Origin of the sequence: Embleya sp. NPDC008237 (assembly GCF_042956465.1) — a bacterium.
In the GTDB taxonomy this organism is placed as follows: domain Bacteria; phylum Actinomycetota; class Actinomycetes; order Streptomycetales; family Streptomycetaceae; genus Embleya.
The window spans coordinates 224451-337308 of record NZ_JBIBGL010000010.1 but is presented as its reverse complement, the minus strand read 5'-3'; the positions used below and the strand labels follow the sequence as shown (position 1 = coordinate 337308).

Genomic DNA, 112858 nt, shown 5'->3' with positions numbered 1-112858 from the left:
TTCGGTGGGCGCCTACCTGCTCCGCGAACACGCCTGGGACCGCGAGTGGATCGGGCAACTGGGTTGCCCGCTCGACCTGTTGCCCGATCTGTTCGCCGACGACGACCTCGGCTACGGCCGAATCGACCCCGAACTCCTGGGCGTGGACCTACCGTTGGCCGCGGTCATGGGCGACCAGCACGCGGCGCTGATCGCGCTCGGCGGGCTGGCCGCCGGGCAGGGGATGTGCGTGTACGGCACCGGAACGTTCGTGGACGCGGCCACCGGGGACACCCCCGCGCTGCCGATCCCGGGCGTGACCGGAGTCCTGGCCCAGCCAGGTTGGCGACAGGGCTCGACCACCCACTTCAGCCTGGAGGCGTATTGCTCCACCACCGGATCGGCGCTGCGCTGGTTGTGTGACGACCTGGGCTTCTTCGCCTCACCGGCGGAGATCGGCGAACTGGCCGCCCAAGCCCCGGGGCACGCCGGGTCGGGTCGGCGCGAGTGGTTCGTGCCCGCGCTGGCCGGGATCCGTACCCCCGTCTGGCGGCCCGAGGCGCAGGCCGCGCTCAGCGGCCTGACCCTGGCCACCACCCGGGCGGACGTGGCCCGCGCCGTGTTGGACGGGATCGCGCACTCGGTATGCGACCTGATCGACGGCGTCGCCGAGACGATGCGCGCACCGTTCGCGCGATTGCGGGTGGGCGGCGGCGTGGCCGGCAGCGACACGCTGATGCAGATCCAGGCGGACATCGTCGGCCTGCCGCTGGAGCGCGCCGCGGACTCGGCGACCGCGAGTCTGCGCGGCACCGCCTACCTGGCCGGTGTCCGCGAGGGCCTGTGGTCCTCGCTCGAAGAGGTGGTCGAGGCGCAACCGCGCGGCCGGGTCTTCGCGCCGACCACCACCCCCGAACAACGCGAGGAACAACGGACCGCGTGGCGGACCGTGCTCGCGCCGCACCTCGACTGAGGCACGCGGACCGCGCCGGCCGGCCGCGCCACCACCCACGGCGCGGTCCGACCGCGACCACCCGCCCGAGGCCGCCCGAAACCCGGGCGGCCCGACCCCGGGCCACCGACCCCCCGGCCGTTCACCCCAGGCCGCCCCCGGCCGGCCGCGAGGCCACCCGCACCACGTACCACCCGGCGGTCCGGTCATCGAACCGCCGGACAGATCCCAGGAGTTGATGTTGTGATCACCTTGCCCGCCCGCAAGCCTCGGCGTGCGTCAGCGGCGGCCACGAGAGGGGAGCCACTGCTTCTCGACCGGAGCCGGGCCAAGCGCCGGCTCGCGGACCACGTGTTCGACGTGCTCGTGATCGGCGGCGGCGTCACCGGCGCGTACGCCGCACTCGACGCGGCCTCGCGTGGTCTGGACGTGGCCCTGGTGGAGAAGGACGACTTCGCCTCGGGTACCTCCTCCAAGTCGTCCAAGATGGTGCACGGCGGCCTGCGCTACATCGAGCAGGGCAACGTCAACCTGGTCCGGCACTCGCTGCTGGAGCGGCACCGCTTCCGCAAGAACGCACCGCACCTGGTGCACCGGCTGCCGTTCCTGTTCCCGATCCTGGAGAAGGAGGGCATCTTCGACGCCCGGCTGGCCAAGGGCTTCGAGGGCCTGCTGTGGACCTACGATTTGGTCGGCGGCTGGCGGATCGGCAAGCTGCACCAGCGGTTGACCGTCGACGAGGTGCTCGCGCACGCCCCCACGCTGCGTGCGGACCACCTCAAGGGCGGGCTGATGTACTTCGACGGCCGCGCCGACGACGCGCGGCTCGTGCTGACCATCGTGCGCACCGCCGCGGCGCTGGGCGCCACCGTGCTCAACGGCGCCAAGGTGGACCGGGTCCTGGACGAGCGCGGCCGTGCTGCGGGTGCCCGGGTCGAGGTGGACGGCGAGCGGTTCGACGTGCGCGCGTCGGCGGTGGTCAACGCGACCGGCGTGTGGAGCGACGCGGTCGACGCGATGGCCGACGCCGGGCACGCGCCGCAGGTACGGCCCGCCAAGGGCGTACACATCGTGGTCCCGTGGAGCAAGGTCCGGATCGACTGCACGGTCACCGTGCCCATCCCCGGCCGGGCCCGGCGGGCGACCTGCACACGCTGGGGCGACGCGGTCGTGCTGGGCACCACCGACGAGGACTACCAGGGGTCCGTCGACGACGTGCACTGCACACGCCCGGAGATGGAGTTCCTGCTCGAAGGCGCCAACACCGCGTTCGAGGGCAAGCTCACCCCGGACGACGTGGTCGGCAGCATCGGCGGGCTGCGTCCGCTGGTCGGCAAGAAGGAGGGCGCCACCCTCGACATGAGCCGCGACCACCACATCGCCGTCGGTCGCGGCGGCATGGTCACCGTCACCGGCGGCAAGCTCACCACCAGCCGGCACATGGGCGAACTGGTGATCGACAAGGTGATGGAGGTGCTCGGCCGCAAGGGCCGCAGCCGCACCGCCAACCTTCCGCTGATCGGCGGCGCCGGCTACGACGCCGAGGCGATCGCCGCCTCCGGCGGTCTGGCCGCACACCTGGGCGAGCGCTACGGCACCGAGGCCCGATTCGTCTCCGACCTGCTCGCCGAGGACGCCACGCTGGCCGAGCCGGTGGTCGCGGGCATGCCGTACATCCGGGCCGAGGTGGTCTACGCGGCCCGCTCGGAGCTGGCCCGCTCGGTGGACGACGTGCTCTCCCGGCGTACCCGCTCGCGCCTGTTCGCCCGCGACGCCTCCGCCGCCGCCGCACCCGAGGTCGGCCGCCTGCTCGGCGCCGAACTGGGCCTGTCCGAAGCGGAGATCGAGCGACAGGTCGCGGACTACCTCGCGGCCGTGCGGCACGAGAAGGCGGTCCTGCTCGGCGACTCCGAGACATCCGCGGCAGCCGCGCCGTCTCGGGCACCCAAGGCGTCCGCAGGCGCCGCCGCGCCCGCGAAACGCCCATGACCGGCGGCACGCACAGCACCCGCAGTACTCGCAGTACCCGCACCACCCGACGACTCGCCGGACCCGAAGGAGCACAGCAGTGATCAGCAGGCAGACCATTACCAACCCGTTCAACCGAGGCGACTACATCGTGGGCGCGCCCACCCCGCCCAAATGGGCCCGCAACACCCCGGTCGGCGACGGCGACGCCTCGCTCCAGGGCGCCGTGGTCGAGGTCCCCGAGTCGGTGATCGCGGACCTGCGCGGCGCGGCCAAGGCCGTGCACACCGACCGCGCCGACGTGGTCACCCGCACCCGCGACTGGTGGGCCGGCACCATGATCGGCGAGACCGACGGCCGCCCGGCCACCCCCGACGCGGTGATCGTCGAGGTGATCGACGCCGACCAGGTCGCCGACGTGCTGCGGATCTGCAACGCGGCCGGCATCCCGGTCACCGCCTCGGCCGGCCGCAGCAACGTCACCGGCGCGGCGCTGCCCGTGCACGGCGGCGTCGTGCTCGACCTGTGCGGACTGAACCGGATCCTCTCCTTCGACGCCGAATCGCTCGTCGTCGACGTGGAAGCCGGCATGTTCGGCGACCTGTTCGAAAAGGAACTCCAGGAGACCTACGGCGCCACCACCGGCCACTGGCCGTCAGCGTTCGCCGTCTCCACGGTCGGCGGCTGGATCGCCTGCCGCGGCGCCGGCCAACTCTCCACGCGCTACGGCAAGATCGAGGACATGGTCGTCGGCATCGACGTCGTGCACGCCGACGGCACGCGCGCCACCTACGGCGACTACCCGCGCGCTGCCACCGGCCCCGACCTGCGGCAGATCTTCATCGGTTCGGAGGGCACGCTCGGCGTGATCACCTCCGCCCGGATCCGGGTGCACCCGCTGCCCACGTACGCCAAGGCGCTCGCCTTCGGCTTCGAGACCTTCGCCGAGGGCCTGGACGCGTGCCGCAAGATCATGCAGCGCGGCGCGACCCCGGCCGTGCTGCGCCTGTACGACAAGCTGGAGAGCGGGGTGCACTTCGACCACCCCGAGACCAACCTGCTGCTGATCGCGGACGAGGGCGACTCGATCCTGGTCGACGCCATGCTGAAGGTCAGCGAGGAGGTCTGCCTCGCGTACGGTCCCGAGCTCGACAGCGACGCGGTGTTCGAGCGCTGGCTCAAGGACCGGATGCTGGTCGGCAAGTCCTCCGACGGCTTCACCCCCGGCCCCGGCTTCGTCGCCGACACACTGGAGATCGCCGGGTCGTGGACGGCCCTGGCCGAGGTGTACGACGAGGTGGTCGCGGCGATCCAGTCGGTGCCGGGCACGCTGGCCGCGTCCGCGCACCAGTCGCACGCGTACACCGACGGGGCGTGCGTGTACTTCTCGCTGCGCGGCGACGTGGACCGGCCCAAGCGGCGCGAGTGGTACCGCGCGGTGTGGGACGCGGCCAACGAGGTGCTGATCCGCCAGGGTGCGGCGCTGAGCCACCACCACGGCTGCGGCCTGCTCCGCGGCCCGTACCTGCCGGCCGCGCTCGGCGCCGGCTTCGACACGTTCGTCAAGGTCAAGGAGACCCTGGACCCGGCCGGAATACTCAATCCTGGCAAACTGGGCCTCCCCAACCGCTTCGATGCGTGAGGCGGCCGAGACCCAGCGCAGGTAGGTCATGAACGCCAGTCACCGCCCCGCGAGCGCGCCCCGGATGTCCTCCGTGCTGTCGTCCGCCTTCGTCGACGTACCGGTCATCGCGTCGATCATCGGACCCCAGCGATTGCAGAATTTCCTCGGCGCACCGGCGAAGGTGTGCATCCTCGCGTCCATCCCGGTCGGGCAGCTGCCGAACATCGTGCAGCTGCTCGGCAAAGCGGGCAAGACGGTGTTCGTCAACGTGGACAGCTGCCCGGGCCTGGCCCAGGACAAGGGCGCGCTGGAATTCCTCAAGGCCATGGGCGCGCACGGCATGGTCAGCACCCGACTCTCCCTGATGGAGAAGGGCCGCCCGCTCGGGCTGCTGACCATGCAGAAGGTGTTCGTCACCGACCGCTCGAACATGCGCCGCAGCACCGACGCGATCGCCCGCGGCGGACCGGATCTGGTCGAGATCATGCCGTCGCCGATCGTGGCCCGGATGACCCCCGAGGCCAAGCGCGCGATGTCGCCGTTCGTCGCGGCCGGCTTCGTGGAGACCGCCGAGGACGCGGCTGCCGCGCTCGCGCTCGGCGCGGTCGCGGTGGCCACGTCCGACCCCCGGCTGTGGGACCTGCGCCGCGACCGGCTCGCGGCGCTCGGCTCCTCGCCGTCTTCTTCGTCCGCCTCATCCGCTTCATCCGCAAGCAGGAGAAACACATCGTGAGTTTTGTTGTCGTCGCCCGCTACCGCACCAACCCCGACACGCAGGACCGGGTCCTCGCGCTGCTCGACGAGATGACCCGACGTTCGCTGGCCGAACCCGGCTGTCGCGGCTACCGCGTGCACCAGGGCGTCGAGGACGCGCGCACGATCGTGCTGTACGAGGAGTACGACGCCGAGGCCGACTTCGCCGCGCACTGCGCCTCCGAACACTTCCGCGACATCGTGCTCGGCCGGGTGGTACCGCTGCTGGAGAGTCGGGACGTCGTGCGACTGACCCCCCGGGCCGCGGTCGAGGCCGCCCAGTGAGGATCAACGCGGCCGTATTGCGCGGGATATCGCACGAGCGTCCGTACGGGACGAGCCGGCCGGTCGCGATCGAGGAACTCGAACTCGGCGACCCGCGCGAGGGCGAGGTGCTGGTCCGGATCGCCGCCGCGAGCCTGTGCCACTCCGACCTGTCCGTGGTCAACGGCGACCGGGTCCGGCCGCTGCCGATGGCGCTCGGGCACGAGGCGGTCGGCGTGGTCGAGGCGGTCGGGCCCGGCGTGGACCGGGTCACGCCCGGCGAGCATGTCGCGCTCGTGTTCGTGCCCAGCTGCGGCCACTGCACGCGCTGCGACGAGGGCCGGCCGGCGCTTTGCTCGGCCGCCGCGGCGGCCAACGGCTCGGGCGGGCTCCTGCACGGGCCCGCGCTGCTGCGGGATGCCGCGGGCGAGGTGGTGCACCACCAGCTCGGGGTCTCCGCGTTCGCCGAATTCGCGGTGGTGGCCCAGGAATCGGTGGTGCCGATCCCGCGCGACGTGCCGTTCGCGGTGGCCTCGATGTTCGGCTGCGCGGTGCTCACCGGCGCGGGCGCAGTGATCAACACGACGGCCGTCCGCCCCGGACAGTCGGTCGCGGTGTTCGGCCTCGGCGGGGTCGGACTCTCCGCGGTGCTCGGCGCGCGGGCGGCCGGCGCGTACCCGATCGTCGCGGTCGACCCGGTGCCGGCCAAGCGCGAACTCGCGCTGCGCCTGGGCGCCTCGCACGCCTACGACCCGGCCGACGCGGTCACCGCGATCCGCGACCTCACCGACGGCGGCTCGGACATCGCGATCGAGGCGGTCGGCAGCGCGGCCGTGGTCGCGGACTGCCTGGCTGCGGTGGACCGGGGCGGCCGCGTGGTCTCGGTCGGCCTGCCCGCACCCGGCCGCACGCTGGACGCGGTGCCGGCGTTGGCCTTCGCGGGCGAGGGCAAGTCGCTGATCGGCTCGTACATGGGCGACGCGGTGCCGCGCCGGGACATCCCCCGCTACCTGGCGCTGTGGCGCGCGGGCCTGATGCCGGTCGAGCACCTGCACACCGCGACGGTGCCGCTGACCGGCCTCAACGAGGCGATGGAGGCCCTGGCAAGCGGCGAGGCGATCCGGCAGGTGATCCGGACGGGGGCGGACGCGGTGGGGTGAGCGGGTGCCGGGGGCCTGGTCGGTCGGGGCGCCCAGCCCGGTTGGGGCCGGGGCCTGCGGACGGGGCTCACCCGGGTGGGGGCGGGCCCAGCCGGCTTGGGGCCGGGGCCCTGCCGACGGGGCTCGCCCTGATTGATTCCGCCGGGTCGCCGCAACGGGGCCCGCGGGGTCGTCCTCCCGACCCGCGCCGCCGCGGTATCCGTCGGCTCCGGCCGGGCCCGGCACGACCGGCGCCGCCCGCGGTCAGTCCCCGGCGGCGTCGTCCAGGCTGCGGCGGATCAGCAGGTCGGCGGTGCGGTCGCGCCATGCGTCCACCCGGGTGCGGTCGTAGCCGCGGCGGGTGATGTCGAAGCGGTCGGCGAGGACCTCCTCGGGAGACAGCCGCACCCGGCTCCGGAGGGCCTCGGCGACCCGGTTCACCAGGGCGTCGACCGCGTCCCGGTCGTAGCCGCGCCGGACCGGATCGAAGCGCTCGCCGGCCGGCCGCAGGGTCACCGCCTTCACGTCCGCCTCGGCCCGGGCGTCGGCGAACCGGTCGGCCGCCACACGGGCTTCGTCCGCGTCGACGCCCCGGTCCGCCGTCGGGTCCGCGGCCCACGGCCGGTCCGTACCACGCTTTTCTCGTGCGTCCGCGCCCCGTGAGCCGTTCGAGCCCCACGCCCCGGCACGGGCCGCCAGCCGGGCCTCGATCTCGTCGAGTGCGGCGTCCACCTCGTCCTCGTCGTAGCCCTCGCGCAGACGCACCGTCGCGAACTGTTGTTCGCGCACCTGGGCAGGCGTCAGCGGGACCGCGGCGGTGCCGTCCAGGCTGCTGCGCACCAACGCCAGGAACGCGTCCACGTCGGCGATCGCGTACCCCTCACGCAGCCGCGTCCGCGTGAAGTTCCACTGCATTCCCGCCCCCAAGCACTCGCCGGCCGGCCGGTCGACCTCGCTCGACCCCGCTCGCGAAGGCTACAACCGCCCCGGCGCCGCCGCCGGGGCAGCGAACGGCAGGAGCTGCTCGGCCGCATCGGGCCGGTCGGAGCAGGTTTGCCCGCGGTGCGATCCGTCGATGGTGCGGTGGTGCGGTGGGTGGTGAGTGACAGCGGTGCCGGGTCCGGTCGGCTGCCGTCGCGGTGGTTCACCGGGGCGGCGGCCGGGCGGCCCCGGCATGCGTTGCGTCGGCGTTCGCATCGGGACACGGGATCCGGCTGACCACCGTCGGACCGGGCTCGGTCCGGCACGCGACCCGGGCGGCGCCGGATTCCGACATCGGATACGGCGGGACGTGGGCGAGCCTGCTTCCACCGGGCCGTCGCGGACGTCACCATCGTCGACAACGGTATTTTCCATACCTCCGACACCGCCGGCACCTCCGGCACCTCCGCCCACATCCGCGGCGACACCGGGGTCGGCCCGATCGCCGGGGCCGCGCGCCGTCCGGCCCCGGTCGCCCGCGCCGTCATCCGTCACCAGCGTCGTCATCGGCGAGGAGCCACGCACCATGACCCAGCCGCGGGAGACCGCTCTGCCCCAGCCGCAATCGATCCTGGGCCCGCCCGCCAAGTCGGCGATGTTCCTGGTCCTGACCATCGACCCCGGCGTCGAGGCCGAGGACACCGTGCGGGACTTCCTGGCCGACCTGTCCGGACTGCGCCGTTCGGTCGGCTTCCGGATTCCGGACGGCGAACTGCGGTGCGTGGTCGGCATCGGCTCGCTCGCATGGGACCGGTTGTTCGCCGGGCCGCGTCCGGCGGAGCTGCACCCGTTCGAGGAGTTGGTGGGCGCCAGGCACCGCGCGGTGTCCACACCGGGCGACCTGCTCCTGCACCTGCGGGCACGGACGATGGACCTCTGCTTCGAGTTGGCCACGGTGATCACGGGCCGACTGGCCGGCGCGGCGACGGTGGTCGACGAGGTGCACGGGTTCAAGTACTTCGACCAGCGGGACCTGATGGGCTTCGTCGACGGCACGGAGAACCCGGAGGGCCAGGACGCGGTCGAGGCGATCACGGTCACCGCCGAGGACGACCCGGACTTCGCCGGCGCGAGCTACGTGATCGTGCAGAAGTACCTGCACGACATGCGCGCGTGGAACGCGCTCCCGGTGGAGGCGCAGGAGAAGGTGATCGGCCGGACCAAGCTCTCCGATCTCGAACTGCCCGACGAGATCAAGCCGATCGACTCGCACGTCGCGCTGAACACGATCACCGATCCGGACGGCACCGAACGCGACATCCTGCGCGACAACATGCCGTTCGGCACGGTCGGCAGCGGCGAGTTCGGCACGTATTTCATCGGGTACTCCGGCACGCCGAGCGTCACGGAGCAGATGTTGCGGAACATGTTCATCGGCAATCCGGTGGGCACCTACGACCGGATTCTGGACTTCTCGACCGCGATCACCGGTGGGCTGTTCTTCGTACCGACCGCGGACTTCCTGGAGGATCCGCCGGGAGCACCGACCGAGGCCCGCGGGGCGGCCGGGTCGATCGGGGCATTCGGGTCGGGCGGGTCGGACGCGGCGGAGGAGCCCTCGGGGCCGGGGTCGGTGCTGCTGCCCGCGCCGACGTCGGGCGCGTCCGGGGCCGCGGCCGTTCCCGGCGGGGGTCGGTCCGCCGACGGATCGCTGGGCATCGGGGGCCTCGGCGCGGGTGCCGGTGCGGGGGCGGGCGGGGGCGCGGGGGCCGGGCCCGGCCCCGGTTCCGTTTAGGCCGGAAAGGCGGCCCAGCCCCGAAAGCCGGTCCCGCCGCGCCTCGCCGTGCCAAGAGACCTCGCCATCCACCGCATCTCGCCGTCCCACCACCGCCACGCCGTCCCCACGCCGCCGTATCCATCCCGACAAAGGAGCGCCACCTCATGAACAACCTGCACCGGGAACTCGCCCCCGTCTCCGACGCCGCCTGGGCGGATCTGGAGGACGAGGCCAGACGTACGTTCAAGCGGCACGTCGCCGGCCGCCGGGTCGTGGACGTGCAGGGCCCGGACGGCAGCGAGACGGCCGGCGTGGGCACCGGTCACCTGACCGACCTCGCGCCGCCGGCCGACGGCGTACGGGCGCGCAGCCGGGACTTCCGTCCGCTGATCGAACTGCGCGTGCCGTTCACCGTGGCCCGCAGCGCGGTCGACGCGGTCGAGCGCGGAGCCAAGGACGCGGACTGGCAACCGGTCAAGGACGCCGCGCGCAAGATGGCGTTCACCGAGGATCGGCTGATCTTCGAGGGCTACGCGGCCGCGTCGATCGAGGGCATCCGGGCGGCGTCCGGCAACGCGCCGGTGACGCTGCCGGCGGCGGTGCGGGACTACCCCGACGCGGTCAGCCGCGCGCTCACCGAACTGCGCCTGGCGGGCGTCAACGGCCCATACCAGTTGGTGCTGGGCCCGGAGGCGTACACCGCAGTCAACGAGGCGGCCGATCACGGCTACCCGATCCGGCAACACCTGACCCGGATCCTGGGCGGCGAGCCGATCTGGGCACCCGCGATCGACGGCGCGTTCGCGCTGTCCACCCGAGGCGGCGACTACGAGTTGCGGTTGGGGCAGGACCTGTCGATCGGCTACCTGTCGCACGACGAGGACAACGTGCGGCTGTACTTCCAGGAGACGCTGACCTTCCTGATGTACACGGGCGAGGCCGCGATCGCGTTCGCTCGGCCGTAGCCGGGACGCGTAGCCGGGACACGAAGCCGGAAAGCCGGGGCCCGGCGGTCGGGGCCCGGCAGTCTCATTCGGGTGCCGAGAACAGCGCCTCGGTATCCCGCCGCAACAACGCGATCAACCGCTCCACCCGCTCCGGCGCGACCTCGAGCCGCCAACACAGCTCCCGGTCCGCCGGCGCGGCCGGTGCCACCACGACCCGCACCTCGTGTGCCGGTTCAGCCGCCCCGGGCGCCGCGTTGTGCCATCCGAGCAACGCCTGCGCCAACCGACGCGCGGGCCCTTCGACTTCCGGCAACTCGCCCACCACGGAAGCCCGTTCCAAGGGGTCGTCCCCGGGCCGCCTGGGAAACCAATTCTCCATACCCGCCATGCTCACAGCCCACTCTCCCGACCAACCCGCACCACACGCGGTCCGATCGGGTTCTCCTGCGGTCGAGGGGGCGTGGACGGAGGATGCACAGGTCGAAGGTGCGCAGGTCGAGGGGGCGTGGACGGAGGATGCACAGGTCGAAGGTGCGCAGGTCGAGGCTGCGCAGGTCGAGGAGTTGCGTCAGACCGGGTCGGTCTGGAGTTGGATTTGGGTTTCGGTGTCGGTGAAGCCGAGGGCTCGGTAGAGGTCGATGGCCAGGTAGGTGGGGTCGGCGACGATGACCAGGGTTTCGGTGGACCAGTGGGCCTGAGCGTGTCGGGCTGCGGCGTGGACCAGGGTGGAGGCCAGGCCCTGGTTGCGGTGGGCCGGGTGGGTGGTGACGGTTTGGTAGCGGGCCAGGCCCTGGGCGTCGGTGAACAGGCCCAGGCCGGCGCGGAGTCGGCCGTCCTCGAAGGCGCCGAACCAGGCTCCGTGGCCGCGGGCCTGGAGGTCGCGGAAGCCGGCGACGCGGTGGGTGACGAATTCGCGGTAGGCGGCGGGGTCGAAACCGGGGTTGGTGGCTTCGCTGAGGGCCACCGCCTGGGCCCAGTCGCCGTCGGTTTCGGCGATCCGGACGGTTGCGGCGGTGTTGGGGCGCGCGGGTGCGTGGAGCGTCGTCGCGGTCAGGACGGTGCTGCGTTCGACCGACAGGCCGGCGGCGGCCAGGTCGGTCGGGTCGCCGGCCGCCCCGGTCGTGCCGTCGACGCCGAGTGCGACGTGGGCCGCGTCGGGGAATTCGCGGCGGAAGGTGTCGATCCACGCGGCGGCCGTGCCCGGGGACGGCGGCGCGGCCAGGAGGAGGAAGTTGCCCCAGTGGAAGGTGGGGTTGGCCGGCGTCCGGACGACCAGGTGATCGTCGCGCTCCTCGACGTGGCTGCCCTGGAGGGTGAGCAGCATCAGGTCGGTGCGGTAGGCCAGGGAGGTCACGGTCGCGTTCATCGAGCCACCCCATCACATGGGGCAGCCGCCCGGGCAGCCATTTTCGGCCCGTGCGATCGGGGGCACGGGGCCGCAGTGTGACGAGGCGTCGGGGCTGCGGGGAGAGCGGGGGCAGCGGGGGCGGCGGCGACGGGAGGAACGGCGCTTCCGCTCAGTGGAAGGAATGCGCTCGCCGTAAGGGGATCCGTAGCAACATCCGGGACGTATTCGGCAGTTCGAAGCTCCGAACCACACCTGCCGCGCCCCGCAGCCCACAAGGCCCCGCCGTGCGGCCGATCGCCTGGAGGACGCACATGTTCCTTGCCGCCGATGCCTGGACCGCACACATCTTCGACGGGCGCTGGGTTTCCGGCGCGGGCGGGACGTACGAGGCCGTCGAACCCGCGACCGGGAACGTACTGGGCGTGGTCGGCGCCGCCGATCCCGCCGACGTCTCCCGGGCAGCGACCGCCGCGGCCGGCGCGCAGGTCGACTGGGCGGCGCGTCCGCACGACGAGCGCGCCGCGGTACTGCGTCGTGCCGGGCTGCTGTTCGAGCGGCATGCCGAGGAGATCGAGGGCTGGTTGGTGCGCGAGGCCGGTTCGGTACCGGCCAAGGCGGCCCTCGAGGTGCGCTTCGCCGCTGCCGAGTGCTTCGAGGCCGCGGCGCTCGCCTCGCACCCGCAGGGACTGGTGCTGCCCTCGGCCCAACCGCGATGGAGCTTCGCGCGGCGCCGTCCCGCCGGGGTGGTCGCGGTGATCGCGCCGTTCAACTTTCCGCTGATCCTGTCCATCCGCTCGGTCGCCCCCGCCCTCGCGCTGGGCAACGCGGTACTGCTCAAGCCCGATCCGCGTACGGCGGTCGGCGGCGGCGTGGTCCTGGCCCGAGTCTTCGAGGAGGCCGGGCTGCCCGCCGGCGTCCTGCACCTGCTGCCGGGCGGAGCCGAGACGGGTGCGGCCCTGGTCGAAGCGCCGGAGGTACGCATCGTCTCGTTCACCGGATCCACCGCGGCCGGACGCCGGATCGGCGAGACCTGCGGACGCCTGCTCAAGCGCGCCCACCTCGAACTCGGCGGCAACAACGCGCTGATCGTGCTGCCCGGCGCCGACCCGGACAAGGCCGCAGCGGCCGGCGCGTGGGGCTCGTTCCTGCACCAGGGCCAGATCTGCATGACCACCGGCCGGCATCTCGTCCACGAGAGCCTGCACGCGGACTACGTGGCGGCGCTCGCCGAGCGGGCCGATCGGCTTCCGGTCGGCGATCCCGCGAGCAAGGACGTCGCGCTCGGCCCGATCATTGACGAGCGGCAACTGCTCCGTATCGACGCGCTCGTGCGGGACACGGTGGCGGCGGGCGCGCGGCTGGCCGCCGGGGGTAGTTACGAGGGGCTGTTCTATCGGCCGACGGTGCTGGCCGACGTACGGCCGACGATGCCGGCGTACGCGGACGAGGTCTTCGGACCGGTTGCGCCGGTCGTACCGTTCGGCACGGTCGAAGAAGCGATCGCGCTTGCGCGGGACAGCGAGTACGGGCTGTCGCTCGGCATCCTGGGCGACGTCGGTCTGGCGATGCGGGTCGCGGACGCGGTACCCACCGGTCTGGTGCACATCAACGACCAGACGGTCAACGACGAGGCGAACGCACCGTTCGGTGGCCAGGCTGCGTCCGGCACGGGCGCACGCTTCGGCGGCCCGCACGCCAACCTCGACGCCTTCACCGAAACCCAGTGGCTGACGGTGCGGGGTGACATCGCACCGCATCCGTTCTGAGGGGCATTCGTTCCAGTCGCAGTCGCAGTCGCAGTCGCAGTCGCAGTCGCAGCCGAAGGCTGAGGCGGACGGGGCGCGGATGCGGACGCGGCCCGGGGCGCGGTACGGCCTGGCCGTGGCCACCACCCGCGACCCGGTCCGCGTCCGCGCTTCGTCCTTCGCGCCTGGCGCCTCGCGCCCATGCGTGTTCGCCGACCCGTGGCGGGCGTGGGGATCGGGGTCGGATGTGGCAGGCTCGTGGGTCTACGCTCCGCGATCCGAAAGCAGGACCATGTCCGGCACTAACCACCTCGCCCAGGCCGACCAAGCAATGCGCGAGGGACGCATGGATGCCGCCGTCAAGCTCTACCTCGAAGCCGCCGACGCCGGCGTGCCGGAGGCTCGTCGCAAGGCCGGCGAGCTGATGTTCGCGGGAGGCGACGAGACCGCCGAGGCGATCCTGCGGGAGGCGTTGGCGGAGGGGGACGTCGAGGCGGTGGACGCGCTCAGCGAACTGCTGGAGGTCACCGGCCGGGCGGACGCCGCCGTCGACCTGCTGATCGAGCGGCATCGGCTCGGCGAGACGCAGTGGGCGCTGCCGATCGCGAACCTGCTGGCCGACGCGCTGGACGAGCCCGAGGCGGCCGAGCGGTGGTACGTCTCCGCGCTCGAAGCCGGCGATCCCGACGCGCCGAACGACTTCGCCGCCTTCCTTCAGGACTTCGACCGCGCCGCCGAGGCCGAGGCGTTGCTGCGCCCGGCGGCCGAGGCCGGCGACGAGTTCGCCATGGCCAACCTCGGCCGGCTGCTGCTCAACGGCGACGCGGTCGACGACGGCATCGCGTGGCTGACCCGGGCGGTCGCGGCGGGCCAGGAGGACGCGCTGGTCGACCTCGGCGACGCCGAACTCGACGCGGGTCGGATCGGCGACGCACGCGAGCACATCCGGCGGGCGCTCGACTCGGGCATCGACGGCTCGCGCCTGCTGTACGCGCACCTGCTCGACCGTGAGGGCGCGGACCGGAGCGAGGTCGAGGCCGCCTACCGCGCCGCGGTCGAGGCGGGCGACGTGGAGGTCGAGGGATGAGGCGCGCGGCGCTGGGGGTGACCCTGGCCGCGCTGATAGCCGTCGGCGCGTGCGGCCCCGCCGACGACAAGGACGCCGAGGCCGCCAAGGCCGGGTCGTCCGCGACGCCGTCGCCCACGCACTCGGCCAGGCCCGGCGAGATCCGCGACCCCAAGGCGCACATCTCGTACGTGCTGCCCCAGGGCTGGTACGCCAAGCCGCCGGACACCGCGGTCGGCCTGTACTCCTCGGTCGCCTCCACCGTCGACCCCAAGACCGCCGACCCCACGGCCAAGCCCACCGCCGACCCGAAGAACCCGCTCGGGACGTTCATGGTCGGCGTGGTGGACACGAAGGCGTACGTGTCCAAACCGCGCACGATGCCGGAGGTGGCCGAGACCGTGGGCCGGGCCCAGCTCGAACTGATCTACCCGGCCAAGGCCCAGGACGCGGTCCGCTCCAACGAGGCGGCCCGAATCGACGGCCGCAACGCGTGGCTGATGGACATCGAGTGCACCCCCGAGGACAAGAACGTGGCCCCGTTCCGGCTCCGGGTCACCGTGATCGACACCGGGGTGGTACCGATCTACCTGTTGTCCTCGGCGCCGAGCAGCGCCACCGAACGGTTCGGCGAGATCGAGTCGCTCGAACGCTCGGTGCGGTTCTGACGGAGGGCAGGGCGGGTGCGGTGGGCCGTGCGGCGCGGCGCGGCGCAGGGTGGTGCGATGCGGTGCCGTGCCGTGCCTTGAGCACCGGCCTCGACACGCCGGCCCACCCGTCACCTGCCACCGGCCACCCCCGTCACCTCCCATCCGCCTGCGGTGCCGGTGCGGCCGCCCGAAGCCGGCGTCCACGCGCAGCGAAAGCACGCCCCCACGCGCCGTTCGGCCCGTCCGCCGTGCGCCCTTCCGCGCCTGTGCACGCCTGCTCGGCGCGCCCGGGCCCGGCCGCTTTTTCGTCGGCGTCCCGACGTCGCGCGCTCCCGTCGTGTCGCCGGTAAGGTGGCTGTGACCTGCGGATTCGGTGAACTTCCGGGCTCGGATGGCGGGTTGGCGTCATACGCGCGGCTTGTCCGACGCGATTCGCGGTTTTCTTTGCCAAGCGATCCGCCCGGAAGGCGCTCGGATTCGGTAACTTCCAAGTGGTTCACCGATCTTGCCGCGGTTCTTACCAGATCGCGGACGTTCGGCGACCGATAATCGCAGTTCGGGCCCGTTTCCAGGGTGTATTCGATCACGGTGCTCTCAGCAGCCCGACCGACTGGAGGGGGAGACGTGGCCACCACCGTGTCCAGAACGCGCTCGACTGTACGGCTCGTGTCGAAACCGCAAACGGTCTCCGCCGCTCGCGCGCACGTGCGCCGCTTTTGCGAACGGGTCGGCTTCGAGTCCGACGACCCGGTCCGGGTCACCTCCGAGCTGGCCTCGAACGCGGTCGAACACGCCGGGGACTACGGCGACTACGAGGTCTCCGCCTCGCTGCACGGCCGGGTCCTGTGGGTGGAGGTACTCGACTGCCTGCCGTGCTCGCTGCCGTCTCCCGTGGAGGTACTGGAGGACGCGGAGGCCGGCCGCGGCCTGCTCGTGGTCGCCGCGCTCACCCAGCGGTTCAAGGTGGAACTGCGCAGCAGCGGACGCAAGGCGGTGTGTGCCGGGTTCGAGGAGGACTGAGCCCTCCCGGTACGGTCGGACCCGTACCGGCGCGCAGGCGTACGGGCGGTGCGGCGATCACGCGCGGACGGTCGCGTCGGCGCGGACGACCGCCGCCCGCCCGCCCGCCTCCACGCCGATCGACGTGTCGTGACGGAGGAGGACGGGGCCCGGATGGTGTTCGGCAGGCGCAGAGCGCGACCCCAGGCGGAACCGCCCGCTATACCGGGGCCGGGGTCGGCGCCGAACTCGAACTCGAACTCGGATTCGATGCCGGGGTTGGGGACGGGGCCGATGGCCGATCCGAGCGGGTCGTCTACGCCCGAGCCTCGGCCGAACTCCTCCGATGCCCGGCCTACCGCGCGCACCGCGGACCTGGCAGACGGCGTAGACGTGGCAGGCCCGGCAGGCCCGGCACGTCCCACTGGCACCCCGGGCTCCGCGACTGCCGAGTCGCACGGGCCGACGTCTGCCGACGCGACCGACGCGACCGACGCGACGGATTCGGCCGACTGGCAGAGCGTGAGCGCGTTCACGTACGGCTCGCTCGCCTCCTCGTCCCCAGCCGCCGCCAAGTCCCCGACGGGTTCCCGGGTCGGGATCCGCATCCTCCGCGGTGGCGGATCGGGCGGGTTCTTCACCCCGTGCGCGTTCGCCGGCGCCGACCGCCGCTCGCTGTACCTGCCCGACGGCAGCCTGCTCTGCACGGTGGACGCCGCCGAGACGGTCGACGGTGTACGGCACGACCGGGTCCGGGCCGCCGACGGCGAACCCGTCGGTACCATCCGCCGGATCCCGCCCGCCCGTCGACTGCTCAAGCACACGTGGCGGATCGACCAACCCGGCCGGCCCGAGATAGTCGGCCGCAACCTCTTCGCCACGACCGATCCGCGCAGGTTGGCGGCGCACACGGCGGACACCGCGCTCAGCCTCACCTTCGACACCCTGCTCTCCGGCGACGACGGTTCGCTCGGCCCGGTCCGCCCGCGCGTGCTCGCCTGGAAGGCCGCCGGCGAACTGGTGATGACCACGGACGGACGCCATCAACCGGTCCGCGTCCTGGCCCCATGGGTGGACCGCCGATTGGCCTTCGTCTTCGCCATGCTCGGCGACGAGTGACTGACGAGCGGATACCGAGAGAGCGATCAGCGCCCGCTGCGTTCGCCGGGACTCGGCAAGTACCCGCCGCGCCTGCCGGGACTCCGCAAGGGCCTGCCGCGTTTGCCGGGACTGGACTCGGCAAGTGTCTGCCGCGCCTGCCGGGATTCGGCATCCACGGGCACGCGAGGGCACCCACCCGGGATGTCGCTTCGCGACCGTGCGCCAACGTGCGACGCCCGCGCCCGCCGGGTGGGGTACGCGGCGGACCCGGGCGTCGTGATGTCGGGAGGATCGGGCCCCGGGGGCGCCGAAGGTGGGTGGGAACCTACTCGGTCGCTCCCGCCGTCGGCTCCAGCGCGCCGAAGACCACCAGGCCCAGGACGACCAGGCCCAGGACCACGCGGTAGGCGACGAACACCGTGAAGCTGTGCGTGCTGATGTACTTCAGGAACCACGCGATCGCCGCGTAGCCGACCACGAACGCGACCACGGTGGCCAGGATCGTCGGCCCCCACGCCGGTGCCGGACCCTCGCCGATCTTGAACAGTTCGAGGCCGCCGGAGGCCAGTACGGCCGGGATGGCCAGCAGGAACGAGTACCGCGCCGCGACCTCGCGCCGATATCCCATCAGCAGGCCCGCCGTGACCGTGCCGCCCGAGCGCGAGACGCCGGGAATCAGCGCGAGCGACTGGGCGAAGCCGTAGATCAACGACTCCTTGCCGTTGAGCTTGTCCATCCCCCGGTTGTTCAGCGCCATCCGGTCCGCGAACAGCAGGATCAGGCCGAACACGACCAGCGTCGTACCGATCAGCCGCAGATCGCGGAACGTGGTCTCGATGGTGTCCTGGAACACCAGGCCCAGGATCCCGATCGGCAACGTGCCGACGATGATGTACCAGCCCATGCGCGCGTCGAGTTCGCCGCGCAGGGACGGGGTGTACAGCGACTTCACCCAGGTCGAGACGATCTTGCCGATGTCCTTGCGGAAGTAGATCAGGACGGCGGTCTCCGTCCCGATCTGGGTCACGGCGGTGAACGCCGAGCCCGGGTCCTCCCAGCCGGCGAACGCCGACACGATGCGCAGGTGTGCGCTGGAGGAGATCGGCAGGAACTCGGTGAGCCCCTGGACCAAGCCGAGTACAACGGCCTCGAACCAACCGATCACCGGACGACTCCGAGGGACGAAAGAGGGATGCGGATCATGCCGGCAACGGTAGCGGCGGCCTACGGTGCGTCAGGTGGACATCACATGGCCGAAGTTGGACGGAACGGTAACGGCCGAGCCGCCGGTCCGAATCCGTTCCTGGTGGCGCGGCCGCGCGAGGGGCGGGCGTCGGAGGGAGGCCTGCCCGGCGCGGGGATGGCCGCCGGCGCGGACGGGCTGTCGGAGGAAGGCGCATGAGCCGGGATGTGGGCCGATATACGTTTGCCCGGAGCCGGGCGTGATCGGAATCCTGGGGGCATGAGCGATCAGGGCGCCGCCGCCGAGGCCCCACCCACCCCGCGGGCCGCCCGGCCACGCCCGGAGGTTCCAGCGCCGCCCGCTGCCGCCGGTGCCCGGATGCCGTGGGAGGCCGCGCCGGCCGGACTGCGCGCCGCCGTCGAGGCGCGGCTCGGCGCATCGGTCGTCCGCGCCGTCACCCAGGTCGGCGGGTTCTCGCCCGGCGTCGCCGCCCGTGTCGAACTCGCGGACGGCCGGCGTGCCTTCGTCAAGGCGGTCGGCGTCGAAGCCAACCCCGACTCGCCCGACCTGCACCGCGCGGAGGCCCGGATCTCCGCCGCGCTGCCGGCCGAAGCCCCCGTACCGCGCCTGCTCGCCCTGGTCGACCTGGACGGCTGGGTCGCGTTGGCGTTCGAGGACGTCGACGGACACACGCCCGCGCAGCCGTGGCGCCCCGAGGACCTCGAACGGGTCCTGACCGCCCAGTCCGAACTCGCCGCCGCACTGGATCCGTCGCCCGTTCGGGTACCCGCGGTGGCCGAATCGTTCGCCGAAACGTTCGGCGCCTGGGCGCGTGGTTTCGATCCCGAGCCGTTCGGGCCCTGGACGCGCGCCCACGTCGATCGGCTCGCCGCGCACGAGGCGTACTGGTCGACCGCCGCCGAGGGCACCGCGCTTGTACACCGCGACCTGCGCGCGGACAACATCCTGCTCACCGCGGACCGGGTCGTGTTCGTCGACTGGCCGTGGGCCGTACTCGGCGCGGCGTGGTTGGACGTGGTTCTGATGGCACCGAGCGTGATCATGCACAACGGCGAGCCGGCCGTCGACCTGATCGAGGCCCACCTCGCGGCGCGGCGGGTGGACCCGGACCGGATCACCGCCGTCCTCGCCGCCGCGGCCGGATTCTTCGCCGAGAGATGTCTGCGGCCCGCCCCGCCCGGACTGCCGACGGTGCGAGCGTTCCAGCGGGCACAGGCGCACGGCGCACTCCTGTGGTTGCGACGACGCCTGGGGTGATCGGTGTCGGACGGCTGGTGTCGGGTAGCTTGCTCAGAACGATCGGTGGTGGGGAGGGACGAGCATGAGTGTCGACTACACGGACAGCGTGCTCCGGGTGGAGCGGACCTCGCCGCCACTGGGTGTGCGCCTGTTCGGCGAGGTCGACCTCGACAACTGCGCGCACGTGCGCTCGGCCCTGGTCGCGCAGAGCGCAAGTGGTACGGGTGACCTCTACGTCGACGTGTCGTCGCTGAACTTCATCGACGTCGCCGGCATCCGTACGTTGGTCGAGGCTGCGGTGCGGATTCAGCCCGGGAGACGCCTGGTTCTGCGTTGCGTTTCCGAGGATCTGTGCGTGCTCGTTCGGCTTGCCGGATGGGACCGGGTCCCGGGCTTGGTATTGGAGAAGGTGAAGACCGGATGACGACGGCCACGATGTTCCGGCACGACGCCTTGCTCTACGCGGGCATCGACGAGTTCGTCGAGCGTACCGCCGGCTTCGTCCGAGCCGGTCTGGCCGACGGCGAGGCGGTCGGTGTCGCGGTGATCGAGCCGCGGGCCGGCGCGCTGCGCAAGGAACTGGGCGCCGACGCCGATCGGGTGGCCTGGATCGACATGGAGCGGGTGGGCCGCAATCCGGCCCGGATCATCCCGGTCTGGCAGGACTGGGCGGAGAGCAACGGCGCCCGCGTGTTCCGCGGCATCGGCGAGCCGATCTGGGCCGGTCGCAGCCCCCAGGAGATCGTCGAGTGCCGACACCACGAGGCGCTGCTCAACCTGGCGTTCGACGACGTGGCGTGGCAACTCCTGTGTCCGTACGACGTATCCGCGCTCGACGCGGAAGTGATCGACGGCGTGCGGCACTCGCATCCGCGGGTGCTGGCCGGCGCGGCCGAACGTGGCGGGATACGCCTCGCCGCAGGTGACTTCGCCGCGACCCTGACCGGGCCGGCGCTGCCCGCGGTGCCCGGGCACGCCGACCGTCTGGCGTTTCGCTCCGGCGAACTGGCCGGTGTGCGCTCCCTGGTCCGCCGCGCCATGGGCAACGCGGCGCGCGCGCAGGTGAACCACGCGATCCTGGCCGTCAGCGAGATCGCGGGCAACAGCATCGTGCACGGCGGCGGCCACGGCACGGCCACGGTCTGGATCGAGGACGCCTCGTTCGTCTGCGAAATCCACGACGCGGGCCACATCGTCGACCCACTCGCCGGCCGCCACCGCCCCACCCCCGATCAGGACGGCGGCCGGGGCCTGTGGATGGCCAACCAAATCTGCGACCTGGTGCAAATCCGCTCAACGGCGGCAATGGGAACAACCGTGCGGCTGCGCCTGTCACGGTAGGGCGCCCCTCCGGGGGCCGCCCGCCCCGGCAAGAGCCGTTGCCACAGCTGCGGGACGTCCCCGATCAGTGGCCACTCGCGGGGGCGGCCGAACCCTCGGCGGACTCGGACCCGGACGCGGACTCGGACGCGGACTCGGATGTGGTCGCGGACTCGGTCGCGGACCCGGATGCGGTCGCGGACCCGGACGCGGACTCCGACCCGGACCCGGACGTGGCGAGAGGCGCGGGTCGGGGCGGGCGAGGGCGCCGGCGAAGGACAAGCCCGCAGGCGGCGGACGGTACCCGGGCCAGCCCCACAGCCCCGCCGGGTGGTGACCACCACGCCCCCTCGACACGCCATCACATTTCGACGGCGGGCGGGCCCCAGCCGCGCGCCCGGCGCTTGCCTCGCTCCCGCAGCGTCGCGTACCCGATGCTTCCGCTGCACCGCGCGTTCCGCGGGGCGGGTCGCGGGGGGTGCAGGGTGGTGCGGGGGTGCTGGGTGCGTCGACGCCTCGGCGCGCAGTCCTTCGACCGACTGCGGACTCGACCCGGTTGGGCCCACGGTTTCTGGAGACGAACCTCGCGCCTCGACGGGGCGCGGGGTCAGGTCGTGTGATGCTCGTGTCGGTCCGTGATGCTGCGCGCCCGGCGCTTCCACTCTGTGCAGAGGCGGGGTGGGCGGGGGTGTTTCGGCGACACGGCGTGGTTCTCACCGACGTTGCCGGTCAACCGATCGCGGAGTCGGCCCGGCCGGGCCCACCGCTTCCCCGCAGGCGGGCGGACATGGCATCTCGACGGGGGCGGGGGTCAGGTCGCTCGGTGCCTGCGTCGTTCTGTGGCGGTGCGCACCCGACGCTTCCGCTGCGTGTGCCTGCGAGGTGGGGGCGCTTCGGTGGCACGGCGGGATTCTCTCGCCGACCCTGCGGGTCAAACCGACCGCGAAGTCCGCGGCCCGGCAGGCTGCTTTGGGGTCTGGATCTACTTGCGGACGCGGCCTTCGGCCATCCCGCGGCCATGTGTGTCGGTTCCACGGCTCCCTATGGGCGACATCGCGTCATACGACGGCGGCGGGGTCGAGCCGGCCGGCGGGCTTGATCCACTTTGGCGGTGACGGACACCCTGGATAGAGGGCACGCCCTTCCCGGGAGCATGTCCATCGTGGACTGCACTGCATGGAGAAGAAGCCTCGGCTTCGCCGCTCGTTCGCCCCGGAGTTAGGGGTCGAAATCACGGCCTCGTACAGCTGGGCCACCGGCCGGTCAGGTCAGCTCAGGTCAGTTCAGGTCAGCTCAGCTCAGGTCGCGAAGGACTTCGACCCACCCGAGACGCGGACGCCCTCGACACCGATCGGCCCTGACCCAGCCGGGCCGTCGCCTGCGCCAAGGTCGTCGGGGTACATCGAGCGTTGGACCAACCTACGCAGGCGGCACAACAGCTCGACCACCGCACGCCCATCGAATACGAGGACACTCGCCGCAACCTGAGCACCACACGACGGCGCCCGTCAAAGTTGACCAAGCTCACTTGTGCTCGCTACGGGTCTGGGGTGGTGCGTGCGCACCCGGCGCTTCCGCTGTGCGTGCCTGCGGGGGCGGGGGTGCTTCGGTGACCGGGTTGAGCCGTCGGCTTCCGCGAGTCGGACGTCGCATCTCGACGGGTCGCGGCTTGCTGCTCGCTTCGGGTCTGGGGTGGTGCGTGCGCACCCGGCTCTTCCGCTGTGCGTGCCTGCGAGGGGGTGCTTCGGTGCCGCAGTTGAGCCGTCGGCTTCCGCGAGTCGGACGTCGCATCTCGACGGGTCGCGGGCCCAGGTCGCTTGGTGCTTACGTCGGGCCGGGCCGGGTCGGGGCGTGACGGTGCGCGCCGGCTGGCGCCTGCGCTCTGCGTGGCCGCGAGGGGGCGAGGGGGGCGAGGGGGCGAGCGAGTTTGGGTGGCATGGTGCGGTTGTCACCGACTGTGCGGGTCAACCGAGCGCGGAGTCGGCCGCCTGGCCAGGGCGGCTTTGGGCCTGGGGCTGCTCGTGGACACGGCCTTCAGCGGCCAAGAGCGGTGATGCGTCGGGTTGTTGCGGGGTGGAGGAGGCGGCAGGCGGGTTATCTGCGGAGCGGTGCCCGCGCTGGGAAGTGACTGCCGCGGCTGGGCGACATGCTGCCGACCGGTAGTTACCGAAGCCGACAACCGCTCCGCCTCACCTTGCCTCGCCGGCCGCATGCTGTTCCGTCGTCGGAGGGGAATCGCCTCGGGCAATTTTCAGACCTTGGCCTTGGCCTCGGCCTCGGTGTCGCGCTGTGTGCGCCTTGCTGCGCTGGGCGGCGAGCCCGGTGAGGCGGGTGACGGCGACGCCGATCGCGCCGGGAAGGAGGCCGGCAGCGATGAACGCCGCGATGCCCGTACCCCACCAGGCCACCTCGAAGAGGATCCGGGGGAGGCCCGTGAGCGCATCGGAGTTGTTGGCCGCCGCATACCGACCCCAAAGAAACATCATCAGTGCGGGCGCAGCCAGCCCGACCAGGATCCGGAGCGGCCAGCCCGCGTCGAGAGTGAACCCCCAGAAGGCGGTGGCTCCGACAACGGCCAACTCGGCCAGGAACAGAGCCACCATGGCGGTCCAGTAGAGCGCGATCATGCGAGCCTCCCCGTTTCAACCGCGAGAGCACCGCTCTCGTCTGAGAGCATCATTCTGCGTCCACTGCTCCAAGTCAAGAGCACTGCTCTCGTTCGAGATCAGTGCTCTCATCTTTCTGGTTCTCCGCGGCGCCGGTCCCTGCGCTCAACGTGATGTGGCGAAGTCGAGCGGTATGAGGTCAGGTGCCAGGGGTCGGCGGCTTCCCGACTTGCGTTTCGCTATCTATCAACCGGCCGGTTTTCGATTCGATCTTGGGGCCGGGCGGGTGGCGGGCGATACCCGAAGGCTGGGCTCTTTGCATCGCAGAAGGAGCAGGTCGATGGCGAAGGCATCCGACTTGAGTCCGACTTTCGCTCAGCGCTCTGATACGAGAGCAGTGCTCTCGCTTGCGGTTGGTGCTCTCGTTTCCGGCTAGTGCTCTCGTTTGTGGTTGGCGCTCGCGGTTGAGTGTGGTGCTCGCTGCGGGGAGCAGTGCTCTCGCGTTCCATCGGATGGAGACGGTGCTTGCCGCCTCCGCGGGGTGGCTTTGAGTGCTGGACGCGCTGTTACGAGCCGAGACGGCGATCTCTAACGAGAGCGGTGCTCTTGATTGTGATTGGCGCTCTCGGAAGGGGTTGGTGCTTCTGGTTGTGGGCGGTGATCGCGGACGCGGCTTCTGGTCACAGACAGGAATGTGAGCGCGGCTGGGATGCGACGAGATGCCGGGTGCAGACGCGGAGGTGGACCGCGACGCGCGGTTGGTCGGACACCGTTGGTGGGCTACCGGCTACCGGCTACCGGCTGGGGGCGATGGGTTGTGGGGTGCTCGTTGCTTGCGGCTGGCAGCGGGTCGCTCGTGTGCGGTGCCGGGTGGGCTTGTCCTGGGAGGTGACGGTGAGGCGTCGGGGGGGAGGGGGAGAGCGGTGCTCTTGTTTGTGGGCGGTGCTCGGGGTGCGGAGCGGTGATCTCTGGTGAGGGGAAGCGTGAGCGCGGAAGGCTGTGCGCCGCGGAGGTATGGCTGGGCACCGTCGACACGGATCGGCCGGACGTGCCACGACGTTGTGCGGGGTTGGTGGTCTGCCGGTCGGCTTGTGCCGACGGCGGAATCCGCCGGTGGCGGAATCGTGCGCTGCGGGCCGCTCCCTGTGTTGATCATGAGGGAAGCCGCACAAGCGGTGAAGGGAGCCGACGGGGAGGTTCTGCAATGAGAGTCGTCTACGTACACGGGGCCTGCGTGACGGACGGCGCATGGTGGTGGCACCGCATGGTGGAGCCGCTCGCTGCGCATTGGCTCGATACGCGGGCGGTCGAACTGACCAGCGCGGGAACGGATGTGGCCGAGCTGGGTGACTTGTATGACGACATCGCGGCGACACGCGCGGTGCTTGAGGACACCGATGAGCCGACCATCGTGGTCGCCCATTCCTACGGAGGCATGGTCGTGACGGAAGCCGCCGCCGGACTGGCCTCGGTGCGCCGTCTGGTCTACGTCACGTCCGTGATGCCCGAACCCGGCGAGACCCTGGCGGACTTCGCCGGGGCGGAGCCTGCGCCGTGGATGGAGGTCGGGAACGACGGTACGATTTCTGCTCGACCCGAGACCGCCGCCGAGGTCTTTCTTCAGGGCTGCGACGATCCGGCGATCGTGGCGGAGGCGGTGCGCCGGCTCGTACCGCAGTCCATGGCCGCGTTCGGCCAGAGCCCGGCTGCGGCTGCGTGGAGGAACGTGCCTTCCACGTACGTCGTCTGCACCGAGGACCGCGGCTCCTCGGTTGCCTGGCAACGGGAGCGAGCCACCCGGGCCGACCACGTGATCGAGATCCCGACGGACCACCACCCGTTCCTGAGCCGACCCCAGCTGTTCGCGGATCTGCTGGCGCGGATAGCCCTCGCCGCTCGCTAGTGCCGCGTCCGGCAACGTTTGCCCCGTCGCGGTGTTCGGTGCGGTGCATCGGTGTCGCGCCGGAACGTTCTCGTACCGGAGTACTCGGACGTTACGGCGGGGCGGCGAGGTGCCGTGCCGGGCGCCGCGACGGGGCAAACGTTGCCGGACGCGGCACCAGCGCCACGACGCCCCGCGGCGCCGAACCGGATCGAAGGTGGGGATTTTCGGCACGGTGGGCGACGAGTCGCCGAGGGCTCCGGTGCACTGCCTTGAGGCGCGGGGCTTCGCCAAACCGGGGACCGCCACACCGTTCCCGGTTCCCGGTCGGCACCGCCGACGCAGCCCCGCTTACCGGAGTCGGGCTGGAACCTCGTCATCCGGTGGGCTGGTTGCCCTTGGCGTCGGGGCGGTTTGATTCGGGATCGGCGGCGACCCGGTCTGTCGTCACGTTCTCGGCGAGAGCCGCGGCTGCGGTGCCGATGGCGGATGCGGGCGCTCGGGTTGGGGCCTGTCCGGGTGTTGGTACGGAGCGGGGCGCCAGTTCCGGATGGTCGGTGGCCGCCCTGAGTCTTGGGGGACTTGGGCTCGGGCGGGGTCTCGGGTGGTGTTGCGACGAGCGGGGCGGCAGTGCCCGGTGGCCGGTTGGTGCCGCCCCGAGCCTTGGCGGATGGGGCGCGTGACTGGTGTGTTTTCGGCTGTCTGTGGCGTCGAGGGATTGCGATGGTTCGTCGGGTCTGTGGGTCGTGGGGAACTGGGGCGGGAGCGGGGCGGGGTTACTTGGTGGGGGTGGCGTCGGGGCCCTGGGTGCGGATGCGTTCGACGGTTTCGAGGGACTCGCGGAGGTCGGTGAGCCAGGTGTCGGTGTTGCGTTGGACGAGGCGTACGCACCAGGCCAGGGCGTCGCTGCGGCTGCGGGCGACGCCGCCGGCGACCAGGGTGTCGAGGACCTGACGTTCGGGCTGGCGGAGGCGGGTCATGACGGGTACGGAGACCGTGGTGTAGAGGGCGCGGGTGCTGCCGCATTCGACGCCCCAGGAGACCTTGCGGCCGAAGCGGCGCTCGGCTTCGCGGGCCACGGCCATGCGGTCCTCGCGGGTACGTTCGCGGAATTCGGCGATTCGGCCGTCGCGGGCCGCGTCGCGCTCGTCGGTGGAGACGTCGTCGGCGAGTTCCGGTTCGGGGATGCGGCCGATGACGGTGATTTCCTCCCGGTCGACGGTCACGTCGACGAGGGCGGTGAACAGTCCCTCGGGGAGGCGTCCGGTGAACCAGCCTCGTACGGCTTCCTGCGTTGTTGTAATCATGTAATTCAACTTACGCCGATGTTGTCCGAAGGCAAGGGGGTCCGCCCACAGCGGAATCGCTCCGAGGGACGCGCCGGGGATGTCGCCGACGATCGGCAACCGTCGGGGGATGGTTGCCGTGCCACGATGACCGGCAGGCGGCAGGCGGCAGGCGGCGCGCGGCGGCCGGCAGGTGATCCGTGTGGGGCGACAGGCAGAGGGTGATGGCGATGGAGTCGGAAGGTCGGATGCCTCGGCGGGTGTTGCTCGGGACCTGGCCCACGCCGCTTGAACCTGCGCCGCGGTTGGCGGTCGCACTCGGTCTCGGTCCGGATGATCTGTGGGTCAAGCGGGACGATCTCACCGGTCTGGGCGGCGGGGGCAACAAGGTACGGAAGCTCGAATGGACCTGTGGCGCGGCGCTTGCCGCCGGTGCCACCACGCTGGTGACCACGGGTGCGCCGCAGAGCAATCACGCACGGCTGACCGCGGCGGCGGGTGCGCGGTTGGGCCTGGACGTTGTACTGGTCCTGGCGGGCGCGGGTGGGGCGTCGACGTCCGGAAACATCGCGCTCGACGGGCTGTTCGGGGCCACGGTGGTGTGGGCCGGCGACGTGGGGCGGGCGGCGCTCGAAGCCGTGGCCGAGGAGGTGGCCGCGCGGCTGCGGGAACGTGGTGGCGTTCCGGTGGTGCTGCCCTTCGGTGGCTCGAGTGTGCTCGGGGCGCGTGGCTACGCGGAGTGTGCGCGGGAACTCATCGGTCAGGAGCCCGAGTTGGATGTTGTCGTGGTGGCGCTGGGTTCCGGTGGCACGATGGCGGGGCTGGTCGACGAACTCGGCCCCGAACGGGTGCTCGGCGTGCACTGTGGCGCCGTCGACGATCCGGCCGGGACCGTACACGGGTTGCTCGCCGGTCGGGACGACGCGCGTTGTGCGCGGGCGGAGTTGCGGGTGCGGTCGGATCAAGTCGGCGATGGATACGGAACGTTGACCGAGTCGGCGATGGCCGCGTTGACGTTGGCTGCGCGCACGGAGGGCATCGTGCTCGACCCGATCTACACCGCGCGGGCGATGGCCGGGTTGATTGCGGCGGTCAAGGATGGCGAGGTCCGGCCCGGCCACCGCACGATTTTCCTGCACACGGGCGGATTGCCCGGCCTCTTCGGCCACCCGACCACCGTCGGCAGGGCCATGTCCATGTCCGGCTTGCAGGCGGCGGACGGCCGGTAGCCGATTGGTGGGCATTCGGGCGGCCGGGCACCCCGGCGCCCGCGCAGCCGCTCACCCGCGCACTCGCACTCGCACCCGGCCCCGGGCTTCGGGGTAGCCGCGCGCCCAGGCGCCGGGGGGCGCCGCCGAGAACTCGCTACACCCGCGCACCCGGGCAGCCGCACATTGGCCCACCCGCGCCCTGGGCTGCCGCGCACCCGCGTGCCCGCCGTGCCCGGTGCCGGACGGGCCGCTCGGTGCGTGCGCGGCACCAGGACCGACTCGCCTGCGGCAGCGAGTTCGGTGCCGGCCGGTTCCTCCGGCACCGGTTACCCGCGCACCCGTGCCGGGGCTGCCGCGCACCCGCGTACCCGCCGCACCCGGTGCCGGACGGGCCGCTCGGTGCGTGCGCGGCACCAGGACCGACTCGCCCGCGGCAGCGAGTTCGGTGCCGGCCGGTTCCTCCGGCACCGGTTACCCGCGCACCCGCGCACCCGCGCTTCCGGGTACCCGGGCAGCCGCGCACTCGTTCTCCCGGGCCCCGGGGCTTCCGGCACCCGCGTACCCGGGTACCCGCGCCCCGGGCATCCACCCAGCCGGGGAGACGCCCAGCCGGGTACTCGGGCAGGCGGGGACCCGTGTGCCCGGGTGGCGAATAGCCGGCAGGCCCGATCCTGGCGACGGGGCCGGTGGGAAGGCATTGCCTCGCGACCCGGCTGTGAGGCGTGGGCGGCTGCATGATGTTGCGCGGGAGCCGTCCCCGGCGCGTGGTGCGCTCGGGACGACGTGTCACCCGACCCTGCGCCGTTGCCGTTGCCGTTGCCGTTGTCGCGCCGCCGTCGTCGCGGTTGCGGTTGCTCGTGGCTGCCGTCGGCCGGTACGAGCGGCGTCGGGGCGGGTCGGGTGGTGGTTGGTTCGGTTGCGGTTTGTCGTCGACCCGTGGCCGGGGTGTGTGGGTGCGTGGAGGTAGCTTGGGGCGCATGACCATCGAGGGCGTTGCCGTGCGGGTGTCGGTCGGGAGTTTGACCGCGCTTGCCGGGCTGCATGTTGCGTGGGGGCTGGGGTCGTCGTGGCCGTTGCCCGATCGGGAGTCGCTGTCGGATGCGGTGGTCGGGCAGTCGAGCGTGCCCGGGCCGGCGGCGTGCTTCGCTGTCGCGGGTGCACTGGGTGCGGCGGCGCTGTTGGTTGCGGGGCGGCCGAGGCGTCGGCCCGCGCTGGCCCGGACCGGGGCCTTCGGGGTGGCCGGCGTTCTGGGGCTGCGTGGTGTGCTCGGCCTTGTCGGACGCACGGATGTCGCGTCGCCGGGGTCGTCCTCCGAGCGCTTTCGCCGGTTGGATCGGGTGGCCTACTCGCCGCTGTGCCTCGCGCTCGCCGCCGGCTCGGCGGTCGCGGCCGGCGGGAGTGGGCGATGAACCGGCTCGGGCTCGTGGCGGTGGTTGTTCGGGACTACGACGAGGCCATCGCGTTCTATACCCGCGCCCTCGGGTTCGACCTGCGCGAGGACACCCCGATGGAGGACGGCAAGCGGTGGGTCGTGGTCGCCCCGCCCGGGACGGGGCCGAACGAGGCGGCGGTCCTGCTGGCCCGGGCCGTGGACGACGAGCAGAGGTCCCGGGTGGGGGACCAGACCGGTGGCCGGGTCGGACTCTTCCTGTACACCGATGATTTCGCCCGAGAACACGCCCGGATGCTCGCCGCCGGCGTGATCTTCGAGGAGCCGCCTCGGCGGGAGAAGTACGGCGTCGTCGCGGTCTTTCGCGACCTGTACGGCAACCGTTGGGACCTGATCGAGCGCACCGGCCCGATGCTGCGCTGAGCGAGGCTTGCGCGGCTGCATGCACCGACCGCGAGGGGCCTCGTCTCGGTATGGCCAACCGACCCGAGGTCGCCGAGCCGACTACGCCCGCGACCCGATCGCGACCACGATCATGGCCGGCCGAGGGGTACTCACTCCACAACCCGCCCTGCCGCCGCCGGCCCCGCTGCGACCACCCGTACGGTCGACCGGCCGGCGAACAAGCCGAGAAAGCCGTCACGGTGCCGACGCCACGACGCCACGACGCCACGAGGCGACGACCGAGCCGCCGGCCGCGATGCCACACAAACATCCTCGTCGAGACTCGGGCGCCCCCAACCCCCAATCCGCGCCGCCTACTGCGCCAGCCAGATCACCAGCCAAAGGAAGCCCACGCCCGTGATCGTGCACAGCAGGGTCGAGCCCGAAGGGTGTGGGCTGTGGGCCTCGGGCAGGATGTCGGCGGTGGCCAGGTAGAGCAGGAAGCCGGCGAAGAAGCCCAGGTAGAGGCCGAGGGCGTGTTCCGGGATGGTGAACGCGAGCGTGATGGCCGCGCCCGTCACCGGTGCGAGGGCGTCCGCGCCCAGCAGGGTCAGGGCCCGGCGGCGGTCGTTGCCGTACATCCGGGTGACCGTGTAGGTGTTGAAGCCGTCCGCGAAGTCGTGTGCCACCACAGCGATTGCCACCGTGGTGCCCACCGTCGTACCGGCCTGGAAGGCCGCGCCGATCGCGAAGCCGTCCATCACGCTGTGCCCCACCAGCGCGGCGGCGGCGGTCAGGCCGATGCCCTTGGCCCGCCCGTCCGCGCCCATGGTCGGGCCGTGGTGGTGGGCATGTGGTGCGTACTCGCCTTCGTGGCTCCGGTGGATCGCCACCGAGCGCTCGACCACATGCAGGACCAGGAAGCCCAGCACGAACATCAGCAGCGCCTGCGGTACGCCGCCCAGCCGATCGCCCGCCGCGGAAAGCGCCTCGGGCAGCAGGTCGAACGCGACCACGCCGAGCATCAGCCCGGCGGCGAGGCCCAGTACGAGGTGTCGACGATCGCCGATGCGCTGCGCCACCCAACCGCCGAGCAGGGTCATCAGGAAGGCGCCGGCGGCGACCAGTACGGCGGTCATGCCCGCGTCTGCCCGGGATCCGGAGGCTGCATTCGCGACGGCGTCATCGATCAATCGTCGGCCGGCGGATGAGCGAACGCGCCGGTTGTTGCGCCGTACGAGTGACCACACACACGTCGCGCCCGCACCCCCGAAGCCGCTGCGCGCCTGCGTGGTGACGGAGTTCGCCGTTATGTCGGTTGGTATCGCGCCGAGTTGGTCACATGTCGTCCGCGAAACCAACAATCGGGCACGCACCGTACGCCGGCCGGCCACACCCGGCGACAATCGGGACTTCGGCATCGAAATGGAGGCGTCCCGGCGCCGAAATACAGGCGCCAACGCGCGGACGTCCGCCCTATTCTGGTGACGGCCGCCCCTACGACCCCGCCCGGCTTGCATGCCGATGGCCCGGTTCCGGGCGTGCCGTACTCCGTGCCACGCCGTCGCGCGACTTGGGCGACCCCGGAAGAGCCGCGAGGCGTGTGGGCGACCCATGCCATGTACGCAACGGGGAGAAACGGAACGATGAATGTGAAGGTAGGCGACAGGGTCAAGGCGACACAGCCGATCGGCGGCTTCACCAGGCAGACCGTCCCGGTAGGCGCACCGGGAGTGGTCGTGCGCACCACGATGGGCCGTGCCGACGTGTGCTTCACGCTGCCCGGCGTTGCCGGCGGCTTCCGTACGGTCGAGGTATCGGTCGACCCGGGCAAGCTCGCCAAGGTCTGACGACCGGCACCGGAACCGGAACCGGAACCCAACCAAAGCCCGAACCAAGCCAACCCAAAACGACATCCGGAACCGGAACCGGAACCGGAACCAGAACCAGAACCAGAACAGCTACAGCCAGAAGCAGAACAACAGCAGCCAGAACGAGAACAACAGCGGCAGCCAGAACAAGAACAACGGCTACAGCTACGGCTACAACCGGAACCACCACCAGGCCAATCCCGACCCGACCCGATCCGACGCCCACCCCCCCACACACACCACCCCCCACCGCGTTCCCCGCCACAGAACCAAGGCTCCCCGTGGCGGGGAATGCGCGTGCCCGCCGCAAGCGGCCCCGCGCGCCTGGTACCCACTCGCCCCCTCCGTTCCCCGTTCCCCTTGCGACGCAAGCGCTGCAAGATGTCGGTGGATATTCCTGCACAGCCCTCGCTCGTCGTAGGAGTTGGAGGAATAGTGAGCCGAACCGCGCACCGTCCTCGACGCCGACGGCCAGCCGCGATCGTCGTCGCGGTGGCCGCCCTGTTGCTGTCGTTCCTGGTTCCACCCGCCGCCGAGGCGCATCCGAACCATCCGGGTGGCGAACCCGGTTGTGATCCGATCGATCCGGCCGCGTGTCTGCTGCCGTTTCCGAACAACTGGTACACGCAGGCCGATCGGCGCACCGATACCGGGCGTCGGGTCGCGTTCACGGCGGCGATGATGCCGCATGGCGCCACGCCGGACGACTGGAATCGCAACGACGGCTTCTCGCCCGGCTCGACGCTGATCACCCGGATCCCCGGCGTCGACCTCGGCCGCAGCGGTGCGGCGCCGGTCACCGACGTCGGCGCGTCGCTCGCCCGGAACGCGCCGATCGTCATCCTCGACACCGAGACCGGCGAACGCCGGCCCTACTGGGCCGAACTCGACGCCAACGCCAAGGATTCGACCCGGCAGGCGTTGCTGGTGCACCCGGCCGAGAACTTCGTCCCCGGCCACCACTACGTCGTCGGCCTGCGCAACCTGCGCGGCGCGGATGGCCAAGTGATCGCCGCGCCGGAGACGTTCGCCAGGATCGCAGGTCGCACCCTGCCGCGCCGCGACCCGTTGGCCGCTCGCCAGGCGCAGCTTCGACCGGCGCTGGATCGACTGGACCGGGCCGGTGTCGACCGTCGCGGCCTCTACCTGGCCTGGGACTTCACCGTCGCAAGCGAGCGCAACCTCACCGGCGGCATGCTTCGGATGCGGGACGACGCGTTCGGTCGACTCGGGGACCGGGCGCCGCAGTTCACGGTGACCGGAGTGAAGAACTCGACGCCGGAGCAGGATTCGCGGATCGCTCGCGAGGTGACCGGCACGGTCACCGTACCCAGTTATCTGAACCGGCCCGGCGGTCCCACCGGTTCCACGCTCAACCTCGGTCGGGACGGGCTGCCGCGGCAATTGCCGGGGAACACCCAATCCGCGCAGTTCCGTTGCGAGATCCCGCGCGCAGCGTTCGACCGGCCCTCGCAGGCCTCGTTGTACGGACACGGCCTGCTCGGCAGCAACAACGAGGTGGGCGGCGGGAACGTCAAAGCGATGGCCGCCGAGCACGACATCACGTTCTGCGCCACCAAGTGGATCGGCATGGCCGACGAGGACCTGCCCACCGTCGCCCGCGCGCTCGCCGACCCGGGCAGCTTCGGCGCGGTGCCGGATCGCACCCGACAGGGCTTCCTGAACGCGCTGTTCCTCGGTCGCGACATGATCCACGAACAGGGCTTCGCCGCCGACCCGGCGTTTCGTACCGACAGCGGGCGGCCGTTGATCGACATATCGAAGGGTCTGGTCTACGACGGCAACAGCCAGGGCGGCATTCTCGGCGGGTCGCTGGTCGCGGTGTCCCAGGACACCAGGCGTGGGGTGCTCGGGGTGACCGGGATGAACTACAGCGTCCTGCTCAACCGCAGCTCCGACTTCGGGCCGTACGGGCAGATCCTGGACGCCGGCTTCCCGGACAAGCTCGATCAGCAGGTGGTGCTGTCGCTGTTCCAGATGTTGTGGGACCGCGGCGAGACGAACGGCTATGCGAGCGGCCTGGACCACACCCCGCTGCCGCGTACGCCGCGCCACCAGGTGCTGATGCAGATCGCGTTCGGTGACCACCAGGTTTCCACGGTGACCGCCGAGACCGAGGCACGCACGATCGGCGCGCGGATCCACGAGCCCGCGATCGCGCCGGGACGCAACCCCGACCGGGATCCCTACTGGGGCATTCGGCCGCTGCCGCGCGAGCCGTACCGGGGGTCCGCGCTGGTGGTCTGGGACAGCGGTTCGCCCGCGCCACCGGTGACCAATACACCACCGATCGGACCCGAGTACGGGCGCGACCCGCACTCGGATCCGCGCAACTCGCCGGTCGCCCGACGGCAGAAGGCGGAGTTCCTGGCCACCGGTCGGGTCGTCGACGTGTGCGGCGGCGCGCCGTGCACGGCACCCGCGGGATAACGCCTGCCCGTGTGAGGCTGTGGGTTCCGGCCGCGTCCGGCGCCCGGAACCCACGCCAGTCGAGGGAGCACACATGTCCTCCGCACCCGACGCCGACGCCGTGCCCGGCCCCTGCCCTGCACCCGCCTCCGAGCCCCCCGCGCCTCCTACATCCACGCCCACGCCCACGCCCGCACCCGCACCCGCACCCCATCCCGACCCTCCCCGCCTCGATCCGCCGGACCTGGCCCGGGTCATGGGGCTCATGCCGCATCCCGAGGGCGGTTGGTACCGGGAGACCTGGCGCAGCGGCGTGAGCGTGACCCCGCCCGGATACCCGGGGCCGCGCGACACCGCGAGCGGCATGTACTTCCTGCTCTGTCCGGGCGAGCAGTCCGCGTGGCACGTCGTGAAATCGGCCGAGTTGTGGCTCTGGCATCGCGGCGGACCGCTCGAACTGCGGCTGGGCGGGGACGGTACGACTCCCGATGCCGAGCCGCACCGGATCCTGCTCGGCCCGGACGTGGAGGCGGGTGAGCAACCGCAATTGCTGATTCCGCCGGGGGTGTGGCAGACGGCTCGGCCGGCGGCCGGGCGCGAGGCGCTGGTGTCGTGCGTGGTCTCGCCCGCTTTCTCGTACGAGGACTTCCGGATGCTGTGAGCCGGCGGCGGGGCGCCGATACTACGGTGGCGGCCGGGACCAAGCGGGCGCGGGCTGCCAGGGAGTACGACGTGAGTGATGCACGGGCCGACTACGCCGATTCCGTGGTGGCGGCATGGTCGGCGGTACTGCCGGACGTGGAGGCGTCCTCGGTCGGGTTCGTGGTGCGGCTGCATCAGGCGATGATCGCGATGGAGGACTTCGACCGGCGCAGCATCGGCGCGTTGGGGCTGACCGCGCCGGAGTACATGGTGCTTGTCGTGCTCGCGACCCGACCGGATCGGCCGGGGCTGACGCTGCGTGAGTTGCAACCGTTGGTGATGTACTCGTCGGGCGGGATGACGCACTGCGTGGACCGACTGGCCCGCAAGGACCTGATCGAGCGTCGGCCCAACCCCGCGGACGGTCGTTCGGTGCTGGTCTGCCTCACCGAGTCGGGGCGCGAGTGCGCCCGGGCGGCGATGCGCGCGCGGATCGACGCGCTCGACGGGCTGCTGAGGCCGATCGCGGAGGAGGACCGGAACGTGGTCGACAAGGCGCTGCGCATCCTGGCCTCGACATTGGGCGCGCCCGGGTAGCCGGCCGTAGGCGACCGACCGCCCGAATCGACCCGGCCCGCCGGGCGGTTCGGCCGTGGTGCGCGGGTATCCGGCCGCGTCAGGCGTCGGCCGCGAGGCCGTCCCGATGGCGGGCGCGGAAGCTCGCCGCCTTGGCGCGGTTTCCGCAGCGGCGCATGTCGCACCAGCGCCGGCTGCCGTGGCGGGACGAGTCGACGTAGAGGCGGGTGCACGTCGGCGCCTCGCATTCCCGGACGCGGGCCGCATCCGCGCCGCCGAACAGGGCGACCGCCGAGCGCGCGACCGTGGCCAGGACGGCGGAGATGTCGCCGGTACGCCGTACCCGACCGTCCGCCGCCAGCGCGACCGTGACCGGAGCGCCGGCCGCGAAGCCGTTCAACGTCGCGCGATCACGTGCGCCGTACCCCTCCGGCGTGTCCCGGGAGGACGCCAGCCGGTACAGCGCTTCGCGCAATTCGATCGTGCCCGCGAGCGCGTCGTCGTCGACCGCCGGCGCGGTGTCCACGAGGCCGGCGGCGACCGCCCAGGACCCGAGTGCGGCCGGCGTGTCGAGCAGGTCGCGGGGTTCGGTGCGGCGCTGCTGCACGGTTCCGACCAGGTCGAGCGCGATGTCGCCGCCGATGAAGGTGAAGGTCACTCACCCAGCATAACCGGATTGACAGGTTAGTTCGGAGCGCGCCATGGTGAGTAACCGGATTGAGTAGTTACTCGTCCGACGCTTCGACACGGGAGTGGACCTCGATGAGCGCCGCACGTACCGCACGCATCGCAGGATCGGCAGACGCCATGGACGCCATGGACGCCCCGGACGCCCCGGACGCCCCGGACGCCCCGGACGCCCCGGACGCCCTGGACGGCGCAGACGCCACGGACGCCACAGGCATCGCCGCCGCCGTGGGCACCGCCACCGGCCGTGCCCGCCCGGGTCGACCCGGTCCCACCGCCGGCGCACATCCGCCCGATCCCGGCGACCACGGCACGCGAGCCGCCGGCGGCCCGCGAGCCGCCCTGGTCGGCAAGGCGATACCGCCCGTGTTCGTGCTGCTGTGGAGCAGCGCGTTCATCATCGGCGCGATCGGGGTGGACGCCGCGCCGCCGCTCCTGCTCACCTTCTTCCGGTTCGCGCTCGCCGGGCTGCTGCTCGGGGCGTTCGCGCTTGCGGTTCGGGCGCCGTGGCCGCGTGGGCGTCGACTCGCTCATGTCGTGGTCGCCGGACTGCTGTTCCAGGCGCTTCAGTTCGGCGCCTTGTACACGGCACTCTCGATGGGGCTACCCGCCGCCGTGGTGGCTCTCGTGCAGGGGCTCAATCCGGTGCTGATCGCGCTCCTGGCCGGGCGGTTCCTCGGCGAGCGGGTGAGCACGCGGCAGTGGCTGGGCTTCGGCCTGGGCACGATCGGCGTGGTGCTCGCCGTCGCGGATCCCACCCACCTGTCGATTCCGGCGCTGGTCCTGGCCGTGGTGGGGCTGCTCGGTCTGAGCGTGGGCACCGTGTACCAGAAGCGCTACGTGCACGACGTCGATCTGCGCACCGGTACGGCCGTGCAGTTCCTGGTCAGCGCGCCGTTCATGGGGCTGGGCTCGCTGCTGTTCGAGACGCCGCACGTGCATGCGTGGGGGCCGTTCGTCGGGACGCTCGCGTGGATGGTGCTGGTCAATTCGATCGGCGTGTTCATGCTGCTCAACCTGATGTTGCGGCAATCCTCGGCGAGTCGGGTCGGCACGCTGTTCTTCCTGACCCCGGCCGCCACGGCGGTACTCGCGTGGCTCCTGCTCGACCAGGCCCTGCGACCGGCCGCGGTCGCCGGGATCGCGATCGGCGGGATCGGCGTACTGCTGGCCAACCAGCGGTAGCGGGCGGCCCGGGAACCCGGCGGCAGTCGCATCGCGCCGGGCGGCCCGGCACCACGAACGGCCGGCGCCGTCCGTTGCCGACAGCCCGGCGGCCGACCACCACCGGCCCCGAACCGTCCGCCGACCGACGCCTGTTGCCCGCCGCCCGCCGCCCGCCGCCCGCCACCCGCGGCCCACCGGCGCACGCCCTTCGGGCCGACCACCTCCGACTGCCTCCGACCGCCCACCACCCGCCCGGCTCGACCGGGTCAGCCCGCCAGTTCCGCGACCGCCCGGAGCACCTCCGGCCAGACCGCCGAGAGCGGGTCGACCGGCTCGAAGTGGCCGACGCCGGCCAACTCCCGCAACGTCGCGCCCGACGCCGCGGCGAAGGTCCGACCCAGGGCGATCGGTACCTGTTCGTCGGCGTCGCCGTGCAGCAGGATCAGCCCACGGCCGCCCACGCCACCCGCCGCCAACCGTGTCGGGTCCGCCTGTGCGAGCACCGCCTCCGAGCGGTCCTCGCCCAGGAACTCCGCAGCCGCACCGTCGTCCAGGTCGAGGGCGAGGGCCGCGTCCAGGTCGAGGACGCCCGCCAACGACACCGCGCCCGCGATCGGCGGCGCGGCCGGCAATCGGCCCACGCCGCCCACCGGCAGCCGATCGCGCAGCGCCGCCCAGACCGCCAGGTGCCCGCCCGCCGAGTGCCCCAGCAGGACCACGGGTGAATCGGCCTGTGCGCACAACAGATCGAGCGCGGCGGCGACATCCTCGAACGTGCCGGGCATCCCACCGCCGGGCTGCCCGGCCCGGCGGTACTCGATGCTCGCGACGGCGTAGCCGTCGGCGGCCAGCGCGACGCACATCGGATACGTGTACTTGCGGTCGTACTCGGCCCGCCAATACCCCCCGTGCACGACCACGACGAGCGCGTGCGGGTCGGCCGCGGGCTGCCAGAGGTCGACGACCTGATCCGCCGCTGGCCCGTACCGCAGCGTGCGGTCGGGGCCGGCGGCCGGGCGCGTGAGGATGTCACGGGAAGCACTCATCCGACCATTCTCCCGGGACCCCGGACCCGGCCCCGACGCGACCCACCATCACATTGCGCGAAGCGCTCCGCCCCGGCTCGGGACCCCGACGCGACCCACCATCACACTGCGCGAAGCGCTCCGCCCCGGCTCCGGGCTCGGACGCGGCGCACGCGCCTGACCGCGCGAAGCGCTCCGCCCCGGCTCCGGGCTCGGACGCGGCGCACGCGCCTGACCGCGCGCAGCGTTCCGCCTCGGCTCCGGACGCGGCCCGCCGCACTTCGCCACGCGAAGCGCCCCGGCCCCGACGCGGCCCGCGCACCCGACCGTGCGGAGCGCCCCACCCCGTCCAGGCCCCTCGACACGGCGCGTACCTCACCGCGCGAAGCGGTCCGTGGCCTCGATCAGGTGGTGGGTGATGCCCGGTTCGGAGAAGGCGTGACCCGCATCCGGCACGATCACGAATTCGGCCTCCGGCCAGGCCCGGTGCAGGTCGTAGGCCGTCGCCGGGGGAGTGCACAGGTCGTAGCGACCCTGCACGATCACGCCCGGGATGTGGCGCAGCCGGTCGGCGTCGCGGATCAGTTGGCCCTCCTCCAGGAAACCGCCGTTGCGCACGTAGTGGTGCTCGATCCGGGAGAAGGCCAGGGCGAATTCCGGTTGCCGGTGCATCTCGACCAGGTCGGGCCGGGGAAGCAGGGCGACCAACGTGCCCTCCCACGCACTCCAGGCGACCGCCGCCTGCTCGCGCACCTTCGGATCCGGATCGTTGAGCCGGCGCCCGAACGCGCCGATGAGGTCGTCGCGTTCGGCCTCCGGGATCGGCGCGAGGAATTCCTGCCAGGCCTCCGGGAACAACATCGACGCGCCGCCCTGGTAGAACCACGCCAGTTCCCGGCGCCGCAGCGTGAAGATGCCACGCAGGACCAACTCGGTGACCCGCTCGGGGTGGGTTTGCGCATACGCCAGCGCGAGTGTGCTGCCCCATGAACCGCCGAAGACCAACCACTGCTCCACGCCCAGCAGTTCGCGCAACTTCTCGATGTCGGCAACCAGATGCCAGGTGGTGTTCGTGCTCAGGTCCACCTCGAACCGGCTCACGTGCGGCGTGCTTTCGCCGCAGCCGCGTTGATCGAAGAGCAGGACGTCGTACCGTTCCGGATCGAACGCCCGCGCATGGTCGGGCAGACAACCTCCGCCGGGACCGCCGTGCAGGAAGACGGCCGGTTTGCCACCCGGGACTCCGTAGCGCCGCCAGGCGATCGACTGACCGTCGCCGACATCCAACTTGCCCCGGTCGTAGGGCTCGATGGGTGGATACATCGTGCGCATGAGGCTCTCCCGCTCGGTCGTGCGGACCGTTGTGCGATCCGCCGGATCGTTCGCCGTGCCGTTGCTCGTGCCGTTCGCCGTGCCGTCCGTCGTGCCGTCCGTCGTGCGGTCTCGGATGAACCGCACGAACGGAATCCACAGAGCCCAGCACATCACGAGGAACGAGAATCGCCCACCCTTCCCGAGTCGCCCGCCGACCGCCCGGATCCGGGCCCGCCCGATCCCGGCCCGCACCGATTCCGTCCCTGCCCGCCTCGACCCCGCCCGGCCCGGCTGGGCGCAGTGCGTCCCGAAACGACGCGCCCGACGTCCGCTCGAAGACGAAATCGGTGGTTGCCCGGGTCGGTCGACCCGATGAGGGCTAGAGTCCGGGCGGCACATATCGAGGGGGGAACTCGCACATGCGCATATCGGCTACCCGTTTGCCGAAAACCCGGTTGTCCCTGCTTCCCGGGATAGTCACGGCGGCCTTGACGTTGACGCTGACCCTGACCGGTTGCGACGGGGACGGGGACAAGAAGTCCGACCGGCCCAAGCCGTCGCAGAGCAGCAGCACGCCGGCCGGCAGCGCGTCGCCCGGCACGGCCCCGCCGAGTTCGGCACCGCCCACCACCCGGGCACCGTCCACGGCGCCGCCGACGACCACGCAGCCGAGCAGCGCGGTACCGACGCCCCGCAGCGGGTCGGGCGGGAACGTCTCGGGCGGCGGCGCGAGCGGAACCGGCGGCAACGGTGGTTCCGCGACCGGCGGTTCGTCCGGCAGCGGAACGTCCGGCAGCGGAACGTCCGGGGGCGGGACGTCCGGCAGTGACCCCGGCGCCGGCACGATCGGCGACGGCAGCAGCACCGGCGGCAGCGGCCCCGCCTACTACAAGAACTGCTCCGCCGCCCGAGCCGCGGGTGCCGCACCGATCCGCCGGGGCGACCCCGGCTACGGCCGGCACCTCGACCGCGACGGAGACGGAGTCGGCTGCGAGTGACACGTTCCGGTCGCCGCCGGGAGCGGGCAGGTACGGTTCCCGGCGGCGGTCGGAGGCGCGTTCACGTGCGGACACCGACCGCTTTCGCGCTGGTCGGTCCGACACGGCAGGATGTGTTCGAGCGCGGGGGGCGGACGGGTGCAGGGCGGAAGGGCGATAGCGTGGCGAGTCGGCGGAGCACCGGCGTGCTGGGGGCATGGGCCGAGCTGCAGCGGCAACAACAACGGCAACGCGAGGCCGAGTTGCGGGCGCAGCAGCAACAACTGCGAGCCGACGAACGCAACCGACGCGAGGCGCAGAAGGCCGCCGCGCGGGCCGACCGCGAGGCGCAGCGCGCCTATCAGCAGTCCCGCGAGGCCGAAGTGGCCCGCCGGACAGCGGAGATCGAGGACCGGGTCGCCGAGCTGCAAGGCGTGCTTCGGGCCCGGCTGAGCGCGCCGGGATTCCGGATCGAGCGGTTGCGCAGCGCCGTGGAGATCCCGCCGTTCCAACCGGGCGAACTCGCCCGACCCATCCCGATGCCCGACCCGGCGCGCTATCAGGTGGCCCCTCCCTCCGGCCTGGGCAGCTTCGCGCCCGGCGCACAGTCGCGCTACGAGCAGGACCGGGCGCAGGCGCAGGCGCGCTACGACCACGACCTGCGGGCGGCGCAGGCCGCCGAGTACCAGCGGCAGCAGCAATACGACGACTACCGCCGCCGGTTCGAGGACTGGGCGAACGGCCAACGTGCCCTGGCCGCGCAGCGCAACCAGCAGGTGGACGATCTCGTGCGGCGGCTCGCGGCGCGCGATCCCGAGGCGATCGAGGACTACTTCGAGGGTGTCCTGCTGGCATCGCCGGATTGGCCCGAGGGCTTCTCCGACCACTCGACGGTGGCCTTCGACGCGGCCGCACGGCAGTTGGTGGTGGACCACGAGCTGCCGACGACGGACGTGGTGCCGGCCGTGGCCCGGGTGCGCTACGTGAAGACCGACGACCAGGAGAAGGAGGTCGCGCGTACCGCGACCGATCGGCGGACGATCCACCGCGACGTGTTGGCGCAGAGCGCGATCCGGATACTGGCCGAGGTCTTCTTCGCCGACCACGAGGGCATCCTCGATTCGGTGGTGCTCAACGGCTTCGTCCAGGCGGTGAACCCGGCCACCGGTCGACACGGACGCACGTACCTGCTCACGGTGACCGCGCGGGCCGAGCAGTTCCGGCAGATCAGCCTCGATCGGGTGGACGCGGTGGCGTGCCTGGAGGCGATGGGCGGGACCCTGTCCGCCCGCCCGGACCGGCCCACCCCCGTACAACCGAGCCGGCTCGCGGACAGCGTCGCATCGGCGCCGACCCCGGCGCCGCCTCCCACCATCGCCCCGGCGCCCGCCCGGCCCGGCGACGACGACCCGGACCTGTTCGTGATGGACCCGATCGAGTTCGAGAACCTGATCGCCGAGCTCTTCTCCCGCATGGGCATGCAGGTCGAGACCACCGCGCGCAGCGGCGACCAGGGCGTGGACGTGGTCGCGGTGGACCCGGACCCGATCCGCGGCGGAAAGATCGTCGTGCAGGTCAAGCGCTACCGCAACACGGTCCCGCCCACGGCCGTGCGGGATCTGGCCGGCACCGTGCAACACCACGGCGCGAACAAGGGCTTGCTGGTCACCACGTCCGGCTTCGGGCCCGGCAGCCACGAGTTCATCCGCAACAAGCCGCTGGGCCTGGTCACCGGACCCGAACTGGTCGGCCTGCTCGCCCAACACGGCCTGCGCGGTCGCCTGGGTCCGGGCACCGGTGGGGCGCCGACCGCCGCGCCCGGCAGCCGGATCCTGGTGCAACTCGCCTGGGAACCGGGCAACGCGCCGCCCCTGGACCCGTGCGCGTTCGTGTGCCGCCGCGGACGGGTGCTCGGTGACGAGCACTTCGTGTTCTTCAACAATCCGGCCAGCCCCGAAGGTGCGGTCCGGATCGGCGACGGCGTGGCGTTCCTGGTGGACCTGGCCCTGCTGCCCCGGGCGGCCGACCGTCTGGTGCTGGCCGCGGCCGTCGACCAGGAGCGCGCCCCGAGCGGCGACCTGGCCGCGCTGCGCGGAGCCAGACTGACCCGCCTCGACCAGGCCGACGGCCGCCGGCTCGGCGACCACCCCGTACCCACCCGCCGCCCGGGCGAGACCGCCATGGTCCTGGGCGCATTCGTGCGCACCGACGACGCCTGGACCTTTTCCCCCACCACCAACGGCTTCCGCAACGGCCTCCTCGGCGTCGCCGAGTCACACGGCGTGGAGGTCGAGTAGGCCGGGAAGGCCACCGACGCACGGCGCCCGATCAGATGTCCAGCATCAACCGCAGGTAGGTACGGATGTCGTCGGCTTCCTTGTCGTCGACGCTCCCCAACGGGCGTCCCAGGAGCCGCTGCTCGGAAACCGCCCGCACGTCATCGGTGCGTGCCCAACTCCGGTGGCGAAGGCCGGACTGCGCCGAGGACACCGAGACGTGATGAGGCAGTCCCCGGTCCTGGGTGGTCAGCGGCACGACGATCGCCATCCCGATGGGGAAGGAGGCGTAGAACGGCGAGTTGACCACCACGACCGGCCGTCGACCGGATTGCTCCGAGCCGACGACGGGGGAAAGGTCGGCCATCCACACCTGCCACGGGGCGGACTTCCGGCTCACTGCTCACTGCCGAGATTGTCGCCGGCCAGGCCGTCCCACTCGTCGAGTTCGTTCTCGTAGTCGGTCCATGCGGAGGCGTCGGCCTGCAATCGCGCGTATGCGGCCAGCACGGCCGCTTTGCGGTGCTCGGTGAGCAGATGAGTGAGCGCGGCGTTCAAGGTGACGCCGCCGAGATCCTCCGCGGCCACTCGAGCGAGATCGTCTCGGACGCTCATCTCAACCTTTATGGTGGTCGCAGTCATACTCCGGAGTATACCCCTCGGTATGTGATGGGCTTGAGGGCCGCCCGACACCCCGGGAAGGTGGCCCCGCCGGATGGCTCGGTACCTGTGCGGGATCGTCGTACCCGTCTGTCAGGATGCCTGGTGTGGCGACGAACGATCCGGGTGTGGGCGACGAAGGGGACGGGCAGCTCACGCTCGGGGTCGAGGACGCGCGGCGGGCGGTGCGGGGCGCGCGGGCGCGGGTGCGCAAGGCCAAGCCCAAGGCGCAGGCCGAGCGGTTGCCGGTGGCCCGGGTCGTGGTGGACAAGGGGCTCGTGCACCTGGATCGGCTGTTCGACTACTCGGTGCCGGCCAAGCTGGCCGAGGTGGCGCAGCCCGGAGTGCGGGTGCGGGTGCGGTTCGGAGCCAAGGTGGTGGACGGCCGGCGGCAGGGCGGCGGGCTGATCGACGGGGTGATCGTCGAACGGGTCGAGCGCAGTACGTACGGCGGGCCACTGGCGCCGTTGGCGAGCGTCGTCTCGCCCGAGATCGTGCTCGCGCCGCCGATGATCGAGCTGGCCCGGGCGGTCGCGGACCGGTACGCGGGCAGCCTCGCCGACATCGTCCAGCTCGCGCTGCCGGCGCGGCACGCGCGGGCCGAGGCGGAACCCTCGGGGGAGCCGCTGATTCGGCCTGCCCCGCCACCCCCCGGGCCCTGGACGCGCTACCCGACGGGCACCGCGCACCTGGCCGAGCTCACCGCCGGCGACTCGCCGCGCACCGTGTGGACCGCGCTGCCCGGGCCGTACTGGCCGGACGAGATCGCCCGGGCGATGGCGGCGACCCTGGCCGGCGGCCGCGGTGCGCTCGCGGTGGTCCCGGACGCCAAGTCGGTGGAACGCGTGGACGCGGCGCTGACCGCCCTGCTCGGCCGGGGCCGACACGTCGCGCTGACCTCGGGCCTGGGGCCGGAGGAGCGCTACCGGCGCTGGCTGGCGATCAACCGCGGGAGCGTGCGCGCGGTGGTCGGCACCCGGGCGGCGATGTTCGCGCCCGTGGTGGAACTGGGCCTGGCGCTGGTCTGGAACGACGGCGACGACTCGCACGCCGACCTCAACGCGCCCCACCCGCACGTGCGCGAGGTGCTGGCGATGCGGGCCGCGCGCGAACACGCCGCGTTCACCGTCGGCGGGCACGCCACCACGGTCGAGGCCGCCCAGCTGGTCCGCTCCGGGTGGGCCCGGCCGCTGGACGCCGACCGCGCGGCGGTGCGCGCCGCCGCCCCGCTGGTGCGCACCACCGGCAGCGATCTGGACCTGGCCCGGGACGAGGCCGCCCGAGCGGCGCGACTGCCGAGCCTGGCGTGGGACGTGGCCCGCAAGGCGTTGCAGACCGGGCCGGTGCTGGTCCAGGTCCCACGCCGGGGCTACCTGGTCCGCACCTCGTGCCTGCGCTGCCGCGAACCCGCGCGCTGCGCACACTGCTCGGGCCCGCTCGAACTGCCCTCCGGGGACGGCGTGTTGACCTGCGCCTGGTGCACCCGTCCGGCGCCGCACTGGCGCTGCCGGGTGTGCGGGGGCGAGCGCATCCGGGCCGGCGTGATCGGCGCGCGCCGGACCGCCGAGGAACTCGGCCGGGCGTTCCCGACCGTGCCGGTGCGCACCTCCGGGCGGGACGCGATCCTGACCACCGTGCCGGACCTGCCCGCGCTGATCATCGCCACGCCCGGCGCCGAACCGGTGGCGCCCGGCGGCTACGCGGCGGCCCTGCTCCTGGACGGCTGGGCCCTGCTCACCCGGCCCGACCTGCGGGCCGGCGAGCAGGCGCTGCACCGGTGGCTGGACGCGGCGAGCCTGGTCCGGCCCGCGGGGGAGGGCGGCACGCTGGTGGTGGTCGCCGAGTCCACGCTGCGCCCGGTACAGGCGCTGGTGCGATGGGATCCGCAGGGGTACGCGCTGACCGAACTGGTCGAGCGGGCCGAATTGAACCTGCCGCCGGTGTCGCGGATGGCGTCGGTGACCGGCCCGCCGGCCGGGATCGCCGACTTCCTGGCGGTGCTTCGGCTGCCCGACGGGGCGGACGTCCTGGGCCCGGTCCCGGTCGCCCCGACCACGCCACGCACGCCACCGCCCGCGCCGGCCAAACCCGACCCCAGGGCGGCCGAAACCCGTGCCGAACTCACCCGAGCCCTGTTCGGCGACACCCCGCCGCCGACCCGCGAACCGGCCCGGCGGATCGCCCCGCCCACCCGCCACGAACGGGTCCTGCTCCGGATCGAACCCGGCCGCGGCGCGGAGTTGGCGCACGCCCTCAAGGCGGCCCAGACCCTGCGGCTGGCCCGGGCCGCGGGCGACCCGGTGCAGATCAGGATCGACCCGCCGGACATCGGCTGAGCCGTGGTCGCCGCCGCGTGGGTCGCTCCCGCCCGGTGGACCGGCGGGAGCGGACCGGTGCAGATCGGGATCGTCACGCGGGCGCCCCGACGCCCCCGCGCTCGCCGGCGCCCGGCCGGCAGGCCACCACGCGGGACGGTCGTCTCGGGAAACCGTCGTGCACAGGCGCGGGGCCCGGCCCCGCCGGTGCTCAGCCCCAGTGGGTTCGGCGCCCGCACGCCTCGGTCGTCGGCGCGTCCGCGCAGCGCAGCGATTCGGGGTCGGCGGCGCGTTCGTGGAGCAGGGTGCCGGCCGCGTCGTAGGCCCTGATCCGGACCGGGACGATGTCCTCGCCCGGCACGTTCGCGAGCCACACACCGTTGCGGACCACCGCGCCCCGCGTGCTCCCGTCGGGCAACTCGACCACGACCCGCGCGACCGCACCGGTCGTGCGGCCCCACCACGTCGTGGACGACATCATGGCCATCCGAAGCGGTTCGGGCGTGGGCGGCATCAGGACCTGGGATCGACGCACCTCGAACGCCCCCGCGAGAGTGCCGTCGGCGGCCGTCGGCGCCGGCAACTCCGGCGAGGACTGCTCGCCGTGGCAGACCAACAGGTCGGGTTTGCCGGCCTTGCCCAGCACGAACGGGCGGAGCACGCCGGTCCCGTCCTTCTCCCACGCCGTGAAGTACGGCTTGAACGCCGCGTCCGGCTCGCGCACTTTCCACGCCGATCCGTCGGGCGCGGTCGAGGCCCCGGACGGCCGCGGAGTCGAGGTGGGCGCCACGGGCCGGCCATCGCTGCCTGGCGTGCCGGCCACGGTCGACCCACCCGTGGGCCACCACATGGAAGTCGACCGGGTGGATCGCCTCGGCAGGCCGGTGGCGTCCGCCCCGCCCCCCGGCGTGCGCGGCGGCATGTCGCCGATCTCCGGCGGAGTGCCGGACGGCAGCGTGGCCCCCATGCTCGCCGGCGGGAGGGTTCCGGACGAACCCGACCCCGGCGGCGAGGACGCCGGCCATCCGGAGGCCGCTTCGGACGGCGACAGTCCGCTCGCCCGCGGCGCGGACTCGAAGGTCGACGAGGGATACACCGCGGCCGGACCCTGCTTCAGGCACGCGGCCAACGTCCGGTTCGCCACATCCCACGGCACCGGATCGCCCGGCTTCGCCGCGTCCTCGGGCACCCCCTGTGTCGGGTCCTGCCCGGCCACCGGGCCGGCCGGCGACAGATTCCGCGGGTCGCGCCACGGCTGCGCGGCCAGGATCGCGACCGTGCACACCGCGAGCACCGCGCCCGCGGCGATCCCCGGCATCAACGCCCGGCTCCGGGACGGCTCCCGGGTGTCCAGCATCGCGAGCAGTTCGCGCTTGCGTCGCTCGTGCCCCGGCAGTCGGTCCTCGCTGTACGGGCTCATCGTGCCTCCTCGATGCCTCGGTACGTGCCCGCGTGCACGCCCTCTTCGGCCAACAGGCCGCCCAATCGTTTCCGCGCCCGATGCATCCGCGCCTTGACCGTGCCCAGCGCGACGCCGAGCGCGGTCGCGGCGGCCTGCTGGTCCAGGCCGCCCCAGACGCACAACTCCACGACGTCGCGCTCGTGCCGGGGCAGCCGCGCCACCGAGCGCCGCAACGCCTCCGCCGCGCGTTCCTGATCGATCCGCCGGGCCACCTCGTCCGCGTGATCGGGCACGTCCCGCGGCAGCGGAACACGCGCCGCCAGCGCCCGATAGCGCTTGAGCGCACGCCGCCGGTTCGCGAGCGTGCGATTGGCCGTTCCCAGCAGCCAGGGCAGTGCGCTGTCCCGGTCGAAGGTCACCTCCGCGCGGCGCCGCCACGCGGTCAGGAACACCGCCGAGGTCAGGTCCTCGGCCTCGCCGCCGTCCCCGATCCGCCGCAACACATGCCCATACACCGCCCCCGCGTGCCGGTCGAACACCACCGCGAACGCATCGCGATCCCCCGTTCGGACCCGGGACCACAACACGTGGTCCGCGTCCTCCTGCTCCTGATCCGTGGTCACACCCCGAGAGTGTCCGCCTCGCGGATCGGGGTTGCCCCGCGCCGAATCCACCCTCCGCACCCCGCATCCGCACCCGCCTCCGGAGCCCGCCCCGAAACACCGCGCACCCCACCCCGGACCCCGCCCGCGCCGGACCCGCGAGGCCGCGCCCGCGTGACCTCGCCTCGTGCTCGCCTCGTGCCACGGTGCATGCGCGGATCGGGGCCCGGCCGCTCAGTAGACTTGTCACTCTCCGGTTTCGATCGACGGCACCACCGCACGGCACCACACACGCCACCGAGCAGGGCACCACAACAGCACGGCAGCACCACCGCCCGGCACGACCGTGCCGCGGCGCCGTCGCGCACCGGCGACACCCGGCACCACGCCCGACCACCGATGGGGGAGCACACCCGTGGCAGTCCAGCCGATCCGCCTGTTCGGGGATCCCGTCCTGCGGAGCAAGGCCGACCCGGTCACCGTGTTCGACAAGGAGCTGCGGCGACTGGTCGCCGACCTCACCGACACGATGCGCGATGCGCCCGGAAGCGGTCTGGCCGCACCCCAGATCGGGGTCGCCCTGCGGGTGTTCACCTACCAGGTGGACGGCGAGGTGGGGCACCTGATCAATCCGAACCTGGACCTGTCCGAGGACGAACAGGACGGCCCCGAGGGCTGCCTGTCGCTGCCGGGTCTGCGCTACGACACCAAGCGCGCGTACGGAGTGGTCGCCAAGGGCTTCAACATGCACGGCGACCCCGTCACCATCGAGGGCACCCGACTGCTCTCGCGCTGCATCCAGCACGAGACCGACCATCTCGACGGCATCCTGTTCATCGACCGGCTCGACCGCGAGCAGCGCAAGGCCGCACTGCGCGCGCTGCGCGAGGCGGAATGGGCCGGCCAGGCCCCGCCGCAGGTCAAGTTCTCCCCCCACGGCACCTTCGGGAAGGCCCTCTAAACCCCCATGCGCCTAGTCTTCGCCGGCACCCCCGAGGTCGCCGTACCCGCACTCGAAGCCCTGCTGGAATCCCGGCACGAGGTGGTCGCCGTGGTCACCCGGCCGGACGCGCCCGCCGGCCGCGGCCGCAAGCTCGTCGCGAGCCCGGTGGCCGAACGCGCCGCCCTGGCCGGGATCGAGATCCTGCGCCCGGCCAAGCCGCGCGACCCGGAGTTCCTGGCCCGACTCGCCGAGATCGCCCCCGACTGCTGCCCCGTGGTCGCCTACGGCGCGCTGCTGCCCAAGGCCGCGCTGGAGATCCCCGCGCACGGCTGGGTCAACCTGCACTTCTCGCTGCTGCCCGCGTGGCGTGGCGCGGCGCCCGTGCAGCACGCCGTGCTGGCCGGCGACGACATCACCGGCGCGTGCACCTTCCTGATCGAGCAGGGCCTGGACTCGGGCCCGGTCTTCGGAACGGTCACCGACGAGATCCGCCCCACCGACACCAGCGGCGACCTGCTGGAGCGGTTGTCCCGATCCGGCGCACGCCTGTTGGTGGCGACCATGGACGGGATCGCCGACGGCAGCCTGGAGGCCCGCCCCCAGCCGCCGCACGGGGTCACCCTCGCGCCCAAACTGACCGTCGAGGACGCCCGCGTCGACTTCACCGCGCCCGCCCTGCGGGTGGACCGGGTGGTGCGCGGCTGCACGCCCGCACCCGGGGCGTGGACCACCTTCCGCGGCGAGCGCCTCAAGCTCGCCCCGGTCCGCCTGCGCGGCGGCGACAACGCGCTGGCCCCCGGCGAGATCGCGGTGGAGAGGAAGGTGGTCCGGGTGGGTACCGGCAGCCACGCGATCGAACTCACCCAGGTCCAACCCCAGGGCAAACGCATGATGGCCGCCACCGACTGGGCCCGGGGCGCACACCCCGAGCCCGGTGAAACCCTCGGCACGAACTGAGTACCGTGACCAACGCCCCCGCCGCACGCCCCTACCGCCGCCCGCGTCCCGACGCCGCGCGCCTGGCCGCCTACGACGTCCTGCACGCGGTCGGCGAACGCGACGCGTACGCCAACCTGGTGCTGCCCGCACTGCTGCGCGAACGCAAGATCATCCCGCGCGACGCCGCCTTCGCGACCGAACTCGTGCACGGCACGCTGCGCCGTCAAGGTACCTACGACCAGATCGTGGCGGCCTGCACCGACCGGCCGATCAAGGAGATCGACCCGCCGGTCCTGGACGTGCTCGCGCTCGGCGTACACCAGCTGCTGAGCATGCGCACCCCCGTGCACGCCGCCGTCTCGGCCACCGTGGAACTGGCCCGCGCGGTGCTCGGCGACGGTCGTGCCAAGTTCGTCAACGCGATCCTGCGCCGAGTCTCCAAGCAGGACTTGGACACCTGGCTGCGGCAGATCGCGCCGCCCTACGACGAGGACCCCGAGGGCCACCTCGCGGTCCTGCACTCGCACCCGCGCTGGATCGTGCAGGCCCTGTGGGACGCCCTGGGCGCGCGCGGCAACCCGCACGACCGCGCCGCGATGGAGGCGCTGCTGGCCGCCGACAACATCGCCCCGACGATCTCCCTGGTCGCCCGCCCGGGCCGGGTCGAACTCGCCGAACTGTACGAGGCGGGCGCGACCCCCGGCCGCTGGTCGCCGTACGCGGCCACCCTCCCCGAGGGCGACCCGGCGGGGATCAAGGCGATCCGCGACGGCCGAGCCGCGGTCCAGGACGAGGGCAGCCAACTGGTCGCCGCCGCACTGGCCGAGGCCGAGGTCGAGGGTGCCGAGAGCCGCTGGCTGGACCTGTGCGCGGGCCCCGGCGGCAAGGCCGGCCTGCTCGCCGCGATCGCCACCGGGCGCGACGTGTCGCTGCTCGCGGTCGAGCGCCGGCACCACCGTGCCCGCCTGGTCCGCAACGCGATCGGCCATCTGACCCACCATCAGGTGATCACCGCGGACGGCACCCGACCCGCGTGGCAACCCGGCAGCTTCGACCGGGTGATCGCCGACGTGCCGTGCAGCGGCCTGGGCGCGCTGCGCCGCCGACCCGAGTCGCGCTGGCGCCGCAAGCCCGAGGACATTCCCGAACTGGGCGAGTTGCAGCGCGCGTTGCTGCGCACCGCGGTGGCCGCCGCCCGGCCCGGCGGAGTGATCGCGTACGTCACGTGCTCGCCGCATCCGGCGGAGACGCGTGTGGTGGTGGACGACATCCTGCGCGCGGGCGAGGCCGAGCTGGTCGACGCCCGGCCGCTGTTCCCGGGTGTGCCGCACCTGGGCACCGGCCCGGACGTACAACTGTGGCCGCACCTGCACGGCACCGACGCGATGTACCTCGCGCTGCTTCGTCGTACCGGCTGAATCACCCGCACGCACGGCGCGATCACCCGCACGGACGGGGTGAAAAGCGGCTGGATATCCCCGATGCGGGGCATAACGGCGAGGGTGGTCGTCACTTCGGGCTCGGCCGCATCGGTCGTTCCTCGGGTCCGAGAGATCCGAGGGCGACCGCCGGCCGACCACCGCAGGAGCCGCCGTACCCATGTCCACGCTCGCCCGCAGTACCCCGCGCCCCGGCCTGCTCGCCCGCACGGGGCGAGCGGTGCGCGGCGAGTGGAGTCGGCTCACCGCGATTCCGGCGCGCGAGCTGCGTGCGCACGGCCTGTCGGCGATCCCGCTCACCATGTGCACGGTGCTGTTGACCCTCGGCTTCTGGTTCGCCTGGCGCACCACGTGGGGCGGCGACGTGGTGCGTGCGCTGGGCGGGGTGAGCGCGGGCATTCCGCTCCCTCTGGCACTGCTGCGCACGCCCGTCTCGCTGTTCGTGCCCGCGCCGGACCTGCCGGTGTGGGGTGCGCTGATCCAGGTGCTCGTCCTGTTCGGGCTGGCCGAACTCGACCTGGGGGCACGCCGCACGCTGGTGATCGCCTACGTGGCCACGCTGTGCGGCACGCTGGCCGCGCGGGTGATGGTCGGGCTCGGCCCGGACCACCTGCTCGGCATCGACGCCCGGCACGGCGACATCCTGGACACCGGCCCCTCGGCCGCGGTGGTCGGCCTGGTGGCGTGCATCGCGATGGTGCGTCGTGCGCCGATCCTGTTCGCCGGAGTGTGGCTGCTGATGATCGCCGAGGTGGTGGTCAAGCCGAACCTGGCCGGCCGCGAGCACATCGCCGCGATGACCGGCGTCACCCTGTGCACCGGCGCATACCTGGCCTGGCAACGCCGCCGCACACCTCGGATCCGACCATCGACGACCGCCGGCCGGCGCGCCCGGCCCCGCGAGACCACCCGCTTCCCGTGAACCGCCGAGGATGCCTTGAGGAACCCTCTCGACCTCAAGTATCTTGATGTCAAGGTAGAAGGGTCGGAGCCAGAGCGAACGAATGAAAAAACAGGGCGAACGAAGCCTCGACAGGGAGGGCGACCATGCCCATCGACTTCCACAGCCCCGCCAACCGGCTCACCTACGCCCGGCGCGCCGCCGGTGAGGACTGGGCGCGCCTGATTCGCGACCTGGTCCCCCCGGCCGGCGCCCGCGTGGTGGACGTCGGCTGCGGAGGCGGGGTGTACACGACGGCGTGGCTGGATCTGGGCGCGGCGAGCGCGATCGGGGTGGACTTCTCCGCCACGATCCTGTCCGGCGCCCGGGAGCGGGCGGGGGAGCGGCCGGGGTTGTCCTTCCACCAGGGCGACGCGTACGCCACCGGCCTGCCGGACGGCGCGGCCGACATCGTGTTCGAGCGGGCGCTGATCCACCACCTCGACGACCTCGTCGGATGCTTTCGCGAGGCCCGCCGACTGCTCGCGCCCGGCGGCGCGCTGATCGTCCAGGACCGCACCCCGGCCGATGTCACCCGTCCCGGCACGCCGACCCACCTGCGCGGCTGGTTCTTCGAGCGGTTCCCCGCCCTGCTCGACATCGAAGCGGCCCGACGCCCCACCGCCGAGGCCGTGACGGCGGCCCTGGGCGAGGCCGGCTTCGGCGCGGTGCGCACCGCGGCGCTGACCGAGACGCGCCGCGAGTACGCCGACGCCCGCGAGGTGGTCGCCGACCTGACGGCCCGTACCGGCCGGTCGATCCTGCACGACCTCACCGACGACGAACTCTCCGACCTGGCCGCCTACATCCGGGACAGGCTCCCGGCCCGGGGCCCGATCCACGAAACCGACCACTGGACGATCTGGTCCGCGACGACCTGAGGGCCTCCCGCCCCGGCGAGGACGACGAGAGGCCCCGGCTTCACTCATTGTGACGAAGCTCCACGGGCCCGATCAGCCCCACCCCGAGTCCGTGAAACCGCAGCCTGCTCACCCAGCGCAACGGGCGGGCGGGTGGGCACACCAACCGCCCTAGTGAGCGCAGCGCCCCGCGGCCCCGGTGGCCAACGCACGCAACCTGTCCACCGCCGCACCGGGATCGCGGCCGTCGAACACCGCCGACCCGGCCACGAACACGTCCGCGCCGGCCTCCGCGCACATCTCGATGGTCTTCGCGGACACCCCGCCGTCCACCTGGAGCCACATCTGCAGGCCGTGCTTGGCGATCAACTGCCGGGTGCGGCGGATCTTCGGCAGCATGACGTCCAGGAAGCTCTGCCCGCCGAAACCGGGCTCGACGGTCATCACCAAGAGCATGTCCAGCTCCGGCAGCAGATCCTCGTACGGCTCGATCGGGGTGGCCGGCCGCAGCGCCATCGAGGCCCGTGCTCCCTTGGCCCGCAGGTCCCGGGCGAGCTTGATCGGGGCGGTCGCGGCCTCGACGTGGAAGGTCACGCTGCCCGCGCCGGCCTCGGCGTAGGCGGGTGCCCAGCGGTCCGGGTCCTCGATCATCAGGTGCATGTCGATCGGCGTTTCGGTGGCCTTGATCAGGCTCTCGACCACGGGCAGGCCGATGGTCAGGTTCGGGACGAAGTGGTTGTCCATGACATCCACGTGGAGCCAGTCGGCGTTGCGCACCTGCGCCACCTCGTCGGCGAGGCGGGCGAAGTCGGCGGACAGGATGCTCGGATTGATCTGCACGGTCATGCGCACAGAATCTCATCGTCGGGGCAGTCCTTCGGCACCGCCTCGACCGTCGAGCTGACGATACGTCAGATCATCCACGCCGCAGTCGCGTTCGGGTATACGAACGCACCGTGACGGACGGCACAGGTTGGCCAAGGTCAACGTTGTCGGCCGTCGTGGCACACTTCGAGGTGTACGAAAGTCACGTACGCGCGCTCCGGGGTCGGTGAAAATCCGAACCGGCGGTTACAGTCCGCGACCCGGTCGACGCCCCACATCACGTGGAGCGACGGCCGGCTGAACCGGTGGAATTCCGGTACCGACGGTCAAAGTCCGGATGGGAGGTAGCGCGCGGCGAGCGACTGCGGCATGTCCGCGTACCCACGGTGCGCCGGCATCCCCGCCCGTCGATTCGTCGTGCCGTCCTGCCCGAAAGCACCCCGGTGCCCCGCGTCGCAACGCGAGGAGGCACGAGGTGAAGGGCAACACCGCCCGGCCGGTCGACGAGACCACCGCCATGCGCCGCGCCATCTCGCTGGCGAGCCGCGCGCTCGGCCACACCAGCCCCAATCCCGTGGTCGGCTGCGTCGTGCTCGGCCCGGACGACACCGTGGTCGGCGAGGGCTTCCACACCCGCGCCGGCGCCCCGCACGCCGAGGTCGAGGCACTGCGCGCGGCGGGGTCCGCGGCCCGCGGCGGCACCGCCTTCGTCACCCTCGAACCCTGCTCGCACACCGGCCGCACCGGCCCGTGCACCCAGGCCCTGATCGACGCCGGCATCCGCCGGGTGCGCTACGCGGTCGCCGACCCGAACCCGGCCGCGGCCGGCGGCGGCGCGGTGCTGCGCGCGGCGGGCATCGACGCCGAGGGCGGCCTGCTCGCCGCCGAGGCCGAGGCGGGCAACCGGGCCTGGCTGACCGCGACCCGACTGGGCCGCCCGCACGTGACCTGGAAGTACGCCGCCACCCTGGACGGCCGCAGCGCCGCCGCCGACGGCAGCAGCCGCTGGATCACCTCCGCGGCCTCGCGCGCCGACGTACACACCCTGCGGGCGAGCGTGGACGCGGTGCTGGCCGGCTCCGGCACGCTGCTCGCCGACGACCCGCACCTGGCCGTGCGCGACGTGCCCGGCGCCCGGCAGCCGCTGCGGGTGATCGTGGACACGCACGCGCGCACCCCGGCGACCGCCCGGGTCCTGGACGACGCGGCACCCACCCTGATCGCGATCGGCCCCGACGCGGACGCCGCCCACCTGCCCGAGGCCGCCGTGCTGCGCATACCCCGCGCCGACGCCGGCCTGGACCTGCCCGCGCTGCTGAAGGAGCTGTACGCGCGCGACGTGCGCGCCGTGCTGCTCGAAGGCGGCCCGACCCTGGCCGGTGCGTTCGCCGCGGCCGGCCTGATCGACACCGTCGTGGGCTATCTCGCCCCGGCCCTGCTCGGCGCCGGACCCACCGCCCTGGGTCCGGCCGGAATCGGCACCATCTCCGAGGTGTTGCGACTGGACGTCGACGACGTCGCCCGCCTCGGCACCGACATTCGCATCACCGCCCGCCCCCGGCCGGAACCCGCCGGCCGAACGAAGGAGTCCTGACGCATGTTCACCGGAATCGTTGAGGAACTCGGCGAGATCGTGGCCATCGAGCGGCTGACCGACTCGGCCCGGATCACCATCCGCGGCCCGGTCGTCACCACCGGTGCCCGGCACGGCGACTCGATCGCCGTCAACGGGGTGTGTCTGACCGTCGTGGACGACAAGGTCGACCCGGTCGAGGCGACGTTCACCGCCGACGTGATGCAGGAGACCCTGGACAAGTCGAGCCTGGGCGCGCTCACCACGGGCGCACGGGTCAACCTGGAGCGCCCGATGGTGCTCGGCGGTCGCCTGGGCGGCCACCTCGTACAGGGCCACGTCGACGGCACCGGCGAGATCCTCGCCCGCACGCCCGGCGAGGAGTGGGAGGTCGTGGAGATCGCGCTGCCCGCGCACCTGGCCCGCTACGTGGTGGACAAGGGCTCGATCACCGTGGACGGCATCAGCCTCACCGTCGTGCAGGCCCACGACGCGAGCTTCACCGTCAGCCTGATCCCGACCACGCTCGCGCTGACCACGCTGGGCGTCAAGACGGTCGGCGATCCGGTCAACCTCGAGGTCGACATCATCGCCAAGTACGTCGAACGGCTGGGCACACACGGGACCGGTACACAGGTGGGGGCATCGTGATCGGCTGGCTCAACGACGCCGCGTTCACCGTCGCCGACAAGCCGGTGCCGTGGTCCGACCTGCTCGGCCAGACCGCGTCGCTGGCCACCGTGTGGCTCGCGCTGCGCCGCAACCTGTGGGCCTGGCCCGTACAGATCCTCGGCGCGGCGCTGCTGATCGCCGCCAACACCTCGGTGCACCTGGGCGGCAGCGCGATGCGCAACGTCGTCATCATCATCGCGGCCGGCTACGGCTGGTGGCGCTGGGCCCGCGGTCGGCGCGACACCGGCGAGGTGGAGATCCGCTTCGGGACCACCCACGAGCGGATCGCGCTGGTCGCGCTGATGGCGGCCGGCACCGTCGGCTTCGCACTGCTGCTCGAACACACCGGCATCTCGTGGGCGCCGTGGCCGGACGCGTACATCTTCGTCGGCTCGGTCGTGGCGATGCTCGCCCAGGCCCGCGGCCTGTTCGAGTTCTGGCTGGTGTGGATCGCGGTGGACATGGTGGGCGTGCCGCTCGCCGTGCAGCACGGCCTGGTGTTCAGCGGACTGGTCTACGGCGTCTTCTTCGTGATGTGCGTGGCCGGGCTCGTCGACTGGTGGAACCGCTCCCGGCGGTACCGGGACAACGGGGCTGCCCGTGGGGCAGATCGGCACCTGGAAGGGGCAACGGCGTGAAGACCAGCAGCGAAAACACGGACATCGAGGTGCCGGCACAGAAGGCGGCGCCGGAGGCGCCCCTGGTGCTCGACACCATCGAGGACGCGATCAAGGCGATGGCCGCCGGCGAGGCGATCGTGGTCGTCGACGACGAGGACCGGGAGAACGAGGGCGACCTGATCTTCGCCGGCGAGCTGGCCACGCAGGCGCTGATGGCCTTCATGATCCGCTATTCCTCGGGCGTGGTCTGCGTGCCGATGCGCGGCGCCGACCTGGACCGGCTCAAGCTTCCCCCGATGACCGCCGTCAACGAGGACCGCAAGGGCACCGCCTACTCGGTCTCGGTGGACGCCAAGGACGGCGTCGACACCGGCATCTCGGCGGCCGACCGCACCCACACCGTGCGCCTGTTGGCCGACCCGAACACGGTGCCCACCGAGCTGACCCGACCCGGCCACGTCTTCCCGCTGCGTGCGGTCGAGGGCGGCGTGCTGGTCCGCCCCGGGCACACCGAGGCGGCCGTGGACCTGGCGGAACTGGCCGGACTGGCGCCGGTCGGCGTGATCTGCGAGGTGGTCAACGACGACGGCACGATGGCCCGGCTGCCGCAGCTCGTCCCGTTCGCCCGCGAGCACGGCCTCAAGATCGTCACCATCGCCGACCTGATCGCCTACCGCCGGCGCACCGAACGCACCATCGAGCGGGCCGCCGAGACCCGGCTGCCCACCGAGCACGGCACGTTCCGCGCGATCGGCTACCGCAGCACCGCCGACGGCGTCGAGCACATCGCGCTGGTGGCGGGCGACCTCGACGACGGCGAGGACGTGCTGGTGCGGGTGCACTCCGAGTGCCTGACCGGCGACGTGTTCGGCTCGCTGCGCTGCGACTGCGGCCCGCAGTTGCAGGCCGCGCTGGAGCGGGTCACCACCGAGGGCCGAGGCGTGGTGTTGTACATGCGCGGCCACGAGGGTCGGGGCATCGGGCTGATCCACAAGCTCCAGGCCTACCAACTCCAGGACGCCGGCCACGACACCGTGGACGCCAACCTGGAACTGGGCCTGCCCGCCGACGCCCGCGACTACGGCACCGGCGCGCAGATCCTGGTCGACCTGGGCGTGCGCTCGATGCGCCTGCTCACCAACAACCCGGCCAAGCGCGCCGGGTTGGAGGGCTACGGCCTGGAGATCACCGGCCGGGTCGCGCTTCCGGTGCACGCGACCGCGGACAACCTGCGCTACCTGCTGACCAAGCGCGACCGGATGGGGCACGACCTGCCCTGGCTGGACCCCGACGACGAGGCCGCGACCGCGCCCTCGGTCGGCGAGGTCGCCGAGGTCGTCGACGCGAAGGGCCACGCGGTCAGCACCGCCTGACCCGATCGGCCTCACCCGTACCGGTGACACGCGCGCGGCACCGCCCCGGCCGCGCCGATAGGTTCGACCCGCTCGAACCTGCTCGACCGTCGGACCCGTCGGACCCTGCTCGACCCGTCGGACCCCACCGCACCGCCCCGGAGTTCGATTCGTCGTACTCCACCACCGCATACCGCATACCGCATCCAGGCTTTCAGCCGTTCCAGCCGAAGGACACCGACAGACATGAGTGGCGCAGGAGCCCCGAAACTGACCGTCGAGGGCTGCCGTGACCTGCGCGTGGGCGTGGTCGCCGCGCAGTGGCACACGACCGTGATGGACGGGCTCGTGGACGGGGCCCTCAAGGCCCTGAGCGAGCTGGGCATCAACGAACCCACGCTGATCCGCGCCCCCGGCGCGTTCGAACTGCCCGTGCTGGCCAAGGCGCTGGCCGGGAGCGGTCACGACGCCGTGATCGCGCTCGGCGTGGTGATCCGCGGCGGCACCCCGCACTTCGAGTACGTGTGCTCGGCCGCCACCGACGGCCTGACCCGGGTCGCGCTGGACACCGGTGTGCCCGTCGGCTTCGGGGTGCTCACCTGCGACACCGAGGAGCAGGCGCTGGACCGGGCCGGCCTGTCCGGCTCGCGCGAGGACAAGGGCCGCGAAGCGGTGGAGGCGGCCGTCGCGACGGCGATGGTGTTGCGTACGCTCTCCGAACCGCGGCGTTCGGCCTGATCGACGCACCCGCAGACGCACCCACGGGTCGTCCGCGCCACGCCACCCACAACCACGCGATGGGCACCATGAAGACGTTTGAACAGCTTTTCGACGAGCTGCAGGCCAAGGCGGCCTCGGGCCAGGAGGGCTCGCGCACGGTCGAGCTCGTCACCGCCGGCGTGCACACGATCGGCAAGAAGGTCGTCGAGGAGGCCGCCGAAGTGTGGATGGCCGCCGAGCACGAGGGCGCCGACCGCACCGCCGAGGAGATCTCCCAGCTCCTCTACCACCTCCAGGTGATGATGGTCGCTCGCGGCATCTCGCTGAAGGACGTATACGCTCACCTGTGACGACCGCCGTCCCCGGCCCGTCGCCCGGGCCGGGGACGCCGTCGTACCCGCAACCTCGTTCGGCACTTCCCGAAGGGTCATTTCATGCTGCGCATCGCCGTCCCCAACAAGGGTTCCCTCTCCGAGCCTGCGTCGGCGATGCTGCATGAGGCCGGCTACCGCCAGCGCAAGCACTCCAAGGAACTGGTCCTCACCGACCCCGACAACAACGTCGAGTTCTTCTTCCTGCGCCCGCGCGACATCGCCATCTACGTCGGCTCCGGCCGGCTCGACGCCGGCATCACCGGGCGCGACCTGCTGATGGACTCGGGTGCCGAGGCCGAGGAGATCCTGCAACTGGGGCTGGCCCCGGCCACGTTCCGCTACGCCGCGCCCGCCACGCTGGCGCGCGAGCTGGCCGGGCAGGGCAAGAAGGGCCTGGCCGGACTGCGGGTGGCGTCCTCCTACATCGGCATCGTCGAGCGCGACTTCGCCGACAACGGCATCGAGGCCGCCGCGCTGGTCAAGCTGGACGGCGCGGTGGAGACCGCGATCCAGCTGGGTGTCGCCGACGTGATCGCCGACGTCGTGGAGACCGGCACCACGCTCGCGCAGGCGGGCCTGGAGGTGTTCGGCGAGCCGATCCTGCGCTCGGAGGCGGTGCTGATCCGCCGCGCCGGCGCGGAGACCTCGCCCGCGCTGGAACAACTGGTCCGCCGGCTCCAGGGCGTCCTGGTCGCGCGCAGCTACGTGATGATGGACTACGACATCCGGGTCGAGCGGGTGGAGGCGGCGGTCACGCTGACCCCGGGCCTGGAGTCGCCCACGGTCAGCCCGCTGCACAACGAGGGCTGGGTGGCGGTGCGCGCGATGGTCCCGCGCAAGAACGCCCAGCAGATCATGGACGACCTGTGGGAGATCGGCGCCCGCGCGATCCTGGTCACCGGCATCCACGCCTGCCGCCTCTGACACCCGACCGGTCCGCCGCCGCGTGCGACGGCGGACCGATCACCCTCTTTCCCCCCGGAGACCCGTTCCACCATGAACGCCCCCACCCCTGCCGCCGACCTCCCGCGCACCTGGTACGCCAAGCGCAGTCGGCTCATCACCGCCGTGCTCGGCGCGGTCATCCTGGTCGGGCTCTGCGTGCTGGCGGTGATGCTTCCGGAGAAGGGCGGCTGGGGGCTCGGCTCGCGGCTCGGCGTCGCGTGCACCGGGGTGCTCGGTCTCGCCGCGATGATCATGCTCGGCCGACCGAAGGTGGTCGCGGCGTCCGGCGGGGTGACCGTGGTCAACCTGCTGCGCACCACCCATCTGGAGTGGGCCCAGATCGTCCGGGTCTACCTGCGCCAGGGCGACCCGTGGGTCTACATCGACATGTCCAACGGGGACACCCTGCCGGTGATGGGCATCCAGACCTCCAACGGCAAGGCCGAGGCGATCACCGCCGCACGCGAACTGCGCTCGCTGGCGGAGAAGTACGGCGCCGCCCCCGACGCGCGCTAGTGCCGAGCCCGGCTGCGGCCGCGGGCTCAGGGCCTCGGTACGTTGCGCAGGTTCGACCGGGCCATCTGGACCATGCGGCCGACGCCGCCGCTGAGGACGGTTCGCCCCGCGCTCAGGGCGAAGCCCTGGATCTGTCCGGCGGTGATCTTCGGCGGGATGGACAGCGCGTTGGGGTCGGTGACGATGTCGACCAGTGCCGGGCCCTTGTGTGCGAACGCGTCCCGCAGCGCACCGCGGACCTGCTTCGGCTTTTCCACCCGCACCCCGAACGCACCCGCCGCCCGCGCGATCGCGGCGAAGTCCGGGTTCTTGTTCGTCGTCCCGAACGGTTCGAGTCCGGCGACCATCATCTCCAGCTCGACCATGCCCAGCGACGAGTTGTCGAACAGCACGATCTTCACCGGCAGGTCGGACTGCACCAGGGTCAGCAGATCACCCATCAGCATCGAGAAGCCGCCGTCGCCGGACATCGACACGACCTGCCGGTCCAGGTCCAGGAACTGTGCGCCGATCGCCTGCGGCAGCGCGTTGGCCATCGAGCCGTGCGAGAACGAACCGATCACCCGGCGTCGCCCGTTCGGGGTCAGATAGCGCGCCGCCCACACGTTGCACATGCCGGTGTCGACGGTGAAGATCGCGTCCTCGGCGGCCTCCTCGTCCAGGATCGAGGCGACGTACTCCGGGTGGATGGGCACGTGCTTCTCCACCTTGCGGGTGTACGCCTTCACCACGCCTTCGAGGGCGTCCGCGTGCTTGCGGAGCATACGGTCCAGGAACCGGCGGTCGGTCTTGGCCCGCACCATCGGGGTCAGCGCCCGCAGCGTCTCGCGCACATCGCCCCACACCGCCAGGTCGAGCGTGGTCCGCCGGCCCAGATGCTCCGGGCGCACGTCCACCTGTACGGTGGCCACGTCCTGCGGCAGGAACGCGTTGTACGGGAAGTCGGTGCCCAACAGGATCAGCAGGTCCGCCTCGTGCATCGCCTCGTACGCGGCGCCGTAGCCCAGCAGCCCGGACATGCCCACGTCGAACGGGTTGTCGTACTGGATGTGCTCCTTGCCGCGCAGCGCGTGGCCCACCGGCGCGTTGATCCGGGCGGCGAACGCCATCACCTCCTCGTGCGCGCCGGCCGTGCCCGCGCCGCAGAACAGGGTGACCCGCGCGGCCTCGTCGACCATCCGGGCCAGCGTGGCCAGGTCCGTGTCGCCCGGGCGCACCGCCGGCAGCGCCGTGGGCAGCGCCAACTGGTAGGCCCGCTCCGGCGCGGGCCGGTCCGCGACATCGCCCGGAAGGGTGACCACCGAGACTCCGCCCAGGCCCACCGCGTGCTGGATCGCCGACTGGAGCACCCGGGGCATCTGCTCGGGCGTGCCGATCATCTCGCTGTAATGGCTGCACTCGACGAACAGTCGTTCGGGGTGCGTCTCCTGGAAGAACCCGGTGCCGATCTCGCCGCTGGGGATGTGCGACGCGAGCGCCAGCACCGGGGCGTGCGAGCGGTGCGCGTCGAACAGGCCGTTGATCAGGTGCAGGTTGCCCGGGCCGCAACTGCCCGCACACGCGGCCAGCCGACCGGTCAGCTGCGCCTCCGCGCCCGCGGCGAACGCGGCCACCTCCTCGTGCCGCACGTGCACCCAATCGATCGCGGCATTGCGCCGCACGGCGTCCACGATCGGGTTGAGGCTGTCGCCCACCACGCCGTACAACCGGCGCACCCCCGCCTGGGCGAGGATGTCCACGAACTGCTCGGCGACGCTCTGCTTGGCCACGGGAGACCCTTCCGTCCTGCTCGACCGGCGACCCGGCGGGTGCCTGCCGCGCCCGGCCATCGGCAAGAAAGCGATGATCGGATAGCCCTACCCGTGCCGCGCCGGGCTATCCCCGGCCGTCCGCCAGATCCCCGTACGCCTGGAACAGGTCGGACAGGCGCAGCGTGGTCAGCTCGGCCAGGTCCGGACCGTCCGGCAGCTCGACCAGGCGCACGTCGCGATACATGCAGCACTTCTCGTACAGGGTGCGGACGAAGCGGGCGTTGCCCAGTTCGTCGATCCAGCCCTGCTCGCGCACGTGGCCGGTGATGCTGCGCAACTCGGCCGCCGCGTCCTCGTCCCACGTGTCGCCGCCGCCGGCCGCCATCACCTCGGCGATCCGGGCCAGGTCCTCGGCGCCGTAGGACGGGAACTCGACCCGGGTGGTGAATCGCGACATCAGGCCCGGATTCGAGGTGAGCAGCCGGTCCATGCCCTCCGGATAGCCGGCCAGGATGATCACCAGCCGGTCCCGGTCGTCCTCGGCCCGCTTGAGCAGCACCTGGAGCGCCTCGTCGCCGTACGCGTCGCCCTTGGAATAGCCCACGTTGGTCAGGCCGTACGCCTCGTCCACGAAAAGAACGCCGCCCAGCGCCGAGTCGATCAACTCGCTGGTCTTGACCGCGGTCTGGCCCAGGTACTCGCCGACCAGGTCGGAGCGCTGCGCCTCGACCAGGCGGTCGCTCTCCAACAGGCCCAGCGCGGCGAAGACCCGGCCGAGCAGCCGGGCGACGGTGGTCTTGCCGGTACCGGAGGGGCCGGAGAAGACGAAATGCCGCTTGGGGGCCTGCGCGGGCAGGCCCTGGGCCTCGCGCAGCCGGGCCATCCGCATCTGCGCGGACAACGCGCGCACCTGACGCTTGACCGGTTCCAGGCCGACCATCGACTGCAATTCGGCCAGCACCAGCGCGAGTTCCTCGGGGGCGGCGGCCGGGCGCATCGGCGCGGATCGGCCGGCCGCCCGCACGTCCGCGTCGGGCCGCGGGTCGAGGTCGTCGCCGTCCGGGATCGGGTCCGGCTCGCGCTCGATCTCGGCGGCGGGCGGGGGGCCGGCCGGCGGGGGAGCGGTCGCGGGTATCGGCGGCAGCACGTCCGGGAGCGGGCCTCGGCCGACCACGGGCCCGGCCAGGCGAGCGGTCATCCCGCCGTACTCGTCCAGCGGTTCGCCGGCCGCCAGCGAGGACAGCCGCGCGGCGGTGTCCATGAACGAGGGGTCCGCCTGGTGCACGGCCCGATACAGCGGCAGCGCGGCCGGGGTGCGGCCGGTCTCCTCGTATGCGCGGGCGAGCCAGTAGCGCAACTCCTTGCGTTGCGGGTGCTCCGAGCGGCAGCGCACCAGGGCGGTGGCGAGCACCTGTTCGGCCTTGGCGTACAAGCCCAGGCGGACCCGGGCCATGCCGGCGAACAGGCCCGCCTCCACGCCCAGCAGTGCGTCGTCGTCCAACCCCGCGGTGTGCCGGAGCAGTTGTTGCCAGTCCTTGCCCAAATAGGCCCGGCAGGCGAGCAGGAACCGGGTGGCCGCGTCCTGTTCGGCGGGTGGGCACAGGGCGAGCGCCGCGTCCAATTCGGGCAGGTGGCGCCCGTCCAACCAGTGCGATGCGTGGGCCAGCGCCAGGTCGCGCGGGGTCTCCAGGACCAGTTGCACCCACCAGCCCAGCCAGTACCAGGAGTTGAGCGGCCGGCCGTATTTCGCGCGCTGCTCGCCGAAGCGTTCTCGGTGGGTGTGCATGGCCACCACGGCGGTGGCCACCTCCACCTTGAGCGCATGCAGCCCCAGCCATGCGTCGGCCATGCCCGGGTCGGCCTCGACCGCGGCCCGGAACTGCACCTCCGCCTGGCCGTATTCGCCGGCGACGTAGGCGTCCATGCCGCGCAACCAGGCCAGTTCGGCCGGACTTCCGGTGCGTGCGCCACGTTCGGTCTGTCCCACGGTGGACCCCCCTTCCCCCGGCCGGTCCTCTCCGCGTGCCCGTGTCCCCGAGGGGACTTCGAGAGGATGTCGGCCCGCTGCCGATGAATCCCGGTGCGTCCATTCCGCCCGATCGGCGACGCCCCTTAGAGCCTCTCCCGTTCCGCTGCCCGTCACGCCGGCTCGTACGAGGCGGTCACGGATGGTGTCCGCGCCGCCACGCGTTCGTCCCCGCGCATCGTACCGAGCGGGGCCCGGCAATCCGAGGGGCGAACGGCATTTGGGGTGGTGAGGTGCCGCTCGCGGGGGCGGGCGGTGGTGTGTCGGAGCCCGAAACGCCAAAGGGCGGACGGCGATCCGACCGGCGTGACGCGAGGAAGCCCCCGGTCGCGGGGGAACGACCGGAGGCTTCGTCTCGATGCGGGGCCGGGGAGTGATTCGGCACTGCCGCTGGACCGCAAGCTATGGCGATCCGGACACAACGGTCAAGCACGCCACGCCGGGAAATCTCCGGACGGAATGCGATCCCACCGAGAAGGGCGTCGCACCGGGATCGTGCGCCCCGCGCACTCCGGGTGTGCACTGCCCGCACGCTCTCCGCAGTGCTGACGTGCGCGTGTTCGTGACGCTACGGTCGGTATATGGGCAACCACGGGGACACGGGCGGAACGACAACGGGGGGCGAACCACCACTTCGTCCCGGTGACAACAGTGGTGGCGGGACCGGTACCGCGCGTGCGGTGGTGGCCGGCGCGGCCCCACGTCGGCTGCCGCCCCGGCGCCGCAAGGCGGTCGGCGGCGGCGCGAGCGCGCCCGACCCGGCGTCGTTGCCGAGGGCCCGGGTGGCGGGCGCGTCGACGGCGTGGGACGCGGGCGAGGATCCGCACCCCGCGGCGGGCGCCCTGGCCCCCACCCCGGCGAAGGTCCCGCGCCCGGCCGGGCGGCCGATCGTGGAGACCGCGGTCGGACTCACGGGCCGGCTGGCCCGGGCCGCATCGGACGCCAAGTACCGCAGCGACCTGATGCGCGACCTGCTGACCGGACGCAGCACCGACCTCACCGGGTGGACGGTGCTGCCGAGCGGCCCGCTGCTGGTCGTGGTCGCCGAGGCCGATCCACCCGCGGCGAGCGGGGACGCGCGGGCGGTGCGGGCCGGGCAGGAGGCGCTGGCCCTCGCCTGGTCCACGGCGGTCGCCGCCCGGGCACCGGAAGCGGCCGTCGCGGCATATCCGCGCGAGGTGGTCGCCCTGCTCGGCGCGCCGGACGACGGGCAGTCCGCGCGGCTGGTGGCCGAACTCGCCGCCGTGGTGCACGCCGACTGCGGCACCGTGATCCGCTCGTTCAGCACCGGCATCAGCAGACCGGCGGAGTCCCTGGACGCACTGCCGACCGCGTACGAACAGGCCCGACGCGCGGTGGCGGCGGGTCGGCGCATCCACGGGCCGGGCGCGGTGGCGGACTTCGATCAACTGGGCGTCTTTCGGCTGCTGAGCCTGATTCCGGATCCGGGCGAGCTGGACCGCTTCGCACGCGAGGCGCTGCGTTCGTTGGCCCACCCGCGCGATCCGGAGGCGGCGGACCTGCGCAACACGCTGCAGGCACTGCTGGACACGAACCTCAACGTCGCCGAGACCGCACGCCGGCTGTATGTGCACTACAACACGCTGCGCTATCGGATCACCAAGCTGGAGCGGCTGTTGGGGCCGTTCACCCAGGATCCGCACCTACGGCTGAATCTGATGATCGCGCTCCAGATCGTGCGCATGCAAGGCGGCTGAGACCGCCCGCACTTCCGGCCCGCACGTCCCGCCCGCACTTCCCACCCGCCCGGAGATGGGCCGTTCGGTTCGCGGCCGGTCCGATTCGCGGCTCACCCGGTTCGTGCAGGGGAGCGGCGCGCCGGCGACAGGTCTGCTTGACTGTGCCAGGTATTCGATCGTGGCGTGGCGTGGGGAGTGGGCATGGGTGCGCTGGATGGCGTCAAGGTGGTCGAACTGGCCGGGATCGGGCCCGGACCGTTCGTCGGGATGATGCTGGCCGACGCCGGCGCCGGTGTGCTCCGGGTGGATCGCCCCGGCGGCGCGTCGATGCCCTCGATGGTGGTCGGGCGCGGGCGGTTGGGCACCCTGGAGGTCGACCTCAAGGACCCGGCCGCGCGGAACTCGGTACTGCGGTTGATCGCCGGCGCCGACGTGCTCGTCGAAGGGTTTCGCCCGGGCGTGGCCGAGCGGCTCGGACTGGGACCGGACGTCTGCCTGGAGCGCAACCCCGCCCTCGTCTACGCCCGGATGACCGGCTGGGGGCAACACGGGCCGCTCGCGCCGCGGGCCGGGCACGACATCAACTACATCTCCATCTCCGGGGTGTTGCACTCCTTCGCGCGCACCGGTGAGCGTCCGGTGCCGCCGCTGAACCTGGTGGGGGACTACGGCGGCGGCGCGATGTTCTGCGCGTTCGGGATCCTCGCCGCGCTCCTGGCCGCCCGCACGTCCGGGCGCGGCCAGGTGGTCGACGCGGCGATGACCGACGGCTCGGCGCTGCTCAGCGCGTTCATCCACGGCATGCGCGGGCTCGGCGGCTGGGCGGACGAGCCCGGCGGCAACCTGCTCGACACCGGCGCGCCGTTCTACGACGTGTACACCACCGCCGACGGACGCCACGTTGCCGTGGGTGCGATCGAACCGCAGTTCTACGCCCTGCTGTTGGCCGGACTCGGGCTCGCCGAGGAGGAGTTGCCGGCACAGATGGACCGGGCCGGCTGGCCGGTCCTGCGCGAGCGGTTCGCCGCGGTGATCGCCGGGCGCACCCGGGACGAGTGGACGGCGGTCTTCGAGCCGCTGGACGCGTGCGTGACGCCGGTACTGACCTGGGACGAGGCCGCCGAGCACCCGCACAACCGGGCCCGGGAGACCTTCATCCGCCCCGACGGCACCCTTCAGCCCGCCCCGGCCCCGCGACTGTCCGACACCCCGTCCACGGTCGGGGACGCCTCGACGCGGGTCGACGCCACCCTCCTCGAATCCTGGGGCCTGTCCCCGGAGGAAGCCGCGAAGCTGACCCAGGACTCCTGACCGGGTAAGCCGATCCGGGCCGCGAGGGCCCGCCGGGATCGAGGACCGGCACCGGGCGGCCGGCCCCCGGGCAACCCCGACCGTCGAGCCGGCCGCCACGGGCGGTGCGGGCGGCCGATCCCTGCCCCGCCCCGGGCGCGACGACGGGCGACCCGTGCCGTGCCCGGCCGTTTCGCGCAAACGTGCATCATGGCACGCGCGTCCTACCCGCGCCCGGAAATCCGCGACAAATGTTTCACCGCGTAGCGCTCTCTCTACCATCGGTAGCCGCAACTGCCGACCCCACGCGAGGAACCATGGACACCACCGCACTCACCAGCCCCATCGGCACCACCCTCCCGCGCGCGCACGCCACGGACCGTGCCACCGATCACATCGCGCGGCTGCTCGGCGAGACCGCACCCGTGCGGCAACGCGTGCTCCGCCACACCGTCTACCGGGACCTCACCGACATCACCGCGATCCGGGTGTTCATGGAGCACCACGTGTTCGCCGTCTGGGACTTCATGTCCCTGCTCAAAAGCCTGCAACGGCGGCTGACCTGCGTGGAGATCCCATGGGTGCCGCGCGGCGACGCGGAGATCCGGCGCATGGTCAACGAGATCGTGCTCGGCGAGGAGAGCGACACCACCTCGCTGGGCCCGCTCAGCCACTTCGAGCTCTACCTCGCCGCGATGGACGCCGCCGGCGCCGACACCCGCCCGGCCCGTCGCTTCCTCGGCCTGCTCGTCGACCAGGTCCCGGTGCCCGAGGCCGTTGTCGCGTGCGGCGCACCCGCCGGCGCCGCCGCGTTCGTGGCGCGCACCTGGCAGGTCGTCGAACACGCCCCGCTGCACTGCATCGCCGCGTCCTTCGCACTCGGCCGCGAGGAACTCATCCCGCGCATGTTCGACCACCTCACCACGCTCGACTCCCGGCACGAGGGCCGGCTCGCGGTGTTCGGCGAGTACCTCGCCCGGCACATCGAGGTGGACGGCGACGACCACGGCCCGATGGCGCTGCGTCTGCTCGCCCAGCTGTGCTCCGCCACCGCGGACCCGGCCCGGGCGTGGCGGGAGAGCGCCGGCACCGTCACCGTCTCGCTGCGCGCCCGCGCCGACCTGTGGGACGCGGTGCACACGGCGATCGAGGCGACCCGCCCCGCGGCCTGCTGATCCGGTTCCGGGACTGCCCGGAGCCGTGTGACGTGTCATATGTTGGGCGCGTGACCCACGACGCAGCCCTGTACCCCACAGACCGCCTCGGCCGCGCCCAGAAGGCAGCCGCCGACGCGGGACTGGACGCCCTGCTCATCTCGCCCGGCGCCGACCTGCGCTATCTCACCGGCTACGAGGCGCTTCCGCTGGAGCGCCTGACATGCCTGGTGGTGCCCGTCGGCGCGGAGCCCTTCCTGGTCGTACCCGGCCTGGAGAAGCCCGCCGCCCTCGCGTCACCCGCGGGAGCGCTCGGCATCGACGTGGCCGGCTGGGCCGAGACCGACGATCCGTACGCGCTGATCGCCGACCGGCTGCCCGCCGGCGTGGCCCGGATCGGCCTGGACAACCACATGTGGGCGGAGAAGGTGCTCGCCTTCCGCGCCGCCCTGCCCGCCGCCGAACAGTCGCTCGCCGGCGACGTGTTGCGCGAGTTGCGGATGCGCAAGTCCGCCGCCGAGGTGGCCGCGCTGCGCCGGGCCGGCGCCGCGATCGACCGGGTGCACGCGCGGGTGGGCGAGTGGCTCCGGGCCGGTCGTACCGAGCGCGAGGTGGGCGCGGACATCGCCGACGCGATCATCGCCGAGGGCCACGTGCGAGTGGACTTCGTGATCGTCGGCTCCGGCCCGAACGCCGCGAGCCCGCACCACGACCTGTCCGACCGGGTGATCGAGACCGGTGACGTGGTCGTGGTCGACATCGGCGGCACCACCGCCGACGGCTACTGCTCGGACGAGACCCGCACCTACGGCATCGGCGAGCCGCCCGCCGAGTTCCGCCGCTACTACGACGTGCTGGAGCGCGCCCAGGCCGCCCAACTCGCCGCGGTGCGACCGGGGTTGACCTGCGAGGCACTGGACGCGGTCGGCCGCGACATCATCACCGAGGCGGGCTACGGCGAGTACTTCATCCACCGCACCGGCCACGGCATCGGCCTGGAGAGCCACGAGGAGCCGTACATCGTCGCGGGCAACAGCCTGCCCCTGGAGCCGGGCATGGCGTTCTCCATCGAGCCGGGCATCTACATCCCCGGCACGCACGGCGCGCGGATCGAGGACATCGTGGTCTGCGGGGAGGACGGCGGCGACCCGATGAACCTGCGTCCGCACGGGTTGGTCGTGCTGTAGCCCGTTCGAGCCGGTCGGCCCGGACCCCGCCGGCCACGAACTCCGGATGCGCCGTGATCGGCCCGGCGTTCGCGGACCGGTGCGGGCCGGCCGCCGCCACGCGGGTGAGGGCTCGTCGCGGGTCGTCGAGGCCGCGTCGTGCCGGGCGGGCACGGGCGGGTCGCCGTACGATCGTGCGCAACGACCGGGGGGCGAACCCCACCCGGTCCGCCGCCGGTCTCCGCCGGATCCGGCCACCTCCGGACCGCACGGAAGGACGTCCCTCATGCCCGTCACGCGCACGCTGCCCACCGACGAGGCCCGTGCCCTGCTCGACCTCACCCGGGAGATCACCGCTCGCGAGATCGTGCCCCGGGCCGCCGCCGACGAGGCCGCCGGGCGCTTCCCGCGGGAGGTGTTCGGGACCCTCGGCGCCGCCGGACTGTTGTCGCTGCCGTACGCCGAGGAATTCGGCGGCGGCGAGCAGCCGTACGAGGTCTACCTGCAAGTGCTCGAGGAACTGGCCGCCGGGTGGCTGGCGGTCGGCCTCGGGGTGTCGGTACACACGCTGGCGTGCCACCCGCTCGCCACGTTCGGCACGCCGGAGCAGCGGGCCGCGCACCTGCCCACCATGTTGTCCGGCGACCTGCTCGGCGCGTACTGCCTGTCCGAGCCGCACTCGGGCTCGGACGCGGCGGCACTGAGCACCAAGGCGGTGGCCGCCGCCGACGAGTACGTGCTCACCGGGACCAAGGCGTGGATCACGCACGGCGGCGTGGCCGACTTCTACACCGTGCTGGCGCGCACCTCGCCCGAGGGTTCGCGCGGGATCAGCGCGTTCCTGGTCGACGCCGGGACACCGGGCCTGTCGGCCGCCGTGCCCGAACACAAGATGGGCATGCGCTCCTCGCCCACCGCGCAGATCCACCTGGACGGCGCCCGGGTCCCGGCGGAGCGCCGGATCGGCGCCGAGGGCCAGGGCTTCCCGATCGCGCTCGCCGCGCTCGACTGCGGCCGGCTGGGCATCGCCGCGTGCGCCACCGGCGTGGCCCAGGCCGCGCTGGACCTGGCGAGCGACTACGCCAAGAACCGCTCGCAGTTCGGCGGTCCGATCGCCGACAAGCAGGGCATCCGCTTCATGCTCGCGGACATGGCCACCGCGATCGAGGCGGGTCGCGCGCTCTACCTGTCCGCGGCCCGACTGCGGGACGCGGGACTGCCGTTCGGCCGCCAGGCGGCGATGGCCAAGCTGTTCTGCACGGACGCCGCGATGCGGGTGACCATCGACGCGGTGCAGATCCTCGGCGGCTACGGCTACACCACCGACTTCCCGGCGGAGCGCTACCTGCGCGAGGCCAAGTGCCTGCAGATCGTCGAGGGCACCAATCAGATCCAGCGCATGGTCATCGCCCGGGACCTGCTGCTGCACGGGTGAGCGCGGGTCGGTGGTTCGCGGCGGCCGAAACGGCCGCCTCGGGCGAGTCGGCGGCCGACGCGACGGTGCGGCGACCGCCGGGCAGGAGCGGCGCGGTGCGCGCCGGCGCGGTGTCGGGAGCGGCCGGTCGGTGGGGGAGCGGCCGTGGGCACGGCGTTTGCGCCTTTCGGGGGCGCGTGACGGGGTCGGGTACGGTGGCGGGATTCGGGGATTCATGGATTCGGGGATTCGCGCTTCACACTCGAAGCCGAACGGGTCGAGCACGAGGAGGCGGCGGGTATGACGACGGAGCGCGCCTCGATGGCCGACGCCGAGGACGGCCTGAGTACGGACGAGGCGATCCGGGCGATGTTGCTACTGATGCCGAGGGTGGCCGCCCGGCTCAAGCGCACCCGGATCCCCGAGCGGTTGCGCTCGATGAACCTGGCCCCGCGGCACCTGTCGTTGCTGGCCTACCTGCTCTTCGACGGCCCGATGTCGGTCAATCAACTGGCCGCGCGGCTGGAGGTGGCACCGACCACGGTCAGCCTGATGGTCGGCGACCTGGGTCGGCAGGGCGTCCTGGAACGGCACACCGATCCCGCCGACCGGCGTCGGTCGATCGTGGCGATCACCGAGGACCCGCAGACCCGGACGGCGATCGAGAACTGGCTGGCCAACGGCGCCGACGCCTGGCGCCGAGCCTTCGACCCGCTGTCGCCGGAACAGCGGGCGATGTTCGTGCGGACGATGGGCGCCTACGAGAACGGGGCCGTGCGGGGCGGGGCCACGCGGGACGGATCCGACCGGCACGCGGCGGTGCGCGAGCCCGAGTGAGCCGCGCGCCCGGGCGCGGACCCGCTCCCCGTCGACCCGGCACTCCCCGCTACCCGAGCGGCGCCGGCGGCAGATCGGCCTGCCGGCAGTCCGGGTGGGTGAAGTGGCGTGCGGGGTGGGAGGGTTCGGCGGCTCACGCGGTGTGCGAGAAGGGCTGGGCCCGCCAGTCCAGGCCCGCAGGCAGCACCGTGACCGGAGGCCGCGCGGGCGCCGGCGCAGGTGGAGTCGGGTCGGCGGCTCGATCGACCGGGTCCCCGAACGCCGTGCCCGATCCCGGGCAGGCGCGAATCCCGAACGGGTCCTGTGCACTGGGGCACACCGCGTGGTCCGGCACCACCGACCCGTCGTCGGCGTCGGCCGCGACCAGCACCACGCCGCACTGCGGGCACGCCCGTCGTACACCGGCGCCGCCGGCCGGCTCCGCATCCAGGTCGAGTTCGAACGCGTCGTCGAAGTCCTCGACGAGCACGCGCGGTCGAGTGCCTGCGGGCGCGTCTACGGCGATACTCATGGGGCTCCCCCTGTCGCCACAGCGCCGTGGTGACGGCGCGCTCCGCCGACGATAGTGCGCCCGACCGGAACGTTGCAGTACCCGTCCGGGGCCAATCGGCACGATGCGGGAATCGTCCCCAATCCTCCCGGCTTTCTCCGGCGTTCTACTCCTGTGGTGCGGCCTCCACCGCCCGGCGCAGCTGCTCCAGTCGGTACGGAACCGGTTCCCAGCCCGGTCGCCCGGCCATGTCCACGTTCAACCCGACCACCGTGCGCGTGTACGCGCGGGCGAGTCCGCGCGGCATCAGTGGCATCCCGGCGGGCCGGCGCCGGGAGTTGCCGTCCCGATCCGGCACCCCGGAGTGGTTGCCCCGGACCGACACCCACACGGCGGCCACCGGTCCCTGCACGTGGCGCACCAGTTCCTCGCGTACGTCCAACCAGCGGCCCAGCGCGGCCCGGGTGGGACCGGACAGCGGCAGTACTTCGACGACGGCCGGGTTGACCGTGCGCGCCTGTGGGCGCCGCACGATCCGCACCGTGCGCTCGTCCGGCGCCAGGTCGCTCAGCCGCAGCGCGCACAACTCGCCCACCCGCGCGCCGGTGTCCAGCACCACCCCGATCAGCGCGAACAGCCGGATCCGGCCCGGATCCGCGCCGCTGCGGTCGGCATGTGCGGCCAGCCAGTCCAGCAACAACGATCGTTGCCGGGCGCCCACCGGCGGCTTGAGTTCGGGAATCGCCGGTCGCTCCGGAAGCACGGCCGGCACCGACCCCGCCCGGGCCAGGATCTCCAGGCAGTCCATCCGCACCCGCATGCTCGCCGTCGTGGAGATGCCGGCTCCCGCCACCGCACGGGTGCGCAGCCGACCGCTCTGCGCGAGGTCCAGATAGCACCGCATCGGGTCGGCCGACAACAGCGCGGCGAGCGAGGCGCGGGCCTCGACCGGGAACCCCTCCTGCACCATCGCACGGCGCAACTCACCCACCACCCACCGCAGTTGCCGGGCCCGTGCGGCGGAGGTGTCGGCCCGCGCGGTCACCCGGAGCAGGGCACGGTCGAGCTGATCGAGCGCTGGGGCACGGTCCTGGGCGGCCATGGGGGCACTGTAACGACGGCCTCCGACGCGGCCCGGACGCCACACCCCGCCCCGATGCCCTAGGTTCGTCGTGTGGAGGACCTCGACCGACAGATCGTCAAACTGCTCCTGCAAGACGGGCGGATGAGCTACACCGACCTGGGCAAGGCCACCGGCCTGTCCACCTCGGCCGCACACCAGCGCGTGCGCCGACTCGAACAACGCGGCATCATCCGCGGCTACGCCGCCGTGGTCGACACCGAGGCCATCGGCCTGCCGCTGACCGCGTTCATCTCGGTCAAACCCATCGACCCCAGTGCGCCCGACGACGCCCCGGAGCGGCTGGCGAACCTCGAGGAACTGGAGGCGTGTCACAGCGTGGCCGGGGACGAGAGCTACATCCTCAAGGTCCGCGTCCGAACCCCGGGGGACCTGGAAACCCTGCTGGCCCGCATCCGGCTCCAGGCGGGCGTGTCCACCCGTACGACGGTGGTGCTGTCCACCCCGTACGAGGCGCGCGCGCCCCGGTTCTGAGCCCGGGCCCACATCACGCCGTCGCCGCACCGGGCGACGTCGGTGGTACAGAGCTGCCCCGCGCCGCGTCCCCCGGGCCCTGTCCTCGATCCCATGCCGAGCACCGCGACGCGGGATCGCAGACCGGCCCCGGGCTGGACGCGGCGCGTGTCACACCCCCGAAGGGGTGACCTCCGGCCGGGGGTTCGGCCCGGGCGGGCCACACTGGTGGTCATGACCACGCTCCTCCTGCGCAACGGCGCCGTGCACAGTCCGGCCGATCCCTTCGCGACCGCCATGGTCGTCGAGAACGACACCATCGCCTGGATCGGCGCGGAGGGGGCCGCCGCGGCCCACGTCGACGCCGTCGACGCGGTGCTCGACCTCGCGGGCGCGCTGGTGACGCCCGCGTTCGTGGACGCGCACGTGCACGCCACCGCGACCGGCCTCGCCCTGACCGGGCTCGACCTGACCGGCGCGCCGTCGCTGGCGTACGCGCTCTCCGCGCTGGAGGACCACGCCAAACGACGCGGCCTGTACGGAGTGGGTCACGTGCTGCTCGGCCACGGCTGGGACGACACCACCTGGCCCGAGGGACGCCCGCCCACCCCCGCCGAGTTGGACCGGGCCACCGGCGGCGCCACCGTCTACCTCTCCCGCACCGACGTGCACTCCGCCGCGTGCTCGCCCGCGTTGCTCGCCCTGGTCCCGGGCGAGCACGGCGACGCGCCCCTGGCCGGCAGCGTGCACCACGCGGCGCGGGCCGCCGCCAACGCCGCGTTGACCGCGGCCGACCGGATCGCCGCGCAGCGGGTCGCCCGGGCCCGGGCGGCGGCGCTGGGCATCGGCACGGTGCACGAGTGCGGCGGGCCGGAGATCGCCGGCGAGGCCGACTTCCGGGCCCTGCTGGCGCTGGCCCGGGACGAGGCGGGTCCGGACGTGGTCGGCTACTGGGGCGCGCTCGCCGACGACCCCGAGCAGGCCCGAGCGCTGCGCGGCGATCTGGGCGCGCACGGACTCGGCGGCGACCTGTTCATCGACGGCTCGCTCGGCTCGCACACCGCGTGCCTGCACGCGCCCTACTCCGACGACTCCGCCGCCGGTACCGGCCTGACCCACCTCGCGGCCGAGCAGGTCGCCGCCCACCTCGCCGCGTGCACCCGGGCCGGCATCCAGGCCGGCTTCCACGCCATCGGCGACGCCGCGATCGGCAGCATCACCGCCGCCGCCCGCGCGCTGATCCAGGGCCCGCACGGCGCGGCCTTCCGGGCGCTGCGGCACCGGGTCGAACATGCCGAACTGCTCGACGCCGAGGCCGTCGCGGCATTCGCCGAACTGGGTCTGACCGCCTCGGTGCAACCCGCCTTCGACGCCGCGTGGGGCGGTCCGGACGGCATGTACGCCCGCCGCCTGGGCGCCGAACGCGCCGCGCTGATGAACCCGTTGGCCGCGCTCAGCGCCGCCGGCGTACCGCTCGCGTTCGGTTCGGACGCGCCGGTCACCCCGCTCGACCCGTGGGGCACCGTGCGGGCGGCCGCCTTCCACCGCACGCCGGAGCAACGCATCAGCGTGCGCGCCGCGTTCGCCGCGCACACCCGCGGCGGCCACCGCGCGGTCGGTCGCGACGACGCCGGCGTGCTGGTGCCCGGCGCACCGGCCACCTACGCGGTGTGGGACACCACCGAGCTGGTCGTCCAGGCCCCGGACAGCCGGCTCTCCGGCTGGTCCACCGACCCGCGCTCGGGCACCCCCGGGCTGCCCGACCTGGCCCCCGACCTGCCGCTGCCGCGCTGCCTGCGCACCGCGGTGCGGGGCGCCACGGTGTACGCGGTCGAGGGCGCCCTCGACCAGGCCTGACCGAGCCGGCGGTCGGTACTCGCCGGCGTCCGGCGCCGCCCTAACCGGCCGGCGCCGGAGCCGCCGTCCCGGGTTGCTCCGCGACCGGGGCGACGGGTGCGGCCGTGGCCACCGGGGCACCCGGCCCCGGCTCCCCGGCCGCGTCCGGCCGCACCCGGCGCGGCTCGGGAACGGTCAACAGCGGCAGGAACACCTGCACGAGCGGCCCGATGGCCAGCGCGTACACCACGGTGCCCAACCCGAGCGACCCGCCCAGGACGAAGCCCACCAGCAGTACGGTCACCTCGATGCCGGTACGGATCAGCCGCACCGAACGCCCGGTGATCCGCACCAACCCGGTCATCAGGCCGTCCCGCGGCCCCGGGCCCAGGCGCGCACCGATGTACGCGCCGCCGGCCACCGCGTTCAGCACCACCCCGGAGACCAGGAAGGCCAATTGCCAGACCAATGCGTCCGGCGCGGGCAACCACCGCAGCGAGGCGTCCACGGCGATGCCGATCACGAACACGTTGCTCACCGTGCCCAGGCCCGGGCGCTGGCGCATCGGCCACCACAGCAGCAGCACCGCGGCGCCCACCACGATCGTCACCACGCCGAAGCTCCACCCGGTGCGCTCCGCGAGCCCCTGATGGAACACGTCCCACGGATCCAGGCCCAACCCGGCCCGGATCATCAACGCCATGCTGAACCCGTACAGCGTGAGTCCCGCATACAACTGGATCAATCGCCGGACCCACGACCAAGCCACCGTGCACCTCGTTCGTCACCTGACTGCCAATAAAGAGCCAACGGTGAAACAATCACCGACACCGGACCACGAATCCATAGCCAATTCGACAGGAGTGGACTGATGAGCGCGCCTCACCTGACCGTCAGCAGCACCCGCCTCGCCGACCTCCTGCACCCCTGGACCACCACGACCCAGTCCGCGGCGCGCACCGGCCCGGCATATCGCACGCTCGCCGATCGCATCCGTGCCCTGCTCCTGGACGGTCGGATCCCGCTGACCGCGCGCCTGCCCGCCGAACGCGGCCTCGCCGACCGGCTGGGGATCAGCCGCACCACGGTCGCCGCCGCCTACGAACTCCTGCGCACCGACGGCTACCTGACCAGCCGGCGCGGCTCCGGCAGCTGGACCACCCTGCCCGGCACGCACACCGAGATCCCCACCCGAGGGCTGAGCCCGAGCACCACCACCGGCGTGATCGACCTCGGCGTCGCGGCCCTGCCCGGCCCCGGCCGCGCGCTGCACCAGGCGGTCGCCGACGCCACCGACTCGCTGCCCACCTACACCACCGGCCACGGCTACCTGCCCGGCGGCCTGCCGGTCCTGCGCGACACGCTGGCCCAGCGCTACACCCGCCGCGGCGTGCCCACCACACCCGACCAGATCCTGGTCACCCCCGGCGCACTGGCCGCGGTCACCCTGGTGCTGCGCACCCTGGCCGGCCCCGGCGACCGGGTCGCGGTGGAATCGCCCACCTACGCCAACGTGCTGGACGCCATCCGGCAGGCCGGGAACCGACTCGTGCCGGTGCCGATGACGGACACCGGCTGGGACGTGGAGACCTGGCGCGACACGCTGCGCACGGCCGCACCCCGGCTGGCCTACCTGATCCCGGACTACCAGAACCCGACCGGCCACCTCGCGGACGCCGGCATCCGCCGCACCCTGGTGGACCTGGCCCGCAACACCGGGACCACGCTGATCGTCGACGAGACGTGCTTCGACCTGGCCCTGGACGTCGCCCCGGCGGACCGGCCGCTGCCGATGGCCGGCTTCGACCGGACGAACAACGTGGTCACCATCGGATCCACCTCGAAGACCTTCTGGGGCGGCCTGCGGATCGGCTGGATCCGGGCCACTCCGGACCTGGTCCGCCGAATCGCCGCCACCCGCGCGTCCTTCGACGTCGGCGCGCCCGTGCTGGACCAACTCGTCACCCACCATCTGATCACCGACCACGAGGACGCGATCCTGGAGAGCCGCCTGCCGGCGCTGCGCGCCGCCCGGGGCGCGCTCGCCGAAGCCCTCGCCGACCGGCTGCCCGACTGGACGTTCGCGATGCCGGTCGGCGGCCTGTCGTTGTGGGTGCGCACCGACGGCACCTCCAGCCTGACCCTGGCCGAGGCCGCGGCCCGGCACGGCGTACGCATCGCGGCGGGCACCCACTTCGGCACCGACGGCACCTTCGAGCACCACGTGCGACTGCCCTACGCGCACGATCCGGCGACGCTGACCGAGGCGATCCGCCGATTGGCGACCGCCGTGGGCGAGACCGAACGCAGCCGGCCCGGCGCCTACACGGGATTCTCGGCGGCGGCGGTAGTGGCCTGAACCGACCGCCGGCACCGACCCGACCGCCGTGTGGGTGAACGCGCACCAGGTCCACGTTCGCGCGGTGGGCCCCGAGCCGTGTACAACACCATGGAAGCCCGCAACGCGCGCGACACGCCGACATCGCCGCCGCCCCGACCCGGGCCCGATCGCCCCGCGAGCGATCCGACGAAGGGGTACGGAAGCCTCGTCGAGACCCATTAGGGGAACGATTGCGCCACCCGGCGGGCGTACACCACCCACACCACTGCCGCACCACCCGGCCGCTGACCTGCACCGATACCGTATACGTGCAGGTCAGTGCGATGTTGACACCGCGCCTGCATCGCCCAGTACGTTCGACCCGGTCCACCGCAGGACGACCGGCAGGAGAACACCCTCCCCGAGCACGCGCACGCCTCCGGGCCACAGGTGGCACAGCCACCGGGCGCCAGGTCCGGAACCGGCATGACACGCGCCGGGAGGCCGCCCCACGCGGCCACGAACGGCAGAGCGGCACCCGTGCAGCCGCCCCGCCGGACGCGAGCACACCCCGTGCCGGAAGGTGAGACCGCGGCAGAGCCCGGTCGCCCAGTAGACAACGACCACCGCGACCGACAGCCAGCCGGTCCGGGGCCGGCCCGAAGGGCGACCGAGCTCCCGCCGTCACCAGCCCACCGCCGAGCACGAGCCGAAACCGAACGCCCACCTCGAACGTTGTAACGTCACTGCATCACCCGACCGGCGCAACTCCGTGCCGCGCGCGGCAGCAGCGATCCGCAACGACCCAGCGAGGGGGCCCCACGGTGCCGCAGCTCGACAGCACCACAGTGCCCGAGGGCGTCTCGCCCACGGCGCCGGCCCCCGCTCGCAAGCAGCGCCTGCGCCGCACCCGCGCCACCGCCGTGAGCATCTACCGGCGCCCCGCCCGCCCGGTCACCGCACTGGTCGCCGGCCTGTCGCTCGCGCTCGCGTTCCCGCCCTACGACATCTGGCCGCTGAGCATCCTCGCGGTCACCGCGCTCGGCATCGCGGTGCACGGGCAGCGCACCCGCACCGGCTTCGGCTACGGCCTGCTGTTCGGCCTGCCGTTCATGCTGTGGCTGCTCAAGTGGCTGCGCGTGGTGGGACCGGACGCGTGGATCGTGCTGTCGGTGGTGCAGGCGCTGTACATCGCCGCCCTGGCCGCCGCGCTCACCCTGATCGGCAAGCTGCGGTTGTGGCCGCTGTGGACCGCGTGCCTGTGGGTCGCCGAGGAACTGGTGCGCGACCGCATCCCGTTCGGCGGCTTCCCGTGGGGCCGACTGGCGTTCGCCAACACCGCGACACCGTTCACCCCGATCGCCGCCCTCGCCGGCGCCCCCGGGGTGACCTTCGCCGTCGCGCTCACCGGCGCGCTGCTCGGGTGGGCCGCGCTGCGGCTGTACGGGCTCTACGCGGGTCGGGACGGCGCATCGGCCGCCGAGACCCCGGAGGGCGTCCGTACGCCGCGCAGCGCCGTTCCGCTGGCTCTGGGCGCCATCGGCCTGGCGATCGCCGTCCCCGCGAGCGCCTACGCGGTCCCGATACCCACCGGAGGCCACGCCGCCGGCCCCGACACCGCGACCATCGCGGTCGTCCAGGGCAACGTCCCGCGCACCGGCCTGGACTTCCTCGGCCAACGCCGCGCGGTCCTGGACAACCACGTGCGACAGACCCACAAGCTGGCCGCCGACGTGCGGGCCGGCAAGGTCGAGAAGCCCGAACTGGTGATCTGGCCGGAGAACTCCTCCGACCTGAACCCGTTCGAGGAACGCGACGCGTACGCGCTCATCGACGGCGCGGTCAAGGACATCGGCGTCCCCGTGCTCACCGGCGTCCTGGTCGCCGGCCCCGACGCCACGCACATCCAGAACCAGGGCATCGTGTGGGACCCGGTCACCGGCCCCGGCGCCTCCTACACCAAGCGCCACCCGGTGCCGTTCGGCGAATACATCCCGATGCGCGAACTGCTCACCAAGTTCATCAGCCGGCTCGAACGTGTCCCGCGCGACTTCTACCCCGGCAAGACCGTCGGCGTCATGCAGCTGGGCCCGGCCCGGATCGGCGACGTGATCTGCTTCGAGATCGCCTACGACAACGTCACCCGCGAGGCGGTCACCCACGGCGGTCGAGTGTTGGTCGTGCAGACCAACAACGCCACCTACGGGCGCACCGGACAACCCGAGCAGCAACTCGCGATGTCCAGGCTGCGCGCGATCGAGCACGGCCGCGCGGTGCTGATCGCGGCCACCTCCGGCATCAGCGCGATCGTCATGCCGGACGGAAAAGTGGTCGAACGCACCCGCGAATTCACCGCCGACACCCTGGTCATGGACATTCCACTGCGCGACGACCGCACGCTCGCCACGCGACTCGGTTCGGCTCCCGAGTGGATCCTGGCTATCGTCGGTCTCCTCGCCTGCGCGTACGGCATCCTCCGCCGTCGGCGCAAGCCCTGGATCACCACCCCCGGCATCCCGCCGACCCCCGCCGACGCCGGCGTCGACACCCGCGCCGACGCCAACGCCATCAAGGAGATGATGTGACCGACAGCGAGCAGACCAGCTTCGCCGATCTCGGCAAGGTGCTCGTCATCATCCCCACCTACAACGAATCGGAGAACATCGAGCCGATCGTCGCCCGCCTGCGCGCAGCCGTGCCGGACGTCGACGTGCTGATCGCCGACGACAACAGCCCCGACGGCACCGGCGACATCGCCGACACGCTCGCCGAGCACGACCCGCACATCCAGGTCATGCACCGGGCCGGCAAGGAGGGCCTGGGCGCCGCCTACATCGCGGGCTTCCGCTGGGGCATCGACCGCGGCTACGACATCCTGGTGGAGATGGACGCCGACGGCTCGCACCAGCCCGAGCAGCTGCCGCGCCTGCTCGAAGCGGTGCGCGACGCGGACCTGGTGCTGGGCTCGCGCTGGGTCCCCGGCGGTGGCGCGGTCAACTGGCCCGGACACCGCAAGCTCATTTCCCGGGGCGGCAGCACCTACTCGCGGCTGATGCTCGGCGTCGACATCCACGACGTCACCGGCGGGTTCCGGGCCTTCCGCAAGGACACCCTGCTCGGCATCGGCCTGGACGAGGTCGCCTCGCAGGGCTACTGCTTCCAGGTGGACCTGGCCTGGCGCGCGATCCGCAAGGGCTACCGCGTCCTGGAGGTGCCGATCACCTTCATCGAACGCGAGCGCGGCAACAGCAAGATGAGCAACTCGATCGTCGCCGAGGCGCTGTGGCGGGTCACCGCATGGGGCGTCGGCCGCCGGGTCGGCAAGTACCCGAACGAGAGCGCCCCCGAGACCGCCGCCGCCCATCCCGGACGCCCCGGCGGTACGAGCGGCCCCGGCGACCCGGGCGCAGCCCGGAGCACCGAGGGCGAGGGCGCCCCGGGCACCGGCTCCACCGGTTCCACGAGCACCACCGGATCCGCCGGCGCCACCGGCTCCACCCCGCCGAGGACGTGATCGCGTGAGTACCCCGCTGCGCCGAGCGGCCATGCTCCTGCCGATCGTCGCGCTGCCACTGGCCGAGATCTACGTGATCAGCCGGGTCGGCGGCGCCATCGGGGCGGGTCGGACCTTCCTGCTGATCCTGGCCGGCGTCGCGCTGGGCTCGCTGGTGATCCGCTACGAGGGCCGCCGGGTGTTGACCCGGCTGCGGGCGCTCGGCGAACAGGCGCAGCGCGAGGGCCAGAGCGACCCGACCGTGCTCGCGGCCCAGGGCAAGGAGGCGACCAAGGCCGCCGCCGACGCGGGCGTGGTGATCCTGGGCGGCATCCTGCTGATCATCCCCGGGTTCATCACCGACGTGCTGGGCCTGCTCTGCGTGCTGCCGTTCACCCGGCCGCTGATCCGGCGACTGATCGGCACCGTGGTGGCCGCGAAGGTGGCGAGCAGCCCGCGGTTCTCCGGCGTGGTGCAGGAGGCGCGGATCCACCGCCCGGACGGCAAGATCGTGCGCGGCGAGGTGATCGACCCGCAGGACGTGCACCGCGACGACGACCCGCCGCGGCAGCCGCCGCGCGAACTGCCCTGAGGGCGGTTCCCGAGCGGCCCGGCGGGACACGACGCCACGGCACGACCGGACACAGCACGACGCCCGGGGCGCCACGATCGTGAGATCGTCGGCGCCCCGGGCGTCGGTGCCACCTGTCGACGGGATCCGCACGTGCCCGGAGCGGGCTCGCGCGGTGCTCGCTCAGGCGCTCTTGCGGTTGTTGCGCGGATCGTGGTGGAGGTTGATCCCACCCGACCGCAGTACGGCGAGGCGCTCGGCGAGCACCTCTTCCAGCTCTTCCCGGGTACGCCGCTCCATGAGCATGTCCCAGTGTGTGCGCGTGGCCTTGTTCTTCTTTTCCTCCGGCGGCGTGCCGTCCACCAACTGCGCGACGGCACCGCAGCTGCGGCACTCCCACGTCGAGGGGATCTCCGCCTCGACGGAGAACGGCATCTCGAAGCGGTGCCCCCTGGGGCAGTCGTACTCCACGGTGCGACGCGGCGCCAGATCGATACCGCGATCGGTCTCGTAGCTGGTGGCGCCAAGGCGTGTGCCGCGGAGAGCTCGCTCACTCATGAATCGTGCCTCCTGGCTTGATCTACCCACATCGACAGGTCTTGCTGTCTCGTCCGTTTGCAGAACGCGTGACGGGCCCCGAAGATTCCCGACCGAGGGGTCGGTGGGCAGGAGCCGGGGTCCGTGACGGTGAGTAGCTACCCTAAAACGGATGATTCATTACATCGCCGGGAGAAAGTGACATAAAACTCGCCTGATCGGCCCGGGAATCGACGACGTACACCTGCCCGGTATGTACGTCGCCACGCACAGCGAAGTCGGACCGGCCCATCGGCCCGGCGTCGCGCCGTGCGATCCGGTGTGGGTGATGCGGGTGTGACGGGTGCGCCCGACGGGCGGGGACGAGCCGGGCGTCAACGATCACGGATCTCCGCCCAGACGATCTTTCCGGTGTCCGTGGGACGCACGCCCCAATCGGTGGTCATCCCGGCCACGATGCACAACCCCCGATGCCGCTCGTCGTGGCCGGGCGAGGCGATCTCCTTGGGCAGCCTTCCGTCGTGGTCGACCACCTCGACGATCAGCCGGCCGGGGTGATGGCGCAGTCGCAGTTCCATCGGCGTGCGGGCGTGCTCGGCCGCGTTGGAGACGAGTTCGGTGACCACCGAGCACGTGGTGTCGCTGTGGTCGGTCAGGTCCCAGCGGCCCAGCGTGGCACGGACGAAGTCGCGGGCCTCGCGGGCCGAGCGCGGCGTCGGCGGCAGATCCAGGCCCGCGGTCCGCTCGATGCTGTGCCGGGCGCGCACCAGCAGCAGCGCGACGTCGTCCGGCTCCTGGCCGGTGAGCATGGTCTTGGTGAGCAGGTCGGCGACATCGGCGACGTTGTGGGCGCCGCCGGTGGTGCCGTCGATGTGCTCGGTCAGTTCCTGGAGTCGGTCGGTGAGCGAGGCGTCGTGCGACTCGACCAGGCCGTCCGTGTACAGGAGCAGCTGGTCGCCGGTGTCGAAGCCGACGACCGCGTCGTCGAAGGTGGTGCCGTCCAGGCCGAGCGGCACGCCGAGGTCGTCCTCCAGGAGTTCGACCTTGCCGTCCGCGCCGATCAGGGCGGGCGGCAGATGGCCGGCGTTGGACCAGTGCACGGTGGCGTCGCCGGGATCGTAGACGGCGTAGACGCAGGTGATGATCTGGTCCTCGCTGCCGAGCCCGGTGACCAGCCGGTTGAGGTGCCGCATCACCTGCCCGGGCGGCAGGTCCATCACCGCGTACGCCCGTACCGCGGCGCGCAGTTGGCCCATCACGGCGGCGGCCTGCAGACCTCGGCCCATCACGTCGCCGACCACCAGGGCGATCCGGCCGGCGGACAGCGGGATCACGTCGAACCAGTCGCCGCCGACCTGTTGGCCCTTGGCGCCGGGCAGGTAGCGGAAGGCGATGTTGAGCTCGTCCAGGTCGGGCGGAACCTGCGGGAGCAGGCTGCGCTGGAGTTCGACGGCGGTGTCGCGCACGCTGCGGAACAGCCGGGCGTTCTCGATCGCGGTGGCGGCCTGCGCGGCGATGCCCAGGGCGAGTTGTTCGTCGCGTTCGGTGAACACGTCGGCCCGGGTGTGGCAGAAGGAGAACGCGCCCAGGTCCTCGCCGGTGGCGGTGGTCACCGGGATGGTCAGCAGGCTGCGTACGGGCGGTTGGCCGTCGGCGCTGATCCGATAGGGCAGCAGTCGGCCGGCGGCGGGGTCCTCGGTGAGGTCGCCGCGGCGCACGGTGACCGGCGGCGCGGTGGTGGTCTGCGGGCGGCTGCGCGCGGCGAGTGCGGGCCGGGGCCGGGGCAGCCGGTCGATCAGGGTGGGGTCCGGGCTGGTGACGGCGTAGCGGGTGTCCGCGACGCCGCCGGTGTCGTAGTCGATGTAGCGGAAGATGCCGTGCTCGGCGGCGATCACCGAGGTGGCGGCGTCGGTGGCGGCCTGGACCAGGCGTTCGAGGTTGAGTTCGCGGGTGAGCTTCTGGCCGACCCGGTACAGGGTCTCGACGATCCGGGTCTCCTGATCGAGTCGGCGCTGCTTGTAGGCGAGTTGCTCCTGCTGCGAGCGGACCCGGTCGCGGGCGTCCTCGGCGACCAGGGCCTGTTGCGCGGTGGTGCCCTCGTGGGCGGCCAGGAGTTGTTCGAGGGCGTCCAGGCGCGCGGCGGCCACGTGTGTGGTGGGGGTGGGCTGGGAGGGGCCGCCGGCGAACAGCGGCGCGGTGTTGAGCGGGAGCAGGGCCAGCCGGGTGGACACGGCGACGGTGCGGAAGAGTTCGGCGATCCGGGCCGGCACGGGTACGCGGGTGAACATCAACACCGTGAACAGTTCGCCGTCGGGGAGCTTGCCGGCGTAGCCGACCACGGATTTTATGCCGCTCGCCCGGATGAACTCCTTGTCCGGGACGGCGTCGCTGGTGAGCGCATCCGGGATGTGGTGGATGTCGTGCCGGTCCCACTCGTTGTCGGTGGGCAGCGGCCCGGCCACGATCTCCTCGGCGGTGACCCCGAGTTGCTCCAGCATGGCGCTGATCATCGGCGCCCGGCGGACCGCGTTCGCACTCGGGAAGGCGACCACCTGGTGGTGCCGCGATCGGGTGCGGTCGCACCACTCGGGCAGGTCGCCGACGGTGGCCAGCAGGGTGAGGCAGCGCAGGTCCGGGTGCGGGGCCAGATCGGGTTGCCGGCGCAGCGCGCGCTGTTCCAGGTCTGGGGTGAGGTTGCGCCAGGGCATGGTCTGGAACAGGCGGACGAGGACGAGTTGGGGCTGCCCGGTGTGCGGGTCACGGAAGGTGGTGCGCAGGTGCTGCACGATCGCGCGGGCCGCGTCCTCGGTGGTGGCCGAGTCGGCGGTGACTTGGCGCAGTTCGGAACTGCACACGACCATGTCGCTGACGGTGAAGTTGGCGAGGTCGAACACTGGGCGTCCACGTCCTCCGTGGGGGTACGGGCCCCCATCATGGCGCGCGAGTGGGGACGGAGTGGTGCGTTTTGGGTATTTGCCGGTGCGCCGGGCGTACGTCGAGGCCCCCCGAGCGTGGCGTGCTCGGGGGGCCTTCGTGGGGATGTCGGGGAGCGTCACGGCGGCTGTTGCGGGGTCCTTGCGAGCCTTGGTGAGAGCGTGGCGCGGGGTGGCGCGCCGGGGTTCAGCCGGTGGGCTCGGGCTCGCGTTCGGGTGTCTTGGCGAGCGAGATCGAGGGCACCTCGACGGGGAGGGCGTCGGCGTGACGGGGCAGCAGCGCGAGCAGGCGCATGCGGTCGGCCTCCGAGGTGTCCTCCTCCAGCGGATCGGGGGTGTGCGGGATCTGGATGCGCACCACGGGGCCGTTGCCGATCCGGACGTAGCCGCGACCGGGAGGCATGCCCTCGCCGCCGGAGACGCCGGGGGTGGCGCCCAGCACGGTGAGGACGGTCTCCGGGTCGAGCGGGCCCAGCACGACGCGGGTGTGCGTGTCGGCGATCAGCGTGGGGCGCAGCCGCTCCAGGTGGCTGGGGCGGGCGCTGGTGATCACGCCGATGTGCGCGGCGCGACCCAGGCGCAGCGGGAGGTCGAGCAGTTCCTGCGGGTCGGTGGTGCCCTGACCGGCGGCGAGGTCGGAGAGTTCGGTGATCTCGTCGAGGATCACCCACAGCGGGCGGCGGGCGTTGTCCGGGACCGGTGTGCCGTGTTGCTTGGCATAGGTGACGGCGGCGATCCGGCGTTCGGTCTCGTGGCGCAGCCAGGTCAGGGTTTCCAATGCGCCGTGGTAGCCGGTCTCGATCCGCAGGATGTTGCGCCGGCCGGCCAGGCACGCGTAGTCGCCGGAGCCGCTGCCGTCGACGACCACGATGTCGCCGTCCCGGGCGGCCTGGAGGGCGATGGTGCGCAGCAGGTTGGACTTGCCCGCGCCGGGGGCGGCGACGGCGAGCAGGTGCGGGTCGGTGCTGCGGTTGCCGGTGCGCCAGATGACCGGCGGGAGTTGCCGGATGGTGTCGTCCACGTGCACCGGGATGCGGCGGTTGGTGCTGCCCGCGTCGGTGATGCCGAGCAGGATCTCGCACGGCGCGGTGACGAACTGCTGGGCGGGCACGGCCGTGGGCAGCGGGGGCAGGGCGGCCAGGGTGAGGTGGTTGCTCTCGGTGTCCCACTCGTAGACGTACTCGCGACCGCGGCCGAGCTTGGCCTGGAGCACCCGTTCGATCCGGGCCCGGGCGGCGGGGTCGTCGTCGGTGAAGTAGGGGCTGTAGGTCAATTCGAGGCGGACGATCCGGTCGCCGTCGAGTTCCCAGTGTCGGAAGGCGTTCTGGTACGGGCCGCCGGGGTGGAACAGCCGGGCGGGGTCGTGGTCGTCGGCGAGGTAGGGCACCAGGCCGTTGTAGACGGTCTGGAGTTTGACGTCGGTGGGATCGGGGCCGGGCTCGGTGGCGGGCTTCTCCTCGCGGCCGAGCCAGGCGGCGCCGGCCAGCACCAGGAGCAGGGCGATCAGCGGGGCGTAGGGCAGGTAGTAGAGGGCGAGCAGGACCGCGGCGATGCCCGCGGCGCCGGCCTTGCGCTTGTCCGCCGAGGCGCCCTTCCACCAGTTGCGCGCCCATCCGAGCTGCCGGTTCAGACCTCGGGTGAGGGTGAGCACGGGCGAGAAGGTGTCCCGCGTGACGTGGGTGATGCGATGCGCGCGGGTGCGGGTGTTGCCGATGCCGTCCTTGGCGCGCCGGGCGATGGCGGCGAGGGATTTGGGGCCGGGGGACATGCGGTCTCCGTGAGGGGTCGGTTCGGGTAGGCGGGAGGCCCCGGTTCGGGGGATGAGCCGGGGCCAGGGCGTGTCCTCGAAGGCCCGCCGGGTCCGCGGCCGTCGACACCTGGGTGGTGGTGTCGCGCGGTTGCGGCCGGTCCGGCGGGGGATCGAGGACACGCCCTGGCGGCGGTGGGGACGGGCGGCCGGTCAGAAGTTGAGGCCGCTGAGCAGGTTGGCGATGCTGTTGCCGCTCGCCGCGATGTGCGGGGCGATCGAACTGCCTGCCAGGTAGAACCCGAAGAGGGCACAGACGAGGGCGTGCGGGAGTCTCAGCCCGTCCTTGCGGAAGAAGACGTAGGCGATGACGCCGAGCAGCAGGACGCCGGAGATGGACAGAACCATGGGTGCTCCTTCGGGCGGCGCACTCAGTGTGTGGCGTGCGCGGTGAGGATCCCGGTTCGGCCGAGGCCGTACAGGACCAGGAGGGTGGCGCCGAGGCGCCCGGGGGTGGACAACGCCCAGAGGGCGGCATGGAGGGCGATCACCAGCGGGAGCGTGGTGAGCGCGTAGACGGTGTGGAAGGTGCGGGAGTGGGCGGTGTCGGCGCGGGTGGCGGGAGCCAGGGTGCGGCGGACCACCGAGACGAGGGAGGGCAGTGCGGGGGCGGGTGGGGCGGGTGGGTTCCCGGTGACCGGGGTCGGGTCGGCGACGGGGCCGGGTGCGGGGGCGGTGTCGGGGTCGGTGGGGGACTTGGAGCGGGGATAGGGCAGCAGTCGCATGTGGGTGAGGCGCATGTGGATGTGGGTCTCCCCGAGGTGCCGGGTGCCGGGTTGGGGTGCCGGCCGGTTGGCCTATCGACGTATTACCTAAAGTGCTCTTATCGTGACAAATGGTGCGCACGTGTCAAAGCATCAAACGGGTGGAATCGCCACGTCTTTTCCGGCGATCCACTCGTATGGGTGACTCGGAGAGCCCGTACGCGCGGGCGGGAGGCTCGAGTTGCGGCGGACCCGGCCGAGGCTGCGGGCTCCGTCGCGGCGGGGCGTACCCGATGTCGATTTCGCGACGAACTCACCCATTGGAGTGGCGCCCGGGCGGCGGCCGGAGGGGTGGCCGGAGCGGCGGCCGCCGATCGGGTCGTTTCCACACCGGTCCGGTTCTGGCAGCGTGAGGCCATGGCCATCCTGCTCGTCGTGCACCACACGCCCTCGCCCACACTCGCCGAGATGCTGGAGGCGACGCTCGCCGGCGCCCGCGATCCGGAGATCGAGGGCGTCGAGGTCCGGGTCCGGGCCGCGCTCACCTGCTCGCCGGTCGAGGTCCTGGAGGCGGACGGCTACCTGCTGGGCACACCCGCGAACCTGGGCTACATGTCGGGGGCGCTGAAGCACTTCTTCGACTCGGCCTACTACCCCTGCCTGCACGAGACGGTCCGCCGTCCCTACGGCCTGTACGTACACGGCGGGAGCGACACCACCGGCGCGGTCCGCTCGGTCGAATCGGTGGCCACCGGCCTGCAATGGCGGCGGGTCCGCCCGCCGGTGGAGGTCGCCGGACCGCCCACCCGCGACACCCTCGCGGCCTGCACCGAATTGGGTGCCGTCGTGGCCGCCGAACTGATGTCTCTGGAGTAACGCGGCCCGGCCTCCGGACGGGAGGCCGAGCCGCGCGCCCACCACCCTGCGGCGGACCGGCCGGTCGCAGCAACGACGGCCACGCACAGCATGTCTGGTGGGGCCGACACGCAGGTGGCCAGGGGGCGGTTCTCGACCGGAGCGAGGGGCGTCGCGGCGTGGTCGGTCGCGGCGTGGTCGGTCGTGGCGTGGTGGGTCGATTCGCACCGCGCGGTGTGCCGGTGCGACGGCCTCGACGCGCCGGGCAGATGGGCGCTTGGCCGCCGCGTGGTCGGTTGCTTCGGTGCGAGGTGGTGACGCGTGGCCCGGGACGCGGGCTCCGTTGCGGGCGGTGGTGCGTCGGTCAGTGTGGGCGGGCCCAGTGTGGGGGGTGGGTTCGGGCGGTGCGCAGGGCGGCGGGGGTGGGGCGTTCGACCGTGTCGGGGACCGCTTCCAGCGGGATGGACAGGGCTCTCGCCCAGGTGCGGCGCCAACTGAGGCGGCGTTGGGTTCGGGCGGCCTCGCGGCGGGCGCGGGCGGTGGCCCGGCGGGCGATCTCGGCGCGGGCGAGCACCTGGCTGCGCAGCCACAGGGGGCGCGTGTGCAGGAGCTCCTCGACGTAGGCGGTGGTCCACTTGTTGCTGCGCGGGCGCAGGTCCAGGACCAATTCCACCGGCAGCCCGAAGAGTTCGGCCACGGCGTCGTCGGTGAGGTGGTCGACGATCGCCTCGGCGGCGCGGCACACCGCCTCGGCGCGGCGCTGCTGGGCGTGCCATTCGCGATCGAGCCAGCGGGTGACCGCGGCGGTGGCGTGTTCGAGTTCGCGGTCGGCGTGCAACTCCAGCAGCCAGCGCGGCGGGTCGGTGGCCAACCGGTGCAGCAGGTCGGTGCTGATGTGCTGGTCGATCGACGGGATGCGGTGCGCGATGTCCTCGGCGGGCACGCCCAGCGTGGCCCACACCCGGTGCGGTCGGGCGAGGGAACGCAGCGCGGTGATCGCGCGGGGGGTGGCGGCGGCGAGCAGATCGGCGATCTCGGCCGGCTTGTAACGACACTGGTCGCCGATCTCGGCGATGTCGCGCACGCGCGGGTCGCCCATGAACCGGCGCAGCCGCGCGGGCGCGGTGCCGTGCAGGCGGGCCAGCGCGCAGGCGAAGGCGATCACGTCGGCCGGGTCGGTCTGCCGGTCGGGGGCCAGCGTCGCGAGGTAGCGGCGCGCGTGGTGCGCACGTTCGCGGTTGTGCGCGCGGGTGGCGGCGGCCTTGGTCGCGGCCAGTGACCGGGCCACCCGCCGGGCGGCCTCGCGCAGTTCGCGATCCGCGGTGATGTGCGGATGCAGCGTGTCCACGTCGGCGGTGCGGTAGTAGCGCACCTCCAGGTCCCGGCCGTACCGGGAGACCCGCACCCGATCCACGACGGGCAGCCCGGCGGCCTGGGCGACCCGCCGGAAGCGCTCGCGGCTGATGCCCAGGCGGTGCGCGGCCTCGGTGGCGGTGAGTGGTTCTTCGCGACTGAGCGCGGTGAGGAAGGGGCCGGGGTCGGCGGCGGCGCGGGCGACCGCGTCGGCGTCGAAGGTGCCGTCCTGGTGTTGTGCGAGCAGTCCTGTTCGGGCGGCGAGGCGGACCTGGCGGGGGACGAGCCCCAGCGCCTTGCCGACGCGCGCCGCACCGATGCCTCCTCGGGTCACGACCGGCCCCTTCCGTACGGGTGACACCGAACGGGGCGACGATAGAACGGCTGCGGGGCGTGAGGGAGGGCAAAGGGCGAAATCCGCCCGATCGTGCGGGGAAGCGATAGGGCAGGTTACGGCAAATGGGGGAGGGTGGGTGGGTTGTCGAGGCAGCGGATCGAGGTGCCTCGACAACCCGATTGCTTCGGTCGCGCCCGCGTGGCGGTTCGACCCCGATACAGGTGCGCGGCCTCGGTCCCGACGCTTCGGTCGCGCCCGCGTGGCGGTTCGATCAGTCGGTGGGGTCGACCAGGCCGCCCTGCCCGCCCTGCCCGCCCTGCTCGCCGTGCCCGTCGGACAGGGCGAGTTCGAAGCAGGCGAGCGGGACGACGCCGTGATCGTCGCGGTACGGCGGGATGTCCCGGTAGCCCAGGGCTCGATACAGGCCGATCGCGCCGGTGCGCTGCGGCAGGCAGTCCAGTACGACGCGGCGCGCGCCCACCGTCCGGGCATGCGCGTGCAGGCGGGCCATCAGGGCCTGGGCGACGCCGTGTCCGCGGGCGTGCGGGAGCACGTACAGGCGTTTGACCTCGGCGGTGTCGGCGTCGAGGAGATGGACGCCGACACCGCCGGCGGGCCGACCGTCCAGGAGGGCGGTGAAGTAGGCGCCGGGATGGGCGTAGTAGTCGGCCGGGTCGTCGTGGTCCACGCGGAAATAGGGCGGTAGTCGATCGGGGCTTTCCCAGCCCGGGTAGCCGGTTTCCTCGGCGGTCGCGTTGTAGTACGAGAAGAGCAGGTCGCGGGCGTGGGCGAGGTCCGTGGTGATGGTCGGACCGGAGGCGATCGTCATGGCAGGGGACCTTAGAGGCGACCACCGGGACGCGGCCCTGCGGGTGGCCGAGGCGGCCGAGGGGGTCGGGGCAGGCGAGGCGGGAGAGGAGAGAACGACCGGGCGAGGCACGGGAGGCCGAGACCCCCCGGGGATCGTCGCCGGCGCTCGCCCGAGCAGCGCCGCCGGCCGCCCTCGGCAGCCGAACAGTGGAACCTGATCGTGTCGCGGAGCCGAGCCGGCCGATGTCCCGGTTGGTGACCTTACGGTCGGATACATGCGTATTGTCATTGCGGGTGGACACGGAAAGATCGCACTTCGGCTGGAGCGGTTGCTCGCCGAGCGCGGACACACGGTGGTCGGGCTCATTCGCAACCCCGACCATGCGAACGACCTGGTGGCGGCCGGCGCCGAGCCGGTCGTGTGCGACCTGGAGCGGGCGCCGGTCGAGGAGGTCGTCGAGCACCTGGTCGGCGCGGACGCGGTGGTGTTCGCGGCGGGTGCGGGGCCGGACGGTACCCGCGAGCGGACCATGACGGTCGACTACGGCGGCGCGGTACTGCTCGCCGACGCGGCCGAGGACGCGGGCGTGCGGCGCTACGTGATCGTGTCCTCGATGGGCGCCTCGACCCGGCCGCCCGCCGACACCGACCCGGACTTCGCGCTCTACCTCAAGGCCAAGGGCGAGGCCGACGAGGACCTGAGTTCGCGCGGCGCGCTCGACCTGACCATCCTGCGCCCGGGCCGACTCACGGACGATCCCGGTACCGGGCTGATCGCACTGTCCGAGCGGGAAGGCCGCGGCGCGATCCGCCGGGACGACGTGGCGGCGATCCTGGCCGAGCTGGTCACCCGGCCCGGCACGATCGGCAAGACCCTGGAGGCCGTCGGCGGCGACGTGCCGGTCGCCGAGGCGGTCAAGTACGCGGCGGAGAAGCCTCGCTCGTGAGATCCAGCGCCATCAGTACGTCGTCCACATAGCGTCCGCCGAGCAGGAACTCGCCCTCCAGGACGCCCTCGATCCGGTAGCCGGCGGCCAGGTACAGGGCCCGGGCGGCGGTGTTGCCGCCGAGTACCCGCAGGGTGATCCGACGGGCCCCGCGCCTGCGCGCCTCGGCCTCGGCCGCCGCGAGCAGCGCCCGGCCGACCCGGCGGCCCTGGTGGTCGGGGTGCACCGCGAGCCCGTTGACGATCTGCACGTGCCCGGTGGCCGGGCACAGCGTCGAGCGCTCCAGCAGCACGTAGCCCAGCACGAGGTCGCCCTCGTGGGCGACGAGCGTGTCGCGCACGTGCTCGGCACCGCGGAAGAAGGCCTTGTCCGCGGCCCAGCGCGGGACCGGGGTGACGTCGGGGGACCACGTGAGGTGGTCGATCTCGGCAAGACTCGTACCGTCGGCCTCGGTCGCGGGGCGGACCTGGACGCGGGTTTCCTCCGATGTGCGCGACATCCGATCATCGTCCCACCCCGGGCGGTACGCCGGGCAGGTCGGGTCGGGGACGATCTTGGCGACCGCTTCGTGTGCGCCGCATCCGCGCCGCGCGTGCGCTCTAGACTCGCGCGCATGACTTCGCCCGAGCTGCCCGCGGACCTCGACCGGCTCGCGGCCGGCAAGTACGTGCTGTTGACCACGTTCCGACGGGACGGCCGTGCGGTGGGCACCCCGGTGTGGGTGTTCCGCGACGGTGACGCGCTCGGGGTGTGGACCGCGCGGGACTCCGGCAAGGCCAAGCGGATCCGCAACGGCGGGAAGGTCACCGTCACCGCGTGCGATGCGCGCGGGAGGACGCACGGAGCGGCGGTGCCCGGCCACGCGTCGTTGTTGGACGCCGCCGGCACGGAGCGCTACCGGGACCTGATCCGGCGCAAGTTCGGACTCGTCGGGCGGATGACCCTGTTCGGCAGCCGGTTGCGGCGCGGGACGGCGGGCACGGTCGGCGTCCGGGTCGAGCTGGGCGAGCGAGCGTAGGCCCGGGTGACCCCCACGGGTCCGGCCGGTCGTCGGGTTCGCGAGCCGACCGGGGCGCCGTGGCGGGTCGTGCATCCGTGTCGGGTGGCTCAGAGGGTGAGTTTGAAGCCCACATGGGAGTCGGTGAAGCCGAGGTTGCGGTAGAAGCGGTGGGCGTTCTCGCGGGTGCTGTTGGAGGTGAGCTGAACCAGACTCGCCCCGCGTTCGCGAGCACGTTCGATGGTCCAGTGCATCAGCATCGTGCCCAGACCGTCGCCGCGCCGGGTGCTGTCGATGCGAACCGCCTCCACCAGGGCGCGGGTGGTACCGCGCTGGGACAGACCCGGAATGATGGTCAGCTGGAGGGTGCCGATCACCTTGCGGCCGCCGGTCGCCACGTCGGGCCCGGTCATCACGATCAGTTCCTGGTTCGGATCGCCGGCCAGGCGCTCGAAGGCGGCCAGGTACGGGGTCAGGTCCTCCTGCGAGTCCCGTCCCGACCCGAGCACGTCGTCCACCAGAAGCCCTACGATCGCGGCGATGTCGTCCCGGCCCGCCGGCCGGATTTCGATCTCGTTCATGGCGCCCAACGTAGAGGGCGCTCGTTGGAAGCCATCCTTCCGGTCCCGAACCCGGCGCGCGGACGGCCGGGGACGGATGACGGGGATCACCTTTGTACGGCCAGGGGAGTAGGCGGGAATTCGGCCGCGCGCAGGATCCGTTGACACGATTGAGGGCGGATGCTTGTCAAGCCACATGGCAAGCGGCCTAACGGGGAGGTTCCACGTGGATGCCGTGCACGAGTGGGTGGAGCGGCTGGGAGATCTACCACCGCTGTACGCCTATGTCGTGATCGCTCTGGTCGCCGTCATCGAGACCGGGCTGCTCCTGGGCGTGTTCGCGCCCGCCGAACCGGTGCTCCTGCTGGGCGGCCTGCTCACCTCCACCGGTCACCTGGCACTGATTCCGGTGTTGATCATCGCCACCACCGCCGCGGTGGTCGGGGACACCCTGGGCTACCTCGCGGGCAGACATCGCAGTGAACGGATAAGGACCGGCCGCCTGGGGCGCCGGGTGGGCGAGCATCGCTGGGAACGGGCCGAGGAGATGTTCACCCGCGGCCGCGGCGCGGGCGGCGTGACCGTGATGCTGGGTCGCTGGGTCGCTTTCGCCCGGACCCTGCTGCCCCGGCTCGCCGGTGCCGCGGGCATGCCCTATCGGCGTTTCGCACCGTGGAACGCGGTCGGCATCCTGGTCTGGGTGCCGGGCTCGATCATGCTGGGCCGACTCGCGGGCAGCGCGTACCCGTCGGCGGCGAGCGTCCCCGGTTGGATAGGGGCCGCGATCGTCGCGATCGGTATCGTCGCCGGCATCGTCACCTACGTGCGGCGGCGTCGGCGCCGCAAGGCCGAGGAGAACCGTTCCTCGGCGTTCGGGGACCCCGCGGCGGACGCGGCCGCGGGTTCTCGGCAAGACTTCGCGGGCGCGACGGTGGCGGTCCGGGAGGACAGCGCCGCCTGATTGATCGCCGGCCGTCGCCCGACTGCCGCCGATCGATTCTTGCGAGTGACCCCGGGCCGGCCGGCTGGGACCGGGCGTACTGCGCAGGGCGTACGACACGTGTCGCACGAGACGCGACGGGGCGAGGCGGGCGGGGCCCGGCCTCCTCGTGCTGCCGGGCGCGCCGTGGGGTCGGTCGCCGACCGTCGGTTCAGCCGCGCAGACCCGTGTCGCCGTGTTTGGCCACGTGCTCGTCCAGCGCGGCCAGCGCCCGGGTGACCTCCTCGTGCGAGCCGCCGCTGCGCTGCTCCCTCCAGTAGGCGGTGCCCAGCTGCTTGAGCAACGTGCCCGCCTCGCGGGTCACCTGGACCTCCTCGACCTTGTGCTTGCCGGTGTTCATGGTGTCTTCGGCCATCTTCTTGGCCTTGTCGAGGAAGCCGCTCATCGCGCCGTTCTCCGTTCCCGTTCCGGACGGACATCGCTGCCGTACCGAGATCCACTGCCGTATCGAGACTTCGGCCGTCGAGGTGCCGACATCCCTCGATGTTCGATCAACGAATGGCACGGAAGCGAAGATCCCGAACGGAAGTGCACCGGTTCGGCCACGCATTTCACCCGTTCGGCGCCGCCAGCGCCCGTTCGACCGCCGCCATCACGCCCTGCCAGTGGGTCCGCTGCCGGGCCCGCTCCCCGGGGTCGGCCAGCCACTCCTGGTGGAACCGCAGCACCGTTCGTCCCGGCCCGCTCGCGCCTGTCGTGACCTGCACGGTCGTGTCGTGATCCCAGCCCGGCAACCGGCTCGTCACCCGGACCCGGTCCAGCTCGCGCCACCCGCGCACCTCGCCGGTGCCGCCGTCCGCGGTGGTGTACGGCGCACCCCGGGTCGGCGTCAGGTCCACGTCCTCGCCCAGCCACAGGGCCAGGCCGGCGGCGGAGGTGATCAACTCCCACACCTGCTCGACGGGATACGGGAGCGTCTTGGAGACGCCGATTTGATAACCCGCGTCCTGCGTCCGGCCGGTGGTCTCGCTCATGGTCCTGCCCTCCTGGTGCGGTGCGGTGTCCAGTCTCGTTCGAGTACCTGTCAATACCCGTCAGGTATGCGCGACACTGGCGATCATGCGCGCGAGCCGACTGCTGACCATCCTGATGACTCTGCAAACCCGGGGCCTGGTCACCGCGACCGAACTGGCCGAGCAGCTGGAGGTGTCGGTTCGCACCGTCTACCGCGACGTCGAGGCGCTCGGCGCGGCGGGTGTGCCGGTGTACGCCGAGCGCGGGCCGGCCGGTGGATATCGGCTGCTGGAAGGCTTTCGCACGCGGATCAACGGGCTCACCCACGACGAGGCGGACGCGCTGTTCCTGGCCGGGTTGCCGGGGCCCGCGGCCGAACTGGGACTGGGCGCGGTGGTCGCGTCCGCGCAGCTCAAGGTGCAGGCGGGGCTGCCCGCCGAGCTGCGCGAGCGGGTGGGCCGTGCGCAGCTGCGCTTCCATCTGGACGCGCCGGGGTGGCATCGCGAGGCGGACCATTCGCCGGAACTCGCCCGGATCGCCGCCGCCGTGTGGACCGACCGGCGGATCCGGGTGCACTACCGGCGCTGGACGGGCGAGGTCACCCGGGACCTGGAGCCGTACGGCCTCGTGCTCAAGGCCGGGGCGTGGTACCTGGTGGCCCGTACGGTGCAGGCGAGCGAGCATCGCGACCGTACGTATCGGGTGGTGCGGATCGAGGAGCTGGACGTGCTCGACGAGGTGTTCGAGCGTGATCCGACCTTCGACCTGGCGGCCTACTGGCAGGCCTGGTCCCGGGACTTCGTCGAACAACTGCGCCCGATCCGCGCCGAGGTCCTGCTGAGCGAGGACGCTCGCCGGGCGGTCCGACAACTGTTCGGGGCGTACGTGGCGGACACCGTCGAGGCGAGCGCGGGAGAGCCGCTGCCGGACGGTCGGGTCCGGGCCGATTTCCCGATCGAGTCGATCGAGTCGGCCGTGTCGGAACTGCTGCGGCTCGGCCCGGAGGTCGAGGTCCTGAGCCCACCCGAGCTGCGCGCGGAACTGGCCGCCGCCGCGCGGGCGACGGCGGCGCGGTACGCCTAGTGCCGCGCCCGGCATCGTTCACCCCGTCGCGGCGCCCGGCACGGCACCTCGCCGCCCCGCCGAAACGTCCGAGTACTCCAGTACGAGAACGTTCCGGCGGCACGCCGATGCACCGCACCGAACACCGCGACGGGGCAAACGTTGCCGGGCGCGGCACTAGTAGTGCTTTGTTAGATGTGGTTCCCATGTGTGCTGTTTTGGGTGCATGGTGGGAGGGTGGATCTCGGGGATGTGGAGCGTCTGCGGGAGGAACTCGCGGCGTTCGTGGGTGAGATGTTCGGGTCGCTGTCGAGGGCGGATCAGCGACGCCAGGGCGACTGTTATGTGCGTGGGTTGATGGTGGACGGTCGGCGGAAGTCGATCGTGCCGATGGCCGAGCGGCTTCCGGACGGCAACGCGCAGGCGTTGCAGCAGTTCGTGGCGGACTCGCCGTGGGACCACCAACGGGTGCTGCGGCGGGTCGCGGAGCGGATGTGCGCGGCGATCGATCCGCGGGTGTGGGTGGTGGACGACACGTCGTTCCCCAAGTGCGGGAGGGCGTCGGTCGGGGTCGCCCGGCAGTACTGCGGCGCGCTGGGCAAACGGGCGAACTGCCAGGTGGGGGTGAGCGTCCACGCGGCGACGGATGCGATGTCGTGCCCGCTGCAGTGGCGGCTGTTCCTGCCCGAGGAGTGGACCGACGATCCGGTGCGGCGGAGTCGGGCCGGGGTTCCCGACGATGTCGGGCACGTCGAGAAGTGGCGCCTGGCCTTGGACGCGATCGACACCCTGAGCGGATGGGGACTGGTCCCGCCCGTGATCGTGGCGGACGCCGGATACGGGCAGATCGGCGGGTTCCGACACGAACTCGCGGCCCGTGACCTCGACTTCGTGGTCGCGGTGCGCGGCGACGAGATCGCCCACACCGGCGACGCACTGCCGTCGACGATCGCGTACTCGGGCCTGGGACCGCGCCCGTTGCCCCGGTATCGGGACCGGGCCCGTTCCCTGCTGGAGCACGCGGTCGCCGCGGGGCGGGAGGCGTTCGTCGAGGTCGGGTGGCGGCGGGGCTCGCGCGGCACGATGCGCTCGCGGTTCGCCACGACCGCGGTGCGACCGGCCGGGAAGGTCCCGGCGCGGCTCGCCCGGGCCGCCGCGGGGGACGCCGACATCGCCTGGGACGGGGTGCTGCCCGTGTTCACCCTGCTCACCGAGTGGCCGGCCGACGCCGACGCGCCGACCGACCACTGGCTGACGAACCTGCCCCAGGACACACCCGTCGCGGAACTGGTCCGGCTCGCGAAGATGCGATGGCGCATAGAGCACGACTACCGCGAGCTGAAACACGGCCTCGGGTTGGACCACTACGAGGGCCGGACCTGGCGCGGATGGCACCACCACGTCACCCTGGTCACCGCCGCCCACGCCTTCCTCACGCTCCACCGGACCGACCCAAAAGCCCTCACGCCGGCCTGACGCTCTACCGCGTCCTCGACACCCTCCAGGACCTCCTCGGCTGTTGGACCGGAACCTGCCCCACCTGCCACCGGACACTGCCCCGCCAACGCCCACCACGAAGACCAAAACCAACACCGACCTGACAAAGCACTACTAGGCCGTGTCCGGCGGATCCCGGTGGGGCCGCGCCGCCGTGGCGGTGGACCGACGTGCCCGGGACGGGACCTACGCGCCGGCGCGGCGGAACACGCGGACGGCCGGCAGCACCGACACCGCGACCAGTGCGAGCGAGGTCAGCACGCCCATGCCGACCGTGCCGCCGTAGTCGCCGACGAACGCGGACCGCACCGCCTGCACCTGGTAGCGCAGCGGGTTGCCCCGGGAGATGCCGTCCAGCCAGCCCGGGGCCAGCGACATCGGCAGCAGGATGCCGGACAGCAGCATCACCGGCAGGTTCACCGAGTTCACCACCGGGGCGAACTCCTGTGGGCTGTCCACCCGCATCGCCAGGGCGTAGGACAGGGACGCGAGCGAGGCGGTCATCAGCGCGACGAAGCCGAATCCGATCAGCACGCCGAGCAGTGGCGCGCGCAGCCCGAACGCCACGCCGACCACGACCAGCACCACGGACTGCGCGAGCATCTGCACGATGTCCTTGAGCACGCGTCCGAGCAGGAGCGCGAGTCGGCTCACCGGAGTCACCCGCATGCGCTCCACCACGCCGTGCTGCTTCTCGATCAGGATCCCGAAGCCCGCGAACGCGGCGCTGAAGAGCCCGAGTTGGACCAGCAGGCCGGGAACCAGGGTCTGCCAGGAGTCGCCGTCGCCGCCGAGCGGGACGTCGCGCAGGAGCGGGCCGAACAGGATCAGGAACAGCAGCGGTTGGATGATGCCGAAGATCAGGCCGATCTTGGCGGACACGGTCTGGCGCAGGTAGCGGCCGAAGATCAGGAGGGTGTCGGACACGAGGGCGGAGGATGCGGACGGAACCGGTCGTGCGGGCGGCGCGACTCGGGTGGTTCGCATGGTGGGTGTCGACGGTGTGGATGACGTGGACATGGCTACCTCTGCCGGGTCAGACGGCGATCGGGGTCTCGTTCGGCGCGGGGGTGCGCCGGCCGGTGATGGCGATGAACGTGTCCTGGAGCGAGGCGTTCGGGGAGCCGGCGTACTCGGTCTTGAGCGCGTGTGCGGTGCCCTGGGCCACGACGCGGCCGTGGTCGACCACCACGAGCCGGTCCGCGAGCGCGTCGGCCTCGTCCAGGTAGTGCGTGGTGAGGAAGACCGTGGTGCCCCACTCGTCGCGGATCCGCCGGATCAGGTCCCACAGGTCCACGCGACTGCCCGGATCCAGGCCGGTGGTGGGCTCGTCCAGGAAGAGCACGTCGGGGTGGTGGACCAGGCCCATCGCGATGTCGAGTCGGCGTCGTTGACCGCCGGACAGGGCCGCGCACGGGCGGTCCAGCAGGTCCGGCAGGTCCAGGTCGGCGGCCAACTCCGCGGCCCGGGCCCGGGCGTCCGCCTTGTCCAGGCGGTACAGCCGGGCCTGGGTGGTCAGTTCCTCGCGCACCGACACGGCGGGGTCGACGCCGCCGGACTGGGCGACGTAGCCGATGCGCCTGCGCACGCCCGCCGGGTCGCGCACGAGGTCGTGGCCGGCCACGGTGGCGCTGCCGCCGGTGGGGGCGAGCAGCGTGGTGAGCATGCGCAGGGTGGTGGTCTTGCCGGCGCCGTTGGGACCCAGGAAGCCCAGGATCTCGCCCGCCGGGACGGTCAGGTCGATGCCGCGGACGGCCTCGACGGTGCCGCGCTTGGTCGTGAAGGTCCGGGCGAGCCCGGAGGTGTGGATGACCGGTGTCATGTGACTACCGAAACATAGTGAATAAAATTTTGCAACGACCCCAAAATTAAAATGACCCCATGAAGGCTAGGATGAGTCCATGACGGAGCCGGAACCCGCCGAAGGGCTGCGCGAGCGCAAGAAGCGCCGCACCCGGACGCACATCTCGGACATCGCGACCGGACTTTTCCTGGAACGCGGGTTCGACGCGGTGACCATCGCGCAGATCGCCGATGCGGCCGAGGTGTCCGTGAACACCGTCTACAACTACTTCCCGACCAAGGAAGACCTGTTCTTCGACCGCGAGGCCGAGGTGGTCGATCGGCCGAGCCGGATCGTGCGCGAGCGCGCGGTGGGCCAATCCGCGGCGCGCGCGGTGCTGGACGCGCTGCGCCGGGACGTCGAGGTGCGGTCGCCGTACGTGGGGCTGGTCGAGGGCTACGAGCGCTTCATGAACGTCATGCACGGGTCACCGGCGCTGATGGCTCGTCTGTGGCGGATGCAGCAACTGGGCGCGGACGCGCTCGGCGCGACCCTGGCCGAGGAGGCGGGCGCGGCCCCGGACGACCCGGTGCCGGCGCTGATCGCCGGGCAACTCGCCGGGATCCAACAGGCCGTCTTCCGGGGCATCGGCCGACGGATCGCGGCCGGCAGCGGGGTGGACGCGGCGGTCGCCTACGCGTTGGCGCAACTGGACGCGGTCGAATCGCTGTTGAGCGCCGAGGTGTTGGGCTACGCGGTTCGCGCGCGGCCGTGACCCGGCCCGGCCGGCTGGTGTGCCGGCGGCCGGGTCGGGGAGGAGCATGACATCGGCGGCGAAGGGGCGAACGATCCGCGATGATCTGCGTGGTCGGCGCCGTCGGCTCGACCGATGGATGCTCGGCCGATGGACCACGAGTCGATCGACGGTCGTCCGCCACAGGCCAGACAACAGGAGAACCGTGTGACCTCACCAAATGCTTCCGACCGACGCGGACCGCTCGTGTACGTGGGTGCGTACACCCCCGACATGGAGGGTCACGGCAGCGGCATCACGGTGTGCCGGCAGGACCCGCAGACCGGGCTGCTCGGCACGCCGTCCGCGGTGATTCCGGCGATCTCGCCCTCGTACGTGGCCCGGCACCCCTCGGGTCGTTTCCTCTACGCGGTGAGCGAGCGCGGCGGCGAGGGCGCGGTCGGCGCGTACTCGGTGCAGGACGAACGGCTGGTGCCGCTGGGCGAGGTGTCCACGCTCGGGGCGGGGCCGTGCCACCTCGCGGCCGATCCCACCGGGCGGTTCGTGGTGGTGGCCAACTACGGCGGCGGCAGCGTCACCGTGCACCCGATCGCCGACGACGGGACGCTCGGCGAGGCGGCCACGCACGTGCGGCTGACCGGGTCCGGGCCGGTGAAGGACCGACAGGCGTCCTCGCACGCCCACCAGGTGACGTTCGCGGCCGGCGGCGAGTGGCTCGTGGTGTGCGACCTGGGCTCGGACACCGTGTACCACCTGAGCTTCGACGCCGAGGCGGGCACGATCGCGGAGGGGCCGAAGGTGACCCTCCCGCCGGGGACCGGGCCCCGGCACATCGCCTACGGGCCGAACGATCTCGCGTGGCTCGCGGGGGAGTTGAACACGACGGTGACGCCGCTGCGCAGCGACCCGCGCACGGGGGCGCTCACGGTGGCGGGCAAGCCGTTCGTGCTCTCCGGCGGCGAGGGTGCGCCGTCGGGGATCGTCGCGGCGGCGGACGGGCGCTTCGTCTACGTGGCGAACCGGGGTCCGGACACCGTCTCGGTGCTCGCGGTGGACGGCGCGGAACTGGCTCTCGTCGAGGAGGTGCCGGTGGGCGGGGCCTGGCCGCGGGATCTGGCGCTGGTGGGGGACCTGCTGTACGTGGCGAACCAGCGTGGGGACACGGTCACCGGCTTCCGGTGTGATCCGGCGTCGGGGCGGCTGACGGCGCTGGGGGTCGTGCTTTCGACGGGGAGCCCGACGAGCATTCTGGTGTAAAGGACGGCGGTCCTCGGGCGCCGGACGGGCCGAACGGGCTCGTCCGGCGTTCGCCGATGCGATCGGTTACCGGCCCAGGGACTTGACCGCCTCGACCAGGGGGGCGAGGTCGGGACGCTGTTCGGCGTCCGCGAGGGATTCGCGCAGGGCCTTGTCGTGGGTGGGGCGGGCGACGGCGAGGAGGTTGCAGCCGGTCGTGGTGACCTCGGTGTAGATGCCCCGGCGGTCGGTGTCGCACAGGTAGCGCGAGAGCAGGCCGCGCTCTTCCAGGCGGGTGACCAGGCGCGTGGTGGCGCTCTGGCTCAGCACGACCGCGTCGGAGAGTTCGTTCATCCGCAGGTGGTAGCCGTCCTGCCGGTTCAGCACGTCCAGGACCGAGAACTCGCGCACGCTCAGGTCGTGTTCGCTCTGGAGCGCGCGTTCGATGTGCGCCTCGATGCGGTTGTGCAGCGCCGCGAGCGCGCACCAGCCCTGCGCGAGCGGCGGTTCGATGGCCTGCCTCTGTTGTCCCATGCGCTCAGGATACCTCCGAAGCGAAATAGCCCGCGTTTGCATTGATCGGCGTCTGCAAATATTGTCGGCGCCTGTAAACGGTGTGTGCATGCCATGCGGGCGCATGTCGAGCACCCTCCCCACCACTCCTCGAAAGGGGTACTCCGTGCCTCTCGCACTGTTGGCCCTCGCCATCGGGGCCTTCGGCATCGGGACCACCGAGTTCGTCATCCTCGGCCTGCTGCCCGAGGTCGCGGGCACCTTCGACGTCTCGATCACCACCGCCGGGCTCCTGGTCAGCGGCTACGCGGTCGGTGTGCTGCTGGGTGCCCCGCTGATGACCGTCCTGGGCACCCGCGTCTCGCGCAAGCGCATGCTGATCCTGCTGATGGGACTGTTCGTGCTGGGCAACGCGCTGACCGCGCTGGCCCCGGCGTTCGGCGTGATCCTGCTCGGGCGCGTGGTCGCCTCCTTCACCCACGGCGCCTTCTTCGGGATCGGCTCGGTGGTGGCCGCCGACCTGGTCGCGCCGGAGAAGAAGGCCGCGGCGATCTCCACGATGTTCGCCGGCCTGACCCTGGCCAACGTGCTCGGCGTGCCGCTGGGCACACTGATCGGCCAGTCGGTGAGCTGGCGGCTGACCTTCCTGCTCGTCGCGGCCCTCGGCGTGCTCGGCGCGGTGGGAATCGCCAGGCTCGTGCCCGAACAGCCCAAGCCCGAGGGTGTGCGTCTGCGTCACGAACTCGCGGTGTTCCGCAACGTCCAGGTGCTGCTCGCGATGGGTATGACGGTGCTCGGCTTCGGCGGCGTGTTCGCCGCGCTCACCTACGTCAAGCCGATGATGACCGATGTCGCGGGCTTCTCCGAGGGCGCGGTCACCTGGCTGCTCGCGGTGGTCGGCCTGGGCATGCTGGTGGGCAACGCGGTCGGCGGCAGGCTGGCCGACCGGCACCTGATGCCGCTGCTGTACGGCTCGCTGCTCGCGCTCGCGGGGGTGTTGGCGCTGTTCACCGTGACCGCGCACGACAAGACCGCGTCGGTGATCACGCTGTTCCTGATCGGTGCCCTCGGCTTCGCCACCGTGCCGCCGTTGCAGAAGCGGGTGATGGACAACGCCGCGGGCGCGCCGACGCTGGCAGCCGCGGTCAACATCGGCGCGTTCAACCTGGGCAACGCGATCGCCGCGTGGTTGGGCGGCCTGGTGATCGACGCCGGACACGGCTACGAGTCGGCCAACTGGGTCGGCGCGGCCCTGGCACTGAGCGCGCTGGTGCTCGCGGTGCTCGCCCACGGCCTGGAACGGCGCGCGCTGAACCGCTCGCACGTCGTGGCGGCGCACACCCCCGGTGTGCGGACCGTGCTCAGCGGGCAGAGCGGGCAGGGCGACTCCGGCGCGCCGGACACGGCCGAGCGGCCCGCTCGGCTCCTCGGCTGATGCCGGCCCGCACCATCCGACCCCCACGACGAAGGACGATCCCGACCATGAGCTCCACCCCCGTACCCGACATCACCCTCAACAACGGCGTCACCATCCCGCAGCTGGGCTTCGGGGTCTTCCAGGTCGAGAACGACGAGGCGACCACCGCCGTGGCGACCGCGCTGGAGGTCGGCTACCGCAGCATCGACACCGCCGCCGTCTACGGCAACGAGGCGGGCGTCGGTCGGGCGCTGGCCGCCTCCTCGGTGCCGCGCGAGGAACTGTTCGTGACGACCAAGCTGTGGAACACCGCACAGGGCTACGACTCGACGCTGATCGCGTTCGACGAGAGCGTGGACCGGCTCGGCCTGGACTACGTGGACATGTACCTGATCCACTGGCCGACCCCGAACCGGGACCGCTACCTGGACACCTGGCGGGCGTTCGAGAAGCTGCTCACGGACGGCCGGGTGCGCACGATCGGCGTGTCCAACTTCCAGCCCGACCACCTGACCCGGCTGCTCGAACACACCGCCGTGGTGCCCTCGGTCAACCAGGTCGAGCTGCACCCCTACCTCCAGCAGGGCAAGGTGCGCGGGTACGACCGCGCGCACTCGATCGCGACCGAGGCGTGGAGTCCGCTGGGCCAGGGCGGCGAACTGCTGGCGGACCCGGTGATCGCCGAGGCGGCCCGCGCGCACGGCCGGACGGCCGCCCAGGTGGTGCTGCGCTGGCACCTTCAGCTGGGCAACATCGTGATCCCCAAGTCGGTGACCCCGTCCCGGATCCGGGAGAACTTCGAGGTGTTCGACTTCGAACTGACCGCACAGGAGCTGGCCGCGATCAATGCCCTGGACCGCGGCGGACGGCTCGGCCCGGACCCGGATACCCTCAACTAGTGCCGCGCCCGGTTCGGCGGGTCCGGCGCGTCTTCAGGTTCGGCGGTGTTCCGGCTCGACCAGTGCCGGGTGCGCGGGGTGGTCGTAGCGCACCAGCAGATCGGCCTCGGTCGCCGGCCCGACCTCGTCCGCGTAGCGGGTCAGCGCCTCCAGCGTCCAGGCGTCCTCGGCCGGCGTACGTCTGCGCAGCGCGCCCGGGGACAACCACAGGTGCACGCTCAGCTCCAACGGCAGCCCCTTGCCGAGCAGGAGCGGCCCGTCCAGGAGCAGGACCCCGCCCTCGGGCAGGGTGGTGTACGCGGCGTGGGTGGCCCGGTCCCGGGCGGCGTCCCACAGGCTGGGCAGCACCCGGCCGGTGCCGTCCGGGCCGAGCGGCTCCAGCACCTCCCGACGCAAACCGGCCTCGTCCAGCCAGCCCCACAGGTACGACTCCGCGTCGGTGTGCCCGTACTCCAGGCGCACCGACGCGGGACGCAGGAAATCGCGCGCCCGCACCCGCAACACCGGATGCCCCAGCAGCCGCAGCGGGGCCACCAGCGCGTCGGCGACGGCGCCGGGTTCGGCCGCGTCCGCGCCGTCCACGGCGACCCGGGTCCACCGGCGTCCACCCGCGCGGCCGGTGATCGCTGCGACGAGTTCGTCCACCAGGGCGGCCGGGGTGAGGGGGCGGGCGCTCACCATCGGTGCACCGGGCGGGGGCCGTCGGGTTCGATCATGGCTCCATTCTCGGCCGCCCCGGGTGCGTGCGTTCAGTCGCCCCGCGGTTCGCGCTCCAGGGTCGCGTCCACGGTGATCCAGTCCGGCGGCATGTACGGCGGCGTCTTCCAGAAGATGTCGAGTCGCACGATCAGGCCCTCGTCGTTCAGTTCGAGGTAGTTGGCGAACCGCATCACCAGGAGGTCGTCCGTCGGCGTCGGCCGGATCGACTCGACCGCCTCGTTGAACGCATACCGGCCGTCCTCGCTGAGGAAGGTGAAACGCGAGCGCAGTTCGTGCTGCGCCATCCGGCCGGTGACGGTGGAGACGAACCGCAGGTACGCCTCCTTGCCCTCGCACGTGTCCTCGGCGTTGTCCCGCATCCCGACACGCACGAAGTCGTCGGCGAGCGTGGACGCCACCAGGTCCCAGTCGTGGGTGTCCACGCCCTGCCAGAAGTTCTCGACGGTGCGCCTGCGGCCTTCGAGGTCACCGGACGCTGCGGTCCGGTGCTCCGATGTCTCGCTCGGGTCCTTCGATGTCTCGGTCATGGGCGGACGTTAGTGCGATGGGCGGCCGAGATCCAGAGATATCTGACGGTGCGTCAGTGAGAGCCGGCGGCCCGATCCTCGGATGCGGCCCGGTCACAGGTCGGGCAGCGGCGGCATCTGCGGTGCCTGCACGTGCGGCGGCGGGACCTCGACGAAGCCGCCGGAGATGCCCTGGTGGACGCCCACCACGGCGGGCCGCAGCTCCTCGAGCACGTCGTCCTCGTCGATCTGCCCGACCCGGCCGGTTTCGCTGGTCAGGGTGTCCGCGCGGCCGTCGGCGAGTGCGGGCGCGGCCGGGGCCAGGGCGAGCAGGGTGCCGGTGGCCGCGGCGGCGAGAAGTGCGGTGACGCGCATCGGATCTCCGTTCCTCGGTGCCCGTACGGGGTGTCCGTGCGGGTCGTCCTACGGGACCAGCGAACGGAATCCGATGCGCCGAGTGGGGGAATCTCACTCGGACGAGGGCGTGTCGCGCGACTCGCCCCGCTCGATCACCCCCGCAGCGGCGGCACCAGGTCGGCCGCGAGCACGCCGGCGGACAACGCCCGCGCGTCGCCGGAGCGGGCGTACACGTCCGCCGCGCTGTCCACCAGCTTGATCACGTGCTCGTCGCCGTGGGCGTGCGCGCTCTCCATCGCGGCACCGGGATCGCCCGCCGGGGCGGGCGTCTTCGGTGCGTCCTCGCGCGCCATGTACACCGCGAAGACCGCGCTGCTCGTGGCCCACGCGGCCGTGTACGAGGGGATCCACAACTCGGGCGGCAACGCGGGCAGCACGCGCAGCACCGCACTGGGGGCGGTCACGCCGTGCACGTTCATCACGGCGTTGCCGTGCCCGCGGCTCAGATAGCGCAGGGTGGCCGCGTGCACCGTGTCCGCGAGCAGCGATTGCGCCTCCTCGGGGGTCTCGGCAGTGCGCACGGACAGGGTCGCGGTCAACCAGCGGTCCCAACCGGCCAGGAAGTCGAGCCGCCCGCTGATGTGGCCCTTTTCGCCGACCGGCAGCGGCGGTACGGCCTCCAGCGCGTCGAACGGCGTGCGGCCCCCCGCGAGCCGAGGCAGTTCGGGCAGAGCCTGGTTGCTGGAGGCGAAATACGCCATCGCGTGCGCGAACTCGGCCAGCCGGACCGGGCTCTCGCCCGCCTCCAGCAGCGCGCGGACCGCGTGTCCGACCCGGATCACGCCATGCGTGGCACCGCCGGGCAGGCCCGGGAGCAGGCGTGGCCACCACAGCGCGAGCACCTCTCGCCAAGGCCGCTCGGCGATCTCGTCGGTGAACAGCGCGATCCAGTCCCCGTCCCGGGCACGGTCGCCCAGTGCCTCGCGCCACGCGTCCCGGGCGATGCGTTCGGTCGGGCGGGTCGGTGGTTCCAGCCGCCGGGTGTAAACGTCCAGCCAAGCGGGCACGGCTTCCCACTGGCCCGAGTGCACGAGCGCCTCGACGGCCATCGGTCCGTGATTGGACAGCTTGTCGTCGAATTCGGAACCGGTGCGATGTAGACGTTCGAACGCTTCGTCCAAGGTTTCGGCGGCTTGCTGATGCATCGTCAACTCCTTCGGCGCTCGGGTGGATCGAGGCCTGGGTTAGGACAGTTGAGTCTTTCCCAACTTGCTTGGCCTCCGGTCGGAAGCATAGGGTCCAATACGTCACCGCAACCACTGCGCAGGAGGAACTCCCGTGGCCGACACGGTCTACACGCTCCCCGACCTCACCTACGACTACGCCGCCCTGGAGCCGCACATCAGCGGCGCGATCATGGAGCTGCACCACGACAAGCACCACGCGGCGTACGTGGCCGGTGCCAACACCGCCCTGGAGCAGCTCGCGGACGCCCGCGACAAGGAGGCCTACGGCACCATCTCCAAGCTGGAGAAGGACCTGGCCTTCCACGTCTCGGGCCACGTGCTGCACAGCCTGTTCTGGACCAACCTCGGCCCGACCGGCAACGGCGAGCCCACCGGTGACCTCGCCGAGCAGATCGGTGTCGACTTCGGCGGCTTCGAGCAGTTCCGCGCGCACATGACGCAGACCGCGATGACCGTGCAGGGTTCGGGCTGGTCCGTCGCCGCGTGGGAGCCGCTCTCGCAGCGCATCGTGGTCACCCAGGTCTACGACCACCAGGGCAACATCCCGCAGGGCACCGTGCCGCTGCTCGCGATCGACGCGTGGGAGCACGCCTTCTACCTGCAGTACAAGAACGTCAAGGCGGACTTCTTCAAGGCCGTGTGGAACGTCTTCAACTGGGACGACGTCGCCACCCGCCTCGCGGCTGCCAAGGGCGCCTGAGGAACGGCGTTCGGTCCAGGGCCGTGCGGGTGCTTCCCGTGCGGCCCTGGAGCGCGTTGGCGGGCATGCCGGCGCCGGTGGACACGCACGAGTACGCACTCGGGAGACTCGGGGTCGAAGAAAGGGGCGAGCGGTGACCGAGCAGGACGCGTTCGCACTGTTGCCCGAGACCCGGCGCGAGATATTGCGGCGCCTCAAGGGCGCGGGCGAACTGCGCGCGGAGGAACTCGCCGATGCGGTCGGGATGACCGCGAGCGGCATGCGCCAGCAACTGGCCGGGCTGGTCGCCGAGGGCTATGTGACCCATCGGCAGGCCCGACTCGGGCCGGGCCGGCCCAAGCACGTGTATCGGTTGACCGCGGCCGGGGAGAACCTGTTCCCCCGGCGCTACGGCGACCTGGTCGGCGACCTGCTGGAGACCGCGCAGGCCGAGGAGCCCGGCTTCGTGGACCGGCTGTTCGACCGCCGGCGCGAGCGGCGCCTGGAACGGGCCCGGGCGAGGACGACCGCGCCGGGACTGGCCGATCGGGTGGCCGCGATAGCCGCGATCCTGGACGAGGACGGCTACCTGGCCGCCGCGGAACCGTTGGCCGACGGCGGCGGGTGGCTGATCGTCGAACAGAACTGCGCGATCTTCGACGTGGCGATCCGGTGCGGCACCGCCTGCTCCTCGGAACTGACCTTCCTGCGCGAGGCGTTGCCGGACACCGAGGTGCGGCGGGTCAGCCACATGGTGGCCGGAGCGCCGCACTGCGCCTATGAGATCCGACCGGTGGCGGCCGATCCCGGCAAGCCGGGGGCAGGCGACGGGTAGGCGGGTCGAGCGCCTGCGCGGCGGTTTGCCGGCGGCGGCGCGCCCGGCCCGATGCGTGCGATGGACGGCCGGCGACCGGCCCGGGCTCGCCGAGCCGGGTCAGGAGCCGGCCGGGGCCTCGCTCGCGAGTCGTTCGCGCAGGGCGGGCTTGCTGACCTTGCCGGTGCCGGTGACCGGAAGGGCGTCGGTGAACACGACGCGGCGCGGGATCTTGAAGCCGGCCAGGTGCGCGCGGCACAGGGCGACGAGCGTGTCGGGGTCGACGGACCGACCCGAGGCCGGGACGACCACCGCGACCACGCGTTCGCCCCAGCGCGGGTCGGGTTCGCCGACCACCGCGACGTCGCGGACGTCCGGGTGGCCGCGCAACACCGCCTCCACCTCGCGGGCGCTGACGTTCTCGCCGCCGGTGATGATCACGTCCTTCCTGCGGTCCAGGACGTACAGGTAGCCGTCGGCGTCGACGCGGCCCAGGTCGCCCGTGCGGAACCAGCCGGCCGCGAACTCGCCGGTGTCCGCCTGCCAGTAGCCGTCCGCGACCTGCGCGGAGCGCACCGAGATCTCGCCGGTGGCGCCGGTCGGCAGCGGCCGGCCCGCGTCGTCGACGATGCGGATCTCGACACCCGGTCCGGGTCGACCGGCCGCCGCGTACAACTCGGGGCGGTGGTCGGCGGCACTCAGGAACACCGCGTTGCCGGAGAGTTCGGTCATGCCGTAGCCCTGCCCCAGGGCGCAGCCGAGCAGCCGGTCGACCCGGCGGATCAGGTCGGGCGTGATCGGCGAGGCGCCGTAGCTGATCGAGCGGATCCGCTCGCGCAGCCCGTCGCCCTCGTGCACGTGGTCGAGCAGCGCATCGATCATGGTCGGCGCGAGGGACAGGTTGGTGACGTCGAACTCGCGGACCACCTGTGCCAGTTCGGCTGGCTCGTAGCGGCGCAGGACCACCACGGGGCGGCGCATCAGGTGGTGGGCCGGCACCTGGTAGCCGGCCACGTGCGCAAGCGGGAAGGGGGTCAGCACGACCGTGTCGGGGTCGACCGGGCGGCAGGCGAGCGACGTGCGCATGGAGGCGATCAGGCTGCGGTGGGTGAGCCGGACGCCCTTGGGTCGGCCGGTGGTGCCCGAAGTGAACAGCAGCCAGGTCAGCGCGGTTTCGTCGGTGGCCGGGGTGAACTCGGGCTCGGCCCCAACGGATTCGGCGAGGGCCTCGGCCAACTCCAGGCTCGGGAAATCGGGCCGGCCGAGCCGGGCCATCGGTTCGGCGTCGCCGAGCAGCAGTTCCGCGCCCGAGCGGGCCAACTGGTCGGCCCACTCGCGCGGGTGCAATCGGGGATTGAGCGGGACCAGCACCCGGCCGGCCCACGGGACGCCGTAGTAGGCCGCCACGTACTCGGCCCGATTGTGCGCGAGGATCCCGACCCGGGCGCCGGGCGAGGTCCGTCGGGCGACGGTGGCGGCGAGCGCGCGGGCATGGCCGGCCAACTCGGCGAAGGTCCACACGGTGGGCCCGGTCGGGTGAGGTCCGGCCGGGGTGGGCTCGGGCGGGCGAGGCTCGGTGGGCCTGCGCGGGGTGTGCGCGGGGACGATCAGGGCGGTGCGGTCGGGTACCTCCCGAGCCGCGTCGACCAGGATCTCGTGCAGCAGCATCGGGCCTCCCTCGTTCTCGCGGGGACGCTACCGCAGGGTCGGGGGAGGGCCTCGAAGGGGTGATCCGTTCGGTGTTCGGCGGGCGTCCGGGGTCGGAAATCGGTGGTTGCCCCGCGTCGGTGATCGGGGGCTGTTCCGGGTGGTGATCGGTGGCTGTCCCGCGTCGGTGAGGGGTGGTTGTCTCGGGTTGGTAATCGGCGGTTGCCCGGGGCGGTAGTCCGATGGTTGTCCCGGTTGATCGGCGTTTACCCGGGCCGGAAAAGAGATGTTTCGCGGCTTTCGCTCGGGTCCGGCGCTTTGGCGGCAGGGGCGGCAAACCGGATGCCGGGGCGCGGAGGAGTGGGGCAGGATCGGCAGGGTTCGGCCGCGTTCGGCGCGGTCGTCGTCGATCCGAAGGGCACGCTCGATGAGCAGCACGAACCAGGCCGCCAATGCCGATCGTTTCGCGGAATTTCGGGCTCTGCATCGAGCCGGGGCACCGCTGCTGCTGCCCAACGCGTGGGACCACGCCTCGGCGGCGGCGCTGGTCGAGCGCGGGTTCCCGGCGATCGGGACGACGAGCCTGGGCGTCGCGATCGCGGCGGGCAAGCCGGACGGGGTCGGCGGGACGCGCGCGGAGACGCTGCGCCTGGGGGTCGGCATCGCGCGGCTGCCGGTGCCGGTCAGCGTCGACATCGAGGGCGGGTTCGCGGCGCGCCCGGAGGACGTCGCGGCGTTGGGCGCCGAGCTGGTGCGGGCCGGGGTGGCCGGCGTCAACATCGAGGACGGGCGTGCGGACGGCACGCTGACCGACGCGGACCACCAGGTCGCGGTGATCGCCGCCGTCAAGGAAGCCGCGCCGACGCTGTTCGTCAACGCGCGCACGGACACCTACTGGGCGGGCGGCCCGACCGCCTCGCTCGACGAGACGGTGCGGCGGATCCGGGCGTATCGGGCGGCGGGCGCGGACGGCGTGTTCGTGCCGGGCACCCAGGACGAGGCCGCGATCGAGACCCTGGTGGGGGCCACCGACGCGCCGCTGAACATCCTGTACAGCCCCACCGGCCTCTCCCGCGCCCGACTCGCGAAGCTGGGCGTGCGGCGGATCAGCACCGGGTCGCTGCTGTTCCGGGTCGCGGTGCAAAACGCGGTGGATCTCGCGTGGGCCGTCGCGCACGACGAGGAGGCCGCGCCGAGCGGTGCGCCGACGTACGCGCAGGCGCAGGCGATGTCGGAGGTCTATCGGGCCGAGTGAGGGTCGGCGGGGGCGGGCGGGTCGGGACGGTGGCCGGGGCGCGTGGGTCGGCGGCAGTGGACGTCATACTGCTGGTCGGCGGGCCGGGGACGGTCCCGCCCGACCCGGCAGGCCCGATCGCGAAAGACCTGATCTCGATGACGCTGCACGTTCCGCCGAGCACCACCCCGGATTTCCAGGCCTTCTGGCAGGAACGACACCTGTGTCTGCTGGTCACCCACCGTCCCGACGGCACGCCGCACCTGGTGCCCGTCGGCGCCACGTACGACGCCGTGGCCGGGATCGCCCGGGTCATCTCGCACGGGGCCAGCAAGAAGGTCCGCAACGTGCTCGCGGCGGGGTCGGGCGCGCGCGTCGCGATCTCCCAGGTCGCCGGAAGCCGCTGGTCCACGCTGGAGGGCATCGCGACGATCAACCGCGACCCCGAGGCCGTCGCCGAGGCGGTCCGGCGCTACACCGAGCGCTACCGCGAGCCTCGGGTCAACCCGGAACGTGTGGTGATCGAGATCGCGGTGACCAGGCGCATGGGGACGGTGTAGGGGGCGTGGGCCCGTTCGGTGGCCACGCCCGACGCGGTTCGGCCGTCGGGGCATAGCCTGCCGGGAAAGCAACGGAGCAC

Annotated in this window: 106 protein-coding genes and 1 riboswitch (1 of these 107 running past the window's edge); of the genes, 67 read left to right on the top strand and 39 right to left on the bottom strand. The window is 72.4% G+C overall.

Annotated elements, in window-relative coordinates; all coding sequences use genetic code 11:
- From ACFZBU_RS26675 to ACFZBU_RS26650, 6 genes are all read left to right on the top strand, one after another.
- Positions 1-952 carry the 3' portion of an FGGY family carbohydrate kinase gene (locus ACFZBU_RS26675; protein ID WP_391586185.1) on the top strand. It extends 581 nt beyond the left edge of the window, so only the last 952 of its 1533 coding nucleotides appear in the window; its start codon lies beyond the left edge, outside the window; its stop codon occupies positions 950-952.
- A gap of 222 nt (positions 953-1174) precedes the next feature.
- Positions 1175-2920, top strand: a complete 1746-nt coding sequence (locus tag ACFZBU_RS26670; RefSeq protein WP_391586184.1) for an FAD-dependent oxidoreductase — start codon at positions 1175-1177, stop codon at positions 2918-2920.
- Between the two features lie 79 nt (positions 2921-2999).
- A complete protein-coding gene (locus ACFZBU_RS26665; RefSeq protein WP_391586183.1) occupies positions 3000-4541 on the top strand; it encodes an FAD-binding oxidoreductase in 1542 nt (513 codons plus the stop codon).
- Positions 4542-4569: 28 nt separating this feature from the next.
- Positions 4570-5256, top strand: coding sequence for a glycerol-3-phosphate responsive antiterminator (locus tag ACFZBU_RS26660; protein WP_391586182.1), 687 nt, complete (start codon positions 4570-4572; stop codon positions 5254-5256).
- Positions 5253-5561: a putative quinol monooxygenase gene (locus tag ACFZBU_RS26655; RefSeq protein WP_391586181.1), complete on the top strand. Its 309-nt coding sequence runs from the start codon at positions 5253-5255 to the stop codon at positions 5559-5561. The genes ACFZBU_RS26660 and ACFZBU_RS26655 overlap by 4 nt, the downstream gene beginning before the upstream one ends.
- The gene (locus tag ACFZBU_RS26650) at positions 5558-6700 is read left to right on the top strand and encodes a zinc-binding dehydrogenase (protein WP_391586180.1); all 1143 of its coding nucleotides are present in this window, start codon (positions 5558-5560) and stop codon (positions 6698-6700) included. The genes ACFZBU_RS26655 and ACFZBU_RS26650 overlap by 4 nt, the downstream gene beginning before the upstream one ends.
- 243 nt (positions 6701-6943) lie before the next feature.
- Here ACFZBU_RS26650 and ACFZBU_RS26645 read toward each other — a convergent pair whose 3' ends face one another.
- Positions 6944-7594, bottom strand: a complete 651-nt coding sequence (locus ACFZBU_RS26645; protein ID WP_391586179.1) for a DivIVA domain-containing protein — start codon at positions 7592-7594, stop codon at positions 6944-6946.
- A 592-nt stretch (positions 7595-8186) separates the two neighbouring features.
- Between ACFZBU_RS26645 and ACFZBU_RS26640 the strand changes: the two genes are divergently transcribed.
- Both ACFZBU_RS26640 and ACFZBU_RS26635 read left to right on the top strand, forming a co-directional pair.
- Positions 8187-9395, top strand: a complete 1209-nt coding sequence (locus ACFZBU_RS26640; RefSeq protein ID WP_391586178.1) for a Dyp-type peroxidase — start codon at positions 8187-8189, stop codon at positions 9393-9395.
- 146 nt (positions 9396-9541) lie between these two features.
- Positions 9542-10342 carry a family 1 encapsulin nanocompartment shell protein gene (locus ACFZBU_RS26635; RefSeq protein WP_391586177.1) on the top strand — a complete coding sequence of 267 codons (801 nt, stop codon included), beginning with the start codon at positions 9542-9544 and terminating at the stop codon, positions 10340-10342.
- Positions 10343-10406: 64 nt separating this feature from the next.
- Here ACFZBU_RS26635 and ACFZBU_RS26630 read toward each other — a convergent pair whose 3' ends face one another.
- Positions 10407-10703, bottom strand: a complete 297-nt coding sequence (locus ACFZBU_RS26630) for a hypothetical protein (RefSeq protein WP_391586176.1) — start codon at positions 10701-10703, stop codon at positions 10407-10409.
- 189 nt (positions 10704-10892) lie between these two features.
- Positions 10893-11690: a GNAT family N-acetyltransferase gene (locus ACFZBU_RS26625; protein ID WP_391586175.1), complete on the bottom strand. Its 798-nt coding sequence runs from the start codon at positions 11688-11690 to the stop codon at positions 10893-10895.
- 293 nt (positions 11691-11983) lie between these two features.
- Between ACFZBU_RS26625 and ACFZBU_RS26620 the strand changes: the two genes are divergently transcribed.
- From ACFZBU_RS26620 to ACFZBU_RS26600, 5 genes are all read left to right on the top strand, one after another.
- The gene (locus ACFZBU_RS26620; protein ID WP_391586174.1) at positions 11984-13438 is read left to right on the top strand and encodes a benzaldehyde dehydrogenase; all 1455 of its coding nucleotides are present in this window, start codon (positions 11984-11986) and stop codon (positions 13436-13438) included.
- Positions 13439-13709: 271 nt separating this feature from the next.
- Positions 13710-14504 (top strand): hypothetical protein, encoded by a 795-nt coding sequence (locus ACFZBU_RS26615; protein ID WP_391586173.1) that lies wholly within the window; start codon positions 13710-13712, stop codon positions 14502-14504.
- Positions 14501-15151, top strand: coding sequence for a hypothetical protein (locus ACFZBU_RS26610; protein WP_391586172.1), 651 nt, complete (start codon positions 14501-14503; stop codon positions 15149-15151). Before ACFZBU_RS26615 ends, ACFZBU_RS26610 begins: the two co-directional genes overlap by 4 nt.
- 648 nt (positions 15152-15799) lie before the next feature.
- Positions 15800-16153, top strand: coding sequence for an ATP-binding protein (locus tag ACFZBU_RS26605; RefSeq protein WP_355529903.1), 354 nt, complete (start codon positions 15800-15802; stop codon positions 16151-16153).
- Positions 16154-16654: 501 nt separating this feature from the next.
- A complete protein-coding gene (locus ACFZBU_RS26600; protein WP_391586171.1) occupies positions 16655-17251 on the top strand; it encodes a hypothetical protein in 597 nt (198 codons plus the stop codon).
- 307 nt (positions 17252-17558) lie between these two features.
- On the opposite strand, the gene ACFZBU_RS26595 is transcribed toward ACFZBU_RS26600, so the two are convergent.
- Positions 17559-18395 (bottom strand): undecaprenyl-diphosphate phosphatase, encoded by an 837-nt coding sequence (locus ACFZBU_RS26595; RefSeq protein ID WP_391586249.1) that lies wholly within the window; start codon positions 18393-18395, stop codon positions 17559-17561.
- A 300-nt stretch (positions 18396-18695) separates the two neighbouring features.
- Between ACFZBU_RS26595 and ACFZBU_RS26590 the strand changes: the two genes are divergently transcribed.
- From ACFZBU_RS26590 to ACFZBU_RS26580, 3 genes are all read left to right on the top strand, one after another.
- The gene (locus ACFZBU_RS26590) at positions 18696-19694 is read left to right on the top strand and encodes a phosphotransferase family protein (protein ID WP_391586170.1); all 999 of its coding nucleotides are present in this window, start codon (positions 18696-18698) and stop codon (positions 19692-19694) included.
- A 64-nt stretch (positions 19695-19758) separates the two neighbouring features.
- The gene (locus tag ACFZBU_RS26585; RefSeq protein WP_391586169.1) at positions 19759-20100 is read left to right on the top strand and encodes an STAS domain-containing protein; all 342 of its coding nucleotides are present in this window, start codon (positions 19759-19761) and stop codon (positions 20098-20100) included.
- Complete coding sequence (locus ACFZBU_RS26580; protein ID WP_391586168.1) at positions 20097-21017, top strand: anti-sigma factor RsbA family regulatory protein; 921 nt, start codon at positions 20097-20099, stop codon at positions 21015-21017. Before ACFZBU_RS26585 ends, ACFZBU_RS26580 begins: the two co-directional genes overlap by 4 nt.
- Before the next feature lie 2168 nt (positions 21018-23185).
- Here ACFZBU_RS26580 and ACFZBU_RS26575 read toward each other — a convergent pair.
- Complete coding sequence (locus tag ACFZBU_RS26575) at positions 23186-23623, bottom strand: YrdB family protein (protein WP_391586167.1); 438 nt, start codon at positions 23621-23623, stop codon at positions 23186-23188.
- A 1183-nt stretch (positions 23624-24806) separates the two neighbouring features.
- On the opposite strand from ACFZBU_RS26575, the gene ACFZBU_RS26570 reads away from it, so the two are divergent.
- On the top strand, positions 24807-25505 hold the full coding sequence (locus ACFZBU_RS26570; protein WP_391586166.1) for an alpha/beta fold hydrolase: 699 nt from the start codon (positions 24807-24809) through the stop codon (positions 25503-25505).
- A gap of 755 nt (positions 25506-26260) precedes the next feature.
- On the opposite strand, the gene ACFZBU_RS26565 is transcribed toward ACFZBU_RS26570, so the two are convergent.
- Positions 26261-26791, bottom strand: coding sequence for a hypothetical protein (locus ACFZBU_RS26565; protein WP_391586165.1), 531 nt, complete (start codon positions 26789-26791; stop codon positions 26261-26263).
- Positions 26792-27000: 209 nt separating this feature from the next.
- Here ACFZBU_RS26565 and ACFZBU_RS26560 point away from each other — a divergent pair, with 209 nt between their 5' ends.
- From ACFZBU_RS26560 to ACFZBU_RS26550, 3 genes are all read left to right on the top strand, one after another.
- On the top strand, positions 27001-27999 hold the full coding sequence (locus ACFZBU_RS26560; RefSeq protein ID WP_391586164.1) for a pyridoxal-phosphate dependent enzyme: 999 nt from the start codon (positions 27001-27003) through the stop codon (positions 27997-27999).
- A gap of 959 nt (positions 28000-28958) precedes the next feature.
- Positions 28959-29390 carry a DUF3995 domain-containing protein gene (locus tag ACFZBU_RS26555; protein WP_391586163.1) on the top strand — a complete coding sequence of 144 codons (432 nt, stop codon included), beginning with the start codon at positions 28959-28961 and terminating at the stop codon, positions 29388-29390.
- Entirely contained in the window at positions 29387-29794 is a 408-nt protein-coding gene (locus tag ACFZBU_RS26550) for a VOC family protein (protein ID WP_391586162.1), read from the top strand. Before ACFZBU_RS26555 ends, ACFZBU_RS26550 begins: the two co-directional genes overlap by 4 nt.
- A gap of 335 nt (positions 29795-30129) precedes the next feature.
- Here ACFZBU_RS26550 and ACFZBU_RS26545 read toward each other — a convergent pair whose 3' ends face one another.
- Positions 30130-30894 (bottom strand): ZIP family metal transporter, encoded by a 765-nt coding sequence (locus ACFZBU_RS26545; RefSeq protein WP_391586161.1) that lies wholly within the window; start codon positions 30892-30894, stop codon positions 30130-30132.
- Positions 30895-31401: 507 nt separating this feature from the next.
- Between ACFZBU_RS26545 and ACFZBU_RS26540 the strand changes: the two genes are divergently transcribed.
- The 4 genes from ACFZBU_RS26540 to ACFZBU_RS26525 all read left to right on the top strand — a co-directional run bounded on the left by ACFZBU_RS26540 (position 31402) and on the right by ACFZBU_RS26525 (position 35295).
- Positions 31402-31605, top strand: a complete 204-nt coding sequence (locus ACFZBU_RS26540) for a hypothetical protein (RefSeq protein ID WP_391586160.1) — start codon at positions 31402-31404, stop codon at positions 31603-31605.
- Positions 31606-32007: 402 nt separating this feature from the next.
- A complete protein-coding gene (locus tag ACFZBU_RS26535; protein ID WP_391586159.1) occupies positions 32008-34077 on the top strand; it encodes a hypothetical protein in 2070 nt (689 codons plus the stop codon).
- Between the two features lie 73 nt (positions 34078-34150).
- Complete coding sequence (locus tag ACFZBU_RS26530; protein ID WP_391586158.1) at positions 34151-34717, top strand: cupin domain-containing protein; 567 nt, start codon at positions 34151-34153, stop codon at positions 34715-34717.
- A gap of 71 nt (positions 34718-34788) precedes the next feature.
- Complete coding sequence (locus ACFZBU_RS26525; RefSeq protein ID WP_391586157.1) at positions 34789-35295, top strand: MarR family winged helix-turn-helix transcriptional regulator; 507 nt, start codon at positions 34789-34791, stop codon at positions 35293-35295.
- A gap of 79 nt (positions 35296-35374) precedes the next feature.
- Here the strand turns inward: ACFZBU_RS26525 and ACFZBU_RS26520 are convergent, their stop codons facing one another.
- A complete protein-coding gene (locus ACFZBU_RS26520) occupies positions 35375-35932 on the bottom strand; it encodes a CGNR zinc finger domain-containing protein (RefSeq protein WP_391586156.1) in 558 nt (185 codons plus the stop codon).
- A gap of 104 nt (positions 35933-36036) precedes the next feature.
- On the opposite strand from ACFZBU_RS26520, the gene ACFZBU_RS26515 reads away from it, so the two are divergent.
- Complete coding sequence (locus ACFZBU_RS26515; RefSeq protein WP_391586155.1) at positions 36037-37146, top strand: DMT family transporter; 1110 nt, start codon at positions 36037-36039, stop codon at positions 37144-37146.
- A gap of 248 nt (positions 37147-37394) precedes the next feature.
- On the opposite strand, the gene ACFZBU_RS26510 is transcribed toward ACFZBU_RS26515, so the two are convergent.
- Positions 37395-38174: an alpha/beta hydrolase gene (locus tag ACFZBU_RS26510; protein ID WP_391586154.1), complete on the bottom strand. Its 780-nt coding sequence runs from the start codon at positions 38172-38174 to the stop codon at positions 37395-37397.
- 354 nt (positions 38175-38528) lie between these two features.
- Positions 38529-39611 carry a prolyl aminopeptidase gene (gene pip / locus ACFZBU_RS26505; RefSeq protein ID WP_391586153.1) on the bottom strand — a complete coding sequence of 361 codons (1083 nt, stop codon included), beginning with the start codon at positions 39609-39611 and terminating at the stop codon, positions 38529-38531.
- A gap of 275 nt (positions 39612-39886) precedes the next feature.
- Here pip and ACFZBU_RS26500 point away from each other — a divergent pair, with 275 nt between their 5' ends.
- On the top strand, positions 39887-40465 hold the full coding sequence (locus ACFZBU_RS26500; RefSeq protein ID WP_391586152.1) for an excalibur calcium-binding domain-containing protein: 579 nt from the start codon (positions 39887-39889) through the stop codon (positions 40463-40465).
- A 185-nt stretch (positions 40466-40650) separates the two neighbouring features.
- A complete protein-coding gene (locus tag ACFZBU_RS26495; protein ID WP_391586151.1) occupies positions 40651-42741 on the top strand; it encodes a restriction endonuclease in 2091 nt (696 codons plus the stop codon).
- A gap of 31 nt (positions 42742-42772) precedes the next feature.
- Here ACFZBU_RS26495 and ACFZBU_RS26490 read toward each other — a convergent pair whose 3' ends face one another.
- Positions 42773-43087, bottom strand: coding sequence for a type II toxin-antitoxin system PemK/MazF family toxin (locus ACFZBU_RS26490; protein ID WP_391586150.1), 315 nt, complete (start codon positions 43085-43087; stop codon positions 42773-42775).
- 29 nt (positions 43088-43116) lie between these two features.
- Complete coding sequence (locus tag ACFZBU_RS26485) at positions 43117-43335, bottom strand: hypothetical protein (protein WP_391586149.1); 219 nt, start codon at positions 43333-43335, stop codon at positions 43117-43119.
- A 143-nt stretch (positions 43336-43478) separates the two neighbouring features.
- On the opposite strand from ACFZBU_RS26485, the gene ACFZBU_RS26480 reads away from it, so the two are divergent.
- Positions 43479-45716, top strand: a complete 2238-nt coding sequence (locus tag ACFZBU_RS26480; protein ID WP_391586148.1) for a primosomal protein N' — start codon at positions 43479-43481, stop codon at positions 45714-45716.
- Between the two features lie 190 nt (positions 45717-45906).
- On the opposite strand, the gene ACFZBU_RS26475 is transcribed toward ACFZBU_RS26480, so the two are convergent.
- A complete protein-coding gene (locus ACFZBU_RS26475; RefSeq protein WP_391586147.1) occupies positions 45907-47115 on the bottom strand; it encodes a hypothetical protein in 1209 nt (402 codons plus the stop codon).
- Positions 47112-47720 (bottom strand): RNA polymerase sigma factor, encoded by a 609-nt coding sequence (locus ACFZBU_RS26470; protein ID WP_391586146.1) that lies wholly within the window; start codon positions 47718-47720, stop codon positions 47112-47114. The genes ACFZBU_RS26475 and ACFZBU_RS26470 overlap by 4 nt, the downstream gene beginning before the upstream one ends.
- Before the next feature lie 394 nt (positions 47721-48114).
- On the opposite strand from ACFZBU_RS26470, the gene def reads away from it, so the two are divergent.
- From def to ACFZBU_RS26445, 5 genes are all read left to right on the top strand, one after another.
- Positions 48115-48660, top strand: coding sequence for a peptide deformylase (def, locus tag ACFZBU_RS26465; RefSeq protein WP_391586145.1), 546 nt, complete (start codon positions 48115-48117; stop codon positions 48658-48660).
- A gap of 6 nt (positions 48661-48666) precedes the next feature.
- Complete coding sequence (gene fmt / locus ACFZBU_RS26460; protein WP_391586144.1) at positions 48667-49599, top strand: methionyl-tRNA formyltransferase; 933 nt, start codon at positions 48667-48669, stop codon at positions 49597-49599.
- Between the two features lie 5 nt (positions 49600-49604).
- Positions 49605-50999: an RsmB/NOP family class I SAM-dependent RNA methyltransferase gene (locus tag ACFZBU_RS26455; protein WP_391586143.1), complete on the top strand. Its 1395-nt coding sequence runs from the start codon at positions 49605-49607 to the stop codon at positions 50997-50999.
- A gap of 181 nt (positions 51000-51180) precedes the next feature.
- Positions 51181-51942, top strand: a complete 762-nt coding sequence (locus ACFZBU_RS26450; RefSeq protein WP_391586142.1) for a hypothetical protein — start codon at positions 51181-51183, stop codon at positions 51940-51942.
- A gap of 125 nt (positions 51943-52067) precedes the next feature.
- Positions 52068-52841, top strand: a complete 774-nt coding sequence (locus tag ACFZBU_RS26445) for a class I SAM-dependent methyltransferase (protein ID WP_391586141.1) — start codon at positions 52068-52070, stop codon at positions 52839-52841.
- Between the two features lie 150 nt (positions 52842-52991).
- Here the strand turns inward: ACFZBU_RS26445 and rpe are convergent, their stop codons facing one another.
- Complete coding sequence (rpe, locus tag ACFZBU_RS26440; protein ID WP_391586140.1) at positions 52992-53666, bottom strand: ribulose-phosphate 3-epimerase; 675 nt, start codon at positions 53664-53666, stop codon at positions 52992-52994.
- 187 nt (positions 53667-53853) lie between these two features.
- Positions 53854-54000: riboswitch (FMN riboswitch) on the top strand.
- A 120-nt stretch (positions 54001-54120) separates the two neighbouring features.
- Here rpe and ribD point away from each other — a divergent pair.
- The 8 genes from ribD (at position 54121) to ACFZBU_RS26400 (ending at position 60417) form a co-directional block, all read left to right on the top strand.
- Positions 54121-55239, top strand: coding sequence for a bifunctional diaminohydroxyphosphoribosylaminopyrimidine deaminase/5-amino-6-(5-phosphoribosylamino)uracil reductase RibD (ribD, locus tag ACFZBU_RS26435; RefSeq protein WP_391586139.1), 1119 nt, complete (start codon positions 54121-54123; stop codon positions 55237-55239).
- A gap of 3 nt (positions 55240-55242) precedes the next feature.
- Complete coding sequence (locus tag ACFZBU_RS26430; RefSeq protein ID WP_391586138.1) at positions 55243-55869, top strand: riboflavin synthase; 627 nt, start codon at positions 55243-55245, stop codon at positions 55867-55869.
- Positions 55866-56528 carry a nicotinamide riboside transporter PnuC gene (locus tag ACFZBU_RS26425; RefSeq protein WP_391586137.1) on the top strand — a complete coding sequence of 221 codons (663 nt, stop codon included), beginning with the start codon at positions 55866-55868 and terminating at the stop codon, positions 56526-56528. The genes ACFZBU_RS26430 and ACFZBU_RS26425 overlap by 4 nt, the downstream gene beginning before the upstream one ends.
- A 23-nt stretch (positions 56529-56551) precedes the next feature.
- Positions 56552-57883 (top strand): bifunctional 3,4-dihydroxy-2-butanone-4-phosphate synthase/GTP cyclohydrolase II, encoded by a 1332-nt coding sequence (locus ACFZBU_RS26420; protein WP_391586248.1) that lies wholly within the window; start codon positions 56552-56554, stop codon positions 57881-57883.
- A gap of 225 nt (positions 57884-58108) precedes the next feature.
- The gene (gene ribH / locus ACFZBU_RS26415; protein ID WP_391586136.1) at positions 58109-58600 is read left to right on the top strand and encodes a 6,7-dimethyl-8-ribityllumazine synthase; all 492 of its coding nucleotides are present in this window, start codon (positions 58109-58111) and stop codon (positions 58598-58600) included.
- A gap of 68 nt (positions 58601-58668) precedes the next feature.
- Positions 58669-58932: a phosphoribosyl-ATP diphosphatase gene (locus tag ACFZBU_RS26410; protein WP_391586135.1), complete on the top strand. Its 264-nt coding sequence runs from the start codon at positions 58669-58671 to the stop codon at positions 58930-58932.
- Between the two features lie 84 nt (positions 58933-59016).
- Positions 59017-59880 (top strand): ATP phosphoribosyltransferase, encoded by an 864-nt coding sequence (gene hisG, locus ACFZBU_RS26405; protein ID WP_391586134.1) that lies wholly within the window; start codon positions 59017-59019, stop codon positions 59878-59880.
- A 72-nt stretch (positions 59881-59952) separates the two neighbouring features.
- Positions 59953-60417, top strand: a complete 465-nt coding sequence (locus ACFZBU_RS26400; protein WP_391586133.1) for a PH domain-containing protein — start codon at positions 59953-59955, stop codon at positions 60415-60417.
- 26 nt (positions 60418-60443) lie between these two features.
- Here ACFZBU_RS26400 and ACFZBU_RS26395 read toward each other — a convergent pair whose 3' ends face one another.
- Together ACFZBU_RS26395 and ACFZBU_RS26390 are read right to left on the bottom strand one after the other, a co-directional pair.
- Positions 60444-62186 (bottom strand): pyruvate dehydrogenase, encoded by a 1743-nt coding sequence (locus ACFZBU_RS26395; RefSeq protein WP_391586132.1) that lies wholly within the window; start codon positions 62184-62186, stop codon positions 60444-60446.
- Between the two features lie 106 nt (positions 62187-62292).
- Positions 62293-64092: an AAA family ATPase gene (locus tag ACFZBU_RS26390; RefSeq protein WP_391586247.1), complete on the bottom strand. Its 1800-nt coding sequence runs from the start codon at positions 64090-64092 to the stop codon at positions 62293-62295.
- Positions 64093-64775: 683 nt separating this feature from the next.
- Between ACFZBU_RS26390 and ACFZBU_RS26385 the strand changes: the two genes are divergently transcribed.
- From ACFZBU_RS26385 to ACFZBU_RS26360, 6 genes are all read left to right on the top strand, one after another.
- Positions 64776-65912, top strand: a complete 1137-nt coding sequence (locus ACFZBU_RS26385) for a PucR family transcriptional regulator (protein ID WP_391586131.1) — start codon at positions 64776-64778, stop codon at positions 65910-65912.
- A 183-nt stretch (positions 65913-66095) separates the two neighbouring features.
- Positions 66096-67205 carry a CaiB/BaiF CoA transferase family protein gene (locus ACFZBU_RS26380; RefSeq protein WP_391586130.1) on the top strand — a complete coding sequence of 370 codons (1110 nt, stop codon included), beginning with the start codon at positions 66096-66098 and terminating at the stop codon, positions 67203-67205.
- 296 nt (positions 67206-67501) lie between these two features.
- Positions 67502-68359, top strand: coding sequence for a DUF3050 domain-containing protein (locus ACFZBU_RS26375; protein ID WP_391586129.1), 858 nt, complete (start codon positions 67502-67504; stop codon positions 68357-68359).
- A gap of 50 nt (positions 68360-68409) precedes the next feature.
- On the top strand, positions 68410-69525 hold the full coding sequence (locus tag ACFZBU_RS26370; protein WP_391586128.1) for a M24 family metallopeptidase: 1116 nt from the start codon (positions 68410-68412) through the stop codon (positions 69523-69525).
- 265 nt (positions 69526-69790) lie between these two features.
- Positions 69791-70939 carry an acyl-CoA dehydrogenase family protein gene (locus ACFZBU_RS26365; RefSeq protein ID WP_391586127.1) on the top strand — a complete coding sequence of 383 codons (1149 nt, stop codon included), beginning with the start codon at positions 69791-69793 and terminating at the stop codon, positions 70937-70939.
- Between the two features lie 279 nt (positions 70940-71218).
- Positions 71219-71755 carry a MarR family winged helix-turn-helix transcriptional regulator gene (locus tag ACFZBU_RS26360; protein ID WP_391586126.1) on the top strand — a complete coding sequence of 179 codons (537 nt, stop codon included), beginning with the start codon at positions 71219-71221 and terminating at the stop codon, positions 71753-71755.
- Positions 71756-71888: 133 nt separating this feature from the next.
- Here ACFZBU_RS26360 and ACFZBU_RS26355 read toward each other — a convergent pair whose 3' ends face one another.
- Complete coding sequence (locus ACFZBU_RS26355; protein WP_391586125.1) at positions 71889-72266, bottom strand: hypothetical protein; 378 nt, start codon at positions 72264-72266, stop codon at positions 71889-71891.
- Between the two features lie 145 nt (positions 72267-72411).
- Entirely contained in the window at positions 72412-73347 is a 936-nt protein-coding gene (locus ACFZBU_RS26350) for a tyrosine-type recombinase/integrase (RefSeq protein WP_391586124.1), read from the bottom strand.
- 72 nt (positions 73348-73419) lie between these two features.
- Between ACFZBU_RS26350 and ACFZBU_RS26345 the strand changes: the two genes are divergently transcribed.
- Positions 73420-73860 (top strand): Lrp/AsnC family transcriptional regulator, encoded by a 441-nt coding sequence (locus ACFZBU_RS26345; protein WP_391586123.1) that lies wholly within the window; start codon positions 73420-73422, stop codon positions 73858-73860.
- A 213-nt stretch (positions 73861-74073) separates the two neighbouring features.
- Positions 74074-75696 (top strand): amidohydrolase, encoded by a 1623-nt coding sequence (locus tag ACFZBU_RS26340; protein ID WP_391586122.1) that lies wholly within the window; start codon positions 74074-74076, stop codon positions 75694-75696.
- 40 nt (positions 75697-75736) lie between these two features.
- On the opposite strand, the gene ACFZBU_RS26335 is transcribed toward ACFZBU_RS26340, so the two are convergent.
- Positions 75737-76378, bottom strand: coding sequence for a YitT family protein (locus ACFZBU_RS26335; protein ID WP_391586246.1), 642 nt, complete (start codon positions 76376-76378; stop codon positions 75737-75739).
- 168 nt (positions 76379-76546) lie between these two features.
- On the opposite strand from ACFZBU_RS26335, the gene ACFZBU_RS26330 reads away from it, so the two are divergent.
- The 4 genes from ACFZBU_RS26330 to ACFZBU_RS26315 all read left to right on the top strand — a co-directional run bounded on the left by ACFZBU_RS26330 (position 76547) and on the right by ACFZBU_RS26315 (position 82080).
- A complete protein-coding gene (locus ACFZBU_RS26330) occupies positions 76547-78034 on the top strand; it encodes a PLP-dependent aminotransferase family protein (RefSeq protein WP_391586121.1) in 1488 nt (495 codons plus the stop codon).
- Positions 78035-78819: 785 nt separating this feature from the next.
- On the top strand, positions 78820-80580 hold the full coding sequence (gene lnt, locus ACFZBU_RS26325) for an apolipoprotein N-acyltransferase (protein WP_391586120.1): 1761 nt from the start codon (positions 78820-78822) through the stop codon (positions 80578-80580).
- On the top strand, positions 80577-81509 hold the full coding sequence (locus ACFZBU_RS26320) for a polyprenol monophosphomannose synthase (RefSeq protein WP_391586119.1): 933 nt from the start codon (positions 80577-80579) through the stop codon (positions 81507-81509). The genes lnt and ACFZBU_RS26320 overlap by 4 nt, the downstream gene beginning before the upstream one ends.
- A 4-nt stretch (positions 81510-81513) precedes the next feature.
- Positions 81514-82080, top strand: coding sequence for an FxsA family protein (locus ACFZBU_RS26315; protein WP_391586118.1), 567 nt, complete (start codon positions 81514-81516; stop codon positions 82078-82080).
- 162 nt (positions 82081-82242) lie between these two features.
- Here ACFZBU_RS26315 and ACFZBU_RS26310 read toward each other — a convergent pair whose 3' ends face one another.
- The 5 genes from ACFZBU_RS26310 to ACFZBU_RS26290 form a co-directional block, all read right to left on the bottom strand.
- Positions 82243-82617: an RNA polymerase-binding protein RbpA gene (locus ACFZBU_RS26310; protein WP_391586117.1), complete on the bottom strand. Its 375-nt coding sequence runs from the start codon at positions 82615-82617 to the stop codon at positions 82243-82245.
- Between the two features lie 353 nt (positions 82618-82970).
- Positions 82971-85490, bottom strand: a complete 2520-nt coding sequence (locus tag ACFZBU_RS26305; RefSeq protein ID WP_391586116.1) for a SpoIIE family protein phosphatase — start codon at positions 85488-85490, stop codon at positions 82971-82973.
- 226 nt (positions 85491-85716) lie between these two features.
- Positions 85717-87297 (bottom strand): hypothetical protein, encoded by a 1581-nt coding sequence (locus ACFZBU_RS26300; protein ID WP_391586115.1) that lies wholly within the window; start codon positions 87295-87297, stop codon positions 85717-85719.
- Positions 87298-87489: 192 nt separating this feature from the next.
- The gene (locus ACFZBU_RS26295; protein ID WP_391586114.1) at positions 87490-87684 is read right to left on the bottom strand and encodes a DUF2304 domain-containing protein; all 195 of its coding nucleotides are present in this window, start codon (positions 87682-87684) and stop codon (positions 87490-87492) included.
- Positions 87685-87707: 23 nt separating this feature from the next.
- Positions 87708-88076 (bottom strand): hypothetical protein, encoded by a 369-nt coding sequence (locus ACFZBU_RS26290; protein ID WP_391586113.1) that lies wholly within the window; start codon positions 88074-88076, stop codon positions 87708-87710.
- 381 nt (positions 88077-88457) lie between these two features.
- Between ACFZBU_RS26290 and ACFZBU_RS26285 the strand changes: the two genes are divergently transcribed.
- Positions 88458-88916, top strand: a complete 459-nt coding sequence (locus ACFZBU_RS26285; RefSeq protein WP_391586112.1) for a flavodoxin family protein — start codon at positions 88458-88460, stop codon at positions 88914-88916.
- Between the two features lie 343 nt (positions 88917-89259).
- Here the strand turns inward: ACFZBU_RS26285 and ACFZBU_RS26280 are convergent, their stop codons facing one another.
- Together ACFZBU_RS26280 and ACFZBU_RS26275 are read right to left on the bottom strand one after the other, a co-directional pair.
- A complete protein-coding gene (locus ACFZBU_RS26280) occupies positions 89260-90582 on the bottom strand; it encodes a hypothetical protein (protein WP_391586111.1) in 1323 nt (440 codons plus the stop codon).
- 274 nt (positions 90583-90856) lie between these two features.
- Complete coding sequence (locus ACFZBU_RS26275) at positions 90857-91414, bottom strand: GNAT family N-acetyltransferase (RefSeq protein ID WP_391586110.1); 558 nt, start codon at positions 91412-91414, stop codon at positions 90857-90859.
- A gap of 256 nt (positions 91415-91670) precedes the next feature.
- Between ACFZBU_RS26275 and ACFZBU_RS26270 the strand changes: the two genes are divergently transcribed.
- Positions 91671-92342: an SDR family oxidoreductase gene (locus tag ACFZBU_RS26270; RefSeq protein ID WP_391586109.1), complete on the top strand. Its 672-nt coding sequence runs from the start codon at positions 91671-91673 to the stop codon at positions 92340-92342.
- Here ACFZBU_RS26270 and ACFZBU_RS26265 read toward each other — a convergent pair.
- A complete protein-coding gene (locus ACFZBU_RS26265; protein WP_391586108.1) occupies positions 92311-92841 on the bottom strand; it encodes a GNAT family N-acetyltransferase in 531 nt (176 codons plus the stop codon). The two genes, ACFZBU_RS26270 and ACFZBU_RS26265, sit on opposite strands and share 32 nt — an antisense overlap.
- A gap of 114 nt (positions 92842-92955) precedes the next feature.
- On the opposite strand from ACFZBU_RS26265, the gene ACFZBU_RS26260 reads away from it, so the two are divergent.
- On the top strand, positions 92956-93360 hold the full coding sequence (locus tag ACFZBU_RS26260; RefSeq protein ID WP_391586107.1) for a PPOX class F420-dependent oxidoreductase: 405 nt from the start codon (positions 92956-92958) through the stop codon (positions 93358-93360).
- 89 nt (positions 93361-93449) lie between these two features.
- On the opposite strand, the gene ACFZBU_RS26255 is transcribed toward ACFZBU_RS26260, so the two are convergent.
- Positions 93450-93920 carry a GNAT family N-acetyltransferase gene (locus tag ACFZBU_RS26255; protein ID WP_391586106.1) on the bottom strand — a complete coding sequence of 157 codons (471 nt, stop codon included), beginning with the start codon at positions 93918-93920 and terminating at the stop codon, positions 93450-93452.
- 205 nt (positions 93921-94125) lie between these two features.
- On the opposite strand from ACFZBU_RS26255, the gene ACFZBU_RS26250 reads away from it, so the two are divergent.
- Positions 94126-94860, top strand: coding sequence for a DedA family protein (locus ACFZBU_RS26250; protein WP_391586105.1), 735 nt, complete (start codon positions 94126-94128; stop codon positions 94858-94860).
- A 190-nt stretch (positions 94861-95050) separates the two neighbouring features.
- Here the strand turns inward: ACFZBU_RS26250 and ACFZBU_RS26245 are convergent, their stop codons facing one another.
- A complete protein-coding gene (locus ACFZBU_RS26245; protein WP_391586104.1) occupies positions 95051-95284 on the bottom strand; it encodes a hypothetical protein in 234 nt (77 codons plus the stop codon).
- 166 nt (positions 95285-95450) lie between these two features.
- On the bottom strand, positions 95451-95873 hold the full coding sequence (locus ACFZBU_RS26240) for an SRPBCC domain-containing protein (RefSeq protein ID WP_391586103.1): 423 nt from the start codon (positions 95871-95873) through the stop codon (positions 95451-95453).
- An 85-nt stretch (positions 95874-95958) separates the two neighbouring features.
- Here ACFZBU_RS26240 and ACFZBU_RS26235 point away from each other — a divergent pair, with 85 nt between their 5' ends.
- Together ACFZBU_RS26235 and ACFZBU_RS26230 are read left to right on the top strand one after the other, a co-directional pair.
- Entirely contained in the window at positions 95959-96936 is a 978-nt protein-coding gene (locus ACFZBU_RS26235; protein WP_391586102.1) for a helix-turn-helix transcriptional regulator, read from the top strand.
- A gap of 216 nt (positions 96937-97152) precedes the next feature.
- Positions 97153-98391, top strand: coding sequence for an IS701 family transposase (locus tag ACFZBU_RS26230; protein WP_391586101.1), 1239 nt, complete (start codon positions 97153-97155; stop codon positions 98389-98391).
- 207 nt (positions 98392-98598) lie between these two features.
- Here the strand turns inward: ACFZBU_RS26230 and ACFZBU_RS26225 are convergent, their stop codons facing one another.
- Both ACFZBU_RS26225 and ACFZBU_RS26220 read right to left on the bottom strand, forming a co-directional pair.
- Positions 98599-99399 carry an ABC transporter permease gene (locus ACFZBU_RS26225; RefSeq protein ID WP_391586100.1) on the bottom strand — a complete coding sequence of 267 codons (801 nt, stop codon included), beginning with the start codon at positions 99397-99399 and terminating at the stop codon, positions 98599-98601.
- Between the two features lie 49 nt (positions 99400-99448).
- The gene (locus tag ACFZBU_RS26220; protein ID WP_391586099.1) at positions 99449-100234 is read right to left on the bottom strand and encodes an ABC transporter ATP-binding protein; all 786 of its coding nucleotides are present in this window, start codon (positions 100232-100234) and stop codon (positions 99449-99451) included.
- 79 nt (positions 100235-100313) lie between these two features.
- On the opposite strand from ACFZBU_RS26220, the gene ACFZBU_RS26215 reads away from it, so the two are divergent.
- Together ACFZBU_RS26215 and ACFZBU_RS26210 are read left to right on the top strand one after the other, a co-directional pair.
- On the top strand, positions 100314-100970 hold the full coding sequence (locus ACFZBU_RS26215; protein WP_391586098.1) for a TetR/AcrR family transcriptional regulator: 657 nt from the start codon (positions 100314-100316) through the stop codon (positions 100968-100970).
- 186 nt (positions 100971-101156) lie between these two features.
- On the top strand, positions 101157-102206 hold the full coding sequence (locus tag ACFZBU_RS26210) for a lactonase family protein (RefSeq protein WP_391586097.1): 1050 nt from the start codon (positions 101157-101159) through the stop codon (positions 102204-102206).
- Between the two features lie 66 nt (positions 102207-102272).
- On the opposite strand, the gene ACFZBU_RS26205 is transcribed toward ACFZBU_RS26210, so the two are convergent.
- Entirely contained in the window at positions 102273-102719 is a 447-nt protein-coding gene (locus ACFZBU_RS26205; RefSeq protein ID WP_391586096.1) for a MarR family winged helix-turn-helix transcriptional regulator, read from the bottom strand.
- 145 nt (positions 102720-102864) lie between these two features.
- Here ACFZBU_RS26205 and ACFZBU_RS26200 point away from each other — a divergent pair, with 145 nt between their 5' ends.
- Both ACFZBU_RS26200 and ACFZBU_RS26195 read left to right on the top strand, forming a co-directional pair.
- Positions 102865-104133 (top strand): MFS transporter, encoded by a 1269-nt coding sequence (locus tag ACFZBU_RS26200; RefSeq protein ID WP_391586095.1) that lies wholly within the window; start codon positions 102865-102867, stop codon positions 104131-104133.
- 47 nt (positions 104134-104180) lie between these two features.
- A complete protein-coding gene (locus ACFZBU_RS26195) occupies positions 104181-105014 on the top strand; it encodes an aldo/keto reductase (RefSeq protein ID WP_391586094.1) in 834 nt (277 codons plus the stop codon).
- A 33-nt stretch (positions 105015-105047) separates the two neighbouring features.
- Here ACFZBU_RS26195 and ACFZBU_RS26190 read toward each other — a convergent pair whose 3' ends face one another.
- The 4 genes from ACFZBU_RS26190 to ACFZBU_RS26175 all read right to left on the bottom strand — a co-directional run bounded on the left by ACFZBU_RS26190 (position 105048) and on the right by ACFZBU_RS26175 (position 107802).
- Positions 105048-105695, bottom strand: coding sequence for a uridine kinase (locus tag ACFZBU_RS26190; RefSeq protein ID WP_391586093.1), 648 nt, complete (start codon positions 105693-105695; stop codon positions 105048-105050).
- A 68-nt stretch (positions 105696-105763) separates the two neighbouring features.
- A complete protein-coding gene (locus ACFZBU_RS26185; RefSeq protein ID WP_391586092.1) occupies positions 105764-106261 on the bottom strand; it encodes a nuclear transport factor 2 family protein in 498 nt (165 codons plus the stop codon).
- A gap of 93 nt (positions 106262-106354) precedes the next feature.
- Positions 106355-106615 carry a hypothetical protein gene (locus ACFZBU_RS26180; protein WP_391586091.1) on the bottom strand — a complete coding sequence of 87 codons (261 nt, stop codon included), beginning with the start codon at positions 106613-106615 and terminating at the stop codon, positions 106355-106357.
- A 134-nt stretch (positions 106616-106749) separates the two neighbouring features.
- Positions 106750-107802, bottom strand: coding sequence for a questin oxidase family protein (locus ACFZBU_RS26175; protein ID WP_391586090.1), 1053 nt, complete (start codon positions 107800-107802; stop codon positions 106750-106752).
- Between the two features lie 133 nt (positions 107803-107935).
- Between ACFZBU_RS26175 and ACFZBU_RS26170 the strand changes: the two genes are divergently transcribed.
- Both ACFZBU_RS26170 and ACFZBU_RS26165 read left to right on the top strand, forming a co-directional pair.
- Positions 107936-108544, top strand: coding sequence for a superoxide dismutase (locus ACFZBU_RS26170; protein ID WP_391586089.1), 609 nt, complete (start codon positions 107936-107938; stop codon positions 108542-108544).
- A 133-nt stretch (positions 108545-108677) separates the two neighbouring features.
- A complete protein-coding gene (locus tag ACFZBU_RS26165; protein WP_391586088.1) occupies positions 108678-109358 on the top strand; it encodes a helix-turn-helix transcriptional regulator in 681 nt (226 codons plus the stop codon).
- A gap of 99 nt (positions 109359-109457) precedes the next feature.
- On the opposite strand, the gene ACFZBU_RS26160 is transcribed toward ACFZBU_RS26165, so the two are convergent.
- Positions 109458-111005, bottom strand: coding sequence for a class I adenylate-forming enzyme family protein (locus ACFZBU_RS26160; protein WP_391586087.1), 1548 nt, complete (start codon positions 111003-111005; stop codon positions 109458-109460).
- Between the two features lie 406 nt (positions 111006-111411).
- Between ACFZBU_RS26160 and ACFZBU_RS26155 the strand changes: the two genes are divergently transcribed.
- Together ACFZBU_RS26155 and ACFZBU_RS26150 are read left to right on the top strand one after the other, a co-directional pair.
- On the top strand, positions 111412-112239 hold the full coding sequence (locus ACFZBU_RS26155) for an isocitrate lyase/phosphoenolpyruvate mutase family protein (RefSeq protein WP_391586086.1): 828 nt from the start codon (positions 111412-111414) through the stop codon (positions 112237-112239).
- Between the two features lie 137 nt (positions 112240-112376).
- Positions 112377-112778: a pyridoxamine 5'-phosphate oxidase family protein gene (locus ACFZBU_RS26150; RefSeq protein WP_391586245.1), complete on the top strand. Its 402-nt coding sequence runs from the start codon at positions 112377-112379 to the stop codon at positions 112776-112778.
- The last annotated feature ends 80 nt before the right edge of the window (positions 112779-112858 follow it).

Coding starts and splice junctions, on each gene's coding strand:
- ACFZBU_RS26445 (WP_391586141.1), top strand. CDS start 52,068: ATGCCCATCGACTTCCACAGCCCCGCCAACCGGCTCACCTACGCCCGG.
- ACFZBU_RS26240 (WP_391586103.1), bottom strand. CDS start 95,873: ATGAGCGAGACCACCGGCCGGACGCAGGACGCGGGTTATCAAATCGGC.
- ACFZBU_RS26270 (WP_391586109.1), top strand. CDS start 91,671: ATGCGTATTGTCATTGCGGGTGGACACGGAAAGATCGCACTTCGGCTG.
- ACFZBU_RS26585 (WP_391586169.1), top strand. CDS start 19,759: ATGAGTGTCGACTACACGGACAGCGTGCTCCGGGTGGAGCGGACCTCG.
- ACFZBU_RS26375 (WP_391586129.1), top strand. CDS start 67,502: ATGGACACCACCGCACTCACCAGCCCCATCGGCACCACCCTCCCGCGC.
- ACFZBU_RS26490 (WP_391586150.1), bottom strand. CDS start 43,087: ATGGCCGACCTTTCCCCCGTCGTCGGCTCGGAGCAATCCGGTCGACGG.
- ACFZBU_RS26225 (WP_391586100.1), bottom strand. CDS start 99,399: ATGCGAACCACCCGAGTCGCGCCGCCCGCACGACCGGTTCCGTCCGCA.
- ACFZBU_RS26630 (WP_391586176.1), bottom strand. CDS start 10,703: ATGGAGAATTGGTTTCCCAGGCGGCCCGGGGACGACCCCTTGGAACGG.
- ACFZBU_RS26640 (WP_391586178.1), top strand. CDS start 8,187: ATGACCCAGCCGCGGGAGACCGCTCTGCCCCAGCCGCAATCGATCCTG.
- ACFZBU_RS26155 (WP_391586086.1), top strand. CDS start 111,412: ATGAGCAGCACGAACCAGGCCGCCAATGCCGATCGTTTCGCGGAATTT.
- ACFZBU_RS26195 (WP_391586094.1), top strand. CDS start 104,181: ATGAGCTCCACCCCCGTACCCGACATCACCCTCAACAACGGCGTCACC.
- ACFZBU_RS26545 (WP_391586161.1), bottom strand. CDS start 30,894: ATGACCGCCGTACTGGTCGCCGCCGGCGCCTTCCTGATGACCCTGCTC.
- ACFZBU_RS26620 (WP_391586174.1), top strand. CDS start 11,984: ATGTTCCTTGCCGCCGATGCCTGGACCGCACACATCTTCGACGGGCGC.
- ACFZBU_RS26555 (WP_391586163.1), top strand. CDS start 28,959: ATGACCATCGAGGGCGTTGCCGTGCGGGTGTCGGTCGGGAGTTTGACC.
- fmt (WP_391586144.1), top strand. CDS start 48,667: ATGCGCCTAGTCTTCGCCGGCACCCCCGAGGTCGCCGTACCCGCACTC.
- ACFZBU_RS26350 (WP_391586124.1), bottom strand. CDS start 73,347: ATGGCCGCCCAGGACCGTGCCCCAGCGCTCGATCAGCTCGACCGTGCC.
- ACFZBU_RS26400 (WP_391586133.1), top strand. CDS start 59,953: ATGAACGCCCCCACCCCTGCCGCCGACCTCCCGCGCACCTGGTACGCC.
- ACFZBU_RS26480 (WP_391586148.1), top strand. CDS start 43,479: ATGCCTGGTGTGGCGACGAACGATCCGGGTGTGGGCGACGAAGGGGAC.
- ACFZBU_RS26385 (WP_391586131.1), top strand. CDS start 64,776: ATGGGCAACCACGGGGACACGGGCGGAACGACAACGGGGGGCGAACCA.
- ACFZBU_RS26265 (WP_391586108.1), bottom strand. CDS start 92,841: ATGTCGCGCACATCGGAGGAAACCCGCGTCCAGGTCCGCCCCGCGACC.
- ACFZBU_RS26635 (WP_391586177.1), top strand. CDS start 9,542: ATGAACAACCTGCACCGGGAACTCGCCCCCGTCTCCGACGCCGCCTGG.
- ACFZBU_RS26220 (WP_391586099.1), bottom strand. CDS start 100,234: ATGACACCGGTCATCCACACCTCCGGGCTCGCCCGGACCTTCACGACC.
- ACFZBU_RS26215 (WP_391586098.1), top strand. CDS start 100,314: ATGACGGAGCCGGAACCCGCCGAAGGGCTGCGCGAGCGCAAGAAGCGC.
- hisG (WP_391586134.1), top strand. CDS start 59,017: ATGCTGCGCATCGCCGTCCCCAACAAGGGTTCCCTCTCCGAGCCTGCG.
- ACFZBU_RS26360 (WP_391586126.1), top strand. CDS start 71,219: ATGACGACGGAGCGCGCCTCGATGGCCGACGCCGAGGACGGCCTGAGT.
- ACFZBU_RS26160 (WP_391586087.1), bottom strand. CDS start 111,005: ATGCTGCTGCACGAGATCCTGGTCGACGCGGCTCGGGAGGTACCCGAC.
- ACFZBU_RS26530 (WP_391586158.1), top strand. CDS start 34,151: ATGTCCTCCGCACCCGACGCCGACGCCGTGCCCGGCCCCTGCCCTGCA.
- ACFZBU_RS26310 (WP_391586117.1), bottom strand. CDS start 82,617: ATGAGTGAGCGAGCTCTCCGCGGCACACGCCTTGGCGCCACCAGCTAC.
- ACFZBU_RS26485 (WP_391586149.1), bottom strand. CDS start 43,335: ATGAGCGTCCGAGACGATCTCGCTCGAGTGGCCGCGGAGGATCTCGGC.
- ACFZBU_RS26255 (WP_391586106.1), bottom strand. CDS start 93,920: ATGAACGAGATCGAAATCCGGCCGGCGGGCCGGGACGACATCGCCGCG.
- ACFZBU_RS26550 (WP_391586162.1), top strand. CDS start 29,387: ATGAACCGGCTCGGGCTCGTGGCGGTGGTTGTTCGGGACTACGACGAG.
- ACFZBU_RS26660 (WP_391586182.1), top strand. CDS start 4,570: ATGAACGCCAGTCACCGCCCCGCGAGCGCGCCCCGGATGTCCTCCGTG.
- rpe (WP_391586140.1), bottom strand. CDS start 53,666: ATGACCGTGCAGATCAATCCGAGCATCCTGTCCGCCGACTTCGCCCGC.
- ACFZBU_RS26500 (WP_391586152.1), top strand. CDS start 39,887: ATGCGCATATCGGCTACCCGTTTGCCGAAAACCCGGTTGTCCCTGCTT.
- ACFZBU_RS26645 (WP_391586179.1), bottom strand. CDS start 7,594: ATGCAGTGGAACTTCACGCGGACGCGGCTGCGTGAGGGGTACGCGATC.
- ACFZBU_RS26275 (WP_391586110.1), bottom strand. CDS start 91,414: ATGACGATCGCCTCCGGTCCGACCATCACCACGGACCTCGCCCACGCC.
- ACFZBU_RS26205 (WP_391586096.1), bottom strand. CDS start 102,719: ATGGGACAACAGAGGCAGGCCATCGAACCGCCGCTCGCGCAGGGCTGG.
- ACFZBU_RS26365 (WP_391586127.1), top strand. CDS start 69,791: ATGCCCGTCACGCGCACGCTGCCCACCGACGAGGCCCGTGCCCTGCTC.
- ACFZBU_RS26515 (WP_391586155.1), top strand. CDS start 36,037: ATGAGCGCCGCACGTACCGCACGCATCGCAGGATCGGCAGACGCCATG.
- ACFZBU_RS26185 (WP_391586092.1), bottom strand. CDS start 106,261: ATGACCGAGACATCGAAGGACCCGAGCGAGACATCGGAGCACCGGACC.
- ACFZBU_RS26190 (WP_391586093.1), bottom strand. CDS start 105,695: ATGGTGAGCGCCCGCCCCCTCACCCCGGCCGCCCTGGTGGACGAACTC.
- ACFZBU_RS26175 (WP_391586090.1), bottom strand. CDS start 107,802: ATGCATCAGCAAGCCGCCGAAACCTTGGACGAAGCGTTCGAACGTCTA.
- ACFZBU_RS26390 (WP_391586247.1), bottom strand. CDS start 64,092: ATGGACGCCTACGTCGCCGGCGAATACGGCCAGGCGGAGGTGCAGTTC.
- ACFZBU_RS26615 (WP_391586173.1), top strand. CDS start 13,710: ATGTCCGGCACTAACCACCTCGCCCAGGCCGACCAAGCAATGCGCGAG.
- ACFZBU_RS26610 (WP_391586172.1), top strand. CDS start 14,501: ATGAGGCGCGCGGCGCTGGGGGTGACCCTGGCCGCGCTGATAGCCGTC.
- ACFZBU_RS26410 (WP_391586135.1), top strand. CDS start 58,669: ATGAAGACGTTTGAACAGCTTTTCGACGAGCTGCAGGCCAAGGCGGCC.
- ACFZBU_RS26180 (WP_391586091.1), bottom strand. CDS start 106,615: ATGCGCGTCACCGCACTTCTCGCCGCCGCGGCCACCGGCACCCTGCTC.
- ACFZBU_RS26340 (WP_391586122.1), top strand. CDS start 74,074: ATGACCACGCTCCTCCTGCGCAACGGCGCCGTGCACAGTCCGGCCGAT.
- ACFZBU_RS26575 (WP_391586167.1), bottom strand. CDS start 23,623: ATGATCGCGCTCTACTGGACCGCCATGGTGGCTCTGTTCCTGGCCGAG.
- ACFZBU_RS26235 (WP_391586102.1), top strand. CDS start 95,959: ATGCGCGCGAGCCGACTGCTGACCATCCTGATGACTCTGCAAACCCGG.
- ACFZBU_RS26510 (WP_391586154.1), bottom strand. CDS start 38,174: ATGAGTGCTTCCCGTGACATCCTCACGCGCCCGGCCGCCGGCCCCGAC.
- ACFZBU_RS26560 (WP_391586164.1), top strand. CDS start 27,001: ATGGAGTCGGAAGGTCGGATGCCTCGGCGGGTGTTGCTCGGGACCTGG.
- ACFZBU_RS26565 (WP_391586165.1), bottom strand. CDS start 26,791: ATGATTACAACAACGCAGGAAGCCGTACGAGGCTGGTTCACCGGACGC.
- ACFZBU_RS26335 (WP_391586246.1), bottom strand. CDS start 76,378: ATGGCGTTGATGATCCGGGCCGGGTTGGGCCTGGATCCGTGGGACGTG.
- ACFZBU_RS26590 (WP_391586170.1), top strand. CDS start 18,696: ATGAGCGATCAGGGCGCCGCCGCCGAGGCCCCACCCACCCCGCGGGCC.
- ACFZBU_RS26430 (WP_391586138.1), top strand. CDS start 55,243: ATGTTCACCGGAATCGTTGAGGAACTCGGCGAGATCGTGGCCATCGAG.
- ACFZBU_RS26330 (WP_391586121.1), top strand. CDS start 76,547: ATGAGCGCGCCTCACCTGACCGTCAGCAGCACCCGCCTCGCCGACCTC.
- ACFZBU_RS26570 (WP_391586166.1), top strand. CDS start 24,807: ATGAGAGTCGTCTACGTACACGGGGCCTGCGTGACGGACGGCGCATGG.
- ACFZBU_RS26290 (WP_391586113.1), bottom strand. CDS start 88,076: ATGCGCCTCACCCACATGCGACTGCTGCCCTATCCCCGCTCCAAGTCC.
- ACFZBU_RS26295 (WP_391586114.1), bottom strand. CDS start 87,684: ATGGTTCTGTCCATCTCCGGCGTCCTGCTGCTCGGCGTCATCGCCTAC.
- ACFZBU_RS26540 (WP_391586160.1), top strand. CDS start 31,402: ATGAATGTGAAGGTAGGCGACAGGGTCAAGGCGACACAGCCGATCGGC.
- ACFZBU_RS26245 (WP_391586104.1), bottom strand. CDS start 95,284: ATGAGCGGCTTCCTCGACAAGGCCAAGAAGATGGCCGAAGACACCATG.
- ACFZBU_RS26355 (WP_391586125.1), bottom strand. CDS start 72,266: ATGAGTATCGCCGTAGACGCGCCCGCAGGCACTCGACCGCGCGTGCTC.
- ribH (WP_391586136.1), top strand. CDS start 58,109: ATGAGTGGCGCAGGAGCCCCGAAACTGACCGTCGAGGGCTGCCGTGAC.
- ACFZBU_RS26475 (WP_391586147.1), bottom strand. CDS start 47,115: ATGAGCCCGTACAGCGAGGACCGACTGCCGGGGCACGAGCGACGCAAG.
- ACFZBU_RS26580 (WP_391586168.1), top strand. CDS start 20,097: ATGACGACGGCCACGATGTTCCGGCACGACGCCTTGCTCTACGCGGGC.
- ACFZBU_RS26150 (WP_391586245.1), top strand. CDS start 112,377: ATGACGCTGCACGTTCCGCCGAGCACCACCCCGGATTTCCAGGCCTTC.
- ACFZBU_RS26625 (WP_391586175.1), bottom strand. CDS start 11,690: ATGAACGCGACCGTGACCTCCCTGGCCTACCGCACCGACCTGATGCTG.
- ACFZBU_RS26450 (WP_391586142.1), top strand. CDS start 51,181: ATGTCCACGCTCGCCCGCAGTACCCCGCGCCCCGGCCTGCTCGCCCGC.
- ACFZBU_RS26535 (WP_391586159.1), top strand. CDS start 32,008: ATGTCGGTGGATATTCCTGCACAGCCCTCGCTCGTCGTAGGAGTTGGA.
- ACFZBU_RS26380 (WP_391586130.1), top strand. CDS start 66,096: ATGGGTGCGCTGGATGGCGTCAAGGTGGTCGAACTGGCCGGGATCGGG.
- ACFZBU_RS26300 (WP_391586115.1), bottom strand. CDS start 87,297: ATGTCCCCCGGCCCCAAATCCCTCGCCGCCATCGCCCGGCGCGCCAAG.
- ACFZBU_RS26260 (WP_391586107.1), top strand. CDS start 92,956: ATGACTTCGCCCGAGCTGCCCGCGGACCTCGACCGGCTCGCGGCCGGC.
- ACFZBU_RS26285 (WP_391586112.1), top strand. CDS start 88,458: ATGGCCATCCTGCTCGTCGTGCACCACACGCCCTCGCCCACACTCGCC.